112 protein-coding genes and 1 tRNA gene (2 of these 113 running past the window's edge) are annotated in these 112,239 nt (G+C 62.1%); 64 read left to right on the plus strand and 49 right to left on the minus strand.

Annotated elements, in window-relative coordinates; translation table 11 throughout:
• From AC1RO0_RS24870 to AC1RO0_RS24905, 8 genes are all read left to right on the plus strand, one after another.
• Positions 1–686, plus strand: the 3' portion of a protein-coding gene (locus AC1RO0_RS24870; protein WP_498595256.1) for an aminotransferase. The gene continues 2,242 nt to the left of window position 1, outside the view; 686 of the gene's 2,928 nt are visible here — the last part of the coding sequence; its start codon lies beyond the left edge, outside the window; its stop codon occupies positions 684–686.
• A 512-nt stretch (positions 687–1,198) separates the two neighbouring features.
• Positions 1,199–1,393: a hypothetical protein gene (locus tag AC1RO0_RS24875; protein WP_007701777.1), complete on the plus strand. Its 195-nt coding sequence runs from the start codon at positions 1,199–1,201 to the stop codon at positions 1,391–1,393.
• A gap of 308 nt (positions 1,394–1,701) precedes the next feature.
• Positions 1,702–2,700, plus strand: a complete 999-nt coding sequence (locus tag AC1RO0_RS24880; RefSeq protein ID WP_498595257.1) for a P1 family peptidase — start codon at positions 1,702–1,704, stop codon at positions 2,698–2,700.
• 14 nt (positions 2,701–2,714) lie between these two features.
• Entirely contained in the window at positions 2,715–3,632 is a 918-nt protein-coding gene (locus AC1RO0_RS24885; RefSeq protein ID WP_498595258.1) for a LysR family transcriptional regulator, read from the plus strand.
• A gap of 167 nt (positions 3,633–3,799) precedes the next feature.
• Positions 3,800–5,329: an ABC transporter substrate-binding protein gene (locus AC1RO0_RS24890; protein ID WP_498595259.1), complete on the plus strand. Its 1,530-nt coding sequence runs from the start codon at positions 3,800–3,802 to the stop codon at positions 5,327–5,329.
• A 48-nt stretch (positions 5,330–5,377) separates the two neighbouring features.
• The gene (locus AC1RO0_RS24895; RefSeq protein WP_498595260.1) at positions 5,378–6,331 is read left to right on the plus strand and encodes an ABC transporter permease; all 954 of its coding nucleotides are present in this window, start codon (positions 5,378–5,380) and stop codon (positions 6,329–6,331) included.
• Positions 6,328–7,185, plus strand: coding sequence for an ABC transporter permease (locus AC1RO0_RS24900; RefSeq protein ID WP_498595261.1), 858 nt, complete (start codon positions 6,328–6,330; stop codon positions 7,183–7,185). The genes AC1RO0_RS24895 and AC1RO0_RS24900 overlap by 4 nt, the downstream gene beginning before the upstream one ends.
• A 25-nt stretch (positions 7,186–7,210) precedes the next feature.
• Positions 7,211–8,602 carry an amidase gene (locus tag AC1RO0_RS24905; RefSeq protein ID WP_498595262.1) on the plus strand — a complete coding sequence of 464 codons (1,392 nt, stop codon included), beginning with the start codon at positions 7,211–7,213 and terminating at the stop codon, positions 8,600–8,602.
• A gap of 8 nt (positions 8,603–8,610) precedes the next feature.
• On the opposite strand, the gene AC1RO0_RS24910 is transcribed toward AC1RO0_RS24905, so the two are convergent.
• The 4 genes from AC1RO0_RS24910 to AC1RO0_RS24925 form a co-directional block, all read right to left on the minus strand.
• Positions 8,611–8,850: a hypothetical protein gene (locus AC1RO0_RS24910; RefSeq protein ID WP_498595263.1), complete on the minus strand. Its 240-nt coding sequence runs from the start codon at positions 8,848–8,850 to the stop codon at positions 8,611–8,613.
• Between the two features lie 77 nt (positions 8,851–8,927).
• Positions 8,928–9,782, minus strand: a complete 855-nt coding sequence (locus AC1RO0_RS24915; RefSeq protein ID WP_498595264.1) for a C40 family peptidase — start codon at positions 9,780–9,782, stop codon at positions 8,928–8,930.
• Positions 9,783–9,793: 11 nt separating this feature from the next.
• The gene (locus AC1RO0_RS24920) at positions 9,794–10,144 is read right to left on the minus strand and encodes a MarR family transcriptional regulator (protein ID WP_007701799.1); all 351 of its coding nucleotides are present in this window, start codon (positions 10,142–10,144) and stop codon (positions 9,794–9,796) included.
• 306 nt (positions 10,145–10,450) lie between these two features.
• Entirely contained in the window at positions 10,451–11,842 is a 1,392-nt protein-coding gene (locus AC1RO0_RS24925) for a leucyl aminopeptidase family protein (RefSeq protein ID WP_498595265.1), read from the minus strand.
• A gap of 147 nt (positions 11,843–11,989) precedes the next feature.
• Here AC1RO0_RS24925 and AC1RO0_RS24930 point away from each other — a divergent pair, with 147 nt between their 5' ends.
• On the plus strand, positions 11,990–12,817 hold the full coding sequence (locus AC1RO0_RS24930; RefSeq protein WP_498595266.1) for a tetratricopeptide repeat protein: 828 nt from the start codon (positions 11,990–11,992) through the stop codon (positions 12,815–12,817).
• 4 nt (positions 12,818–12,821) lie between these two features.
• Here the strand turns inward: AC1RO0_RS24930 and AC1RO0_RS24935 are convergent, their stop codons facing one another.
• The 10 genes from AC1RO0_RS24935 to AC1RO0_RS24980 form a co-directional block, all read right to left on the minus strand.
• Positions 12,822–13,466 (minus strand): LysE family translocator, encoded by a 645-nt coding sequence (locus AC1RO0_RS24935; RefSeq protein ID WP_498595267.1) that lies wholly within the window; start codon positions 13,464–13,466, stop codon positions 12,822–12,824.
• Positions 13,467–13,610: 144 nt separating this feature from the next.
• Positions 13,611–14,591: a type II secretion system F family protein gene (locus AC1RO0_RS24940; protein WP_498595268.1), complete on the minus strand. Its 981-nt coding sequence runs from the start codon at positions 14,589–14,591 to the stop codon at positions 13,611–13,613.
• Positions 14,592–14,612: 21 nt separating this feature from the next.
• Entirely contained in the window at positions 14,613–15,620 is a 1,008-nt protein-coding gene (locus AC1RO0_RS24945; RefSeq protein ID WP_498595269.1) for a type II secretion system F family protein, read from the minus strand.
• Between the two features lie 10 nt (positions 15,621–15,630).
• Positions 15,631–17,112, minus strand: a complete 1,482-nt coding sequence (locus AC1RO0_RS24950) for a TadA family conjugal transfer-associated ATPase (protein ID WP_498595270.1) — start codon at positions 17,110–17,112, stop codon at positions 15,631–15,633.
• A gap of 81 nt (positions 17,113–17,193) precedes the next feature.
• On the minus strand, positions 17,194–18,465 hold the full coding sequence (locus AC1RO0_RS24955) for a CpaE/TadZ family protein (RefSeq protein WP_012650779.1): 1,272 nt from the start codon (positions 18,463–18,465) through the stop codon (positions 17,194–17,196).
• A gap of 37 nt (positions 18,466–18,502) precedes the next feature.
• Positions 18,503–19,210 carry a CpaD family pilus assembly protein gene (locus AC1RO0_RS24960; protein WP_498595271.1) on the minus strand — a complete coding sequence of 236 codons (708 nt, stop codon included), beginning with the start codon at positions 19,208–19,210 and terminating at the stop codon, positions 18,503–18,505.
• Between the two features lie 53 nt (positions 19,211–19,263).
• Entirely contained in the window at positions 19,264–20,763 is a 1,500-nt protein-coding gene (locus AC1RO0_RS24965) for a type II and III secretion system protein family protein (RefSeq protein WP_498595272.1), read from the minus strand.
• 14 nt (positions 20,764–20,777) lie between these two features.
• Positions 20,778–21,590 carry a Flp pilus assembly protein CpaB gene (gene cpaB, locus AC1RO0_RS24970; protein WP_498595273.1) on the minus strand — a complete coding sequence of 271 codons (813 nt, stop codon included), beginning with the start codon at positions 21,588–21,590 and terminating at the stop codon, positions 20,778–20,780.
• 165 nt (positions 21,591–21,755) lie between these two features.
• A complete protein-coding gene (locus AC1RO0_RS24975; RefSeq protein WP_498595274.1) occupies positions 21,756–22,268 on the minus strand; it encodes an A24 family peptidase in 513 nt (170 codons plus the stop codon).
• 126 nt (positions 22,269–22,394) lie between these two features.
• A complete protein-coding gene (locus AC1RO0_RS24980) occupies positions 22,395–22,586 on the minus strand; it encodes a Flp family type IVb pilin (protein ID WP_498595275.1) in 192 nt (63 codons plus the stop codon).
• 404 nt (positions 22,587–22,990) lie between these two features.
• Between AC1RO0_RS24980 and AC1RO0_RS24985 the strand changes: the two genes are divergently transcribed.
• The 7 genes from AC1RO0_RS24985 to AC1RO0_RS25015 all read left to right on the plus strand — a co-directional run bounded on the left by AC1RO0_RS24985 (position 22,991) and on the right by AC1RO0_RS25015 (position 28,578).
• Complete coding sequence (locus AC1RO0_RS24985; RefSeq protein ID WP_498595276.1) at positions 22,991–23,410, plus strand: pilus assembly protein N-terminal domain-containing protein; 420 nt, start codon at positions 22,991–22,993, stop codon at positions 23,408–23,410.
• Between the two features lie 158 nt (positions 23,411–23,568).
• Positions 23,569–24,186, plus strand: a complete 618-nt coding sequence (locus AC1RO0_RS24990) for a TadE/TadG family type IV pilus assembly protein (RefSeq protein ID WP_498595277.1) — start codon at positions 23,569–23,571, stop codon at positions 24,184–24,186.
• Positions 24,187–24,200: 14 nt separating this feature from the next.
• A complete protein-coding gene (locus AC1RO0_RS24995) occupies positions 24,201–24,779 on the plus strand; it encodes a TadE/TadG family type IV pilus assembly protein (protein ID WP_498595278.1) in 579 nt (192 codons plus the stop codon).
• 136 nt (positions 24,780–24,915) lie between these two features.
• Positions 24,916–26,136: a phosphopentomutase gene (locus tag AC1RO0_RS25000; RefSeq protein WP_498595279.1), complete on the plus strand. Its 1,221-nt coding sequence runs from the start codon at positions 24,916–24,918 to the stop codon at positions 26,134–26,136.
• Positions 26,133–27,104: an adenosine deaminase gene (locus tag AC1RO0_RS25005; protein ID WP_498595280.1), complete on the plus strand. Its 972-nt coding sequence runs from the start codon at positions 26,133–26,135 to the stop codon at positions 27,102–27,104. The genes AC1RO0_RS25000 and AC1RO0_RS25005 overlap by 4 nt, the downstream gene beginning before the upstream one ends.
• Before the next feature lie 169 nt (positions 27,105–27,273).
• On the plus strand, positions 27,274–27,903 hold the full coding sequence (gene upp, locus AC1RO0_RS25010; RefSeq protein ID WP_498595281.1) for a uracil phosphoribosyltransferase: 630 nt from the start codon (positions 27,274–27,276) through the stop codon (positions 27,901–27,903).
• A 147-nt stretch (positions 27,904–28,050) separates the two neighbouring features.
• Positions 28,051–28,578, plus strand: a complete 528-nt coding sequence (locus AC1RO0_RS25015) for a TIGR02281 family clan AA aspartic protease (protein WP_498595368.1) — start codon at positions 28,051–28,053, stop codon at positions 28,576–28,578.
• 7 nt (positions 28,579–28,585) lie between these two features.
• Here AC1RO0_RS25015 and deoA read toward each other — a convergent pair whose 3' ends face one another.
• The 8 genes from deoA to AC1RO0_RS25055 form a co-directional block, all read right to left on the minus strand.
• Positions 28,586–29,893 carry a thymidine phosphorylase gene (deoA, locus tag AC1RO0_RS25020; protein ID WP_498595282.1) on the minus strand — a complete coding sequence of 436 codons (1,308 nt, stop codon included), beginning with the start codon at positions 29,891–29,893 and terminating at the stop codon, positions 28,586–28,588.
• A gap of 4 nt (positions 29,894–29,897) precedes the next feature.
• Positions 29,898–30,671, minus strand: a complete 774-nt coding sequence (gene deoC, locus AC1RO0_RS25025) for a deoxyribose-phosphate aldolase (RefSeq protein WP_498595283.1) — start codon at positions 30,669–30,671, stop codon at positions 29,898–29,900.
• A 2-nt stretch (positions 30,672–30,673) separates the two neighbouring features.
• On the minus strand, positions 30,674–31,474 hold the full coding sequence (locus tag AC1RO0_RS25030) for a purine-nucleoside phosphorylase (protein WP_498595284.1): 801 nt from the start codon (positions 31,472–31,474) through the stop codon (positions 30,674–30,676).
• Positions 31,471–31,863, minus strand: a complete 393-nt coding sequence (locus tag AC1RO0_RS25035) for a cytidine deaminase (RefSeq protein ID WP_498595285.1) — start codon at positions 31,861–31,863, stop codon at positions 31,471–31,473. Before AC1RO0_RS25035 ends, AC1RO0_RS25030 begins: the two co-directional genes overlap by 4 nt.
• 3 nt (positions 31,864–31,866) lie before the next feature.
• Positions 31,867–32,838, minus strand: a complete 972-nt coding sequence (locus AC1RO0_RS25040; protein ID WP_498595286.1) for an ABC transporter permease — start codon at positions 32,836–32,838, stop codon at positions 31,867–31,869.
• 9 nt (positions 32,839–32,847) lie between these two features.
• The gene (locus AC1RO0_RS25045; protein ID WP_498595287.1) at positions 32,848–33,951 is read right to left on the minus strand and encodes an ABC transporter permease; all 1,104 of its coding nucleotides are present in this window, start codon (positions 33,949–33,951) and stop codon (positions 32,848–32,850) included.
• 7 nt (positions 33,952–33,958) lie between these two features.
• Positions 33,959–35,470 (minus strand): ABC transporter ATP-binding protein, encoded by a 1,512-nt coding sequence (locus tag AC1RO0_RS25050; RefSeq protein WP_498595288.1) that lies wholly within the window; start codon positions 35,468–35,470, stop codon positions 33,959–33,961.
• An 80-nt stretch (positions 35,471–35,550) separates the two neighbouring features.
• Positions 35,551–36,546, minus strand: coding sequence for a BMP family lipoprotein (locus AC1RO0_RS25055; protein WP_498595289.1), 996 nt, complete (start codon positions 36,544–36,546; stop codon positions 35,551–35,553).
• A 59-nt stretch (positions 36,547–36,605) separates the two neighbouring features.
• Between AC1RO0_RS25055 and AC1RO0_RS25060 the strand changes: the two genes are divergently transcribed.
• Positions 36,606–36,935: a hypothetical protein gene (locus tag AC1RO0_RS25060; RefSeq protein ID WP_498595290.1), complete on the plus strand. Its 330-nt coding sequence runs from the start codon at positions 36,606–36,608 to the stop codon at positions 36,933–36,935.
• Here AC1RO0_RS25060 and AC1RO0_RS25065 read toward each other — a convergent pair.
• Positions 36,896–37,213 (minus strand): hypothetical protein, encoded by a 318-nt coding sequence (locus AC1RO0_RS25065; protein ID WP_007702897.1) that lies wholly within the window; start codon positions 37,211–37,213, stop codon positions 36,896–36,898. The genes AC1RO0_RS25060 and AC1RO0_RS25065 overlap by 40 nt on opposite strands.
• A 234-nt stretch (positions 37,214–37,447) precedes the next feature.
• Between AC1RO0_RS25065 and AC1RO0_RS25070 the strand changes: the two genes are divergently transcribed.
• A tRNA-Ser gene (locus AC1RO0_RS25070) sits at positions 37,448–37,537 on the plus strand.
• Positions 37,538–37,648: 111 nt separating this feature from the next.
• Here AC1RO0_RS25070 and AC1RO0_RS25075 read toward each other — a convergent pair.
• Positions 37,649–38,275 carry a TetR/AcrR family transcriptional regulator gene (locus tag AC1RO0_RS25075; protein ID WP_498595291.1) on the minus strand — a complete coding sequence of 209 codons (627 nt, stop codon included), beginning with the start codon at positions 38,273–38,275 and terminating at the stop codon, positions 37,649–37,651.
• Positions 38,276–38,371: 96 nt separating this feature from the next.
• Between AC1RO0_RS25075 and AC1RO0_RS25080 the strand changes: the two genes are divergently transcribed.
• Positions 38,372–39,100: an NIPSNAP family protein gene (locus AC1RO0_RS25080; protein WP_498595292.1), complete on the plus strand. Its 729-nt coding sequence runs from the start codon at positions 38,372–38,374 to the stop codon at positions 39,098–39,100.
• Positions 39,101–39,204: 104 nt separating this feature from the next.
• On the opposite strand, the gene AC1RO0_RS25085 is transcribed toward AC1RO0_RS25080, so the two are convergent.
• Entirely contained in the window at positions 39,205–39,792 is a 588-nt protein-coding gene (locus tag AC1RO0_RS25085; protein ID WP_498595293.1) for an isochorismatase family protein, read from the minus strand.
• A gap of 54 nt (positions 39,793–39,846) precedes the next feature.
• Positions 39,847–40,764: a LysR family transcriptional regulator gene (locus tag AC1RO0_RS25090; RefSeq protein WP_498595294.1), complete on the minus strand. Its 918-nt coding sequence runs from the start codon at positions 40,762–40,764 to the stop codon at positions 39,847–39,849.
• Positions 40,765–40,900: 136 nt separating this feature from the next.
• Here AC1RO0_RS25090 and AC1RO0_RS25095 point away from each other — a divergent pair, with 136 nt between their 5' ends.
• Positions 40,901–42,007 carry an aldo/keto reductase gene (locus tag AC1RO0_RS25095; protein ID WP_498595295.1) on the plus strand — a complete coding sequence of 369 codons (1,107 nt, stop codon included), beginning with the start codon at positions 40,901–40,903 and terminating at the stop codon, positions 42,005–42,007.
• An 86-nt stretch (positions 42,008–42,093) separates the two neighbouring features.
• On the opposite strand, the gene AC1RO0_RS25100 is transcribed toward AC1RO0_RS25095, so the two are convergent.
• Entirely contained in the window at positions 42,094–42,552 is a 459-nt protein-coding gene (locus tag AC1RO0_RS25100) for a winged helix-turn-helix transcriptional regulator (RefSeq protein WP_498595296.1), read from the minus strand.
• 95 nt (positions 42,553–42,647) lie between these two features.
• Between AC1RO0_RS25100 and AC1RO0_RS25105 the strand changes: the two genes are divergently transcribed.
• Positions 42,648–43,943, plus strand: a complete 1,296-nt coding sequence (locus AC1RO0_RS25105; protein ID WP_498595297.1) for an MFS transporter — start codon at positions 42,648–42,650, stop codon at positions 43,941–43,943.
• Positions 43,944–43,962: 19 nt separating this feature from the next.
• Here AC1RO0_RS25105 and AC1RO0_RS25110 read toward each other — a convergent pair whose 3' ends face one another.
• Positions 43,963–44,712, minus strand: coding sequence for a sulfite exporter TauE/SafE family protein (locus AC1RO0_RS25110; RefSeq protein ID WP_498595298.1), 750 nt, complete (start codon positions 44,710–44,712; stop codon positions 43,963–43,965).
• 98 nt (positions 44,713–44,810) lie between these two features.
• Between AC1RO0_RS25110 and AC1RO0_RS25115 the strand changes: the two genes are divergently transcribed.
• From AC1RO0_RS25115 to AC1RO0_RS25140, 6 genes are all read left to right on the plus strand, one after another.
• Positions 44,811–45,701, plus strand: coding sequence for a LysR family transcriptional regulator (locus AC1RO0_RS25115; protein ID WP_498595369.1), 891 nt, complete (start codon positions 44,811–44,813; stop codon positions 45,699–45,701).
• Between the two features lie 171 nt (positions 45,702–45,872).
• Positions 45,873–46,751, plus strand: coding sequence for a helix-turn-helix domain-containing protein (locus tag AC1RO0_RS25120; protein WP_498595299.1), 879 nt, complete (start codon positions 45,873–45,875; stop codon positions 46,749–46,751).
• 101 nt (positions 46,752–46,852) lie between these two features.
• Positions 46,853–47,725, plus strand: a complete 873-nt coding sequence (locus AC1RO0_RS25125; RefSeq protein ID WP_498595300.1) for an NmrA family NAD(P)-binding protein — start codon at positions 46,853–46,855, stop codon at positions 47,723–47,725.
• Between the two features lie 95 nt (positions 47,726–47,820).
• On the plus strand, positions 47,821–48,627 hold the full coding sequence (locus AC1RO0_RS25130; RefSeq protein WP_498595370.1) for an alpha/beta fold hydrolase: 807 nt from the start codon (positions 47,821–47,823) through the stop codon (positions 48,625–48,627).
• Between the two features lie 204 nt (positions 48,628–48,831).
• Positions 48,832–49,953, plus strand: coding sequence for an alkene reductase (locus AC1RO0_RS25135; RefSeq protein WP_498595301.1), 1,122 nt, complete (start codon positions 48,832–48,834; stop codon positions 49,951–49,953).
• Entirely contained in the window at positions 49,950–50,678 is a 729-nt protein-coding gene (locus tag AC1RO0_RS25140; protein ID WP_498595302.1) for an SDR family NAD(P)-dependent oxidoreductase, read from the plus strand. Before AC1RO0_RS25135 ends, AC1RO0_RS25140 begins: the two co-directional genes overlap by 4 nt.
• Positions 50,679–50,699: 21 nt before the next feature.
• Here AC1RO0_RS25140 and AC1RO0_RS25145 read toward each other — a convergent pair whose 3' ends face one another.
• A complete protein-coding gene (locus tag AC1RO0_RS25145; protein WP_498595303.1) occupies positions 50,700–50,999 on the minus strand; it encodes a hypothetical protein in 300 nt (99 codons plus the stop codon).
• Between the two features lie 139 nt (positions 51,000–51,138).
• On the opposite strand from AC1RO0_RS25145, the gene AC1RO0_RS25150 reads away from it, so the two are divergent.
• Positions 51,139–52,209, plus strand: coding sequence for a LacI family DNA-binding transcriptional regulator (locus AC1RO0_RS25150; RefSeq protein WP_498595304.1), 1,071 nt, complete (start codon positions 51,139–51,141; stop codon positions 52,207–52,209).
• 84 nt (positions 52,210–52,293) lie between these two features.
• Here the strand turns inward: AC1RO0_RS25150 and AC1RO0_RS25155 are convergent, their stop codons facing one another.
• Positions 52,294–54,471 carry a mechanosensitive ion channel family protein gene (locus tag AC1RO0_RS25155; RefSeq protein WP_498595305.1) on the minus strand — a complete coding sequence of 726 codons (2,178 nt, stop codon included), beginning with the start codon at positions 54,469–54,471 and terminating at the stop codon, positions 52,294–52,296.
• 178 nt (positions 54,472–54,649) lie between these two features.
• On the opposite strand from AC1RO0_RS25155, the gene AC1RO0_RS25160 reads away from it, so the two are divergent.
• On the plus strand, positions 54,650–55,585 hold the full coding sequence (locus AC1RO0_RS25160; RefSeq protein WP_498595306.1) for a DUF1444 domain-containing protein: 936 nt from the start codon (positions 54,650–54,652) through the stop codon (positions 55,583–55,585).
• Between the two features lie 15 nt (positions 55,586–55,600).
• Here AC1RO0_RS25160 and AC1RO0_RS25165 read toward each other — a convergent pair whose 3' ends face one another.
• From AC1RO0_RS25165 to AC1RO0_RS25205, 9 genes are all read right to left on the minus strand, one after another.
• A complete protein-coding gene (locus tag AC1RO0_RS25165; protein WP_498595307.1) occupies positions 55,601–55,891 on the minus strand; it encodes a type II toxin-antitoxin system RelE/ParE family toxin in 291 nt (96 codons plus the stop codon).
• Positions 55,879–56,163 carry a CopG family ribbon-helix-helix protein gene (locus tag AC1RO0_RS25170; protein WP_498595308.1) on the minus strand — a complete coding sequence of 95 codons (285 nt, stop codon included), beginning with the start codon at positions 56,161–56,163 and terminating at the stop codon, positions 55,879–55,881. The genes AC1RO0_RS25165 and AC1RO0_RS25170 overlap by 13 nt, the downstream gene beginning before the upstream one ends.
• 87 nt (positions 56,164–56,250) lie before the next feature.
• On the minus strand, positions 56,251–57,555 hold the full coding sequence (pncB, locus tag AC1RO0_RS25175) for a nicotinate phosphoribosyltransferase (RefSeq protein WP_498595309.1): 1,305 nt from the start codon (positions 57,553–57,555) through the stop codon (positions 56,251–56,253).
• 195 nt (positions 57,556–57,750) lie between these two features.
• The gene (locus AC1RO0_RS25180) at positions 57,751–58,710 is read right to left on the minus strand and encodes a 2-hydroxyacid dehydrogenase (RefSeq protein ID WP_498595310.1); all 960 of its coding nucleotides are present in this window, start codon (positions 58,708–58,710) and stop codon (positions 57,751–57,753) included.
• Between the two features lie 11 nt (positions 58,711–58,721).
• Entirely contained in the window at positions 58,722–60,359 is a 1,638-nt protein-coding gene (locus AC1RO0_RS25185) for an ABC transporter ATP-binding protein (protein ID WP_498595311.1), read from the minus strand.
• Complete coding sequence (locus AC1RO0_RS25190) at positions 60,356–61,507, minus strand: ABC transporter permease (protein WP_498595312.1); 1,152 nt, start codon at positions 61,505–61,507, stop codon at positions 60,356–60,358. Before AC1RO0_RS25190 ends, AC1RO0_RS25185 begins: the two co-directional genes overlap by 4 nt.
• Positions 61,507–62,598 carry a microcin C ABC transporter permease YejB gene (locus AC1RO0_RS25195; RefSeq protein ID WP_153367331.1) on the minus strand — a complete coding sequence of 364 codons (1,092 nt, stop codon included), beginning with the start codon at positions 62,596–62,598 and terminating at the stop codon, positions 61,507–61,509. The genes AC1RO0_RS25190 and AC1RO0_RS25195 overlap by 1 nt, the downstream gene beginning before the upstream one ends.
• A gap of 172 nt (positions 62,599–62,770) precedes the next feature.
• On the minus strand, positions 62,771–64,609 hold the full coding sequence (locus tag AC1RO0_RS25200; RefSeq protein WP_498595313.1) for an extracellular solute-binding protein: 1,839 nt from the start codon (positions 64,607–64,609) through the stop codon (positions 62,771–62,773).
• 109 nt (positions 64,610–64,718) lie between these two features.
• Entirely contained in the window at positions 64,719–65,357 is a 639-nt protein-coding gene (locus AC1RO0_RS25205) for a TetR/AcrR family transcriptional regulator (RefSeq protein WP_498595314.1), read from the minus strand.
• A gap of 345 nt (positions 65,358–65,702) precedes the next feature.
• On the opposite strand from AC1RO0_RS25205, the gene mepA reads away from it, so the two are divergent.
• The 6 genes from mepA (at position 65,703) to AC1RO0_RS25235 (ending at position 71,853) form a co-directional block, all read left to right on the plus strand.
• The gene (gene mepA / locus AC1RO0_RS25210) at positions 65,703–66,749 is read left to right on the plus strand and encodes a penicillin-insensitive murein endopeptidase (RefSeq protein ID WP_498595315.1); all 1,047 of its coding nucleotides are present in this window, start codon (positions 65,703–65,705) and stop codon (positions 66,747–66,749) included.
• Positions 66,750–66,838: 89 nt separating this feature from the next.
• A complete protein-coding gene (locus AC1RO0_RS25215) occupies positions 66,839–67,219 on the plus strand; it encodes a methylglyoxal synthase (RefSeq protein ID WP_498595316.1) in 381 nt (126 codons plus the stop codon).
• A gap of 32 nt (positions 67,220–67,251) precedes the next feature.
• A complete protein-coding gene (locus AC1RO0_RS25220; RefSeq protein WP_498595317.1) occupies positions 67,252–68,274 on the plus strand; it encodes a glucokinase in 1,023 nt (340 codons plus the stop codon).
• A 185-nt stretch (positions 68,275–68,459) separates the two neighbouring features.
• Positions 68,460–70,253, plus strand: coding sequence for an ABC transporter ATP-binding protein (locus tag AC1RO0_RS25225; protein WP_498595318.1), 1,794 nt, complete (start codon positions 68,460–68,462; stop codon positions 70,251–70,253).
• 15 nt (positions 70,254–70,268) lie between these two features.
• The gene (gene dapB, locus AC1RO0_RS25230) at positions 70,269–71,093 is read left to right on the plus strand and encodes a 4-hydroxy-tetrahydrodipicolinate reductase (RefSeq protein WP_498595319.1); all 825 of its coding nucleotides are present in this window, start codon (positions 70,269–70,271) and stop codon (positions 71,091–71,093) included.
• 124 nt (positions 71,094–71,217) lie between these two features.
• Entirely contained in the window at positions 71,218–71,853 is a 636-nt protein-coding gene (locus tag AC1RO0_RS25235) for a 2,3-bisphosphoglycerate-dependent phosphoglycerate mutase (RefSeq protein WP_498595320.1), read from the plus strand.
• 61 nt (positions 71,854–71,914) lie between these two features.
• On the opposite strand, the gene phnF is transcribed toward AC1RO0_RS25235, so the two are convergent.
• Complete coding sequence (gene phnF / locus AC1RO0_RS25240; protein ID WP_498595321.1) at positions 71,915–72,649, minus strand: phosphonate metabolism transcriptional regulator PhnF; 735 nt, start codon at positions 72,647–72,649, stop codon at positions 71,915–71,917.
• A 102-nt stretch (positions 72,650–72,751) separates the two neighbouring features.
• Between phnF and phnG the strand changes: the two genes are divergently transcribed.
• The 15 genes from phnG (at position 72,752) to phnN (ending at position 85,759) form a co-directional block, all read left to right on the plus strand.
• Positions 72,752–73,228, plus strand: a complete 477-nt coding sequence (phnG, locus tag AC1RO0_RS25245) for a phosphonate C-P lyase system protein PhnG (RefSeq protein WP_498595322.1) — start codon at positions 72,752–72,754, stop codon at positions 73,226–73,228.
• On the plus strand, positions 73,228–73,857 hold the full coding sequence (gene phnH / locus AC1RO0_RS25250) for a phosphonate C-P lyase system protein PhnH (RefSeq protein ID WP_498595323.1): 630 nt from the start codon (positions 73,228–73,230) through the stop codon (positions 73,855–73,857). Before phnG ends, phnH begins: the two co-directional genes overlap by 1 nt.
• A 3-nt stretch (positions 73,858–73,860) precedes the next feature.
• Complete coding sequence (locus AC1RO0_RS25255) at positions 73,861–74,970, plus strand: carbon-phosphorus lyase complex subunit (RefSeq protein ID WP_498595324.1); 1,110 nt, start codon at positions 73,861–73,863, stop codon at positions 74,968–74,970.
• Positions 74,967–75,878, plus strand: coding sequence for an alpha-D-ribose 1-methylphosphonate 5-phosphate C-P-lyase PhnJ (locus AC1RO0_RS25260; protein ID WP_498595325.1), 912 nt, complete (start codon positions 74,967–74,969; stop codon positions 75,876–75,878). The genes AC1RO0_RS25255 and AC1RO0_RS25260 overlap by 4 nt, the downstream gene beginning before the upstream one ends.
• Positions 75,875–76,651, plus strand: a complete 777-nt coding sequence (phnK, locus tag AC1RO0_RS25265) for a phosphonate C-P lyase system protein PhnK (RefSeq protein ID WP_436030531.1) — start codon at positions 75,875–75,877, stop codon at positions 76,649–76,651. The genes AC1RO0_RS25260 and phnK overlap by 4 nt, the downstream gene beginning before the upstream one ends.
• A gap of 9 nt (positions 76,652–76,660) precedes the next feature.
• The gene (gene phnL / locus AC1RO0_RS25270) at positions 76,661–77,368 is read left to right on the plus strand and encodes a phosphonate C-P lyase system protein PhnL (RefSeq protein ID WP_034519834.1); all 708 of its coding nucleotides are present in this window, start codon (positions 76,661–76,663) and stop codon (positions 77,366–77,368) included.
• Complete coding sequence (locus AC1RO0_RS25275; RefSeq protein ID WP_498595326.1) at positions 77,365–77,982, plus strand: DapH/DapD/GlmU-related protein; 618 nt, start codon at positions 77,365–77,367, stop codon at positions 77,980–77,982. The genes phnL and AC1RO0_RS25275 overlap by 4 nt, the downstream gene beginning before the upstream one ends.
• Positions 77,983–78,076: 94 nt before the next feature.
• Positions 78,077–78,640: a pyridoxamine 5'-phosphate oxidase family protein gene (locus AC1RO0_RS25280; protein ID WP_498595327.1), complete on the plus strand. Its 564-nt coding sequence runs from the start codon at positions 78,077–78,079 to the stop codon at positions 78,638–78,640.
• Between the two features lie 226 nt (positions 78,641–78,866).
• Positions 78,867–79,721 carry a phosphonate ABC transporter ATP-binding protein gene (gene phnC / locus AC1RO0_RS25285; protein WP_498595328.1) on the plus strand — a complete coding sequence of 285 codons (855 nt, stop codon included), beginning with the start codon at positions 78,867–78,869 and terminating at the stop codon, positions 79,719–79,721.
• 96 nt (positions 79,722–79,817) lie between these two features.
• Positions 79,818–80,723: a phosphonate ABC transporter substrate-binding protein gene (gene phnD / locus AC1RO0_RS25290; protein ID WP_498595329.1), complete on the plus strand. Its 906-nt coding sequence runs from the start codon at positions 79,818–79,820 to the stop codon at positions 80,721–80,723.
• Positions 80,724–80,791: 68 nt separating this feature from the next.
• The gene (phnE, locus tag AC1RO0_RS25295) at positions 80,792–81,772 is read left to right on the plus strand and encodes a phosphonate ABC transporter, permease protein PhnE (RefSeq protein ID WP_498595330.1); all 981 of its coding nucleotides are present in this window, start codon (positions 80,792–80,794) and stop codon (positions 81,770–81,772) included.
• A gap of 8 nt (positions 81,773–81,780) precedes the next feature.
• Positions 81,781–83,127, plus strand: coding sequence for a phosphonate ABC transporter, permease protein PhnE (gene phnE, locus AC1RO0_RS25300; protein WP_498595331.1), 1,347 nt, complete (start codon positions 81,781–81,783; stop codon positions 83,125–83,127).
• Positions 83,128–83,317: 190 nt separating this feature from the next.
• The gene (locus AC1RO0_RS25305; RefSeq protein WP_498595332.1) at positions 83,318–84,010 is read left to right on the plus strand and encodes a DUF1045 domain-containing protein; all 693 of its coding nucleotides are present in this window, start codon (positions 83,318–83,320) and stop codon (positions 84,008–84,010) included.
• Between the two features lie 10 nt (positions 84,011–84,020).
• Positions 84,021–85,160: an alpha-D-ribose 1-methylphosphonate 5-triphosphate diphosphatase gene (locus tag AC1RO0_RS25310; protein WP_498595333.1), complete on the plus strand. Its 1,140-nt coding sequence runs from the start codon at positions 84,021–84,023 to the stop codon at positions 85,158–85,160.
• Entirely contained in the window at positions 85,157–85,759 is a 603-nt protein-coding gene (phnN, locus tag AC1RO0_RS25315; protein WP_498595334.1) for a phosphonate metabolism protein/1,5-bisphosphokinase (PRPP-forming) PhnN, read from the plus strand. Before AC1RO0_RS25310 ends, phnN begins: the two co-directional genes overlap by 4 nt.
• A 214-nt stretch (positions 85,760–85,973) precedes the next feature.
• Here phnN and polA read toward each other — a convergent pair whose 3' ends face one another.
• A complete protein-coding gene (gene polA, locus AC1RO0_RS25320) occupies positions 85,974–88,976 on the minus strand; it encodes a DNA polymerase I (RefSeq protein ID WP_498595335.1) in 3,003 nt (1,000 codons plus the stop codon).
• Here polA and AC1RO0_RS25325 point away from each other — a divergent pair.
• Positions 88,975–89,286: a hypothetical protein gene (locus tag AC1RO0_RS25325; RefSeq protein WP_498595336.1), complete on the plus strand. Its 312-nt coding sequence runs from the start codon at positions 88,975–88,977 to the stop codon at positions 89,284–89,286. The genes polA and AC1RO0_RS25325 overlap by 2 nt on opposite strands.
• A gap of 120 nt (positions 89,287–89,406) precedes the next feature.
• Positions 89,407–89,838, plus strand: coding sequence for a MarR family winged helix-turn-helix transcriptional regulator (locus AC1RO0_RS25330; protein ID WP_007703039.1), 432 nt, complete (start codon positions 89,407–89,409; stop codon positions 89,836–89,838).
• Here the strand turns inward: AC1RO0_RS25330 and AC1RO0_RS25335 are convergent, their stop codons facing one another.
• A complete protein-coding gene (locus tag AC1RO0_RS25335) occupies positions 89,839–92,175 on the minus strand; it encodes a bifunctional diguanylate cyclase/phosphodiesterase (RefSeq protein ID WP_498595337.1) in 2,337 nt (778 codons plus the stop codon).
• A 197-nt stretch (positions 92,176–92,372) separates the two neighbouring features.
• Between AC1RO0_RS25335 and AC1RO0_RS25340 the strand changes: the two genes are divergently transcribed.
• The 3 genes from AC1RO0_RS25340 to AC1RO0_RS25350 all read left to right on the plus strand — a co-directional run bounded on the left by AC1RO0_RS25340 (position 92,373) and on the right by AC1RO0_RS25350 (position 96,567).
• On the plus strand, positions 92,373–93,758 hold the full coding sequence (locus AC1RO0_RS25340; RefSeq protein ID WP_498595338.1) for a M20/M25/M40 family metallo-hydrolase: 1,386 nt from the start codon (positions 92,373–92,375) through the stop codon (positions 93,756–93,758).
• An 89-nt stretch (positions 93,759–93,847) separates the two neighbouring features.
• A complete protein-coding gene (locus tag AC1RO0_RS25345) occupies positions 93,848–94,771 on the plus strand; it encodes a nucleoside hydrolase (protein ID WP_498595339.1) in 924 nt (307 codons plus the stop codon).
• On the plus strand, positions 94,768–96,567 hold the full coding sequence (locus tag AC1RO0_RS25350) for an adenine deaminase (RefSeq protein ID WP_498595340.1): 1,800 nt from the start codon (positions 94,768–94,770) through the stop codon (positions 96,565–96,567). The genes AC1RO0_RS25345 and AC1RO0_RS25350 overlap by 4 nt, the downstream gene beginning before the upstream one ends.
• A 187-nt stretch (positions 96,568–96,754) precedes the next feature.
• Here AC1RO0_RS25350 and AC1RO0_RS25355 read toward each other — a convergent pair whose 3' ends face one another.
• The 5 genes from AC1RO0_RS25355 to AC1RO0_RS25375 form a co-directional block, all read right to left on the minus strand.
• On the minus strand, positions 96,755–97,927 hold the full coding sequence (locus tag AC1RO0_RS25355; protein WP_498595341.1) for a M20 aminoacylase family protein: 1,173 nt from the start codon (positions 97,925–97,927) through the stop codon (positions 96,755–96,757).
• An 81-nt stretch (positions 97,928–98,008) separates the two neighbouring features.
• Positions 98,009–99,070: an ABC transporter ATP-binding protein gene (locus AC1RO0_RS25360; RefSeq protein WP_498595342.1), complete on the minus strand. Its 1,062-nt coding sequence runs from the start codon at positions 99,068–99,070 to the stop codon at positions 98,009–98,011.
• Positions 99,067–100,620 (minus strand): ABC transporter permease, encoded by a 1,554-nt coding sequence (locus AC1RO0_RS25365; protein ID WP_498595343.1) that lies wholly within the window; start codon positions 100,618–100,620, stop codon positions 99,067–99,069. Before AC1RO0_RS25365 ends, AC1RO0_RS25360 begins: the two co-directional genes overlap by 4 nt.
• A 172-nt stretch (positions 100,621–100,792) precedes the next feature.
• Entirely contained in the window at positions 100,793–101,809 is a 1,017-nt protein-coding gene (locus AC1RO0_RS25370) for an iron ABC transporter substrate-binding protein (RefSeq protein ID WP_498595344.1), read from the minus strand.
• 223 nt (positions 101,810–102,032) lie between these two features.
• A complete protein-coding gene (locus tag AC1RO0_RS25375) occupies positions 102,033–103,370 on the minus strand; it encodes an MFS transporter (protein ID WP_498595345.1) in 1,338 nt (445 codons plus the stop codon).
• A gap of 390 nt (positions 103,371–103,760) precedes the next feature.
• Between AC1RO0_RS25375 and cyoA the strand changes: the two genes are divergently transcribed.
• From cyoA to AC1RO0_RS25400, 5 genes are all read left to right on the plus strand, one after another.
• On the plus strand, positions 103,761–104,888 hold the full coding sequence (gene cyoA, locus AC1RO0_RS25380) for a ubiquinol oxidase subunit II (RefSeq protein WP_498595346.1): 1,128 nt from the start codon (positions 103,761–103,763) through the stop codon (positions 104,886–104,888).
• Positions 104,889–104,935: 47 nt separating this feature from the next.
• A complete protein-coding gene (cyoB, locus tag AC1RO0_RS25385) occupies positions 104,936–106,939 on the plus strand; it encodes a cytochrome o ubiquinol oxidase subunit I (RefSeq protein ID WP_498595347.1) in 2,004 nt (667 codons plus the stop codon).
• Between the two features lie 5 nt (positions 106,940–106,944).
• Positions 106,945–107,574: a cytochrome o ubiquinol oxidase subunit III gene (cyoC, locus tag AC1RO0_RS25390; RefSeq protein WP_498595348.1), complete on the plus strand. Its 630-nt coding sequence runs from the start codon at positions 106,945–106,947 to the stop codon at positions 107,572–107,574.
• Complete coding sequence (gene cyoD, locus AC1RO0_RS25395) at positions 107,571–107,975, plus strand: cytochrome o ubiquinol oxidase subunit IV (RefSeq protein WP_498595349.1); 405 nt, start codon at positions 107,571–107,573, stop codon at positions 107,973–107,975. Before cyoC ends, cyoD begins: the two co-directional genes overlap by 4 nt.
• Before the next feature lie 94 nt (positions 107,976–108,069).
• On the plus strand, positions 108,070–108,834 hold the full coding sequence (locus tag AC1RO0_RS25400; RefSeq protein ID WP_498595350.1) for an SURF1 family protein: 765 nt from the start codon (positions 108,070–108,072) through the stop codon (positions 108,832–108,834).
• Positions 108,835–108,837: 3 nt separating this feature from the next.
• Here the strand turns inward: AC1RO0_RS25400 and AC1RO0_RS25405 are convergent, their stop codons facing one another.
• Positions 108,838–109,404, minus strand: coding sequence for a histidine phosphatase family protein (locus AC1RO0_RS25405; RefSeq protein ID WP_498595351.1), 567 nt, complete (start codon positions 109,402–109,404; stop codon positions 108,838–108,840).
• Positions 109,405–109,643: 239 nt separating this feature from the next.
• Here AC1RO0_RS25405 and AC1RO0_RS25410 point away from each other — a divergent pair, with 239 nt between their 5' ends.
• The 3 genes from AC1RO0_RS25410 to AC1RO0_RS25420 are packed head-to-tail and all read left to right on the plus strand — an operon-like array spanning position 109,644 to position 111,273.
• A complete protein-coding gene (locus AC1RO0_RS25410) occupies positions 109,644–109,853 on the plus strand; it encodes a CbtB domain-containing protein (RefSeq protein WP_007703100.1) in 210 nt (69 codons plus the stop codon).
• Between the two features lie 12 nt (positions 109,854–109,865).
• Positions 109,866–110,606, plus strand: coding sequence for a CbtA family protein (locus tag AC1RO0_RS25415; protein ID WP_498595352.1), 741 nt, complete (start codon positions 109,866–109,868; stop codon positions 110,604–110,606).
• Between the two features lies 1 nt (position 110,607).
• Positions 110,608–111,273: a hypothetical protein gene (locus AC1RO0_RS25420; protein WP_498595353.1), complete on the plus strand. Its 666-nt coding sequence runs from the start codon at positions 110,608–110,610 to the stop codon at positions 111,271–111,273.
• Positions 111,274–111,314: 41 nt separating this feature from the next.
• On the opposite strand, the gene AC1RO0_RS25425 is transcribed toward AC1RO0_RS25420, so the two are convergent.
• Positions 111,315–111,641, minus strand: a complete 327-nt coding sequence (locus AC1RO0_RS25425; protein ID WP_498595354.1) for a GCG_CRPN prefix-to-repeats domain-containing protein — start codon at positions 111,639–111,641, stop codon at positions 111,315–111,317.
• A gap of 281 nt (positions 111,642–111,922) precedes the next feature.
• On the opposite strand from AC1RO0_RS25425, the gene AC1RO0_RS25430 reads away from it, so the two are divergent.
• Positions 111,923–112,239 carry the start of an inorganic phosphate transporter gene (locus AC1RO0_RS25430; RefSeq protein ID WP_034519786.1) on the plus strand. 1,291 nt of this gene lie beyond the right edge of the window, so only the first 317 of its 1,608 coding nucleotides appear in the window; it begins with the start codon at positions 111,923–111,925; its stop codon lies beyond the right edge, outside the window.

The following is a 112,239-nucleotide window of genomic DNA, read 5'->3' on the forward strand; positions in this document are numbered from 1 at the left end:
TTGCCGGCTTCATCGCCGAACCGGTCTATGGCAATGCCGGCGGCATCGCCCTGCCGCACGGCTACCTCACCGATGTCTATGCCGCGGTGCGCGGGCGCGGCGGCCTCTGCATCGCCGACGAGGTGCAGGTGGGCTACGGCCGGCTCGGCCATCATTTCTGGGGCTTCGAGCAGCAGAATGTGGTGCCGGATATCATCACCATCGCCAAGGGCATGGGCAACGGCCATCCGCTCGGTGCGGTCATCACCCGTCGCGAGATTGCCGAATCGCTGGAAAAGGAAGGCTATTTCTTTTCCTCGGCGGGCGGCAGCCCGGTGAGCTCCGTCGTCGGCATCACCGTGCTCGACATCATCAGGGACGAGAGTCTGCAGGAGAATGCCCGCGTCGTCGGCGATCATCTGAAGGCGGGGCTGGCCGCGCTTATGGAACACTTTCCGCTGATCGGCGCGGTGCACGGCACCGGTCTTTATCTCGGCGTCGAGTTCGTGCGCAACCGCGAGACGCTGACGCCCGCCACGGAAGAAACGGCTGATATCTGCGACCGGCTGCTCGATCTTGGCGTCATCATGCAGCCGACCGGCGATCACCTGAATGTGTTGAAGATCAAACCGCCGCTTTGCCTTTCGGCCGAGAGCGCCGATTTCTTCGTTAAAGCCTTGGAAAAGGCTCTGGAAGACACCGTCTAATCCCTCCCGGTGACGGCGTTAACCATTAGGGTAATTTAGCGACAAGCGAATTTTAGTGCCTTTTGGGGATTGTCGAATCTCGCGGTAATTCCTATTTGTTCATCGGTGATCGGCGATGCCGTTCCGCTACGGGAGGTTGCGAGGAGGTTGACACAACCATCCCCGTAATTAGCCAGGTACGGAATTATATTTTACCGATCGTCGATATTTTGACATCTTTCGGAATATGTTTCTGGAGATAGAATCGCTATTCTCTGCCAAGGTTGTAGATAATAGCACACCGGATCACCGGCTCCCTTGAGCGGAGCCAGAACAAGTACAACACCAACTAAGGAAAGTGACATGCTGAATATCAAGCTCATCGCCTCGATCCTTGGGTGGGCCGTGCTTGGCCATGACCGTTCGGGCGTGCTCTCCCGCCCGTGCTGTCGAATGTGACGTTCGTCCCCTAATCGGATTCAAACAGTCAATTCGCCATGTCTGCGCCGCTTGGGTGCGGAGGGAGTATTTTTATGAAGAAGCAAGTCATCGAATATGCTGGCGTTCCCGTCGGCATCGTTATTCCGGATGAAGACCGGCTGAAGTTCATCGCCGTGAAATACCATGTCCACGATCTGGACGAACAGCGTTTCAGAAACACGGACGAGGTCAAGCTCGCGATCCGCGATCTCCTCTCACGCCAACAGGCTAAGCCGATCCACGTTTGATGGATCGGCTTAGCCGCCACTTTTCCCATCGCGATATCACCCGCCCTCGCCCTTCGACAGGCTCAGGGTGAGGACTGATCTTCCACACTTATCACCACGCAATTTCGCGTTCGCTTCGGAAGTAAGCTATCGCCCAACCGAGTCAACGGTCGCCCCGCCCTCATGGTGAGGAGGCCCACAGGGCCGTCTCGAACCACGAGGGTCGGCCCCAACAGCACCGCCTCCCACAAACCCATCTTGTCTTTTCTCCCTCTTTGCGATCCTATCGCCATGACAACCTCGCGCTTCGAAAGGCGAAGGATTTTTCATTGGCTGATCTGCTCAATCTCCTGACCGACATCGACGGCCTCGCCGTCGGTCATTCCACCGACCTTGCGCTCGGCTCCGGCGTCACCGCCATCATCTTCGATGAACCGGCGATCGCCTCCGGCTCCGTGCTCGGAGGTGCGCCGGGCGGACGGGACACGGCATTGCTGGATCCGGCGATGACCATCAGCACGGTCGATGGTCTTGTGCTGTCGGGTGGCTCAGCCTTCGGGCTCGATGCCGCCGGCGGAGTTCAGGCGGGCCTGCGCGAGGTCGGACGCGGTCTGCAGATCGGGACGGCGCTCATTCCCCTCGTACCGCAGGCGATCCTCTTCGATCTCATCAACGGCGGCAACAAGGATTGGGGCCTCTATTCGCCCTATCGCGACATGGGTTACGCTGCCTTCAAGGCGGCGCAAAAGGGCACCTTCACGCTCGGCACAGTTGGCGCCGGCACGGGCGGGACGACGGCGACGGTCAAGGGCGGCCTCGGCTCGGCCAGCGCCGTCAGCAGCCGGGGGCACAGGATTGCCGCCATCGTTGCCGTCAATGCTCTTGGCACGGCCACTATCGGCGACGGCCCGCATTTCTGGGCGGCGCCCTTCGAAGAGAAGGGCGAATTCGGCGGGCTCGGCATGCCCGGGACCATCGACACGCGCCTGCGGCTGAAGGGCGGAAATGTCACGGCAACGACCATCGGCGCCATCGTCACCGATGCGCAACTGACCAAGGCGGAAGCCCACCGCCTGTCAATCTGCGGCCATGATGGCCTAGCCCGCGCGCTTCTACCGGCGCATCTGCCGCTCGACGGCGACACGGTTTTCGCCGCCTCCACCGGTAAGCACAAGCGCGACGACATGCCGAGCTTCATGGAACTCTGCCATCTCGCCTCCATCGTCATGGCGCGTGCGATTGCCCGCGGCGTATACGAGGCGACGGCGCTGCCGGTCGAGGGCGCGCAGCCGGCCTGGCGGGATCGCTTTCCCAACCGAACGGCCTAGCCGGAGATCCATCCATGCAGATCCGGGCGCTGATCTATTTCGACGAGCTGGTGCGTACCAACTCCATGCGCCAGGCGGCGGAAAACCTGAACGTCGCGCCGACGGCGATCAGCCGGCAGATCGAAAATCTCGAATATCATTTCGGCACGCCGCTGGTGGAGCGCAGCGCCCGCGGTGTCAAGCTGACCGCCGCCGGTGAGCTGCTGGCCGTGCGCGCCGGGCGGACGCTGCGCGAACTCGACCATGTGCATCAGCTGATCGAAGACCTGAAGGGCCTGCAGCGCGGCCGCGTCAGCGTCTATGCCAGCGGCGCCACCGTCGCCAACCTGCTGGCACCGGCGCTGGCCGAATTCAGCCTGCGCTATCCGAAGCTGCGCTTCGAGGTGACCATCACCAGCGCCCGCAGCGCCATCGAAGCCGTCAACGGCGCCGAGGCCGATATCGCCGTGACGCTGTTCGCGCCGCCGCTTTCGGGAACCAAGGTGCGGCTTCGCTCGGAAATCACCTATGACGTCATCGCCGCGACAAACCATCCGCTGGCGGCGCGCAAGGAGGTCTCGCTTGCCGAACTCGCAGCCCATTCGCTCGCTGTACCTGACCGCACCTTCGGCGCTCGGCAGGCCTTCGATGCGCTGTTCGAGCGCGAAGGACTGGTACTCGACCCGGTGTTCGAGAGCAGTTCGCTCGAGATGCAGAAGGAGCTGGTGCTGCGGGGGGCCGCCATCACCATGCTGCCGGCGCTGACCGTGCAGCGGGAAATCCAGGCCGGCCAGCTCGTGGCGCTGCCGGTCGCCGGCGGCAAGGGGATCAGGACGCCGATCGATCTCTGCGTTGCGCCGGACCGCCAACTCTCCTTCGCCGCCGGCAAGCTTCTCGATTTCATCGAGCGCTTCATGCGCGAACAGGTCATCGACAAGGGGAAGCGCGATTGATCGCAGGCGAAGGATTTAAACCAGGCAAAATCAGTGTAGCCATATCAGCTACACTGAGCACACATTTTTATAATTGTGTGTGCGCCTGCGAGATGACACTATTTTGAAAAATGGCCGTATGCCGGAGGGAAAAGCCGGCATTGCGAGCTAGAGCCAAGGGAACTGATATGACCACGTTTTTACGTCCGAGCCTGGGCGATTTTGCTCGCCGTCTTGCCTGTGGCGCCGCAATCTCGGCGGGGCTGCTACTGATGGGCATGACATCGGCCGAAGCCGCCAAGACGACGCTGAACATCGGCATGACGGTCGAACCCACCGGCCTCGATCCAACGATCGCCGCCCCCGTTGCCATTGGTCAGGTGACCTGGCAGAACATTTTCGAAGGACTGGTCGCCATCGACGAGAGCGGCAAGGTCGTGCCGCAGCTCGCCAAGAGCTGGGAGATTTCTCCCGACGGGCTGACCTATACGTTCAAGCTGCAGAGCGGCGTCAAGTTCCACGACGGCCAGACCTTCGATTCGGCGGCGGCGAAATTCACGCTCGACCGCGCCCGCGACGCCAAATCCGTCAATCCGCAGAAGCGCTTCTTCACCACCATCGCCTCGATCGACACGCCGGATCCGGAAACGCTGGTGCTGCACCTTTCCTCGCCGACCGGCAGCCTGCTCTATTGGCTCGGCTGGCCTTCCTCCGTCATGGTCGGCCCGAAATCGACCGCCAACGACAAGACGACGCCTGTCGGCACCGGCCCGTTCAAGTTCGCGTCCTGGGCCAAGGGCGACCATGTCGAACTTGCCAAGAACCCGGACTACTGGAACAAATCCGTCGACGTGAAGCTGGAGAAGGTGACCTTCCGCTTCATTCCCGACCCGCAGGCGGAAGCCGCAGCCCTCAAGGCCGGCGACCTCGACGCCTTTCCTGAGTTTGGCGCGCCCGAGCTGATGAGCTCTTTCGACGGCGATCCCAGGCTGATGACCAAGGTCGGCAATACCGAGCTGAAGGTCGTCGCCGGCATGAACAACACGCGCAAGCCCTTCGACGACAAGCGGGTGCGTCAGGCGCTGATGATGGCGCTCGATCGCAAGACGGTTATTGACGGCGCCTGGTCGGGCTTCGGCACGGCAATCGGCAGTCATTACACGCCGAACGATCCGGGCTATCAGGATCTGACCGGCACACTGCCTTTCGATGCCGCCAAGGCCAAGGCGCTGCTTGCCGAAGCCGGCTATCCGAACGGCTTTACCTTCACCATCAAGACGCCGCAAATGGCCTATGCGCCCAGAAGCGCCCAGGTGATGCAGGCGATGTTTGCCGATATCGGCGTCACCATGAATATCGAGCCGACGGAATTTCCGGCAAAATGGGTGCAGGACGTCTTCACCGGCCGCGACTACGACATGACCATCGTCGCCCATGCCGAGCCGCGCGACATCGACATCTATGCGCGCGATCCCTATTATTTCAACTATAAGAACCCAGCCTTCAACGACCTGATGAAGAAGGTCCAGCTCACCGCCGATCCGGCCGAGCAGGACAAGCTCTATGGCCAGGCACAGACGATCCTCGCCGAGGATGTGCCGGCGCTCTTCCTCTTCGTCATGCCGAAACTCGGGGTCTGGGACAAGAAGCTGAAGGGCCTCTGGGAGAACGAACCGATCCCCTCGAACGTCCTGACCAACGTTTCCTGGGAAGACTAACCTCTTTCAGCGCCGCGCAGCCGGGCGTGACCCGGCCATGGACATGCAATGATCGTACTTCTCACCCGCCGGATCATGGGCCTTTTCCTGACCCTGATCGCCGTTTCGCTGCTGCTTTTCGCGGTGATGGCCCTGCTGCCGGGCGATCCCGCCGCCATCACGCTCGGCACATCGGCAACGCCGGAGACGCTGGCGGCGCTCAGGCATGAAATGGGCCTCGACCAGTCGCTGATCCTCCGCTACGGCCAGTGGCTCGGCGGCGCGCTGACCGGCGATCTCGGCATGTCCTATACCTATGGCGTGCCTGTCGCAGGCCTGATCGCCGAACGGCTGGCCGTGACGCTGCCGCTTGCGATCCTCGCCATCCTCCTTTCCATCCTGATCGCTGTGCCGCTCGGCGTTGCCGCCGCCGCCAAGCGCGGCGGCGTCTTCGACATCATCGCCACGCTGTTTTCGCAGATGAGCATCGCCGTGCCCGGTTTCTGGGTCGGGCTGCTGCTGATCCTGCTATTCGCGACTTCGCTTGGCTGGATGCCGGCCGTCGGCTTTCCCGGCTGGGGCAACGGCCTGTGGCCGGCGCTTAAAGCGCTGATCATGCCGGCCGTGGCACTGGCCCTACCGCAGGCCGGTGTGCTGACCCGCGTCACCCGCTCGGCGGTGCTCGACACGCTGCATGAGGATTTTGCCCGCACCGCCATCGCCAAGGGCTTGTCCCGTAGTGCGGTGCTCTGGGGGCATGTCGTGCCCAACGCGCTGATGCCGGTGATGACCATTCTCGGCCTGCAATTCACCTTCCTCGTCGCCGGCGCGGTACTGATCGAAAACGTCTTCAACCTGCCCGGCCTCGGACGGCTGGCCTATCAGGCACTCAGCCAGCGCGACGTCATCGTTCTTCAAGACGTGGTGCTGTTCTTCGCCGGCCTCGTCATCGTCGTCAATTTCCTGGTCGATCTTTCCTATCTGGTTATCGATCCCAGGCTTCGCAGCGGAGCGACGCGATGACCATGGCCGAGACCGCATCCCCTCGCCGTTCCCGTTTTCGCGCGCTGCGCCGCGCCAACCTCGTCGTCGGCGCGATCATCATCCTCGCGCTTGTCGGCGTCGCCATCCTGTCGCTGTTCTGGACGCCGTTGCCGCCGGCGAAGATGCAGATCATTCACAAGCTGCAACCGCCTCTCGGCTTCGGCCTTCTCGGCACCGATCAGCTCGGCCGCGACGTGCTGTCGATGCTGATGGCCGGCTGCTGGAATTCGCTATCGATCTCAGTGTCGGCGGTGGCGATCGGCGGCACGATCGGCACGATGATCGGCGTCGCCGCCGCGGCTCAACGCGGACTGTTCGAGGCGCTGGTCATGCGCGCCTGCGACGTCATCTTCGCGCTGCCGCCGATCCTGTCGGCGATGATCCTCGGCGCCTTTCTCGGCACCGGACGCCTAACCGCCATCATCGCCATCGCCACATTCATGGTTCCGGTGTTTGCCCGCGTGGCGCTGAGTTCGGCGTTGCAGGCCTGGAGCCGTGACTATGTGATGGCGGCGCGCGCCATCGGCAACACACCCTTTTCGATCACCATGCGGCATGTGCTGCCGAATATCCTGAGCGGCATCATCGTGCAGGCGACGATCCAGCTTGGCCTGGCGATCCTGACCGAAGCGGGCCTGAGCTTCCTCGGCCTCGGCGTACCGCCGCCGGCCCCGACCTGGGGGCGGATGCTGGCGGATGCACAGACCTATCTCGGATTGGCGCCCTGGCTCGCCATCCTGCCGGGCCTGGCGATCGCGCTTTCCGTCCTCGGCTTCAACATGCTCGGCGACGGCCTGCGCGATCTTCTCGATCCGCGCGAAGCCCGTCGCTGAATTCAGACCACGAAGAGTATCGACCATGACCGAAACGACCGATCTTTCCATCCGCCAGCTCCTGGAGAAGTTTTCCGCAAAGAGCCTCTCGCCGAGCGAATATTGGCTAGCGCTGGAAACGCATATCGCGGCCTGGGAGCCGACCATCGCAGCGCTCTATGCCTATGACCCGGAAGACGCGCGCAGGCAGGCCGCAGCCTCCACCGAGCGTTGGGCAAAAGGCGCCCCGCTCGGGCCGCTCGACGGTATTCCTGTCACGCTCAAGGAACTGATCGCCACCAAGGGCCAGCCGGTGCCGCTCGGCACGGCAGCCGTCGAACTCGTCCCCGCCGCCGAGGACGCGCCGATTGCCGCGCGGATGCGCGAGGACGGCGCGGTGATCTTCGCCAAGACCACCTGCCCCGACTACGGCATGCTCTCCTCCGGCCTTTCCAGCTTCCACAAGCTCAGCCGTAATCCCTGGGATCCCTCGCAGAACCCCGGCGGCTCCAGCGCCGGTGCTTCGGCTGCGACCGCGGCCGGCTACGGCCCGCTGCATATCGGCACGGATATTGGCGGCTCGGTGCGGCTGCCCGCCGGCTGGACCGGCATTTTCGGCTTCAAGCCGAGCCATGGCCGCATTCCGGTCGACCCCTATTATGTCGGCCGCTGCGCCGGGCCGATGACCCGCACGGTCGAGGACGCCGCCTTTTCCATGGCAACGCTCTCGCGTCCCGACTGGCGCGACGGCACCAGCCTGCCACCAAACGACTTCAACTGGATGGATCTCGATATCGACGTACGCGGAGTGAAGATCGGCCTGATGCTCGATGCCGGCTGCGGCCTGCCTGTCGATGAAGAAGTGCGCGATGCCGTCGTTGCCGCCGCCAGGCGTTTCGAAGAGGCCGGCGCCATCATTGTCGACGTTGCGCCGGTGCTAACGCGGCAGATGCTGGATGGGTTGGATGTCTTCTGGCGGGCGCGTTTCTGGGGCGATATCGTCAATCTGAGCGAAGAACGCCGCGAGATGATCCTGCCCTATATCCATTCCTGGGCAAAGGGCGGCGCCGATATCAGCGGCGTCGAGGCCGTGCGCGGCTTCAACCAAACGATCGAGATGCGCAAGAGCTGCGGCAGGCTCTTCACGGAGGTCGATGCGGTGCTGTCGCCAACCAATCCGATCGTCTCCTATCCGGCCGAATGGGCCTCGCCCACCAACGATCCGGCCCTACCCTTCGAACATATCGGCTTCACCGTTCCCTGGAACATGTCGGAGCAGCCGGCCTCCTCGATCAATTGCGGCTTCTCCCGCTCCGGCATGCCGATCGGCCTGCAAATCGTCGGCCCACGTTTCGGTGACATGCTGGTCCTGAAACTCTCGAAAGCCTTCGAGACCTGGACTGGCGGCGTGACGAACTGGCCGAAAGCGCCGGGCTAGGATCCCCGCTACAGGGTCGCCGCACCCTTTTCCGCGACATCGGCGCCGAGATCCAGAAGCGCCTTTTCGATCACGCGCAGATCATCCTGAAGGCCGTCGTCAGCACTCATCGTACTTTCGCTGCCGGCGCGCTGGATGCCACGCGCTTCGCTCTGCAGTTCGAGCAGCCGGTCGATCTTGCGGTTGCGCCGGAGGTGGCTGTCGCCGAGAATATCCCTGATCGCCTGTTCCATCGCGGTAATCGGCATGATGCGTCTCCTCTCGAACAAAACGATGTTCATTCGAGAGAATAACGATCCAGATCCGCGACGGTTCCGATCAGCGCTCAATCACCGAGGCGGCGGTAGCCGGTCGGATACTCATAGAGCCAGCCGATGCGCTCGACGGCGGCGGCAAAATTCTCGCGGGCGACGGTCATAGTGTGGCCGTTGGCATGGATGATGGTTTCCGGATCTTCCATCACCGCCGCATGGCCCTTCCAGAAGACGAAATCGCCGCGCTTCAGCTCCTCGCGAGCGATCGGCTTGCCAAGCCCGGCCGCCTGCATGTCGGAATCGCGCGGCGCGGCGCGGCCCGTCATCAGGAGCGCAAGCTGGATCAGGCTGGAGCAGTCGACACCAAGGCCAGAGCGACCGCCCCACAGATAGGGCGTTTCCATGAATTTCGCGGCGATATCCACATAGTCGCCGCCGTCATTATAGCCGATCGGCTGCACATGCTTGGCGAAAATGGCAGTGCCGTCTTCCAGCACGACATAATGATTGCCGCGCGCCTCCGCTGTGCCGGTGACACGAACGCGGCTGCCCATGGAGAGCACGCCGGTATAGGGCTTGCGTAGTTCCGGCTCCGGATAGAGGAAAGTCCGCTGCGGGACGACGATATGGGTCGGCGCGGCCGGCCCCTCCTTGATCGCATCTTCAGGCAGATAGCCGACATAACCGTCCGAAACAGCCTTCACCCAGGCCCAACCATCCTTGCGCTCGAAAACCGTGACATCCTCGCCGAGCAAAAGCTCCGTATCGATGCCGCGTGCCAGATCCGGCTGCGGACGCAGCGCGATGACCGGAACGGCAACCTGCGCCGTGGTGCCCACGACGAAACGCTCGGCCTCGACCTGGCCCCGAAGAGAGGCTTCGGCGAGATCGGGCCGGTAGGCATTAAGGCGGCGGTCGAGCGTCATGACGATGGTCCCTAGACTGATAGTTTGCGGCCTTGCGCGATGACGAGATCACCGAGCTTTTCGAGATAGAGCGCGCCGGTTACCGTGCGCTTGATGATGACATTGCGACGATCGCGGTCGTCGCGCACGCGGTCGACCAGCCCCATCTCGCCCATGGTGTCGAGCGCGCGGGTGATGACCGGCTTGGTGACGCCAAGCGTCGCGGCAAGCCCGCGCACCGTATGCGGCGGCGGCACGAGATAGATCTGCAAGAGGATTGTCGTCTGCCGTAGGGTCAAATCATGATCCTCGCGGCGCACCTGTTCGAGCGCCACGCCATGCCAGAGGCCGAGAGCCTGCGAGGCAGAGAGTTCAAGCGGCAAGGGCAACCCCGAAGATCGTTACGCTACCGTTTCAGTTTCTGCCAAGATCGTGGCGGATTCAAGGGGAATTCATCAACCCTTCGCCCCGCAAATGCGGGGAGAAGGTGGGACGGAGGCATTGAGCGAAGCGAAATGTCGAGGGCTCGGATGAGGGGCTTTCTCGGAAGCAGCCGCAAGTCCGGAATTACTGTCTTCTCGGACCGCATCACGGTGATGGTCAGGCGAGTCCGGTGTTGCCGCACCGTTGCGCCTGGCCCCTCACCCTAGCCCTCTCCCCGCATTGCGGGGAGAGGGGATTGTGGCGTCCTACCGCACACTCTCCCGGATATGGTGATACAGCGCCCGGATCGCCTGCGCCTCGCCGCCGCCCGGCGAATGCGGGCGTTCGTTCTGAGCCCAGCCATAGATATCGAAATGCACCCAGCTCGGGGTCTTCGTCACGAAGCGACGCAGGAACAGCGCTGCCGTGATCGAGCCGGCCATGCCGCCGGAGGGGGCATTGGTGATATCGGCGAATTTGGCGCGGATATCCTTGTCGTAGCCATTATAAAGCGGCAGGCGCCAGAGCGGATCATCGGTCTCGAGACTCGCCTCTGTGAGGTCGCGGGCGAGATCATTGTCATCGGTGAAGAAGGGCGGCAGGTCGGGGCCGAGCGCGACGCGAGCAGCACCCGTCAGCGTCGCCATATCGATCATAAGGTCCGGCGCGTCTTCATCGGCATAGGCGAGAGCATCGGCGAGGATCAGCCGGCCCTCCGCATCGGTATTGTCGATCTGCACCGTCAGGCCCTTGCGGCTTCTATAGATGTCACCGGGACGGAAGGCATTGGCGGAAATCGAGTTTTCGACGACCGGCACGATGACGCGCAGATCGACCTTGAGCTTGGCGTCCATGATCATCAGCGCCAGGCCCATGACATTGGCGGCACCGCCCATGTCCTTCTTCATCAGCAGCATCGAGGAGGCCGGCTTGATGTCGAGACCGCCGGTATCGAAGCAGACGCCCTTGCCGACCAGCGTGATGCGGCGATGACCCTTCTTGCCCCAGCGTAGTTCCAAGAGGCGGGGCGCATCGGCGCTGGCGCGGCCGACGGTGTGCACCAGCGGGAAATTCTCCTTCAGCAGGTCGTCGCCGATGATGACGGACATCTCCGCCTTGTAATGCTCGGCAAGCGCCCGGAAGGCGGCTTCGAGCTGTTCCGGCCCCATGTCGTTGGTCGGCGTATTGATGAGGTCGCGGGCGAGGAAGACGCCGGCGAGCTGCCGCTTGATATCGGCGGCATCGGCGTCGCGCGGGATCATCAGTGTGGGTCCGGCCGCCTTTTCCGACTTGTAGCGGTCGAAGCGGTAGCTGCCGAGGCCGAAGCCGAGCGAGAGCCGGTTAGCCGTCAGCGGCGCGGTCTCGATATGCCACTCGCCAGCCGGCAGCGATCGCGCCAGTTTGCCGGTGAGGAAAGGCTGTTCCGAGGGGTTGGAGCCGAGGCCGAACAACGCACCGCCGAGATGGCCTTCAGCCGTCGGGATCAGCAACAGCGAGCCGCTTTCCGCCTTGTAACCAGCCTTGTGCGCCCAATCGAGCGCGATGGGGTCGATAGTGCCGGTCTCGATATGCGCCGGGGTAACGGCGAAGATCGGCAGCGTCGCGCCACCCTTCGAATTGAACGGCGTCGCGCGCTCGATGTACTGATAGGGGGCCATGACTATCCTTTGGCGGTCATTTCGGGGAATCATTGGTTAACTGTCTGTTAGGGTTAACAGATTATTGCTGGAGCGAACATTGCGTCAAACCTTTCCCTGTTCCGATTTGAGGCCAGACGCAGGACTCTGACATTCAGGGATAGGGACATGTCTGCCGCCTCAACCACGTCTTCGCTCAAGACTTTCCTTTTCCGTGGCGCATCGGCAGCCCTTCTGGCGCTGGCGCTGGCGGGCTGCTCGACGACGGGCAAGGACAAGATGACGACCGGTTCGATCTCGACAGTGTCGAAGCCGGTCGACCAGATGGACAGCGCCGACCTCGCCCGGGCGACCCTTACCCTCGGTAAGGCCTACGATACCAATCCGAAGGACCGCGACACCGGCGTCAACTACGCCAATGTGCTGCGCATGAGCGGCCGCAGCGAACAGGCGCTCGCCGTCATGCAGCAGGTGGCGATCACCCATCCGAGCGACCGCGGCGTGCTGGCCGCCTACGGCAAGGCCCAGGCGGCGGCCGGCCAACTGCAAGAGGCGCTTGCGACCATCGACCGCGCGCAGCTTCCGGATCGGCCGGACTGGCGGCTGGTTTCGGCCGAAGGCGCGATCCTCGACCAGCTTGGCCGCTCGAACGAGGCCCGCGGCAAATATCGCGACGCCCTGGTGCTTGCCCCGAACGAACCGTCCATCCTTTCCAATCTCGGCATGTCCTATGTGCTGACCGGCGACCTCAAGACCGCCGAAACCTATCTGCGCTCCGCCGCCGGCCAGCCGACGGCCGACAGCCGCGTGCGCCAGAACCTCGCCCTCGTCGTCGGCCTGCAGGGCCGCTTCCCCGAGGCCGAGCAGATCGCCCGCCAGGAGCTGACGCAGCAGCAGGCCGATGCCAATGTCGCCTATCTGCGCGGCATGCTGGCGCAACAGAATTCCTGGCAGAAACTCGCCGCCAGCGACGGTGCCAAGAAGGCTGTCAATTAGGCCTTCAGCGCCAGATATGCCGCGGCAGGCCCTCGCTCACGAGCCGGGCGCCGAGGGCACCCATGACGGCGCCCGCTACCCTGTCGATCCAGAGCTTTGATCCCAAATAAAGCGCGCGCGGGCGGTTCGACGAGAAAGCAAGCGTCACCACCGTGTACCAGCCTACCTCGATCGCAAAGACCGCCGGCGGCAGCGCAACCAGCAGCCAGAGAGCGGGTTGCGCTGGGAGAAGTGCGGCAAAGATACTGCCATAGAAGATCGCGGTTTTCGGATTGCTGAGCTGCGTGCCGAGCGCGAACCAGTAATTGCGCGCGACGCTCGCTCCGGCGGGCGATGCCGGCGCGTCGAGGGCGAGATCCTGCGCTGCGCCGCGCCAGATGCGGATGCCGATATAGATCAGATAGAGGCCGCCCGCGACCTTCAGGGCGAGATAGAGCCATTCGACCTGCATCAGCAGCGCGCTCAAGCCGAACAGGGCCAGGGTCGCGAAAATGACGCTGCCGGTTCCCATGCCGAAGGCGGCGGCGAGCCCCGCCTGGCGCGAGCGGGAAACGGCGATGCGGGACACCAGGACAAAACTCGGTCCAGGGCTGACCGCGCCGATGAGGACGGCGGCAATGACGGTGAAAAATATGGCTATGGATGACATGCGGCACCTCCCGATACGGCTGAAAATCTGTCCGGGCGGCGGGCGCGGATCGTGCCGCGCCTTCTCGATGATCATCCATCTCGTGCCGCCTGCGACACTGATCGGAAAGTAACCACCTTCCGTGCCGGCGGCAAGTTCAACCCGTCAGAACTTGTCCATCACCTGGATGATCGCCGGGCCGAGGATGACGGCCATGAGGACGGGCAGGAAGAAGATGATCATCGGCACGGTCAGTTTCGGCGGCAGCGCGGCGGCCTTCTTTTCCGCCTCGTTCATGCGCTCGTCGCGGCCTTCCTGCGCCAACACGCGCAGCGCCTGCGAGACCGGTGTTCCGTAGCGCTCCGCCTGGATCAGGGCCTGCGTCACCGACTTGACGATTTCGATCTGGGTGCGGGCGGCGAGATTGTCAAAGGCGGTGCGGCGGTCCTGCAGGAAGGAAAGCTCCGCCGTGGTCAACACCATTTCCTCGGCAAGTGCCGGCGATTGCTCCGCCATTTCCTCGGAGACGCGGCGCATGCCGGCCTCGATGGAGATGCCCGATTCCACGCAGATCAGCATCAGGTCGAGCGCATCCGGCCAGGCGCGCTTGATGGATTTTTGCCGCTTGGCCACCCGGTTGGAAATATAGATATTCGGTGAGTAAAAACCGAGATAGCTGTGTCCGATGACACCGAAAAGACGGAGAGGAAACGGCTTGGCGGCGAAATAACCAAGGCCGAAAACCAGGAAGATGGCGACGGCCAGGAACAGAAAGGGCAGCAGGAAACGCGCCACCAGGAACATGTTCAGCGCGTTTTCCGAGCGCAGGCCGGCGGCGCGCAGGCGATTGACGGTGTTGGTATCGACCAGAGCGTTGCGGAGATTGAAGCGCTCGACGATCTGACGGACGTTTTTGTTGTTCTGGCTGCGCAGGGACGCCTTGCCGCCGTCCGTGTTCAGCCGGGCGCGCTCCCGGGCGCGGATCTGCTCGCGCTCGGTGGAGACCGCCTTCATGCGCTTGTTGAGATCGCCGCGCTCGAGGAAGGGCACGGCAATCGTGTAGAAGGTGGCGAACACGGCAATCGCCACGAAAACGGCGAGGATCGTGCCGGGGTCTGTCAATCTGGCGGCGATATCGGAACTCATGAGCTGTGTCTTTCCTTCCGATCAGATCTCGAAATTGACCATGTTGCGCATGATGTAGACGCCGACCGACATCCAGATACCGGCGGCTCCCATGATCAGGTGGCCGCGCGGATCGGTGAACAGGATCATCATGTATTGCGGCGAGGTCAGGTAGACGAGCAGCATGACGATGAAGGGTAGCGCGCCGATGATGACAGCCGAGGCCTTGGCTTCCATCGACAGCGCCACCACCTTCGCCTTCATCTTCTTGCGCTCGCGCAACACCTTGGCGAGGTTGCCCAGCGCCTCGGAGAGATTACCGCCCGCCTGTGCCTGGATGGCGATGACGATCGAGAAGAAGTTCACCTCCTGCAGCGGCATGTGATTGTTCATGCGCGCGCAGGCATCGGTCATGCTGAGGCCGACCTGCTGCGTTTCGACCACCCTGCGGAACTCGGATTTGACCGGCTCGCGCGCTTCGCTCGCCACAAGGCGCACCGCGTCGTTGAGCGGCAGGCCGGAGCGGATCGAGCGGGTGATGAGATCGAGCGCGTTCGGAAACTCCTCCAGAAACTTGTTCTGCCGGCGCTTGATAAGGAAGCCGACGACCCAGCGCGGCAGACCGAAGGCTGCAGCGAATGGCAGGCCGGCGATAACGGCGAGCGGCGCGCCGAAAAGAAAGGCGACGACCATGACGAAAAGGCCGAACAGGACACTGAATAGATAGAAACGCGCCGGCGTCAGCGACAGGCCAGCCTGTACGAGGCGCGCTTTCAGCGACTGCTTCTTCTTCGTGTTCTCGACTTGGCGCTTCTCCAGATCCTTGAGCGTGTCCTGCACCGATTTGCGGCGCTTCGACATTTCCTGCACGCGGTCGCGCGCCGCCTTGACCTTGGAGCGATCACCCTCGGCCGCCTTGACCCGGCTAACGCGGCTGTCCTTCTTCTTCTGCGCCTCGATCTGGGAATAAAGAACGCCGTAGCAGACCGCCGCCGCCGAGACGGCTGCGAGCACGACAATCAAAAGCACCACCGGATCGACACCGAACATCGGGAAAGTCCTATTTCGAGTTGTTTTCCATCTCGTCGAGGGCCGCCGCCAGGCGCTTTTCCTCGTTGTAGTAGCGAGCGCGGTCCCAGAAATGCGGCTTGCCGACGCCGGTCGACATGTGCCGGCCGATGATGCGGCCGTTGGCGTCCTCGCCTTCCATTTCGTAGCGCATCAGGTCCTGGGTGATGATCACGTCGCCTTCCATGCCGATCACCTCGGTGATCTGGGTGATGCGGCGCGAACCGTCACGCAGGCGGGCGGCCTGGACGATCACGTCGACGGAGGTGGAGATGATTTCGCGCACCGTCTTTGCCGGCAGGCTGTAGCCACCCATGGCGATCATCGATTCGATACGGCTGAGGCACTCTCGCGGCGTGTTGGCGTGGAGCGTGCCCATGGAGCCGTCGTGACCGGTGTTCATCGCCTGCAACAGGTCGAAGACCTCCGGCCCACGCACTTCACCGACGATGATGCGCTCAGGACGCATGCGCAGGCAGTTCTTGACGAGGTCGCGCATGGTGATCTCGCCCTCACCTTCGATATTCGGCGGCCGGGTTTCGAGCCGGACGACATGCGGCTGCTGCAGCTGCAGTTCGGCCGTATCCTCGCAGGTGATGACGCGCTCGTGGCGGTCGATATAGTTGGTGAGGCAATTCAGCAGCGTCGTCTTGCCCGAGCCGGTACCGCCGGAAATGACGATATTGCAGCGAACGCGGCCGATGATCTGCAGAAGCGTCGCGCCCTCCGGCGTAATGGCGCCAAAGCGGACGAGCTGGTCGAGCGTCAGCTTGTCCTTCTTGAATTTACGGATGGTGAGCACCGGGCCATCGATCGACAGCGGCGGCGCGATGACGTTGACGCGCGATCCGTCCGGCAGGCGGGCGTCGCAGATGGGGCTCGATTCATCGACGCGGCGGCCGACCTGGCTGACGATGCGCTGGCAGATGGACAGAAGTTGGGCATTGTCGCGGAAACGGATTTCCGATTCGATGGTCTTGCCGCCGACTTCGATAAAGGTCTGGCCGGCGCCGTTGACCATGATGTCGGCAATATCGTCACGCGCCAGCAACGGCTCCAGCGGGCCGTAGCCAAGCACGTCGTTGCAGATATCCTCGAGCAGTTCCTCCTGCTCGGAAATCGACATCGCGAAGTTCTTGATGGTGATGATGTCATTGACGATATCGCGGATTTCCTCGCGCGCCGCCTCGGCATCGAGCTTGGAGAGCTGCGAGAGGTCGATCGTATCGATCAGCGCGGCAAAGACCTGCGACTTGGTGTCGTAATATTCCTCGGTACGGGCTGGCCGGCGGCGTGTCGGCGTCTGCATCGACGGCGGCGGCACCTGCTGACGCTGCGGCGAGGCCTCGCGCGCCGGCTCGACCAATATGGTCGATGTCGCGGGCGGCGCGTCGGATGGAGCGCGCGCCGGCGCCGGCGGAGGGGCTATGCCGCCGCTCTTTGCAGGACCTTCATTTCCGCGTCTGCCAAACATGCCGTCGATCCAATTCTACGCTTGAGCATGACCCCGAAAATGCGAACCGCCTTTCCAATCCGATCATGCGAAATCAAACAGTTACTTCCGTTTCAGGAGGCCGAGCAGGCCGCCTTTCTTTGCCTTCTTCAGCGCCACGCGCCCAGTAACGATATGCGATATCTGCGAGAAGGTTTCGGCGATCGGCGACTTCGGATCGGTCTCCGAAATCATCCGGCCGCTATTGGCCGCGTTGCCGAACAGGTTGATGTCGAAGGGAATGATCGCGATCGGGTCGGTTTCCAGCGGCTCGCAGAATTCCGAGGGGCCGATTTCCGGGCGCTTCGGCATGCCGACCTGATTGAGGATGAGATGCGGCGCCTTGTCGTTGGGACGCAGCTTGCGCAGCGCATCCAGCATGTTCTTGGCGTTGCGCAGATTGGCAAGATCGGGCACCGCGCAGATCACGACCTCATCGACGGACGAGAGTACGGAGCGCGTCCACTCGGTCCACAGATGCGGCATGTCGAGGACGGTCACCGGCGCGCTGCGCTGCAGGACGTCGAGCACCGGCTGAAACGCCTGGCCCTCGAAATCATAGGCACGATCGAGCATGGAGGGAGCGGCGAGCAGCGACAGATGCTGCGAGCATTTGGTCAGCAGGCGGTCGAGAAAAACCTCGTCGAGACGCTCCGGCGCAAAGACGGCCTCGGCGATGCCCTGGGCCGGATCCTGGTCGAAATCGATATTGGCGGTGCCATAGGGCAGGTCGAGATCGGCCAGAATGGTCTCGACCGAGAACAGGTTGGAGATGCCGAAGGCGCAATTATGCGCGATGGTGGACGCCCCTACCCCACCCTTGGCGCCGATGAAGGCGACGCTGCGGCCAATCGGCTCGGCATCTGGATCGACGAAAATCGCCGCCATCGCCGCCATGATGTCTGTCATGGTCACGGGCTGGACGATATATTCGGAAATGCCGTTGCGGATGAGCTCGCGATAGAGGCTGATATCATTGTGATGGCCGACGATCACCACCTTGGTGGTCGGATCGCAGACGGCAGCGAGCGGTGCGAGTTCGGCCAGGAGATTCTGCGGATTGGCGCGGGTTTCCAGGATGATCAGATTGGGCGTCGGCGCTGAGGCGAACATGTTTGCCGCCGCCGCCGTGCTGCCGCCGGTGATCCTGAGATTGACCTTGGACATGCGCCGGTCGTTGGCGCATCTGTCCATGACCTGGTGCAACTGCTCGCTCTCGCAGAAGGCATGCACGGAAATGCGCGGCAACGGCCGCATATTCTCGATATCGCCCGTGCGCGGCGCATCCTCGGCGTCCGCCGCAGTGGGCCTGATATCGTAATCGATGGCGCTCATGACTTTATCCTGTTCCGGCGACGGCTGGCTCTCATGTTCAGAAACTGCTGACTGACGCGGTGCTGGTTGCGGTCGTGCCAGTGCGATAGTTGCCAATCACCTTGCTGCGCTGGTCGGCATCGATCGGCGTCATGGCGCGCGGCGCGATGAGATCGGTCGGATTGGCGACTTGTGCGGCGAGGTTGTTCTGGGTGGCACAGCCGAAATTGTAGTAATTCTGGTTGTCGAAGGCATTGTCGGCGAGATCCGCCGGCCATTGGCCGCAAGCATTGGTAACCGCCGTCGTCGCCATGAAGCGGAGGCGGATCGGGGCGGCGTCGCCGGGACCGCCGGCCGGATAATAGCTGTCGACGATACGCGCCGACGGGATGCCGCTCGCCACCAGTTCCTGGTGGATCTGCCGGCGCAGGTTGGAAGCGGCCGGCGAATTCGCCGATTCCCGCGGGGTCATGATTTCCACCGTGCCGGTGGCATGGGCGCGATAATCCTGAACAAAGCCGCGGACGGTGTCGCGCATGCCGGAGGTCAAGCGGCGATCGCTGACCGAAACGGGAATGTCGACGCGGTGCTCCTTGTCCGTGAGCACGATCGGATGGCGCTGACGATAGTCGTCGGTAATAGCGCTGGTGGTCATGCCGTCCCTGGAGCCGGCGCAACCGCTGACGGCGGTGGCCATTACAATCATGGCAAGCGCTGCAAACCGCGGCCCACCGGTGCGGGGCGCATTACGATCGAGGCTGGCCATCTTTTGGTCTCTCGTTGATCCGGTTGAAAAGGGGCGCGTCACCATCGTTCCCCTCACTTGTAGATGAAGCCGACCGTGCCGTGGAAATCGGCATCGGCGACCGGCGGCGCATCCTTGCGGCCGTAGATCTTGTTGACACGGTTCATGAAAAAGACGCCGGCATCGTTGCTCGGCGAGAAATTGTCGTCCGGGCGAGCGATCTGGTTGCGCGCCACCGGCCGCACGAGATAGGGCGTCGCGATGATCACCAGTTCGCTCTCGTCACGCTGAAAGGTCTTCTGGCGGAACAGCGCGCCGAGGATCGGGATCTTCGAAGCGCCGGGCGTTCCGGTGGTGGACTGCTGCACATTGTCGCTCAAAAGGCCGGCAAGGGCGATGGAGCCGCCCGACGGCAATTCGACCGAGGTATCGGCCGCGCGCCGATTGTAGGTCGCAGCACCGGTGGTGCCGGTCGGTTCGGAGACCTGGGTCTGGACATGCAGGCTGATACGGCCGGCCGACAGGACAACCGGCGTGAAGGCGAGGCTGATGCCGTAGGTATATGGCGTGATCGTCACTTTGCCGTCGCTGTCGATGACGGAATAGAGCGTCTGGCCGCCGGAATTGAAGGTCGCCGCCTGGCCTGAGATCGCCGTCAACGTCGGCTCCGCAAGGGTGCGGACGGCACCCGCCTGTTCCATGGCGTTGAGATAGCTACTGACATTGTATTTGCCGAGTGCGGTCTTGAACAAGGCGCTGAGGCCGCCATTACCCGTGGCGGCGGTCGAATCGCTGCTGATATTGCCGAGTTGCGCGACAGTGAGGCCGGAGGAATTGCTGACGAGATTGTCGAAGCCGATCTGCTTCAGCACGCTGCGCTTGACCTCGGCGACGGTGACCTTGAGCGTCACCTGATCCTCGCCCTCGATCTGGAGAAGATTGACGATCTGCGAGGTCTGTCGTCCCTCGGCGAAGAGTGCGACCGAACTGTCGCCACCCGTGCCGCTGGCGGTTTCGGTGCGGGTCGTGGCCTCGCCACCCTTCAGGAAGGCTCCGGCCAGCTGCTGGGCGCGGGACGAATCCTGTGGTGTACGCACCGAGCCGGTCAGAACGATATTGTCGGAGACGATCTCGACACTGATGTCGGAGTCCGGAATGAAGCGCTTGAGATTAGTCTGCAGCCCGGAAATATCGCGCTCGATCTGCAGGTCGAGGCTGACGATCTCCTGACCGTTGGCGCCGAAGACGAAGATATTCGTCTGGCCGACCGTCTTGCCGAAGAGATAGATGCGGCGCGAGGTGCGCGTGACCGCGTCCGCCATCTTGGGATCGGACACGAGGATATCATGGGCATCCGCCGGCAGGTCGACCACCAGTGCCTTGTTGAGCCCGAGCTTCAACGTGCGTTTGGTGTTCAGGCCGGCAATCGTGACGATGCTGTCGGCACCATCGGCCTTGGCGACGGCGGTCCGCAGAAAGACAGGAGCTTTGGCAAATGGAAGGCCGGCAAACGCGACCGAGAAGGAGAGCGCCGCCAGCAGGGGAAGGCCGGTTATCTGATTGATTTTCAACATGGTCCCGCCCCTTCTCATTGTGTCTTGGCCGCGGCTGTGCCGTTGGCGATGATGGCACCCGACTTGATGACCTGAACGACAGCGCCGCCATTGTCGCCGGAAAGCAGATAATCGGCGGCCGTCGTATCCGACTGCTGCGCGTCAGCAACCGAGCGCAGCGCCAGTGTCAGCCGGTCAGCCATCTGCTGGGCGACCGCGAGCACCTTCGTCTGGTCCGGCGTCAGCTCCAGCGTTGCGGTGGTGCCGACCACGGCCTTGGTGCCATCCTGCTTTTCCTCGATCTGCTGATCGACGGCCAGGATGCGGACGTTGCTGAGCACGGTCTCGGTCACGAATTTCTGGGTATCGCCCTTGCGCACCATGATCACGTCGACGCGGTCATTGGGGAGAATGAAACCGCCCGCACCCGTGGCGACCGAGATTTCGGTGGCAACGGCGCGCTTGCCGGAGGGCAATAGCGAGGACAGAATGCGGCTGCTGGCGTCGGCAACCTTTTCTTCGCGGATCGGCTCGCCCTCGAAGATCGGCAGGCGAACGACTGCGCCGTTCAGGTCCTTCAGCGCATCGGGCCGCTCGGCTTGGGTAATGAGCCCCTTGACGACACCGCTCTGCGGCCAGGCCATCCAGTGGATCGATTTCTCATTCAGGCGTGATCCCACGGGAAGATTGGCGTCGGCAACGAGCACATTGACCGTCGCCTCCTTCTCCACCACCGTCTCGACCTGCTGCACGATATTGCGCGAGCCGGCCAGATGCATCGCCAGCAGTCCGGCAAGCCCTGCCGTGACGACTGCTACTGCGAGTATCATTATACGAGCGGGTTTCATTGATCATTCCTTGGGGAATACGATTCTTCGCCCCGCAGAATGCTCAGTAATTGGTGTAATTATGGTTAATGGTATCTTACATCTACTATTGTTTCACTATAATTATTTAAGCAATACAATATATAAAGAGACACCACACCAATCGAATACTTAGAATATGCTAATTTAGATAATTCGCGACGTGACCACAACAACCAGCGGCGACGACGGGAAGGCGAGAACGCCGCCAATGGCGATGGCGATGCCATAGGGGATCTTCTTGGCGATCAGCAGCGAATTCGGCAGCGGCAGGCCCATGGCCATGATGGCATTCGACTGCGAGCGTATCATCAGGATGGCGATCGTCACCACGCCGCCGAGGAAGGCGACATAGACGAGAAAAGTGAGAAGCGACGGATCGAAGCCGAACCAGAGCGCCGATGCCGCCAGCAGCTTGGCATCGCCGCCGCCCATGACATTCAGGGCGAAGAGCGCGAAGCAGGCGCAGAAAACGATGGCCGCACCGGCGGCATGCATGCCGATCTCGGGCAGCGTCAAGCCGATGAGCGGCGCAAGCACGATAAAGGCGCCGAGCAGAACGAGCGACACCCGGTTCGGGATCGTCATCGTCAAAAGGTCGGAGATAGCTGCGACCGACAGGCAGAGCGGAAAAATCAGCAATGTTGCCGTTTCAAGCATTAAAGATAAACTGCCTTTGCGGTATAGGTAAAAAAAATCGAAAACCGCTCGCCAGATAGAGCGGTTTTCGTTAGTAACGACCAACGCTGCAGAAACAGGGTTGGTTTCAGGTGTTATTATTGCGCCTTAGTACCCGCTGGACTGAGTGGAGGCCGAAGTCATCTTCGACGCAATACCTCGGAAGGTGGTATTCAACGTACCACCCAGCGTCGTAGCGCCAGTGATGATGGCAACCGAGATCAGGGCAGCGATCAGGCCGTATTCAATGGCGGTCGCGCCGGATTCGTCTTTCAGGAAACGCGAAAAAAGCTTGGTCATAATTTAACTCCACTCGATTTGTTGACAGCACGTCCGCCAACTGTGCCGTTGATCGGATGGGTTGAACCGTAACGGGTGGCCGTTTCCATCGCTTTAAGGAAATGGGTTAACAGATCGCCAATTCCGAAGCAAAAATAGACTAGTTAATATAAATTCAGGTCTTTCCGGGCATTTTTAAAGAAAATCTTCAGACACAACGCAAAGTTTAGAGCTTAATATATTAGCATTATATATTTCATGTGCCGAAATATTGCATGCTTGACGCGAGAATCCCGAAATGAGCATCAAAACGGCCATACCTGCCCCGTAATAGCGGCAATGACTGCACTCTTAATTGTTCATTCACCCTTCTTTCTCATTCTAATCAGGAATTGTTTCCGCCATCAATTTCATGAGGCCAGACCATGCCAATCCGCGGCAGAACCGCATTTCTTGCCGGCGTCGCCGCCATGGCAAGCCTGATGCCGCAGCTTTCGCGCGCCGCCGATGACGGCATGCTGCGTGTCTATATGGATCACGCGCGCGTGCTGAAGCTCGATCGTCCCGTCAGCAAGGTCATCGTTGGCAATGCGCAGGTCGCCGACGCGACCGTGGCGGATCCGAAGACGATCGTGCTCACCGGCCGCAGTTTCGGTACCACGAACATCGTCCTGCTCGATGCCGACGGCAACGCCATCGTCGACGAGCGGATCCTGGTCTCGATCGACGAGGGCAATACGGTGCGTGTCTTCCGCCAGACGGACCGTTCGGTGCTATCCTGCACACCCAATTGCGAGCAGCATGCCCAGCAAAACAACAATGCCGCGGCCGCCGCCAGCCAGTAAGGCCGGCATCTCGTCCTCATTTCCATTCAATTATACTGTATAAGCCAAGACTTTTCTGAATAATGTGCGCTTCCTCTAAATATGGAGGGAGAAGAGAAACGGATTGTCAAGGAAGCCGCCCTAGTCTCGCCACGATTCAAATCGCTGCGGATTCCGTTATGACGCCAGACGACGTTCTTCTTGGAGACAAGGCCTTTGCACCGCGGCGTACGAAGAGGGGCCTGCGTGCGTTCGGGCGCGCCCGCGACGGCGCCGCCGCCATCGAATTCGCGCTGCTGGCCATCCCCTATTTCATGATCATCTTCGCGATCCTGGAAACCTTCGTCGCCTTCATTGCCGAACAGGTGGTTTCCAACGCCGTCGATACGCTGTCGCGCCAGGTCAGGACCGGGCAGATCACCGCGGCCAATACGACCGGTCAGCAATTCCGCCAGGCCTTTTGCAACGAGATCTCGGTGCTCATCGCCTGCTCGGCGGCTGAACTGGCAACCCCGACGAACCTCTATCTCGACGTCAAAAGCTATTCGACCTTCGCCGACATGCCGACGACGATCCCGCGTGTCTCGTCCGATCCCTATTCAGACCTCAATACCACGGGCTTTTCATTCGCTCCCGGCGGCACCGGGACCATCAACATGGTGCGCGCCTATTATCGCTGGCAAATCATTGTCGATCTGCTGCGACCCTATCTGACCAACATCCACCCATCCGACGGCTCGATGCCGAGCACCTATCTCATCGTCGCAACGGGTGCCTTCCAGAACGAGAACTATTGATGAGGCGGCGAGAGATGGTAGGACAGACGCTGGCGGCAAGGCTTTGCACACGCCTGCGGCATTTCACCCGCGACGAGCGCGGCGTCGGTGCGATCGAATTCGCCATTCTCTTTCCGGTGCTGCTGATGCTCTATCTCGGCGCCTTCGAAATCACCGTCGGCCTCAGCGTCGAAAAACGCACAAGCCGGGCGGCCGGATCCATTGCCGATATCCTGACCCAGAAAACGAGCACCACCAAGGCGGAACTGGCCACGATGCCCTCCGTCGCCGGTGCCATTTTCACACCCTATGCCACCACCGGCCTGACGCTGAAGGTCACGGGAATCCAGATCGACGCCGGAAGCAGCGCCACCGTGGCCTGGTCCTGGGCGCAGGACGGCAGCAAGCCCTATACGGCCGGCAGCGCCGTCACCGTACCCAGCGACCTCAAACTGCCCAGTTCGTTTCTGGTCCGCACAGAACTTGCCGTTCCCTATCAGATGCTCAGTTTCGGCTCGGATTTCCTGCCCGCCGGCAGCAATCAGATCACCATCAGCCGCTCCTATTTTTATCGCCCGCGTGGAGTAGACCCGATCACCTGCAGCGATTGTTAAGCGGGACGGCTTTTCACCGGTTGCGGCAGTCCCCATTTAGCGAGAAAATTGCCAAGTTCACGCCTGCGTTATATGGGTGACGTCCCATGCGCCTGACATGAAATGTCGCGCGCTGAGCAATCTTATCGGGTGACCCATGGCGCGCGCATTTCTCTTCGTTCTGGACTCCTTTGGCGTCGGCGGCAGCCCAGATGCTGCGGCCTATGGCGACGAGGGTGCCGATACGCTCGGTCACATCGCCGAATTCTGCGCGGCGGGCGCTGCCGACCGCGAAGGCCTGCGCTCCGGCCCGCTGTCGCTGCCGATCATGTCGGGCCTCGGGCTGCTGGAAATCGCCAAGGCGGCGACGGGCAGCTATCCTCTAGGCATGCCGTTGCCGCAGAAGCTTTATGGGCTCTATGGCTGCGCCAACGAGATCTCGCGCGGCAAGGATACGCCGTCGGGCCATTGGGAAATCGCCGGCACGCCGGTCACGTTCGACTGGGGCTATTTCCCCACCGAAGGCGACGCCTTTCCGCCGGAACTGGTGGAGGCGATCTGCAAGGCGGCCGATCTCCCCGGCATTCTCGGCAATTGCCATGCGTCCGGAACAGAGATCATCGCCAAATACGGCGAAGAGCATATCCGCAGCGGCAAGCCGATCTGCTATACGTCGTCGGATTCAGTCTTCCAGATCGCCGCGCATGAGCAGCATTTCGGCCTCGAACGGCTGATCTCCTTCTGTCAGATCGTCCGCACCCTGCTCGACCCCTATAATATCGGCCGCGTCATCGCTCGCCCCTTCATCGGCGAGACGCCGGCGAGTTTCGAGCGCACCGGCAACCGCCGCGATTTCTCCGTGCTGCCGCCGGAGCCGACCCTGCTCGACCGGCTGGTCGCGGCCGAACGCAAGGTGCATGCGGTCGGCAAGATCGGCGATATCTTCGCCCATCAGGGCATCTCCAGGATCGTCAAGGCCAACGGCAACATGAAGCTGATGGACGCGACGCTGAAGACGATGGACGAAGCGGCCGACGGCGATCTCGTCTTCACCAATTTCGTCGATTTCGACATGGTCTACGGCCATCGCCGCGACGTGGCCGGCTATGCGGCGGCACTCGAGGCCTTCGATGCGCGGCTGCCGGAGGTGCACAGGAAGCTGAAGCCCGGTGATCTCCTCATCCTGACGGCCGATCACGGCTGCGACCCGACCTGGCGCGGCACCGATCATACGCGCGAGCGGGTGCCCATCATCGCCTACGAACTCGGCATCCGCTCGCGTCCGATCGGCGTCCGCCAGACCTATGCCGATATCGGCGAAACCGTTGCGCGCCATTTGGGAATTGCGGCAGGGCCGCATGGAAGGAGTTTTCTGTGACATCGCATTTGAAGAAGGTCGAGCTGCACTGCCATCTGGAAGGTGCGGCTCCCCCGGCGCTGACGCTCGCGCAAGCGCGGAAATACAATGTCGATACCAGCGCCTTCCTGCGCGACGGCGTCTATCTCTGGAAGGATTTTGCCGAATTCATCCTGTGCTATGACAAGGTTGCGGGGGTCTACCGGACCCAGGAAGACTACGCGCTGCTGACCGAGACCTATCTCGAAGAACTTTCCGACATCGGTACGATCTATAGCGAGTTGATCGTCTCGCCCGACCACGGCGACCGCATCGGCCTTGGCGCCGACGCCTATATGGACGGCGTCTCGGCCGGTATCCGTGCCGCCAAGGAAAAGAGTGGCATCGAGGCCCGGCTGATCGTCACCGGCGAGCGCCATTTCGGGCCGGAGCGTGTCATCAAGGCCGCCGAATACGCCGCCAGAAGCAACAATCCGCTGATCACCGGTTTCAATATGGCCGGCGAAGAACGCATGGGCCGTGTCGCCGATTATGCCCGCGCTTTCGACATCGCTCGCGAGGCCGGCCTCGGATTGACCATCCATGCCGGCGAAGTCTGCGGCGCCTTCAGCGTCGCCGATGCGGTCGAACTGGTCCGCCCGGCACGGATCGGCCATGGCGTCCGCGCCATCGAGGATGCCGATCTGGTCAAACGCCTTGCAGATCTTGGCACGGTGCTGGAGGTCTGCCCCGGCTCCAACATCGCCCTCAACGTCTTCCCGGATTTCCCCTCGCACCCGCTGCGCAAGCTGCGCGACGCCGGCGTGCGCGTCACCATCAGTTCCGACGACCCACCCTTCTTTCACACCTCGCTGGAACGAGAATATGAACTGGCGTCGACAGCTTTCGGTTTCAGTGACGACGAGATCAACGTAATGACCCGGACGGCGATCGAAGCGGCGTTTGTGGACGAGGCGACACGGGCGGCGTTGCTGGCAAAATTGGGTTAGCCAGGGAATCGGGATTGAAATCTATCTCATGCGGATCGAACGCGCACGCCCGCTGTCCGCGGCATGAGTTTGGGGATGAAATCAGGCCTTTCGCCCTATTTCCTTGCACCAGAGACAATTTCCGTGAAAGAAACATCTCACATCACGGAATTACTGGAAGGCTGAAACCATGGACGGCGTCACTGTCATCGATCACCCGCTTGTGCAACACAAGCTCACAATCATGCGCAAGAAGGAGACGTCGACGGGGAGCTTTCGCCGGCTGCTGCGCGAGATTTCGACGCTGCTCTGTTACGAGGTGACGCGCGATCTGGAAATGACGATGGAGACCATCGAGACGCCGATCCAGTCGATGGAATCGCCGATCCTCGAAGGCAAGAAGCTGGTCTTCGCCTCTATCCTGCGCGCCGGCAACGGCCTGCTCGAAGGCATGCTGGATCTGGTTCCCTCCGCCCGCGTCTCGCATATCGGCGTCTACCGCGACCATGAGACGCTGCAGCCGGTCGAATATTACTTCAAGGCGCCGGAGGATATTGCCGAGCGCCTGATCATCGTCGTCGACCCGATGCTCGCCACCGGCAATTCCTCGATTGCCGCTATCGACAAGCTGAAAGAGCGCGGCGCCCATAATATCCGGTTCCTCTGCCTGCTCGCTGCCCCAGAAGGCCTTGCCAATTTCCGCGCGGCGCACCCGGACGTACCGGTCTTCACCGCGGCGATCGATAGCCATCTGAATGAACTGGGCTATATCGTCCCCGGCCTCGGCGATGCCGGCGACCGCATGTACGGCACGAAATAACTTCAGCCGTTCTCCTTGCTTTTTGCCCGGCAGCGTCCAACTGCCGGGCTTTTTATTGATCTGTTTAGTGGCCTGTCAGCAAAGCTGATTTAAATGATGGGGATCGATGGGCTCGACATTGTGCGCCCATGGGAAGGGTCTCCGCCGATGCTCGTTCGCGTGCTTGTCTTTGCCGGTATCATCGCCGTGGCGGCCACGCAGGTGCCGTCACTGCTGAACATTCAGATCGTCGTCGACAAAAGTTCGGCGCCCATGGTCATTTCCCCTCCCGCAGGACAGCAGGTCTCGGTGGTGAGCCTGTCGCATGGCAGCGTCCTGCTGCCCGCCGGTGCAGGCGGTCACTACCAGGGCGACTTCAAGATCAACGGCCGGCCGGTGCAGGGCATGATCGATACGGGCGCGACCTATGTGGCGATCAATGAGAGCACGGCGCGCCGTCTTGGTATCAGCGGCAGCGACCTCGATTATCGCTACACCACCCAGACCGCCAACGGCACGTCCAAGGTGGCGCTGGTCAAGCTCGATCGTCTTGAGATCGGCACGATCAGGGTCCGTGATGTCGAGGCTGTGGTCTCGAAGGATGGCGCATTGAACACCACGCTGATCGGCATGAGCTTCCTGAAAAAACTGAATTCCTACGGCGTCGAAAACGGCTCGCTGCGCCTGACGCAGTAACCTGCCGTCAGATCCGCGAGACGATCACCGGCGGCAAAACGGGAGCGGCAGCCGCGATACGGTAGTTTGCGGCGAGATCAGCTGCAGCTTTTTCGGCGCTTGCCTGATCAGCCGCGTGAACGGTGGCGATGCGATCGCCTTTGCTCACCTTCGTTCCGAGCGGCAGGATATCGCTGAAGCCGACGCGATGGTCGATCTTGTCCTGCGGACGACGGCGGCCACCGCCGAGATCGATAACACCCATGCCGATAGCGCGGGCATCGCAGGCTGTAAGCCAGCCGTGCGATGCGGCAAGAACCGACTTTTGCACCGGCGCCACAGCGAGATATTTAGCCGGATTCTCCAAAAGATCCGCAGGACCGCCAAGGCCGTGGACCATACGGCCGAACAGTTCGGCGGCCTTGCCGGAAGCAAGCGCATTGCGCGCGCTGGCTTCGGCCTCGGCAAGCGTCTTCGCGACCCCCGCCTGCGTCAGCATCTCGGCCGCGAAGGCCAATACGACCGTCTCGAGCCGCGTGCCTGCCTTGCCGCCCTTCAGGAAATCCAGACAATTGCGAAGCTCGACGACATTGCCGGCGGCGTCCGCCAGCGGCTGGTTCATGTCGGTGATCAGCGCTGAGGTCTTCACCCCCGCCCCGTTCGCCACCTCGACCAGGGATCGGGCCAGCGTCTCGGCGTCTTCCGGTGAGGTCATGAAGGCACCGCTGCCGATCTTGACGTCAAGCACCAACGTTTCCAGCCCGGCCGCCAGCTTCTTCGACAGGATCGAGGCGGTGATCAGCGGTACGGAATCGACGGTGGCGGTGACATCGCGCACCGCATAGAGCTTGCCGTCGGCGGGCGCCAGGGCGCCGGTCTGACCGATGATAGCGCAGCCCACTTCGTCCACCACCTTGCGGAAACGCGCCGCGTCCGGAGTGATGCCGTAGCCGGGTATGGATTCCAGTTTGTCGAGCGTACCACCGGTATGGCCGAGGCCACGGCCAGAGATCATAGGAACAGCAAGGCCACAAGCAGCGGCGATCGGAGCCAGCATCAACGAGACATTGTCACCGACGCCGCCTGTCGAATGCTTGTCGGCGATCGGCCTGCCGATGCCTACCCAAGAGAGCGTGTCGCCGGAACGAGCCATGGCGAGCGTCAGCGCCACGGTCTCTTCGCGCGTCATGCCGCGAAACCAGACGGCCATGGCAAAAGCGCCGATCTGGCTCTCGGCCAATTCGCCGCGCGCCAGCGCTCCGATGAAGCTGTCGATATCGGTGGCTGAAAGAACGCCGCCGTTTCGCTTCTGCCGGATGATCTCCTGCGGGATCATGGCTTCAATAGCCTGACGACGCTGTCTTGGATTGTCCGCCGGCCAGCACGCCGAGGATATCGTCGAGCAGGCTCGAGGCGCCGAAACGGAAGGTCGAGGGCATGGCCCAGTCTGGCGCCATGATGGTCTCGGCAAGGCTCAGATAGAGCGCCGCGTCGGCAACGGAGCCGATACCGCCGGCCGGCTTGAAACCGACTTTCCTGCCGCTGTCGCGGATCGCCCGCAGCATGATGTCGGCCGCTTCGAGCGTCGCGTTGACGGCGACCTTGCCGGTGGAGGTCTTGATGAAATCGGAGCCGGCCTCGATCGCCAGTTCGGAGGCGCGCTTGATCAGCGCCACGTCCTTGAGTTCCCCGGTTTCGAGGATGGTCTTCAAGATCACCGGTCCGGTGCATTCGGCCTTGATGGCCGTGACCATGTCGGTGACGGCCTGCTCGTTGCCGGCAAGCAGCGCGTGATAGGGAATGACAAGATCGATCTCGTCGGCACCGTCAGCGATCGCCTCGCGCGCCTCGGCGGCAACGTCGGCCACTTCCATGTCGCCGGCCGGGAAATTCACCACGGTCGCGATCTTCACCGCATGGTCGGTGCCGAGGATGCCGCGCGCCTGGGCGACGAAACGCGGCCAGATGCAGATGGCGGCGGTGTTGCCATAGGGCGATTGCGCCCGTTCGCAGAGCGTCTCGATCTGGGCCGGCGTGCAATCATCCTTGAGGTTGGTGAGATCGAGAAGGGAAAGCGCAACGGCCGCCGTTTCTCTCAGGGAATGGCTCGTCATTGTCAGTTTCCTCCGTCCGCAATCATTTCTGTCAGGATAGCCGCGAGACGGGCGCCGCCGACCGGAGCCATGTCCTTGGTCTCCTCATGCGTCAGCTCGGCGCCGGTCATGCCAGCACCATAGTTAGTGATGACGGAGGCGGCGGCAACCCTTAGGCCGAAAAGACGCGCCAGAATGACCTCCGGCACCGTCGACATGCCAACGGCATCGGCGCCGAGAATGCGCGCCATGCGGATTTCCGCCGGCGTCTCGAAGCTTGGGCCGGAGAACCACATGTAGACACCATGCGAGAGCTTGATCTCGGCCTTTTCCGCCGCCTTGCGCATCTGCATGATGAGATCGCTGTCATAGGCGCTGGTCATGCCGACGAAACGCTTGTCGCTTTCCTCGCCGATCAGCGGGTTCATGCCCGAATAATTGATGTGGTCGGTGATCTGCATCACCGATCCCGGCGGCATTTCCTCGCGCAGCGACCCGGCCGAGTTGGTCAGGATCAGCGTGTCAACGCCGAGAGCCTTCAGGGTCTCGATCGGCACGCGCATGGCGTTGGCGTCGCCCTTTTCATAGTAATGCACGCGGCCGGACAGCATGATAACCGGGACGTTGCCGAGACGGCCCGCGACCAGCGTGCCGGCATGACCGGAAACGGCGCTGACGGGAAAGCCCGGAATCTCCGCATAGGGAACGCGCACGGCATCCTGCACTTGATCGACGAGCGACCCCAGGCCGGAACCGAGGACGATACCATGACGCGGCTGGAGATCGCCGAGCTTTGCGGCCAGGATATCGACGGCGGCGGTCATCCCAGTAACTCGGTTTCGAAGCTGAAGGGCAGCAATTCGTCCATGGTCATCGTCTTCCTCACGCCGGTTTCGTCGCAAAGATAGATGCGTGTTTCCCTGCTGGCAAATTCGGCGATCTTCTGCCGGCAACCGCCGCAGGGCGGGCAGAGCGGCAGCTTCTCGGCGATGACGGCCATTTCGACGATCTTCTTGGCGCCGCTCATGATCATGTGGCTGATCGCGGTCGGCTCGGCGCACCAGCCCTGCGGGAAAGACAGGTTCTCGATATTGGCACCGGCATAGATCTTGCCGTCCTCGGCGCGGATCGCCGCGCCGACGGGGAATTTCGAATAGGGGGCATGAGCAAAGGCCATCGCCCCGCGGGCGGCCTCGAACAGATCGTGCGACATGAACTAGCGCTCCTTGGTATAGGGCACGCCACCGGCCTTAGGCGGTTTGGCGACGCCGATGAAGCCTGCGAGCAGGATGCAGGTGAGGATATAGGGCAGCGCCTGGAAAATCTGCACCGGCACCTCGCCGATGCCGGGCACCGACTTGCCCTGCATGAAATTGGAGAAGGCATCGAGGAAGCCGAAGAGCAGGCAGGACAGCATCACCGGCACCGGCTTCCATTTGGCGAAGATCAGCGCGGCCAGCGCGATATAGCCCTTGCCGGCCGACATGTTGGCGATAAAGCCGGCCGACTGGGCAATGGCGAGATAGGTGCCGGAGAAGCCGCAGAGAATGCCGGCGCAGATCAGCGAGCGATAGCGCAGCCACGAGACCGAAATGCCGGCCGTGTCGACGGCACCGGGATTTTCACCGACGGCGCGCAGGCGCAGGCCAAATCGCGTCCGGTACAAAATCCACCAGGAAATCGGCACGGCGAGGAAGGCTATATAGGTGAGGATATTGTTGCCGGAAATGACATTGGCGTAGAGTGGTCCGATGATCGGCACGCCGCGCATCGCATCGGCACCGGGCAGGATGATCGGCACAAAGCGCGCATCCGCGCCAAGCTGCGGCGTCCGTCCGCCCTGGCCAAACCAGGCCTGGCCAAGCACGACGGTCAATCCGGCGATCAGAAAGTTGATCGCAACACCGGAGACAATCTGATTGCCACGGTTGGTGATCGAGGTGAAGCCATGAAGCAGGCCGAATATGACGGAGACGACGATACCCGCGCCCAGCCCCGCCCAGGCCGATCCGGTGAACGTAGCCATGCACGCGGCAGCGAATGCGGCCGCCAGCATCTTGCCTTCAAGACCGATATCGAAGACGCCGGCACGCTCGGAAAACAGGCCGGCAAGCGCCGTAAAGATCAGGGGAATCGACAGACGGATGGTCGAACCGAGCACGCTGATCAGGATGTCATAATAATCCATGGTCGATCCTCACGCCCTGCCGAACAATTGATAGATACGCACGAATGTCGGACGCAGCATGTATTCGAGCGCACCAACGAACAAGATAACCAGTCCCTGTATCAGCGCGATCATGTCGCGGTTGATCGCCGGCATATCGAAGGAAACGCTGTCGCCTCCCTGGTAGAGAATGCCGAACAGAATGGCCGCCAGGATAATGCCGAACGGGTGATTACGCCCCATCAGCGATACGGCGATGCCGACAAAGCCGGCGCCGGCAACGAATTCAACCCCAAGACGGGCCTGCGCCCCCATGACGGGGTTCAGTGCCATCATCCCGGCAAGACCGCCCGATATCAGCATGGCGATGATGACGGTACGTGCATAGGGAATGCCGGCATAGACGGCAGCAGTCGGGCTAAGGCCGAGCGTACGCATCTCATAGCCGAGTTTGGTGCGCCAGATGAGCAACCAGACGAGGAAGCACATCACCAATGCAATCAGGAACGAGACGTTGAGCGGTGCGGCACCAATCGACGAGCCGAACATGCTGATCAGCCAATCGAGCTTCGGCAGCTGGCCGCCCTCAAGAAAGGTGCGGCTTTCCGCAGCCTGTTTTCCCGGCACGATCAGGACGTGCGACAGCAGAAAAACCATCAGCGGCGCGCCGATGAAATTGAACATGATGGTCGTGATGACGATATGGCTGCCGCGCTTGGCTTGCATCCAAGCCGGAATAAAGGCCCAGGCAGCACCGAAAAGCGCAGCGCCGATCATCGCAAACGGCATGGTCACATACCACGGCACATATCTGTCCAGTGACAGCGCCACCAAGGCCGCGCCAAGACCGCCAATATAGGCCTGGCCTTCAGAGCCGATGTTGAAGAGACCGGCATGAATGGCGACCGCCACCGACAGGCCGGTGAAGATAAAGCTGGTCGCATAAAACAGCGTGAAGCTGATGGACGCACCGTCGCCGAGCGCGCCCTGCACCAGCGAAACAAAAGCATCGAATGGATTTTGACCAATGAACCAGATGACAAGGCCGGACACGAAAAGCGCCAACAGCAGATTGATCAGCGGGATCAGGCCGTAATTGATCCAATTGGGGAGTGGAACGGAAGCGGTACTCATCAAGGCCTCACGCGGCAATTCCGGCCATCATCAGGCCGAGTGTCTGTTCACCGGCGTCAGCCGTTTTTTCGCCGACGACATGGCCGGCGAACATGACGAGGATTCGGTCCGACAACGCGCGGATTTCATCCAGCTCCACCGAAACCAGCAGGATAGCCTTGCCGGCGTCACGCATCTCGATGATGCGGCGATGGATGAATTCGATGGCGCCGATATCGACGCCGCGCGTCGGCTGGCCGATCAGCAGGGCCTTCGGATCGCGCTCGATCTCGCGGGCGACGACGATCTTTTGCTGGTTGCCGCCGGAGAAATTGGCGGTCTTCAGGCGGGCATTCGGCGGGCGGATGTCGTATTTCTCGATCTTCTCGATCGCATCCTTGCGCATGGCGTCGAGATCGAGCATGCCGGCCCTGCCGTATTTGGGGTCACGGTGATAGCCGAGCATCGAATTCTCATATTCCTCGAACTTAAGGACGAGGCCCATGTGATGGCGGTCTTCCGGGATATGGGCAAGGCCGAGGTCGCGCAGGGCCGCCGGGTCGGCGGTGCCGATCGGCTTGCCATGCAGACAGATCTCGCCCGAGGCCGGCTTGCGGATGCCGGCGATCGCCTCCAACAGCTCGGACTGGCCGTTGCCGGCCACGCCGGCAATGCCGACGATCTCGCCGGCGCGCACATCGAAGGAGACATTGTCGACCATGGTGACGCCGCGGCCGTCCTTGACAGTCAGGTTACGCACGGAGAGGACGACATCGCCCGGATGGGCGGAGCCCTTCTCGACGCGCAGCAGCACGCGGCGGCCAACCATCAGCTCGGCCAGCTCTTCGACGGTGGTTTCAGCGGTCTTGCGGGTGGCGACCATTTCGCCGCGGCGCATGACCGACACCGTATCGGTGATCGCCATGATCTCGCGCAGCTTATGGGTAATGAGGAGGATCGTCTTGCCCTGGTCGCGCAGCACGCGCAGGATCCGGAACAGGTTATCGGCTTCGGCGGGCGTCAACACGCCGGTCGGCTCATCGAGGATGAGGATCTCGGCGCCGCGATACATGGCCTTCAGGATCTCGACGCGCTGTTGCTGGCCGACGGGAAGCTCTTCGATCAAGGCGTCGGGATCGACGTCCAGGCCGTAATCCGTCTCCAGCCTGTCAAGCTCGGCGCGGGCCGCGGCAACGCCCTTGGCCAGAAGGGCTCCGCCTTCGGCACCGAGCATGATGTTTTCCAGCACGGAGAAATTATCGACCAGCATGAAATGCTGGTGCACCATGCCGATGCCGGCGGCGATGGCCGTCTGGCTGTCACGGATGGCGATGGGATTGCCGTTGATGCGGATCTCGCCGCTATCGGCCTGATAGAAGCCGTAGATAATCGACATCAGAGTCGACTTCCCGGCACCGTTTTCACCGATGATCCCGTGGATCGAACCCTTGGAAACGGTCAGGTTGATGTCTTTATTGGCATGGACGGCACCGAACTTCTTGTCGATGCCCACAAGTTCGATGGCAGGCAATTGGCTCACTACACGGCTCCAGAAATCAGAATTCCGGATAAGAAAAGGGCGTATGACGTTTTGATGCCGTCATACGCCCTAATTTCATATCAGCTCTTCGGGCAGGCGTTATCGGTCGTGTAGTCGTGCACCTTGACCGTGCCGGCAATGATGTCGGCGGTCGCCTTGTCGACGGCAGACTTGATTTCCGGCGTGACGAGCGGCTTGTTGTTGTCGTCCAGGGCGACGCCGACGCCTTCTTCCTTGAGGCCGAGTTCCTGCGTGCCGGGGGTGAACTTGCCGGCCTTGGAGTCGCTGAAGGCATTGTAGACGGCGAGATCGACGCGCTTGACGACGGAGGTCAGAACCGAACCCGGATGCAGGTAGTTCTGGTTCGAGTCGACGCCGACGGAGAGCTTCTTGTTGTCAGCAGCCGTCTGTAGCACGCCGAGGCCGGTGGCGCCGGCAGCCGCGTAGATCACGTCTGCGCCCTGGTCGATCTGGTTCTTGGTGAGCTCGCCGCCGCGAACCGGGTCGTTCCAGGCAGCGCCGGTCGTGCCGGCCATGTTCTGGAAGACTTCGATCTTCGGATTGGCGGCGCGGGCGCCCAGTTCGTAGCCGCATTCGAACTTGCGGATCAGCGGAATGTCCATGCCGCCGACGAAACCGATCTTGCCGGACTTCGAAGACAGAGCGGCCATAACGCCGGCGAGGTACGAACCCTCATTTTCCTTGAACTTGACGGAGCGGACGTTCGGCAGATCGAGGCTGTCGTCGATCAGAACGAATTCGGTCTTCGGATATTCGGCTGCAACCTTCTGGAGAGCGGAAGTCCAGGCGAAGGAAACGGCAATAACCGGGTTGAAACCCTTGCTGGCGAAGTTGCGCAGCGCCTGTTCGCCCTGGGTGTCGCCGGTCGGCTCGAAGTCGCGATAGGCGATGCCGGTTTCCTTCTTGAACTTTTCGGCGCCGTTATAGGCCGCTTCGTTGAAGGACTTGTCGAACTTGCCGCCGGTGCCGTAGACGATCGCCGGCTTGATGTCGGCCGCAAGCGCCGTTGCCGACATGGCAGCCAAGGCGAAAAGCGTCAAAAGGGATTTTTTCATGAGTTGCAGCCCTGTTGTTTCTATCTTGTTGGGTCCTCCCGCAAGCCCGTTGACCGGACATGTCTGCGGAACCGCCGGCCTCCCCCGAGGCCAAGCTGGCGCGCATCCTTGCATGGCTGCACGAAAAATTCACCAGAAATTTTTCAGTTGGTAAAGATTTGTGGGAATTGCCAAAAGCCCGCTCAAAGGGGCTGTTTTTTGGACAATTCCGCTCTCGAACTGCGATTTTATTAGCCAACCAGGCGGCAATGGAAGGCGATAACAGCCGCGCCGATGTGCCTCCGGACATCGCCAAATTGCATAGCCGGACCGGTTTTCAAAGCATGATATCGCGGAAGAACAGCCGGTCTCAGACGCTGAAACGGCCCGCAACCGGCGGCTTCTTGTAGGCAACCATCCACAATAGCAGCGAGAGCACCAGGAAGACCGCGAAAGCCGGCTGGAACAGCAGCCATTGCATGGCCATGTCGTAGAGGCGCGGATGAATATAATAGGAGATCAGCGACTGGACGCTCGCGAGCGAGGACGGGCTGACGTCCTTCCAGGCATCCCCCATCGGCGTCATGACCACGGCGGAGGCCGCAACCGACTGGATGGAATCGATGGTCCCGGCAACCACCGCAACCACGAGCGCGACGAGGCTGGCAAAACGCAACAGGAAACGCATGAACTCCTCCCGATACTCAATTATCCTCGGCCATATACGCTTGGCCGGTTGCATTCTTTTTCCGTCCTTTTCCTTAGATAAGTTGGGAATGAGACAAGTGCAATGGAGGAGAAGCGCATAGTTTTCTGCCAAGAAGTCAAAAAACTGTCAGATTTGGGTTGATCCTGGAAAATTCATCGGTATATATCGCGCCGTTCCCACAATAGCTCCTTCATCGGATGCGAAAGTGCAGATGGACAGGTGGCCGAGTGGTTTAAGGCGCACGCCTGGAACGCGTGTGTGCGTGAAAGCGTACCGTGGGTTCGAATCCCACCTTGTCCGCCATCTCTATCGATTGCGCGATAATTTCCCCATTGCCATTGTTGGCTCGCCGAAGCATGTGAAAAGCTGAGAGATCAATCAGCGCCGGGATCGCCTTGACCTGAAAAACGCGCCTTAACTGGCAAACGTTACTGGGCAATATTTCAGCGCCAGAAGAGCTGCCAACTCCGCCCTGGATTCGACGAGCGCACCAACATCCTGGCGTGCTTTTGCCATCGCCATGGCGCCGGAATAGATGGCGATTACCAGCGTCGCGAGACTGCTTGGCTCGATGTTGCTGGCGCGTCCCGATGCCAGATCCGCCTGAAACTTTGCGGACAATGCCTCCTGCCAGGCAGCGAAAATATCGCCGAGGGCAAGGCGCATTTCCGGATCATGAGGGGAGACGTCCATCGCCATGTTGTTGAGCGGACAGCCGGAAACCGAGCCCTTGTGCGCCAGTTCGCCGATGATATCCCCGAAAATCAGATCGATGGCGGCCGGCGCGTCGACACATCTATCCAGCGGCTCGATCCACGTCTGCCGAACAGCGTGGCTCACCCGATCGCGGATAACCGCCAGCCCTAGTTCGCGCTTTACCGGAAAATGATGCGCCATCGCCCCGCCGGACACCGAAGCCTTTTCACGGATCTCCAGCATACCGGTTGCGATGTAACCCTGCCTGACGAAGGCATCATAGGCCGTGTCGACGATCCGGCGACGTACACCCTCAGGGTCATTGGTTCTTCTGTTTCCGATCATGCAACTCCTGCCAATTTTTCAAGAGAATAGCATCTTGACAAAACAGGTCAATCATCCTCTTTTTAAAACAGGATGATTGACCTGTTAGGAGGAAGCATGGAATCCCACGCCGTATTTGAACTTCGCCGCTACCGGTTACTCCCCGGGGGCCGGGAACCATTGATTGACCTGTTCGACAGGGAATTCGTTGAACCGCAGGAAGAGCTGGGCATGCGTGTCGAGGCCGAGTTTCGCGACCTTGGGGATCCCAATGCTTTCGTCTGGGTGCGCTCCTTCCGGGACATGGAAGCGCGAACGGAGGCGCTCCAATCCTTTTATTCGGGACCGATCTGGAAAAAGCACGGGCCAGACGCAAACGCCACGATGCTCAACTCGGACAACGTGCTGCTGCTGAAATCGGCGGGCGCCATGCAACCCTTCGCGCGTAATCGACTGAGAAAACAGGAGACGGAACGGCCCGAAACGGGAGGCATCGTCATTGCGAATACGTGCTCGCTGGCGCCAGCGACAGAGGATGATTTCGCGCGGTTCTTTTTCGATCGCGCACTCCCAATCATCCAGGATGCTGGCGCTCGGGTTGATGCCGCGTTTGTCACGGAGCAAAGCCCGAACGGTTTTCGGAGGCTCCCGGTTCGCGAGGGCGAGACCGTCTTCGTTTGGTTCGAGTGCCACGAGGACGAGGCAGGCGTGTCGCGCTACCGGGAGCGTCTGCGCCGGAATGCCGATTGGACGAACGAAATTTATCCGCGCATGGACAGTCTGTGCTGGCGTGAGATCGAGGTGGTGCGCTTGGCACCGACGTCGCGGTCGCTTTGTGCCTGGTGATTGGACTTAGCCATTTGTCCGCTTGCTTACCAACTTCCGCTCACCAGCTCTAGGGCATTCCATTCCTTGATCGTCAAAGGTAATGGCAAGATCGGCCGCCTGCATCATGATCCGGTCTCTTTGCGCGCAACGAAGCGAACCTCGCCCGCTGACGCGCAAATCCTGATCTCGTCCCCAAGCGACCATTCCGCCGCCCTCGCCGCCATCGCCGCGGGCACACTCTCCGATCCGGGACCGGCAGGGACATCATAGGTGGCATGCGCGTCATGCGGCAGGAGCACACGATAGCCAAGCCGCATGGCTTCGCGCGCCGTTGCCGCCACGCACATTTCGGACAACACACCGCAGATCGCCACACTGCGGACGTCAAGTGCCGAGAGAATCTCGTCAAGATCCGTGCCGTCGAATCCGTCGTCCTGCTCCTTCCTCACCACCGTCTCGTGCGATCGGGGCGGAAAGTACAGCGACCAACCCGGTTGGGACGGCTCGTCCACCGCACCCGGCGGACCATCGTTCTGAAGGAAGATTACCGGTGCGCCGGCGGATCGGGCCGCTACGAGTAAAACCTCCACCATCACGACAAGCCTGGCATGTTCGGGCACCGCATCCGGTCCCGTTACGAAGGCATTCTGCACATCGATCACGATCAGGGCGTCAACCGCCTCGACTTGGCTTGCTTGCATCTTGTCCATCGATCGGTCGGCTCATCGGCGCTTTTTGATAGTATTGGGTAGTTGTGGTGCCGGTCATATCTCCGCAAGAGGGACAGCACGGCCGATACTCCGGGCGGTGTCGATGAACGCTCTGAGTTTCGGCGCGAGCTCGGCGCGGCGTGGGAAATAGAGAAAGAGGCCGTCCTCCGTGACCGCATAAGGTTCCAGCACCTGAATGAGCCGGCCGGCGGCAATATCGGCCGTTACCAGGGGCTCGAACACATAGGCGAGGCCAACGCCGGCCAGCGCCAGCTCGACGGCCGAGTGCGATTCCGTGACGATCGCCGAACCCCTGACCGCCACGGCCACATCACGGCCATCCTGTACCAGGTCCCACTGATAGAGTCCGCCGGAACGGATGAGCCGGTAGCCGATGCAATTATGCTGCGAAAGATCCGTGAGATTCATCGGGCGACCGCGGCTGCCGATATAGTCCGGTGAGGCGACGACGATGGACCGGAACGGTGGCGTCAGCCGCACCGCCACCATGTCCTGCGCGATCATCTCACCAACGCGGATGCCGGCATCGAAGCCCTCGGAGACGATATCGGTGAGGCGCTCATCGGAGAATATCTCGACCTCGACATCGGGATAGCGCTCAGCCATCGCGGCGACGATCGGGGTTACGGCAAGCGGCAGGCTAATTCGCGCGGCGTTGATCCGGAGCAGGCCGCTGGGCCGTCCCTTGACCGAACGGATGCGCTCCATTCGCTCGTAAATATCCTGCAAGGCCGGCGCCAGCGTGCCGACGAGGTTCTTGCCCGCATCCGTGAGCGCAACACTACGCGTGGTGCGGGCAAATAGCGGCTGGCCCAACCGCTCCTCCACCAGCCGCACCGCATGGCTGACCGCCGACGGGCTCATTCCGAGCTCGGAGGCAGCGGCGGCAAAGCCACCGCGTCGCGCCACGGCGACGATAACCGGGAGATGGACAAGCAGATCGCGATCCATTCATGCATGATATCGCACACTGCATGCAAAATAAACAATCTTATCGAATAGAGGCATTTTGCGCATCTTACGCTGGCGAACCGCGACGCAGGAAAACCTACCGAGCGCACAAGATCGACAAGCGAGGATCAAACCCATGGGCATGACCTATTACACACTCGGCAATAGTGGCCTAAAGGTGCCGCAGCTTGCGCTGGGGACCATGACCTTCGGCACGGAATGGGGCTGGGGTGCCGACAAGGGCACCGCACGCGCCATGTTCAATGCCTATGTCGAGGCCGGGGGCAATTTCTTCGACACCGCCGATGCCTATACCGGCGGGACATCGGAAGCGTGGCTGGGCGAATTCATCGCCGAGCGCGGCCTGCGTGACGAGGCCGTGATCGCCACCAAGTTCAGCATGAATATCGCCGGCAACAATCCGAACACCGCCGGCAATGGCCGCAAGAACATCTTGCGCGCGGTCGAAGGTTCGCTGAAGCGGCTGAACACCGACCATATCGATCTCTATTTGCTGCATTGCTGGGACCGGCTGACGCCGCCCGAAGAGGTCATGCGTACGCTCGACGATCTCGTCCGCGCCGGTAAAGTGCGGCATGTCGGTCTTTCCGACGTGCCAGTATGGCATGCCAGCCGCGCACAGGCAGTGGCCGAACACCGGGGCTATGAACCAGTCTCGGCGCTGCAAATGGAATATTCGCTGGCGGAGCGCAATATCGAGCAGGAGTTCATCCCCTTCGGCACCCGCTATGGTGCCGGCATCATGGTGTGGAGCCCGCTGGCAAGCGGTTTCTTAAGCGGGAAATACCAGACCGGTTCCAAGGAGCAAATGAGCGGGCGGCTCGAGACCATGCGCGGCACAAGCAATCCCGGCTTCCAGAAATTCACCGAGCGAAACTGGGTGATCGTCGCCGAGCTTGAAAAAGTGTCAGTCGAGCTTGGCCGCAGCATGGCGCAGGTGGCCGTGAACTGGGTGATGACGCAACCGGGTGTGGCTTCAGTCATCCTCGGCGCCACCAGACTGGACCAGCTCAAGGACAATCTCGCAGCCATGGAGTTCGATATCCCGCCCGAACTGCGCCGCCGTCTCGACGAGGTGAGCGCCCTGCCGCCGACATTCCCCTATTCCTTCTTCGGTTCGGAAATCCAGGGAGGTCTGACGGGCGGAAAAACGGTCGGCTACAAGCCTGGGGGCTATTTTCCCGACCTGACACTGTCGGGAAGTTTTGCGGGGGTGAGCTGACGGGCTTTTGTGGACTTCATAGACGCGCACGGAAGACGACCAACAAGAATATGCGAGAGTCAAAGGTCGGCTGACGGTCTGACCTATCAATCCTCGTCCGTGACGGGCACCTTCAGAATGAGCGCCTTGTCGGCGGTGATTGCGTTGCCGTCATCCGTGCGGACATCGAGGCGGATGGGCCGGCCGGTGTCGCGTTCGACGAGCTTTGAATGCGGCTCGCCCGGCTCGAACAGATAGCGCTCTCCCCATTGCCGCAGCGCCACCATGACCGGGAAGAGATCGCGGCCCATATCGGTCAGATGATATTCCTGATGCGCGCCGCCATTGGGCGCCGGAACCGAGGTGAGAATACCGCGCTCGACGAGCGTGCGCAGCCGCTGGGCCAGGATGTTCTTGGCGATGCCGAGACTCCTCTGGAATTCGCCGAAGCGCGTCAGCCCGTCGAAGGCGTCGCGGACGATGAGCAGTGACCACCAGTCGCCGATCGCATCCAGCGATCGCGCGCTCGGGCAGTAATTTCCGCTAAGGCTCTTCCGGGCAACCATGCGTCTTCCTTCGATAGATATCGGTTGCATTATAAAACCGATCCGCTATTGATCAAATGGTTTCATTATAAAACCAAATCAATGGAGGAGCCGCGATGCGATCCGATGATGATGTGGCGCTGGACGCCGATTTCGCCAAGACGAAGATAGTCTCCGACAAGACGGAGCAAAGGGCACCCAGTCACGGCGAGCAGCGCAAAACACCGCCGCTGTCGCGCGCGGTCATGCTGCTCTTCGCGGTGGCGAGCGGGCTGGCGGTGGCCAATGCCTATTTCGCGCATCCGATGCTCGATGTGATGGCCGATGATCTCGGCCTGTCGCGCGCCCATGCCGGGCTGATCGTCGGGGCGACACAGGTCGGCTATGGAGTAGGGCTGATCCTGCTGGTTCCGATCGGCGATCTCATCGACCGGCGTCGGCTGGTGATCGCGCAGTCGCTGCTGTCCGTCGCGGCGCTGGTCGCCATCGGCTTTGCCTCTAGCGGTAACATGCTGCTCTTGGCGATGGCGCTCATGGGGCTGCTGGCCGTGGTGACGCAAGCCTTTGTCGCCTATGCCGCGAGCCTCGCCCCACCGGCCGAGCGCGGCCATATCGTCGGGGTCGTCACCAGCGGGATCGTGCTCGGCATTCTGCTGGCCCGCACGATTGCCGGCACCCTCACCGATCTCTCTGGCTGGCGGACGGTCTATCTCGCTTCGGCGGCTGCGACACTTATCATCGTCGCGCTACTCTGGAAGGCCTTGCCCCGGCAAGAAGCACGCCCGGCGTCGATGTCCTACCCGCGCCTGATCGGCTCGCTGTTCGGGCTTCTCGTCACCGAGCCCGCCCTTCTGATCCGCGGCATCATCTGCATGCTGATCTTCGCCAATATCACGACGCTGCTGACACCGCTCGTCCTGCCGCTGAGCGCGCCGCCCTTCTCGCTGTCGCACACGGCAATCGGCCTGTTCGGCCTTGCCGGTGTAGCCGGAGCCTTGGGCGCCACCAGGGCCGGTCGGTGGACGGACCGGGGATTGGGGCAGCGCACCACGGGTATTTCGCTAGCGCTGATGCTGCTCGCCTGGGGACCGATCTCCCTGATGCCGCATTCAATCCTCTGGCTGGTCATTGGCGTCGTCGTCATCGACTTCGGCCTGCAAGCCGTGCATGTGACCAACCAGGCGATGATCTATCGCGTGCGGCCCGACGCGCAGAGCCGGCTGACGGCTGGCTACATGGTCTTCTATTCCATCGGCAGTGCGTTCGGTTCGTCGATGTCGACGCTTGCCTTTGCTCACGCCGGCTGGCTCGGCGTCTGCTTGCTCGGCGCCGGTATTAGCGCTGTCGCCCTCGCCTTCTGGGGACTGACGCTTCGCGTCATGCCGGCCGAGGCAACCCGGGCTCTCTCGTGATGTCAGCCGTTTGCCGCGTTTAGAGAAATGGTCTTGCCAGCATCTCCGCGCCGAGGAGCAGCAGGCAGATCAAGAACCATAGCCTAAATGTCGCCGGGCTGACGCGGTTGCGGACGATCTGCCCGGCCCACATGCCGGCGAGTGCCGGCACGATCGCCAGCCCGGACATCGCAAGATTGTCGAGCTGGAAAGCGCCGCGCCAGGCAAGCCCGGCCGCAAGCGCAATGGTGGAGATGGTGAAGGACAGGCCGAGCGCCTGCACCAGATCATCCTTTTCCAGACCAAGTGCCTGAAGATAGGGCACCGCCGGAATGACGAAGACGCCGGTTCCACCGGTGACGGCACCAGTGACAAGGCCGATGACCGGCGACAGCCACGGTTCCAGCCGCGCCGGCACGCGGAGCTGGCGGGCGAAGAGCGTATAGGCGGCATAAATCACCAGCGCCGCACCAAGCGCTGCCGTCGTCAGCACGGTGTTGCCACTCGTCAGCAACGACGAGCCCGCGACTGTGCCGGCGACAATCGCCAGCATCATCGGCCAGAGCCTGCGCAGGAGCGGCCCGAATTTCGGGCCGGCGAAGAGCTGCCAGACATTGGTGACGAAGGATGGGGCGATCAGCAGGCTGGCGGCGGCAAGCGGCGAGATCAGCGCGCCGAGCACGCCCATGGCGACCGTCGGCAGCCCCATGCCGGTGACGCCCTTGACGATGCCGGCGGCAAAGAAGGTCGCGGCTATCGCGGCGAAGAGCAATAGTGAATGATCCATCATGCCGCTGACATAGGGGATCCGGCGACGGACACAATGCGGATGATCCGTAGCCAGGCTTCGGCTGGCCCGAAGGCTGGATATCGGCTATGCTGGCCCGCATGCGCTTCGACCTGACCGATCTTCGCCTTTTCCTCGCCGTGGTGGATGCCGGCAGCATCACCCATGGCGCGGCCGATGTCGGGCTTTCCCTGGCCGCCGCCAGCGAGCGCCTGCGCGACATGGAAACGACCGGCGAGGTCCGGCTGCTCGAGCGCGGCCGTCGCGGCATCTGGCCGACGCCGGCCGGCGAGGCACTGGCGCATCACGCCCGCCTGATCCAGCGGCAGATGGCGCAGATGCATGGCGAGCTTGGCGAACATGCCAGCGGCCTGCGCGCGACCCTCCGGCTGGCGGCAAACACCGCCACGATCACCGAATTCCTGCCGGAACGGCTCGCGCCCTGGATGAAGGCTCATCCGCAGATCGACATCGAACTCAAGGAACGCCAGAGCATCGAGATCGCCAAGGCCGTCGCGGCCGGGCTGGCGGAGATCGGCATTCTCTCGGATGCGGTCGACACCGGCGGCCTGGAGCTACGCCCCTTCGCCATCGACCGGCTGGTGGTGGTCATGCCCCGCGATCATGCGCTGGCGGAGAAGAAGCGGGTTACCTTCGGGGATATCCTGCACCAACATTTTGTCGGGCTTTCTGGCGGCGCGTTGCAGGACCACATCGACGCCCAGGCGGCGAGGATGGGCGTGAAGCTGAAGATACGAGTGCGCCTGCGCACCTTCGAGGGCATCTGCCAGATGGCGGCAGACGGTGTCGGCCTCGGCATCGTGCCCGAGACGGCGGCACGGCGCTGCAGCCGATCCACGAAGATCACCGCCATCCGCCTTGCCGATGACTGGGCGATGCGCCGGCTGTCGGTCTGCATCCGCTCCGGGGAGAAATTGACGGCGCCCGCGCGAGACCTTTTCGAGCATCTGGCGGCGGCCAATACCCGTTGAGACAGACCTTCCTGCTCGAAGCCCCGCCGCACGGCGTCGACGACGGTAAATTGCCCGGCACAGCATCAGACCGATCCTATTCGACCACTTCCGTCGCTCGATCTCCAACCCGATCAATAAAGGTGTATGATCGGAGCACATCAGCGGCGTCCTATAGGAAAGGGCGAATTCATGGATCAATTCAGCAACGCCAATCCTGCGAAGAACGGTACGGCAAACCTCCTCCTTTCGAGCCGACATCTTGGCTGGGCAGGCTTGGACGCAGAATTGCTGCACATCCGCGCCGGTCGTACCTATGTTCCCGGTTTGCCATCGCACCGGCTCGGCGTTCATTTCGGACGCGCCGTGAACGCGCATTGCCAGTGCGACGGCCAGCACTCTCGCCGCATCCAGAAACATGGCGACATCGATGTCGTGCCGGCCGGGTTGGATGGCTGGTGGGAGGACGATGCCGATTGCACCATTTTGCGATTGAGCGTCGGACCCGAACTTCTCAACACTGCGGCCACGGCAATGGGGCGCGACCCGGAGCGCATTTCCCTCGCTCCCAAGTTTCAACTTCGCGACGCCCGGATCGAGTCGATCGCCTGGGCGATCAAGGCGGAACTCGAGGCAACCGTACCGTCCGACAGGCTCTATGCCGAGACGCTCGCCTTGGCGCTCGCAATCCGTCTGGTGGAAAGCGGGAACCAATCGGGAGGGGAGAAATCCACAACGGCAAGGACGCTCAGCGCCCTGCAAAGGCGGCGCCTTGTGGACTTCATAGAAGACCATATCGACCGATCCCTGTCGCTTGCTGACCTGGCTGCGGTCGCCGGGCTCAGTCTATCCCATCTGAAGCCCTTGTTTCGCGCCACATTCGGCATGCCCATGCATCAATATGTGCTGGTGCGCCGGGTTGAGCGCGCCAGACTGATGCTGCTGTCGGAAGACATGCCGCTGAGCCAGGTTGCGCTGGAGGCAGGGTTTGCCCATCAGAGCCATATGGCACACTGGATGCGGCGCATCCTTGGCATCACGCCCGGCATGATCGCCCGCACGCGCCAGTAATTTCGATTTTCATCCGATCTCGCAATGCGTCATCCGAACATGCGCGAAGGGAGCTGCGCGGACGGATAATCCTGCTGGAAAGATAGACAGGAGGAATCATCATGTTCGCGATTCTAGGCGCTACCGGGAAAATTGGCCGTACGACAATTGCCGCCTTGCGAGAGAGAGGGGCGCCGGTCCGCGCAATCCTGCGCGACCGCTCAAGGGCGCAGGAGTTTGTCGACCTGGGCTGCGAGGTCGCTATCGCCGACATCGGCGACGTCAGTGCTTTGGCCGAGGCGGTCGCCGGCGCACGCGCTGTCCAGGTCATCTGCCCAATCGATATCAGGGCAGTCGATGCGCGTGCGGAAATGCTGCGGCTGATCGAGACGATGGGCGAGGCGCTAGACAGGGTAAATCCGGAACTGGTGCTTGCCATCTCCGATTACGGCGCGGAAGTGACGTCGGGCACCGGTATCACGCTGCTCTTCAATGCATTGGAAGCGCGCCTGCGAAAACTGCGCTCCCGTACTATCCTCCTGCGGTCGGCGGAGCACATGGAGAACTGGGCGCGGGTAACGCGAGTGGCGGTTGAGACCGGCCAACTGCATAGCTTTCATCATCCGCTGACGAAACTCTTCCCAACCGTCTCCGCCTTCGACATCGGCACGATTGCCGCCGATCTGCTTCTTGAGGACGATGGAGCGCGCCTGCGGATTGTCCATGCCGAGGGGCCGCGGCGATACACGCCAAACGATGTCGCGGCAGTGATCGGCGCATTGGTTGGCCGTCCCGTCGCTGCCCGGGAGCTGCCACGATTACAATGGGAAGCGATCCTGACCCGTGGCGGTCTTTCCGAGAGTTATGCCCGGCTCGTCACCGAACTCTACGAGGCGCACAATGCCGGCCGAATAGATGCCGAACGCGATGTCGGCGAGATCCGGCGCGGAAGAAGCGAATTGGCGGATGCGCTGCGGCGGTTTGTGACGTCATGACGAACTGTCCCGCCCGCTTGGCTCGATAGATGACCCGATCTGGATTTCAGCTATGCTACTGCCGAGAAGATCTCATCGCGGGAGGAGAGATGAGCATGGAGTTCCAGGACGATAATCTTGAGATATTCGCGGCCGATGGCGCCGCACCCCTGCCCACCACGGATATCCAGAGCCATGTCGAGCATGACGGCGCCCGCATCTGGTATGCGGTCTATGGGGAAGGACAGCCGGTGATCCTGCTACATGGCGGCCTCGGAAACGGCGGCAATTGGGGCCATCAGGTACCGGCGCTGATCGAGGCCGGATATCGGGCGGTGGTCATCGACAGCCGAGGCCATGGCCGCAGCACGCGCGATGAACGGCCCTACACATACGAACTGATGGCGTCCGATGTGCTGGCGGTGATGGACAGGCTCGACATCGGGAAGGCCGCTGTCGTTGGATGGAGCGACGGCGCGTGTACCGGTCTGATCCTCGCCAAGGCCCATCCGGCGCGCTTCGCCGGCGTCTTGTTTTTCGCCTGCAACATGGACCCCAGCGGCGCCAAGGAGTTCGTGCCCACACCGGTCGTCGACCGCTGCTTTTCCCGGCACGTCAAGGATTACGCCGCCCTGTCGGCAACGCCGGATCAGTTCGACGCCTTCGTCGAGGCGGTCGGCCTGATGCAGCGAACGGAGCCGAATTACTCGGTCACTGACCTTGCCGAAATCAGCGTGCCCGTCGCGATCGCGCACAGCGAGCACGACGAGTTCATCAAGCGCGAGCATGCCGACTATCTTGCCCGCAACATTCCCGGCGCGGAGCTGATCCTGCTGCCCGGTGTCAGCCATTTTGCGCCGTTGCAGCGTCCGGCGCAGTTCAATGGCGCAATGCTGGCCTTTCTGGCCAGGATTACGGCGTAGCACCCGTCAGGCCGGAAGCCTTCGCGCCTGACGGTTTCGGAAAATATGACTTTCGGCACCAAGCTTGAACGAGATTGGTTGCGCACGTCCGATTGTTGGAATAAATGATGACCATCATCTTATTCACGCACTCCCGAGACCGATTCGCCGGTGACCGGCCCTTCCGCCCCGGCGAGCAAAATTCGCTCCAGGCAGGTGATTTGCATGACAGCTACTTTATTTTCGCCGTTGTCCATCGGTCCTTACGAACTGGCGCATCGCGTCGTCATGGCGCCGTTGACGCGCATGCGGGCGAGCCAGCCGGGCAATGTCCCCTCTCTAATGAATGTCGAATATTACGCACAGCGCGCGTCCGAAGGTGGGCTGATCATTTCCGAGGGCTCGCAGATTTCTCCGAGCGGACAGGGCATGCCGGCAACACCGGGCATCCATACGCTGGAGCAGATCACCGGCTGGAAGGCCGTGACCGATGCCGTTCACGCCAAGGGCGGACGGATATTCCTGCAGCTCTGGCATGTCGGCCGCATCTCCCATTCCTCCCATCAGCCCGGCGGCGCGGCACCGATCGCGCCCTCAGCGATCGCCGCATCCGGTCAAGCCTTCACGGCCTCGTTCGAGCGCGTGCCTTTCGAAACGCCGCAGGCGATCGATATCGACCTGATGCCGCTCTTGATCGACGTCTACGCCCAGGCGGCGGCCAATGCGAAGCAGGCCGGCTTCGATGGCGTCGAAATCCACGGCGCCAACGGCTATCTGATTGAACAATTCCTGCAGGCCCGCTCGAACCAGCGTACCGACCAATATGGCGGCTCGATCGAGAACCGCGCGCGACTGCTTCTCAACGTCGTCGAGGCGGTTTCCAAGGTCTGGGGCTCCAATCGCGTCGGCGTTCGCCTCTCCCCCTTCGGCATTGCCAATGATAGCGGCGAGGATGATCCGCTCAGGCTCTATGGCCATGTTATCCGCGAGCTCGACCGGCTGCATCTTGCCTATCTGCACCTGATCGAGCCGCGTGCCAGCGGCGCCGGCCAGGCCGAGGTCGACCACAAGAACGTACCGTCGGCCGCTGAACTCTTCCGCCCCGCCTGGTCGGGAACGCTGATCGCCGCCGGCAATTTCAGGCCCGAGACCGCCGAGGCCGCGCTTGCCGCCGGTCATGCCGACGCCATCGCCTTCGGCCGCCTGTTCATCGCCAATCCGGATCTGCCGGAGCGCATTCGCCAAGGCTCGCCCCTCAACCCCTATCATCGCCCAACCTTCTACGGCGGCGGCACCGAAGGCTATACCGACTACCCGACACTCGACGCCAGGGAGGCAGCGGAATGAGCACGCCAAGCGCTGTCATCGTGGGTGTAGGAGCCGAACAAGGGCTTGGCGCGGCGCTCTGCCGGCTGCTGGCCGACAAGGGCTATCACGTCGTCATCGCCGGCCGAACCCTGGACAAGATCGCCAAGGTCGCCGACGGCATCAATGCCTCCGGCGGCAGCGCCGAAGCGATCGAGACAGACGCGACCGACGAAGCCGCCGTGACGCGGCTGTTCGACCATGCGTTTGCGCCGCGAAATGAGATCGACCCGCCCGACTTCATCGTCTTCAACGCCGGTATCAACCGCCCCATCGGCTTTCGTGACGTGACCGCGGCCGAGTTCGAGGAATTCTGGCGCATCTGCTGCTTCGGCGGCTTCCTCGTCGGGCGCGAGGCTGCCCGGCATCTCGCCCCTCTCGGACGCGGCACCGTGATCTTTACCGGCGCTTCGGCGAGCCTGCGCGGCAAGGCCGGTTACGCGCAATTTGCAGCCGCCAAGGCGGGCTTGCGGATGATCAGCCAGAGCATGGCGCGGGAGTTCGGACCGCTCGGCCTGCATGTCGCCCACACCATCATCGATGGCGGCATCGACGGCGACAGATTGCGGTTGAGGCGTCCGGAGGTGCAGACCGACAGCCTCCTCAACATCGACGCGATCGCGGAGACCTACTGGCATATCCACCGTCAGCACCCCTCCGCCTGGACCCAGGAAATCGACCTGCGCCCGTATAAGGAAAACTTCTGAGGTCGGCATTCGACACAGATCTTAGCAATTCCGCGAAAGGGCTTTCGCGACGTTGAGAAACTTTGTCTGCATGACATCGCATTGGTCACGACGACCACTGCCTGCGGCGCGCGCCACGTCAGGCGTTTCGTTCGAAATCGTAAAAGACCACGCGGACGGGCGCTTTCGGCGATGTTGGAAGAAGCCAGCAAGGCGGCCGAGAACGCCCTGCGAGCCGCCACGAGCCTTATCTTCAGGGGAAGATGGCTCCACCGCATTCGGGTTGGCGGGATCACCCCAGCGATCATTGTAGAGATCATTGAAGAAGTTGTTGGTCAGCATCGGATAAACTCACATTTTGAATCGATTCAATATCGATTCGGATTATTAATTTGAATCGGTTCAATCGTACGCTTGGAAATTCTCCCGTCAAGCAGAATTGAACCGATACAATTTCGTGCTAAGGTGCTCTGGAGTGAAAATGGAGGCGTTATTGGTCAAGGGCACCATCAAGCTCGCGGATGTCGCCAAGGCGGCGGGTGTATCGCAGGGAACAGCCTCCAATGTTTTCAGCCGACCGGATGTGGTCCGCGAAGAGGTGCGCGAGCACGTCCTCGAAACGGCCAGACAGCTCGGATATCCCGGCCCGAGCCTCACGGGACGATTGCTGCGCGCCGGAAAGGTCAATGCCATCGGTGTCGCAGCCGTGGAGCCGCTCGCCTATTTTTTCGACGATCCCTGGGCAAGAGCCCTCTTGGCGGCCGTTGCCCAGGTTTGCGATGCCAGCGGCACCGGGCTTGCGCTCGTTTCGGCCAAGGATCGGCATAAGCTGGATTGGAACATCAAGAACGCCCTGGTGGACGGCTTCATCCTCTTGTGCGTGGAAGGCGGTGAACAACTCGTGCAGCTGACGCGCGAGCGGCAATTGCCCTTCATCGCCTTGGCATTGAACGACAATGATGCCTCGGTCCCGTCGCTCGGCGTAAACAATGTCGGGGGAGCCGCGGCAGCGGCCAGACACCTTGCGGAACTGGGCCACCGGCGGTTTGCCATCCTTGCCACAGAATTTTTTGAGGATCATGTCGGACCGGTCGGCATCAGCGAGATCGAGCGGGCGATCTATTCGACGTCGCGCGATCGTGCCGTCGGCTATTGGCGGGCGCTCGAGGCTTTTGACATCCAGCGCCAGGATGTTCCCATCTACGAGACGAACAACGACAAAGCGAGTGTCGAAACATGTCTCGAGCATCTGCTTTCAGCGTCGGAGCCGCCGACCGCCATTCTGGCAATGTCGGACAACATCGCATTACTGGCCATGAGCTGGCTGGCGGCACGAGGGCTTGCCGTTCCCGGAGACGTCTCGATCATTGGCTTCGATGGTGTCCCGGAGGGCGGCATGGTGGAACCAGGCCTGACGACGGTAGCGCAGCCTTTTGCCGAGATCGCGCAACGAGCGGTGCAGGCGGTTCTGGAAGACGCCATGCCAACCGAGCGCGAGATGATCGATGTGACCCTGGTGGTGCGCGGCAGCACTGCGGCGCCGAAAACATGAAGTAGACAGGCGAAACCGCCTACATCCCATTTCGATAACACATCTGCTCGTTGGCGACCGAGACTACCATCGGACCTACGGACCCTAACCAGCCTGCGGTTCGATGTTCGCCGCCCGCATCTCCATCAACTGCCGGGCTGCGGCCGCAGAGGCATCCCTGTCACCGGCCACCTGCACGGTCGGGAAGGCGAACTGGATGCCGTTTTCGTCGAAGGCCTGCTTGATCATCGCCAAGGCACTGCGGCGGATGGCGGAGAGTTCGTTGGGCTTGGCGGTGAACGCAAGCCGGATCTCGATCGCGAAATCGCCGAACTGCTCGACACCCTTCATTTTCAGTGTCTGGATAATATTGGGGGCAAGCTCCTCATCATCCAGCAGGCGCTGGCCGATATCCTTGATGATCCGCTTCATCTTCACCAGGTCGGTATCATAGGTGACCTTGACGATGATCTTGTCGATCGCCCAGTCGCGATTCATGTTGTTGACCGCGCCGAGCGAGCCGAAGGGCACGGTGGCCAGCGGGCCGCGCTGGTGGCGCAGCTTGACCGAGCGCAGGCTGAAGGATTCCACAACGCCCTTGTGGTTGCCGCTTTCGATATATTCACCGACGCGAAAGGCATCGTCCCAGAGATAGAACATGCCGCTGATGACATCCTTGACGATGGTCTGGGCGCCGAAGCCGACGGCGACGCCGACAACGCCGGCGCCGGCAATCAACGGCCCGATCTGAATGCCCAACCCCGACAGCACCATCATGATGGCGATAATGACGATGACGACCGCGAGGATGTTGCGGAAAATCGGTAACAACGTCTGCAGCCGCGCGCGGCTGGCCCTCAGCTCTTCGGAATCGCTGACGAGCGGCAGTGCTTGCATCAGCTTGCCGTCGATATAGGTCTTGGCCAGGTGCCAGATGAGATCGGCGGCGAGCAGGACGACGATGCCGCCGAGAATGCCGCGGGCGACGCGGTCGATGCCGGATTCAGGCGTCCGCATCACCATATCCGCCTCGACGCCCAGCATCCGGCCGAGCCAGAAGGCGGCAAAGGCGATGACCAGGGCACGGACGCCGCGGTCGAGAAACACGGCCGCAAGACTACCGGTACCGAAAACGCCGCCGGCCGCATCATGCAATGCCTCCACCGCCCGCGACGACACCGAGAGCGCCCGCGGCAGCAGAATGGTATAGATGCCGACCCAGAGCAGACCGTCGAAACCCGTCACCCACAGGCACCATAGTGCCGCGAAATAGACCGTCAGCAGCCAGGAGATTGCCGTTCTGCCAGGCTTGCCAGGCTGCGACGGCCGCGACCAGACGGCCTCCACGGCGATCAGGAACAGGCCGATGCCGAGCGTGTAGCCGACGAGATAGCGGGCGCCATTGGAAAAGCCGAGTGGCACGATCGCCTGCATCACCGCCCAACCGCAGGAGAAATAGATGACGAACAGGGCGCTGCGCCGATACCAATAGGTCGCCACCCGCCGCCGCTCCGCAATGCGCGCAACGCCACCGTCCTCATCCAGAACATCGCTTGCCCGACGCATCGCGATCAGCTCCATCAGCAATTTGCCGATCGAGATGGCCAGCCGCATGGAAACGAACGCGATGACGCAGGCGATCGCGAAACTCTCGATGATCGGCGGCCAGTCGAAGACGAGAAGCGGGATCAGTGTCGCCAGGCCGTGAACGATCGCCGGCACCACGCCGCCCATGAACTGAAAGCGAGCCGCCTGCAGCTCTGTTTCGACACCGGCCGCCTCTTTTGTCCGCTGCGTGTGCTTGGCGTTGATCAAGCGCCCGACCACCCATTCGGCGACAAGGCCAAGGAAAAACAGCACCAGCGCCTGGATGCCGATGCGCAACCGGCCGGCCGCCTCGCCCTCGGCCTCCAGCTTCTGCGATGCCGCCATCACCTCGGAGGGAAGCGTCATCACCGCGCCGGATACCGTTTCCAGATGCCGGCGAGTATGGCCGAGCGTGTCCGACAGTTCTGACATCTGGCCACCGCCCATGCCGGGATCGCCTGCGGGAGCGGCAGTCGTCGAGGAGCTGGTGTTCACCTGCGCCGCAAGCCATTGCTTGACGTCCGGCTCGTTCATCAGCTGGATGAGCTCGCGGACCTTCTCCGGCGGCGGCGCGGCGGCGGTGGGCGCCGATGTTGTGGCCGCGCTTTGCGCGAAGGCCGTCCCGGGCATTGCAAACCCGAACAGACATAGAAAAAATACACCGGCCAACTGACCGCGCGCGCCAACAATACCCATATGCACTGCCTTTCCCCACGCAGGCCCGACCGGACCATATTTGCAGACTATACGCCTTTTTTGCGCGCACAAGCAGGCACTTACACTTGTGCTTCAAGCAAGCGGCATCGGCATTGCACGCAAAGCGGCGGCACGTTAGGCTTTGCGAGGATACTGTCCGGCGCCTGGGGATATCAGCGTGTTCAATTTCCTGAAAAAGCTCTTCGGTGGAGCCGGACGGCCGGCTCCGCACCCGCCGCAGCCCGATAGCAAACCGGCGATCAAAAGCCTCGACCTCAATATTCCCGACGAAGCGCTGCAGGACGAGGCGCGCTTCGCGGCCTATCTGCAGGAGCGCCTGCCATTCTTCGGCGATGTGCTCAAAGTGGACTATGATCCGGGCGCCGGCAGCCTGACGCTGCATAGCCGCAACGGCGACACGATGACGAAATTCCTGAACAATGCGCTGCTGGCGCTACGGGAGAAACATGGGCAGGCGCGCGCCCAGGCTTTGCTCCACTATCTCAACATGACGGAGGCGGTTGATGGCGCGGGCGATCTCGGCAAGGTTCTGCCGGTGCTGAAGTCGCGCAGCTTCGTCGACGTAGCGCGGCGTCAGATGATGCAGGCGGTCCAGGGCGAACCCGAGCCGCCGCAATTCGTCTATCTCGACGAGGCCGAGGATCTGGTCAAGCTGTTCGTGGTCAACGGCGAAACGACGGTCCGCTACGTGATGACCAGCACGCTCGACCATTGGGGCGTGGACGCCGGCGAACTGGCGGAAACGGCGCAGGACAATCTCTACCGATTCCTGTCGAAGACCGGCGTGCAGATCGCCAAGCGCAGCCAGTTCCAATATGTCGAGATCGACGGCCAGTTCGAATCCAGCGTCGCTTTCCTGCCGAAATTCTGGGCGCAGGTGCAGGACCAGTCCGGCGGCGCGGCCCCCATCGCCGCCTTCCTCTCCCGCGACAAGGTCTTCTTCACCCACGAAAACGATGCCCAGGGGCTACAGCTCCTCGAGCTGATCAGCGCCGATCTCAGCGGCGTACCCTATGTTATTTCGCCGGATCAATATCGCTGGGAGAACGGCAGATGGTCGCTGTTCAAGCGGGTGGGGCGGACGATGCAGTAGATAAGCCTATTGCCGTCAGTATCCCAATTCGCGACCGTGACGGATCGCCAATATCACAACGGCATCTCCGGTGTATCGATACCGAGCGACATAGGCATCGCGGCCGAAATCGATAACCCATTCTCGAAATTCAGGTCCCAAATCCTCGACCGGACGCCCGAGCTGAGGCTGATGAACCAGAATGCGGACACCGAAACGAATTGTACCGATAGCGCGTCTGGCCGCATCTGGATTAGCAGGCGCGAGGAATCTGTAAAGCCGTTGCACGTCTTGGGAGGCGCGCGGAGACCAAATCAGACGTGGCATGCAGGCGGCTCTATGTCATTGCCGTCCTCGAGCTGTTGAAGCCAATCCTCGACTTCCTCGCCAGTCAAATGCATACCCGTCGACCGATATTCTTCCCAGGCGCGGAGCGTGTCCTGACGGAAGGCTTCGCGCTTCTCTTCACGATCCACATATTGCTCGACGGCTTCTTTAAGAAGCCGATCCGGCTGGCGGTGGCGGCTGGCCGCCAATTTCTCGAGCCGCTCGTTCACCTCAGGATCAATCTCTACACTGGCTTTCAAAGCGGATGACATCGAATTCTCCTGCGCAGGCTATGCCGTTAATATAGTAGCAGGACCTCGCGCAAAGAACCACCAGTTGGTTCTGTCGGGTCAGTGCCGCTAAACCACCACCTCATGATCGACACGGTCCTCGGCGCCGAAGAATTTCAGGTAGCGTTCGACCTCGGCCGGCTCGCCGGTCGCCTTCTGCGGATTGTCGGAGAGCTTGACGGCCGGGCGGCCGTTGGCTTCGATGACCTTGCAGACGATCGAGATCGGGTTGAGGCCGTGGATTTCGGTGGGCGCGCAGCCGGCAAAATCATTGGTCAGGTTGGTGCCCCAGCCGAAGCCCATGCGTACGCGGCCCTCGAAATGCTTGTAGGTGGCGATGATCGCGTCGACATCGAGACCGTCGGAGAAGATCAGAAGCTTCTGACGCGGATCACGGCCCATCTTCTTCCACCAGTCGATGATCTTCTCGCCGCCTTCGATCGGCGGAGCGCTGTCCGGGCGGAAGCCGGTCCAGTCGGCCACCCATTCCGGCGCATTGCGCAGGAAAGAGGCCGTGCCGAAGGCATCGGGCAGCACCACCAGGAGGTTGCCGCCATAAAGCCGGTTCCAGTCGCGCAGCACCTTGTAAGGCGCCTTGCCAAGTTCCTCGTCGGTCTTGGCAACGGCCGCGGCCACCATGGGCAGCTCGTGCGCATTGGTGCCGACGGCTTCGAGATCTGAATCCATGGCGAGAAGGACGTTGCTCGTGCCGGTGAACGCGTGGGGCACCCCTTCCTTTAGCGCCTCAACGCACCAGCGCTGCCAAAGGAAGCTATGACGGCGGCGTGTGCCGAAATCGGAAATATGCAGATCGGGCAATTCCCTGAGACGCTCGACCTTCTCCCACATCTTCGCCTTGGCGCGCGCATAGAGAACATCGAGCGTGAAAGGACCGAGCGCCTTCAGCGCGGTGCGCGAACGAAGCTCGTTGATGATGGCGAGCGCGGGAATTTCCCACATGGTCGTTTCCTTCCACGAGCCGTGGAAGTCGAGAACATACTGGCCGTCGCGCTTCGACAGCTCGTATTCCGGAAGCTGGAAATTCGACAGCCAGGTGAGGAATTCTGGCTCGAAGATCTGGGCGCGGCCGTAAAAACTGTTACCCGCCAGCCAGATCATTTCCTTCTTCGAAAGCCGGAGCGTGCGGGCATGATCGAGCTGCTCGCGCAGCTCCTTCTCATCGATCACCTCGGCGAGACGAACGCTCTTGGTGCGGTTGATCAGCGAGAAAGTGGCGTCGACATCCGGATAGAGCTTCCAGATCATCTGCAGCATCAAAAGCTTATAGAAATCCGTATCGATCAAGCTGCGGACGATCGGGTCGAGCTTCCAGGTGTGGTTATAGACACGGGCGGCAATATCGGTCTTCGTCATGTCGTTCCTGCCCGTCTCCCTGCGCCCACCTCACGCCGCGACCAAACAGGCCGGCAGGCGGATACAGTTCTAGTCTTATCAAAAAAAGTTGAGGGAAAGTCCAGTCGCTGAAACAAAATTGATAATCATTTGGACACGCGGCTGCCTATTGCCGGCAATGCATGCCCAAATTTTCGGCTGCCGAGGCAGGCTCGATCAATAGCCGAGGCTGCGGTCCACCAGATATTGCAGCGGCTCGCCACCTTCGAAACGGGCGATCTGCTCCTCGACATGCCGCATCAGCGAGTATTCTTCCGAGACCGCCGCGTCATGCGGCGTGATGACGACATTCTCCAGGCCCCAGAGCGGGTCGTCCGCCGGCAGCGGCTCGACCTCGAAGACATCGAGCGAAGCGCCGCCGAGAATGCCGGTCTCGATTGCCGAGACAATATCGGCCTGGACCTGGCTCTTGCCGCGCCCGGCATTGATGAACACCGGCTTGCCCAGCGCGCCATCGCAACGAAGCTTCGAAAACAGCGAAGCATTGTAGAGCCCCGTTGTTTCCGGCGTCAGCGGCAGCAGGCCGACGAGTATGTCGGTCCGTGCCAGAAAGGCATCGAGCTCGCCGGCGTCGAAGGTTTCCATGCCTTCGATCTGCTTCTTCTGCCGCGACCAGCCGATGACGTCGAAGCCCATGACCTTGAGCTTGGCGGCGGCATCGAGGCCGAGAACGCCGAGACCCATGACACCGATGGTGACATCGCGCGCCTCAAGTCCCGCCGGCCGGCCCCAGACATGTTTACGCTGGTGCCTGAAATGACCGCAGACATTGCGCAGATGCATCAGGCATTGCAGCACGACCCATTCCGACATGCGCACCGTCAGGCTGCGGTCGACGAAGCGGACGATGGGAATATCGAGCGGGGTGGCGGTGGTGATCAGGGAATCGACCCCGGCGCCGCCGGAAAAAATCACCTTGAGATTGGGTGCGCGCTGATAGAGATCGGCATCCGGCTTCCACAGAAGCGCATAGTCGATATGGCTCAGATCCAGGCCCTTGGTGGCAGGATCGGCAAGATTGATGCTGCCGCGATCGCTGAACGAGGTCTTGAGGACCTTTGCGACGCTCTCCGGATTGAACTTGAGATCGACGAGAACGGGACTTTTGGCCGGCATGGCAATGCTCTCTATTGCTGAATGGCGGCGGTCGGCACCGCCTCGATGTTGAACGCGGCGGCGAGAAGCGCCTTGGTGTAATCCTCTTGCGGCGCGCGGAAAACATCCGCCGACGGCCCCTGCTCCACCACCTTGCCGAAGCGCATGACGATCAGGTCGTTGGCAAGCGCCTTCACCACTTTCAGGTCGTGGCTGATGAAGAGATAGGCAAGGTCATGACGCTGCTGCAGGTCGCGCAGCAGGTCGACCACCTGGGCCTGCACGCTCATGTCGAGCGCCGACGTCGGCTCGTCCAGCATGACGAAACGCGGCTTCAGCACCATGGCGCGGGCAATGGCGACGCGCTGGCGCTGGCCGCCGGAGAATTCATGTGGGAAACGCCAGCGGGTCAAAGGATCAAGGCCGACCTCCTCCAGCGCCCAGCAGACGCGCTGGTCACGCTCTTCCGCCGACAGGGATGCTTCATGCACCTTCAGCCCCTCGGCGATGATGTCACCGACCGACATGCGCGGGCTGAGCGAGCCGTAAGGGTCCTGGAAAACGACCTGCAGCTGGCTGCGCAGCGGCCGCATCTCCTTGAAGGAATAATCGGCGATATCCTTGCCGACGAAGGCGATGCGACCCTTGGACGAGATCAGCCGGGCGAGCGCCAGGCCGAGCGTCGTCTTGCCGGAGCCGCTCTCGCCGACGACGCCGAGCGTCTGGCCGGCCCGAAGCTTCAGATCGATGCCGTCGACGGCCTTCACATGATCGACCACCTTGCGCATCAACCCGGCCTTGATCGGGAACCAGACCTTGATGTCGGAGCCTTCCATGACGACGGGCTTGCTGGTGTCGCTGACCGGCGGCTCGCCGCGCGGTTCGGCAGCCAGAAGATGGCGGGTGTATTCATGCTGCGGGTTGGTGAAGACCTCTTCGACCGTGCCGGTCTCGACGATATGGCCCTTGGTCATGACGCAGACGCGGTCGGCGAATTTGCGGACGATGCCGAGATCATGGGTGATGAACAGCATCGACATGCCGTGCACGCCCTTGAGGTCGCGCAGCAGCTCGAGGATCTGCGCCTGCACCGTCACGTCGAGCGCCGTGGTCGGCTCGTCTGCGATCAGAAGCTCTGGCCGATTGGCGAGCGCCATGGCGATCATCACGCGCTGGCGCTGGCCGCCCGACAGCTCATGCGGATAGGCCTTCAGGCGCTTTTCCGGCTCGCGAATGCCGACCTGGTTCAGAAGCTCGAGCGTGCGGCGGCGGGCAGCCTGGCCGACCACGCCCTGATGCAACGCCAGGATTTCCGTGATCTGCTTTTCAATCGAATGGAGCGGATTGAGCGAGGTCATCGGCTCCTGGAAGATCATCGTGATGTCGTTGCCGCGCACGGCGCGCAGCTCATTGTCCGATGCCTTCAACAGGTCCTTGCCCTTAAACAGGATTTCGCCCGAGGGATGGCTGGCGGACGGATAGGGCAAAAGCTTCAGGATCGAATTGGCCGAGACCGATTTGCCGGAGCCGGATTCGCCGACCAGCGCCAGAACTTCGCCCTTATGGATATCAAACGAGATGCCGTCGACGGCGGTCGAGGTTCTCCCGCCCTGGTGAAAGGCGACGGAGAGATTGCGGACGGACAGCAATGGGGTCGAATTGTCGCTCATCGGAACGTCTTCCTCGGATCGAACGCGTCACGCACGGCCTCACCGACGAAGATCAACAGCGACAGCATGATCGACATGGTGAAGAAGGCTGAGAGGCCGAGCCACGGGGCCTGCAGGTTGGATTTGCCCTGGGCTATCATCTCGCCCAGCGACGGCGAGCCGGGGGGCATGCCGAAGCCTAGGAAATCCAGCGAGGTCAGGGTGGTGATCGAGCCGGAGAGGATGAAGGGCACGAAGGTCAGGGTCGCGACCATGGCGTTGGGCAGCAGGTGGCGATACATGATGGTGATGTTGTTGACGCCGAGCGCGCGGGCGGCGCGGACATATTCGAAATTGCGGGCGCGCAGGAATTCGGCGCGCACGACGCCGACGAGACCGACCCAGGAAAACAGCAGCAATATGCCGAGCAGGATGAAGAAGCCGGGCGGCAGCACCGAGGCGATGATCAGCAGGATGTAGAGCACCGGCATCGACGACCAGATCTCGATGAAACGCTGGAGAAGAAGGTCCGTCCACCCACCGAAATAACCCTGGACGGCGCCGGCGGCGACGCCGACGACGGCCGAGCAGATGGTCAGCGCCAGACCGAACAGCACCGAGATGCGGAAGCCGTAGATCATGCGCGCAAAGACATCGCGCGCCTGGTCGTCGGTGCCGAGCCAGTTGAGATTGCTCCAGGTGCAGTTCGGATCTGCAACGCCCTGGGCATAACCGGAGCAGCGCTGCTCCTTGCTCATCAGCCAGAAGGGTGGCGTCGGGGCCGATTTTCCCTGCGGCAGGTTGGAATTGGCGGTCTGGTAGGAATAGTGGATCGGCGGCCAGATCATCCAGCCATGGGCATTGATCTCGTCCTCGATATCCCCGGAACGATAATCCGTCTGGGCCAGGAAGCCGCCGAACTTCTCCTCGGGGTAATCGACCAGGACCGGCACCAGCATCTCGCCCTTGTAGGAGACGAGGATCGGCCGGTCGTTGGCGATGAATTCCGCCCCGAGGCTGAAGAAGAACAGGATCAGGAACAGCCAGAGGGACCAGTAGCCACGGCGGTTTGCCTTGAAATTCTGCCAGCGGCGAATGTTGGTCGGGGAGAAGAGACCCTTGCGTGGCGGTTTGACCGTTGCCGCCGGTGCACTGCTCGCTGCGTCCATCAGACATCCCTCCGCTCGAAATCGATGCGCGGGTCGATCCAGGTGTAGATCAGGTCCGAGATCAGGCTGACGAACAGGCCGAGCAACGAGAAGATGAAGAGCGTCGCGAAGACGATCGGATAGTCGCGCTGGACGACGGAGAGATAGCTCAAGCGGCCGAGGCCATCGAGCGAGAAGATATTCTCGATCAGCAGCGAGCCAGTGAAGAAGGCGGAGATGAAGGCGCCGGGAAAGCCGGCGATGACGATGAGCATGGCGTTGCGGAAGACGTGACCATAGAGCACGCGGCGCTCGCTCAGCCCCTTGGCGCGCGCTGTGATGACATATTGTTTCTTGATCTCCTCGATGAAGGAATTCTTGGTGAGCAGCGTCGTGGTGGCGAAGGCGGCGAGCGACAGCGATATCAGCGGCAGGACAAGGTGCCAGAGATAATCGAGGATCTTCTGCCACCAGTTGAGATCGGCGAAATTGTCCGAGACGAGGCCGCGCAGCGGAAACCAGTCGAAGAAGGAGCCGCCGGCGAAGAGCACGATCAGCATGATGCCGAAGAGGAAGCTTGGGACCGCATAGCCGACGATGATGACGCCGGAGGTCCAGACATCGAAAGTTGATCCGTCCTGGATCGCCTTGCGGATGCCGAGGGGGATCGAGATGGCGTAGGAGAAGATCAATATCCAGATACCGAGCGAAATCGACACCGGCAACTTCTGCCCGATCAGATCGAGCACAGAGGTATTGCGGAAGAAGCTCTCGCCGAAATCGAAGCGGATATAGTTCCACATCATCTGCCCGAAGCGCTCGAGCGGCGGCTTGTCGAAACCGAATTGCTTGTTGAGCTTGGCGATCAGCTCGGGATCGAGCCCCTGCGCGCCGCGATATTTCGAGCCGCTATCGTCGGTCGCCTGCTGGGCCAGCATGTCCCCGCTGCCGGAGAGGCGGCCGCTGGCATTGTCGGCCTGGCCGGTCAATTGCGCGATCATCTGCTCGACGGGTCCGCCGGGCGCGAACTGCACGATGGTGAAGGAGATCGCCATGATGCCGACGATGGTCGGGATCATCAGCAGCAGACGCCTGAGGATATAGGCACCCATCAGCCCGTCACTCCCTCAACGAGGAACATGCCTGCCCCGGCCTCAATCCATCCGTCGTTCAAATCGCTTATTCCCTTCCGCCGCGTAAAGCCCGGCGCTGTCATGTCACGCAGAAATTGCCGAATCGGCATGGGGCATTTGGAGCCAGCCCACCCGCCATTGCAAGAGCCGCTCATTTTGCGGCGGCTTTTGACCACCACGTCTCCGGGAAACCGAGCGAATATTCCGGCAGTTGCGGTGGTCGCTCGAACTTGTCCCAATAGGCGATGTTGACGCTCATGCGATAGAACAGCGGCACGACATAGTGATGGGCAAGCAGGACGCGGTCGAGCGCCTTCACCGACGCATCCTTCTCGGTGACATCTTTCGCCAGGATGACCTTGGCGATCAGCGCGTCGATGCCGGGATCGGCAATACCGGCGTAATTTCGAGAGCCCTGGCGATTGACCGAAGCCGAGCCCCAGAAATCGAGCTGCTCGTTGCCGGGATTGAGGGTCTGCCCCAGTGCGACCCAGATCATGTCATAGTCGAAGCTGCGCAACCTGTTGATATACTGCGACGGATCGACGATCCGCACGCTCGCATTGATGCCGATCTTCTTCAGATTCTGGGTATAGGGCACCACCCATTTTTGCACAAAGGGACTGTTCAGCAGAATTTCGAAGGTGAAGGGCTGTCCCGTCTGAGCATTGACCATCTGGTTGCCCTTGAGCACATAGCCAGCGTCCTTGAACAGCGCCACGGCCTGGCGAAGATTGTCACGGAACTTCTGCGGATCGCCGCCGACCGGGTTCGTATAGGGCGTGGTGAAGACCTCCGGCGGGATCTTGTCCTTCACCTCGTTGAGAAGGTCCAGTTCCTTGCCCTGCGGCAAGCCGGACGAAGCAAGCTGAGTGCCGAAGAAATAGCTGTTCACGCGGGTATACTGGTTAAAGGCGATGGAGCGGTTCAGTTCTTCGAAATCGAAGGCATAGTTCAATGCTTCGCGGACGCGCTGATCCTTGAACTGGTCGCGGCGCATATTCGGCATCAATGCCTGCATCACTCCGCTGGCACGCAGCGGGTTCGCCACTTCCTCACGCTTGACGCGGCCGTCCTTGGCGGCTGGAAAATCATAGCCGGTAGCCCAACGGCTCGCGGAGGTCTCCTGCCAGAAGTCGAAATTTCCAGCCCGGAAACCTTCGAACTGCACGTCATTATCAGCGTAGTAGGTGTAGGAGATCGAGCCGAAATTGTTTTCACCGATGTTGACGGGGAGATTCTTACCCCAATAGTCGTCGCGCCTCTCATAGCGGATCGTCGAGCCTGGAGAGACGGCGGCAACCTTGTACGGGCCAGAGCCCATCGCCGGCTCCAGCGTCGTCCGCGTGATATCGCGCGGCTTGCCGTCAGGCCCCGTAGCCTCCCACCAATGTTTCGAAACGATCGGAAAATCGCCGAGAATGAAAGGCAGCTCGCGATTGTTCTTTACATCGAAAGTGAAAGTGACGTCGCGATCGCCGGTCTTTTCGGCGCGCGCCACATGCGAATAATAACTCGCCAGGAACGGATTGAGCTCCTTGGATTTCTCGAAGCTGAAAATGACGTCGTCGGGGGTGACCGGCGTGCCATCCGCCCATTTGGCTTCCGCCCGCAGGCGGAACGTCGCGCTGGAAACATCGTCCGGATAGGAAACACCCTCAGCCAACAGGCCGTAAGAAGAGGAAATCTCGTCATCCGCGTGTTTCAGCAAAGTGTCGAAGGCCAGACCGACGCCCGAGACCGGATTGCCTTTCAGCAAAACCGGGTTGAGCGTATCGAAGGTGCCATCGTCGGAAAGCTTCAACTCCCCGCCCTTCGGCGCATCCGGATTGACGTAGTCGAAATGCTTGAAGCCGGGCTGGTATTTCAGGTCGCCGAGAATGGCGGTGCCGATGCGGAATTGCGGCTCATCGGCGCTGGATGATGCCGGCAAGGCCAGCAGGCAAAAAAGAGAAACAACCAAGCCTGCTTTCAACCGCGACAACGCCATTCATAACCCCCTGATGATTTGATCAGAATCAGCATAAGGCAAATGAGGGCAAAAAACAGGACGGAATTGCTCACCTGTTCGCGAGTGCGCCCATAAGTGCCCGATGAAATCAGGCTTTTGCCGTAGCTTCCTCCAGGCGCTTGCGCAGCATCAGGCGCAATTCTCGGATAAGGCGCCGGTCCTCGACCGCCTCCGGCTCGTTGGCGGCGATGACGGCAATACGGATCAATTCGAGAATGATCGCCGACATCAGGGCGACGTCGTCGGTGACCGGCGGCTCGGCGCGTCGCAGGATGGAGGAAATCAGCTCCTTCACCTCCGCCCGCGAGCGCAGCTTGCGATCCCTCGGAATATCCCGGCGCGCGGCAAGCACCGGATATTCTGGAAACGTCTCGATGAAGGCCGCGAGCCGGTCGAAGATCGCCTCGCCGCTATCGGCCGCCGAAAGGCCGCCGCTCTTCTCCGCGATCTCCTGAAACACCGCCTTTAGCCGCTCCAGCCGATCGATATGCAGCGCTTCGGCGAGCAGCGGCTTGGTCGGAAAGAATTGATAGAGCGAACCGATCGACGAATGCGCCTTTGCGGCGATCTCGGTCATCGTCGCGGCATCATAACCCTTCTCGACGAAGACCGCCGCGGCCGCTTCCAAAAGTACGGCCACGCGATCATGACCGCGCCGGCGTTTGGGTGCCCGCGTTTGCGGCTCGCCGGTCGATTTCTCCGCGGGTTGTCCGCTATTTGTCCCCACCCGTTACTCCCCTTTACAATCCCCAAGCTGCCACCACGCTTATCTCAACCGACCCGAGACCCAGGCTCCGTTCCCAACCCTCCGCGCGCTCCCCAACTCGCACGACAGATGGTCGAGACTATGGTCATTGTGACTGTCGGACTTTCCGCAGACTATGCCGGCACTGTCAACCGGCCCGCCAAGGAAACCCCATGATTTCCAGGGGGAGATTGCCGTCGGCCGTCGGCGACGGAATGACGGCGGGAGACACAGGCAGCCGGAAAATCGATTCCGATTTTCTGGGTTATGCGATAGATTTCGTTGCAAATCACTTCGGCCAACGCCGGCAGCATCTCAAGGAACCACATGATTTCACTCCTGGTTCGAACCATCAGCACCGTCAGCAAACTAGCCCTCGCCACCACGATCGGCGCGAGCCTTGTTACCGGCGATGCGCTGGCCCAGCAGGCTGGCCCGACGCCCGGCAGCGCCAAGGCGATCTTCGGCGGGGTGGCGCTGCCGACGGCAGGACCGCCGCAATCGATCGGCTTTTATGCCAAGGGCTGCCTCTCCGGCGCCGTGGCGCTGCCAACCGATGGGCCGACCTGGCAGGCCATGCGCCCGTCGCGCAATCGCCGCTGGGGCCGGCCGGAAATGGTAGGGCTCCTTGAACGCCTGTCGCGCGACGCCGCCAAATATGACGGCTGGCCGGGCTTGCTCGTCGGCGATATGGCGCAGCCGCGCGGCGGACCGATGTTCAACGGCCATGCCTCGCATCAGATCGGCCTTGATGCCGACGTCTGGCTGACGCCGATGCCACCGCGGACGCTGACGGCGGCCGAGCGCGAAAGCCTGCCCTTCACCTCGATGCTGGCGAAGGACAAGTTCCTGACGATCAACGACAGGGTCTGGACGCCGGCGCATGCCCGCCTGCTGATGCGCGCCGCCAGCTATCCCGAAGTCCAGCGCATCTTCGTCAATCCGGCGATCAAGAAGAAGATGTGCGACAGCTGGACCGGCGACCGCACCAATCTCGGCAAGCTGCGCCCGGAATATGGCCACGACTCGCATTTCCATATCCGCTTGAGCTGCCCGGCGGGCTCGGTCGGCTGCACGCCGCAGGCCCCGGTTGCCGCAGGCGACGGCTGCGACAAGACGCTTGCCTGGTGGCTCGGTCCCGAACCCTGGGCCAAGCCGAAACCGAGCACCAAGCCGCCGGTGAAACCCCGCGAGGTCATGGTGTCTGACCTGCCCAAAGCCTGCCAGGCCGTGCTGGACGCGCCTTCGGTTCCCTCGGCCCGCGCCGCCACCTATGGCATCAAGGCAGCCGCGCCGACGACCGCAACCGGCACGCTGCCGGTTTCCGGCAGCGGCACGGGCAACACGCCGCCCGGCAGCATTCCACAGCAGTGACGGCGGCCGAGGCGGTCTTTCAAAGGCCGGCCTCTTGGTATAGAAGGCGGATAAATCGATTAAAAAATCCGAGACGGAGTGGGAGTTTCATGGCCGGCGGCAAATGCATCGCGCTGATCGCGCATGATCAGAAGAAGGATGCAATGGCGGAGTTTGCACGCCGCAACCAGGATGTGCTTGCCGATTGGCATATCGTCGCCACCGGCACGACCGGCGGCCGGGTCCTCGACGCCTCTCCCGACCTCAAGGTCACCCGCCTTAAAAGCGGCCCGCTCGGCGGTGACCAGCAGATCGGCGCGATGATCGCCACCGGCGATATCGACATGGTCATCTTTTTCATCGACCCACTCACACCGATGCCACACGATGTCGATGTCAAGGCGTTGACTCGGCTTGCCGTTCTCTACGACATTCCGATGGCCCTTAACGAAGCTACCGCAGACCGCCTGATCAAGACACTGACCCATTAATCCGCCTTCAGGCGGCAGACACGGACCTGTCCATGCCCGAGCTCAATCACAGCGAAGCCCCTCTGCCCTTTCCGATCCTGATCGGCGATATCGGCGGAACCAATGCGCGTTTCTCCATTGTCGTCGATGCCCATTCCGAGCCGGCGCATTTTCCGATCGTGCAAACCGCCAATTTCAAGACGATCGACGACGCGATCGAGGAAGCCCTGGCCAAGTCGGCGGTGCGGCCGCGTTCGGCGATCCTTGCCATGGCCGGTCCGGTGCGGGGCGACGAAATTCCGCTGACCAATTGCGACTGGGTGATCCGCCCGAAGACGATGATCGCCAATCTCGGCATGGAAGACGTGCTGATCATCAATGATTTTGAAGCGCAGGCGCTGGCGATCGCCGGTATTTCCGAAGAGCATCGCGCCACCATCGGCGAGATATCGGAAGGCATGGTCGCCTCGCGCGCCGTGCTCGGCCCGGGCACCGGCCTCGGCGTCGCCGGTCTCGTTCATGCCCAGCATGCCTGGATCCCCGTGCCGGGCGAAGGCGGCCATATCGACCTCGGACCGCGCAGCGAGCGCGATCTGCAGATCTGGCCGCATCTGGAAACGATCGAGGGCCGCATTTCCGCCGAGCAGGTCCTCTGCGGCCGCGGCCTGCAGAACCTCTATCATGCGATCTGCAAGACCGACGGCATCGAGCCCAGCCTCAAGGAACCGGCCGATATCACGGCGCATGCGCTCGCCGAAACCAACATTCAGGCCGAAGAGACCCTGACGCTGTTCGTCACCTATCTCGGTCGCGTCGCCGGCGATATCGCGCTGGTCTTCATGGCGCGCGGCGGCGTCTATATCACCGGCGGCATCTCGCAAAAAATCCTGCCGGCGCTACAGAAACCAGAATTCCGCGCCGCCTTCGAAGACAAGGCGCCGCATACCGCGCTCTTGAAATCGATCCCGACGCATGTGGTCACTCATCCGCTGGCGGCACTCTCTGGCCTCACGGCCTATGCCCGCGCACCGGCCAGTTTCGGCCTGGCAACGGATGGCCGCCGCTGGCGGCGTTGATCCGGTCAGGGCCGCAGGCAGCCTTTTTGAAGGGGCTTCCTTCCCTTATAATGATCTTGGCTCCATGGCTTGCCCCTTAACCAGAGCGGCAAGCCATCTCTAGCCAAAGCCGTCCTAACTCTTTATAGAGCCGCGAAAGCATGTGCCATGTGCGGCTCGCTTGGTTTGAGACAGGAAGCCGATTTTTGAAATCGCCCGATACCAAAAACAATAGCGTCGACAGTGAGACCATCAGTGGTATCCTGAAGCGCATCATTGCCGAAAATGGCCGTGAGCACATCTGGGGTTATTCCGTCGCTATCGCCTGCCTGATCCTGGTGGCGCTTTCGACGGCGTTCATCGCCTACATCATGAAGACGATCATCAACCAGGCGTTCGTCGAGCGCCGGGCCGAGATCGTCTGGATCATCTGCTCCGCGATCTTCGCAGCTTTCGTAGTGCGCGGTTTCGCCGGCTATTTCCAATCCGTCCTCCTCAGCAAGATCGGCAATAACATCATCGCGCGCTACCAGCGCCGGCTTTATGCGCATCTGATGACCTTGTCGGTCGGCTTCTTCAACGAAGCGCGCTCGGCGCAGATTGCCGCGCGGGTTAGCCAGAACGTCTCGGGCATTCGCGACGTCATGAACCTGACGATCACCTCGACAGCACGCGACCTTCTGACCTTCGTCGCCCTGCTCGGCGTCATGGTGGTGCAGGATCCGATGCTGAGCCTTGCCGTCTTTATCGCCGCACCGCCGCTACTCTATGCACTGCGCTACGTCTCCAAGCGGCTTCGCTCGGCGACACGCGAAGCGGTGAACCTGAACAGCCATGTTCTCGGCGCGATGCAGGAAACGATCCAGGGTATCTCCATCGTCAAGGCCTTCACGATGGAAGAGCAGCTGGATCGCAAGATCAACAAGCTGATCACCGCAGCCGAGCATCGGCAAAACCGCATTGCCCGCCTGTCGGAGCGCAACGGGCCGCTGACGGAAAGTTTTGCCGGCTTCGCGGTCGCCAGTGTGCTAGGTTATGCCGCCTATCGCTCGATCTATCATGACGTTCCGCCCGGCGCCTTCTTCTCCTTCGTCACATCGCTGCTTCTAGCCTACGATCCGGCCCGACGCCTCGCCAAGCTCCAGGTGCAGCTGGAGCGCGCCGTCGTCAACGCGCGGATGATCTACGAATTGCTCGACATGGAGCCGCGCCAGCGCGACCTGCCGGACGCCCAGCCGCTGGTCGTTACCGAAGCCCGTATCGAATTCCGCGATGTTGATTTCGCCTATGGCGACGATAGCGTCCTCAGCGGCGTCAGCTTCACCGCCGAAGGCGGACAGACGACGGCGCTCGTCGGCCCCTCCGGCGCCGGCAAGTCCACGGTCATCAATCTCATTCCGCGCTTCTACGACCCGAAGGCCGGTAGCATCTTCATCGACGGGCAGGACATCAGCCACGTCACCAAGCAGTCGCTGCGCCAACATCTCGCCTATGTCTCGCAGCAGCCCTATCTCTTCGAAGGCACGATCCGCGACAATATTCGCTATGGCCGTCCGGAAGCGACGAGTGCCGAAATCGAGGAAGCGGCGCGGCATGCCTACGCCCATGATTTCATCATGGCACAGCCGCAGGGCTACGACACGCCGGTCGGCGAAAACGGCGTGACGCTCTCCGGCGGCCAGCGGCAGCGGCTGTCGATCGCCCGCGCGCTGGTGCGCAACGCGCCGATCCTCCTGCTCGACGAAGCGACGTCGGCGCTCGATACCGAGTCGGAAGCCGCCGTGCAGAAGGCGCTGGACGAAGCCATGAGCGGCCGCACGGTCGTCGTCATTGCGCACCGCCTGTCGACGGTCGTTCGGGCCGAGAAGATCATTGTCATGCAGAATGGGCGCGTCGTCGAAGAGGGCAACCACGAGACGCTTGCAGAGGCCGACAATGGCCTTTACGCTCGCCTCAACAACCTTCAGCGACCGGCCGTTACCGGCAATTCCCGCAAATAAGACGATAGAGACGACATGAGCGACGATGCGATGAAGCTGGTGGTGGTTGGCGCGGCAGGCCGCATGGGACAGGCGCTGATCCGCCTCATCCACGCTACCGAGGGCCTGACCCTGCATGCCGCCGTCGCGCGTCCGGGCTCCGCCTTCATCGGCAAGGATGCCGGCGAGATCGCCGGGCTGGGGCCGATCGGCATTCCCGTCACCGACGACCCGCTATCAGCCTTCCTGCATGCCGACGGCGTCATCGACTTCACCACGCCGGCAACCAGCGTCACCTTCGCCGACCTCGCCGCTCAGGCGCGCATCGTCCACGTCATCGGCACCACAGGTTGCTCGGCGGAAAACGAGACCAGGTTCAAGGCCGCCGCCCGACACGCCCGCATCGTCAAGTCGGGCAATATGGGCCTCGGCATCAACCTCCTGAGCGTCCTTGTCGAGCAGGCCGCGCGGGCGCTTCCCCCGGCCGATTGGGACATCGAAGTCCTCGAAATGCACCACAAGCACAAGGTCGATGCGCCCTCGGGTACTGCGCTGCTGCTCGGCGAAGCGGCAGCCAAAGGACGCGGCATCGATCTTGGCGATCATTCCGTCCGGGTGCGCGACGGCTTTACCGGACCGCGCCCGGCAGGATCGATCGGCTTTGCCACACTGCGCGGCGGCGCCGTCATAGGCGATCACTCCGTCATCTTTGCCGGCGAAGGCGAGCGCCTGACGCTGTCCCATAGCGCCGGCGACCGGTCGTTGTTTGCCCGCGGCGCGCTTCAAGCGGCTCTCTGGGCGCGCGACAAGAAGCCCGGCCTTTATTCCATGCTCGATGTCCTCGGGCTTTCCACACGTTGATACGATACCGGAGCGGTTCAGCACGAAACTGCTGAACCGCTCCAACCTTTTGTTCTTACGCAATTCCGGACGGAAAACCGCTACGCACTTTTCCTGGAATTGCTTTACCAAGGAGGAATATTTCATGAGCGGTACTCTCGTCCTCGTTCGCCATGGGCAGAGCGACTGGAATTTGAAGAATCTCTTTACCGGCTGGAAGGACCCCGACCTGACTGAGCTCGGTGTTGAAGAAGCCAAGACCGGCGGCAAGGCGCTTGCCGATTACGGCATCAAATACGATATCGCCTTCACCTCGGATCTCACCCGCGCTCAGCACACGCTGAAGATCATCCTCGATGAAGTCGGTCAGCCTGGCCTCGAAACCATCAAGGATCAGGCGCTGAACGAGCGCGACTATGGCGATCTCTCCGGCCTCAACAAGGACGACGCCCGCGCCAAGTGGGGCGAGGAACAGGTGCATATCTGGCGCCGTTCCTACGACGTGCCCCCGCCCGGCGGCGAAAGCCTGCGCGATACCGGCGCCCGCGTCTGGCCCTATTACCTCACCGAAATCCTCCCGCGCGTACTCGCCGGCCAGACGGTGCTCGTTGCCGCCCACGGCAATTCGCTGCGCTCGCTCGTCATGGTCCTCGACCGCCTGACCAAGGAACAGATCCTGGCGCTTAACCTCGCGACCGGCGTGCCGATGGTCTACAAGCTCAACGCCGACTCCACCGTCGCTTCCAAGGAAGTGCTCGGTGATATGTCCGGCGCGCATTGAGCGGCTTTTAGTCTTTCTATCAATGAGCCGGGGAGATTTGTTCTCCCCGGCTTTTTTATGATCAATTCTCGATCGTGAACCGCACTCGATCCGCGGCAAAGCGTGAAATCGAATATTGCACCGGCACGCCATCGAGATCGGCATTGAGGGCGCGGGTGGTCATGATGATGGCGCCGGGGGAGAGCTCGAGGTCGGCGAGATCGCCTTCTTCCGCATGGGCCGCAGTGATTTCCGTGACGACACGCACATAGTCGGCCACGCCGAGTTCGCGGAAGGCCTTGGTGATCGAACCGGTGGCCTTGTAGATCTCGGCGATGTCGGCAAAACGATCGGCAGGGAACCAGCTCGTGGCGCGCGATACCGGGCGATGATCGGCCCGGCCAAGCGTTTCCAGCCGAACGACAGCCGCGCCGGGTTCCAGCTTCAGCCAGCGGGCCACCTCGGCATTGGCGATTTCATCGCTGGTCGCCACCAGCATACTGCTGGACTCCCGGACCTGGTCACCGATCCCTTGCGAAAACCGCGTCCGTTTCGAGATCGGGAAATTCAGCCGTTCCTTGCGCTCGATCAGGGTGCCCCGCCCCTGCACGGCACGGACGATGCCTTCCTGCCCCAGGGCCGCCAACGCGCTGCGGACGGTGTGCCGGTTCACCCCGAATTGCAGCGCCAGCGCCGTTTCCGGCGGCACCATGCCCGTTTCGTCGAAATCGCCCTGATTGATCGACGCGCGGATGCGGTCGGCAATCTGCCGCCAGAGCGCCACGCCCGTCTGCCTCTGTACCTTCTGCCCCGCCATATTTCTCGCTTACCCTGTCATACGCTTGTCACGTCGCCCCAATAGATATAAAACATACCTTGTATGGTTGTCTATATCAATAGACATTTTGAGGATGGCGGGATGAATTCAGCACAGAGACAAGAGGCAGCCGCGCAGGAGCGCCAGGAACGTAAGCGCACGGCGGACCTTCTGGCGCGGGCCGAGCGCGACGAGCTCGACGCAGCCTGGGAAGCATTGTCCGACAAGCCGGCTATCCAACCCGTGCGCGGGCCGGAAACCGGGCTCGTCATGGTGCGTGGACGTATCGGCGGCGGCGGTTCGCCCTTCAATCTCGGCGAGGTCACGGTGACGCGCGCCACCATCAGGCTCGCCTCCGGCACGGTCGGCCACGCGCATGCGCTCGGTACCGACCGCGAGAAGGTCCGGCTGGCGGCGATCTTCGACGCGCTCTGGCATCAGCCGGCCACCAAGGATTTCGTCGAAAAGGCGATCCTGCTGCCGATCACCGAGCGGATCGCCGGACGGGATCGCCAACGAGCAGAAGAGACCGCCGCCACCCGCGTCGATTTCTTCACCATGGTCCGCGGAGAAGACTGATGACCCTTTCCGATATCTCCACCATACCTGACAACGACGCCCTGACCGGCGGCTTCGCCAACCCGGTCTTCGACGCGCAGAGCGTCTTCAAGATGATGATGGACGCGATGGCGCGGCCGGGAACCCTGCAGACGGTCACCTCCGACATCGCGCCTCCAGCGCCCCTCGGCATCGCCGCCGGCGCCATTGGGCTCACCCTTTGCGACCATGATACGCAGGTCTGGCTGTCGAGCGGCCTTGCACGCTCCGCAATGCCGGAATGGCTCGGCTTCCACACCGGCGCGCCGGTGACAACGGAAAAGCTCGAAGCCCGCTTTGCCTTCGTCGAAGCCGGGGTGGTACTCGCCTCGCTCAACCAGTTCGACGTCGGCACGCAGGAATATCCAGACCGCTCGACGACGATCCTACTGGAAATCACGAGCCTCGAGGGCGGCAAGGAGCTGGCGCTTTCCGGCCCTGGCATTGCCGACATCAACATGATCGCGCCAATCGGCCTGCCGGACACGTTCCTGCGCTTCTGGAACGATAATCGCGCGCTCTTCCCGCGCGGCGTCGACCTCGTTCTGACGGCGGGACGGCAATTCCTTTGCCTGCCGCGCACCACCAAGATCATCGCGACGGAGATCTGACGCATGTATGTTGCCGTAAAAGGCGGCGAAGCCGCCATCGCCAATGCTCACCGGCTACTGGCCGATCGTCGCCGTGGCGACCGTTCGCTGCCGGCCCTCGGCATCGACCAGATCGTCGCGCAACTGGCGCTCGCCGTCGACCGCGTCATGGCCGAAGCCTCGCTTTATGACCGTACGCTGGCGGCACTGGCCGTGCGCCAATCGCGCGGCGACATGATCGAGGCGATCTTCCTGCTGCGCGCCTACCGCACGACGCTGCCGCGCTTCGGCTATTCCCAGCCGCTGGATACGGCGGCGATGAAGATCGAGCGCCGCATCTCCGCCACCTACAAGGACCTGCCGGGCGGCCAGCTTCTCGGCCCGACCTTTGATTATACCCATCGCCTGCTCGACCCGGGCCTGCTCACCGACGAGCCGGTGGACGAGCCGATGCAGCGGTCGGCGGAAGAGGGCCGCGTGATACGCGTCTCCGAGATCCTGGCCGAGGAAGGGCTGATCGAGGGCGACGGCGACATGCCGATCGACCACGAAACCGGCGACCTGACGCGCGAGCCGATGGAATTCCCGATGACCCGCGACCTGCGCCTGCAGGCGCTCGCCCGCGGCGACGAGGGTTTCCTTCTGGCACTCGGCTATTCGACGCAGCGCGGCTATGGCCGCAACCATCCCTTCACCGGCGAAATCCGCATCGGCGAAGTCGAGGTCGAACTCGATGTACCGGAACTCGGTTTCGCCGTGTCGCTCGGCAACATCCAGGTGACCGAATGCCAGATGGTCAACCAGTTCAAGGGTTCGGCCAAGGCGCCGCCGCAGTTTACCCGTGGCTACGGCCTGGTCTTCGGCCAGAGCGAGCGCAAGGCCATGGCGATGTCGCTGGTCGACCGGGCGCTGCGCGCCGAAGAGCTTGGCGAGGATATCGTTGCGCCGGCCCAGGACGAGGAATTCGTCATCTCCCATTCCGACAACGTGCAGGCGACCGGCTTCGTCGAACATCTGAAGCTGCCGCACTATGTCGACTTCCAGGCCGAACTCGACCTGGTGCGCCGCATGCGCCGCGACTTCGAGGCCGCCCGCGACGGCGGCAAGGATCCCCTGACGGAGGCAGCCGAATGACCGAACTCGCCACCTACAACTTCGCCTATCTCGACGAACAGACCAAGCGGATGATCCGCCGCGCCATCCTGAAGGCGATCGCCATTCCCGGCTATCAGGTGCCCTTCGCCTCGCGCGAAATGCCGATGCCCTATGGCTGGGGCACCGGCGGCGTGCAGTTGACGGCGGCAATCATCGGGCCGGACGATGTCCTGAAGGTCATCGACCAGGGCGCCGACGACACGACCAACGCTGTTTCCATCCGCGCATTCTTTCAGAAAGTCGCCAATGTCGCGGTCACCACCCGCACGGAAGAGGCGACCATCATCCAGACACGCCACCGCATCCCGGAAGCCAAGCTTGGGCCTAACCAGGTGCTGGTCTATCAGGTGCCGATCCCGGAACCGCTGCGCTTCCTCGAACCGCGCGAGACCGAAACCCGCAAGATGCATGCGCTCGAGGAATACGGCCTCATGCATGTAAAGCTCTACGAGGATATCGCCCGCAACGGCCGTATCGCCACCACCTATGCCTACCCGGTCAAGGTCGCCGGTCGCTATGTGATGGACCCGTCGCCGACGCCGAAATTCGACAATCCGAAAATGCACCTGTCGGATGCGTTGCAGCTTTTCGGCGCCGGCCGCGAGAAGCGCATCTATGCGGTGCCGCCCTATACCGACGTGGTCAGCCTCGATTTCGAGGATCACCCCTTCGAAGTGCAGCGCTTCGACAAGCCCTGCGCGCTCTGCGGCGCCGAGCAGGTCTATCTCGATGAAGTGATCCTCGACGATAAGGGCGGACGGATGTTCGTCTGCTCCGACACCGATTTCTGCGAAGACCGCCGCGCCCACGGCCATGTCGGCATCATGCTGGCACCAAATGGGCTGGCACCAAATGCGCAGGCACCCAATCAGGAGGCCGCCGAATGAGCGACACACCACTCCTCAAGGTCAAGAACATCTCGAAATTCTACGGTAGCCGCATCGGGTGCCGCGACGTCTCCTTCGATCTCTGGCCCGGCGAAGTGCTGGCCATCGTCGGCGAAAGCGGCTCGGGCAAGACCACCTTGCTCAACTGCATCTCGACACGGCTGCTGCCGACCACCGGCAGCGTCGAATACCACATGCGCGACGAAACCTATCGCGATCTCTTCCGCATGAACGAGGCGGAGCGCCGCTTCCTGATGCGGACCGACTGGGGCTTCGTTCATCAGAACCCCGCCGACGGCTTGCGCATGACGGTCTCGGCCGGCGCCAATGTCGGCGAGCGGCTGATGGCGATCGGCAACCGTCATTACGGCAATATCCGCGCCACGGCGGTCGACTGGCTGGAACGCGTCGAGATCGACGCCGACCGCATCGACGACCAGCCGCGCGCCTTCTCCGGCGGCATGCGCCAGCGCCTGCAGATCGCACGCAACCTGGTGACCGGCCCGCGCCTGGTATTCATGGACGAGCCGACCGGCGGCCTCGACGTTTCGGTGCAGGCACGCCTGCTCGACCTTGTGCGCGGCCTCGTCAACGATCTCGGCCTGTCGGCGATCATCGTCACCCACGACCTCGCCGTCGCCCGCCTGCTGTCGCATCGCATGATGGTGATGAAGGACGGCTACGTCATCGAGCATGGTCTGACCGACCGCGTGCTCGACGATCCGCGCGAACCCTATACGCAACTGCTCGTCTCTTCGATCCTGCAGGTCTGAGGAAAAACCATGGCAACCCCCCTCGTCGTTTCCGAAGTCTTCAAAAGTTTCACCATGCATCTGCGCGACGGCATTCGCCTGCCTGTCGTCGCCGATGTCTCCTTCTCGGTCGCAGCCGGCGAATGCGTCGTGCTCGGCGGCCCCTCCGGCATCGGCAAGAGCTCGCTCTTGAAGATGATCTATGGCAACTACGCCGTCGACGCCGGCCAGATCCTGGTGGCGCACAAGGACAGGATCACCGATCTCGCCACCGCCGATCCGCGCACCGTGCTCGAGGTTCGCCGCCATACCATGGGCTATGTCAGCCAGTTCTTGCGCACCGTGCCGCGCGTGGCCGCCATCGACGTCGTTGCCGAGCCGCTTCTGGCGCGCGGCGTGGCGCTGGCTGATGCTCGGCAAAGGGCCGGTGCCCTGCTCGCCCAGCTCAATCTGCCGCAAGAGCTCTGGCAGCTGCCGCCCGCCACCTTCTCGGGCGGCGAGCAGCAACGCGTCAATATTGCCCGCGGCTTCATCACCGACCACGCCATTCTCCTGCTCGACGAACCGACCGCCTCTCTCGACGCCCGGAACCGCGCCGTCGTGGTCTCGATGATCGAGGAGAAGAAAAAGGCCGGCGTTGCCCTGCTCGGCATCTTCCACGACGAGGAGGTGCGCGAAGCGGTCGGTAGCCGGATTCTCGACGTCTCCCGTTTCTCGCCCAGAAAGTCCGCCGCATGAGCCGCCAACTGGGCGAAACGCCCTTCATCAGCCCGACCGCAACCGTCAAGAACTCGACGTTCGGCCGCTATACCGAGGTCTCCGACCGTTGCCGCATCGACGAGGTCGAGATCGGCGACTACTCCTATATCATGCAGGACGGCGCCGTCTGGTGCGCGACGATCGGCAAGTTCGTCAACATCGCGGCCAGCGTCCGCATCAATGCCACCAACCATCCGACATGGCGGGCGACGCTGCATCACTTCACCTATCGCGCCGCCGATTATTGGCCGGATGCCGATATGGAAACCGACTTCTTTACCTGGCGGCGCGAGAACCGCGTCGTGATCGGGCATGACGTCTGGATCGGACACGGTGCTACCATCCTGCCGGGCGTCACGGTCGGCAATGGTGCTGTCATCGGCGCCGGCGCCGTCGTTTCCAAGGATGTCGCGCCCTATACGATCGTCGGCGGCGTGCCGGCAAAGCTCATCCGCGAGCGCTTCACCGCCGAGGTTGGTGCCCGCATGGACAAGCTGTCCTGGTGGGACTGGGATCACGCCACCTTGCGCACGGCGCTGACGGATTTCCGCGCCCTTTCCGCCGAGGATTTTTTGATCCGCTACGGCGCATGAGGACGTTTTTCGCCGATATGGGGCTTGCGCCGGCCGACTGAGGATCTAGCGTCTGGCGACCCTTTGAGACCAGATAGTCGAGGGAGACGCCGTCATGGCAAAGCAGTTCGAAAGCATCGATGACCGGCTGCGCGACTTCATTGCCCGGCAGCATATCTTCTTCACGGCGTCGGCGACCGCGGAATCCCGCGTTAACGTTTCGCCCCGCGAGACGCTGTGCCTGCGCATCATCTCACCCAATACCGCCATCTATCTCGACCGCACCGGCAGCGGCAACGAGACCTCGGCGCATATGAAGGCCGACGGGCGGCTGACCATCATGTTCTGCGCCGTCGCGGGGCCGCCGATGATTTTGCGCCTCTATGGGCGCGGCCGGATCATTCACAGGACATCGGCTGAATATCGGGAGCTGCTGCATACACACTATGCCGGCGAAGAACCGCTCGGCGCGCGCCAGATCGTCTGGCTGGATATCGACCTCGTCCAGACCTCCTGCGGCTTCGGCGTGCCGCTCTTTTCCTATGAAGGCGAAAGGCCGAGCCTCGATCAGTGGGCCAAGGCCAAGGGGCCTGATGGTATCGAGGAATACCGGCGGGAAAAGAACGTCCGCAGTATGGACGGTCTGCCGACGGGTTTATTTGACGCCGACAGCAACTAATGCGGCCCGACTGAATCATCCCACTGCACCAATAGCGGGGGATTGTAACAACACTTACACAAATCTGACATTGGAGCTTCATGAAGCGGGACTAATGCGTTGCCTATACTTGGCGCACAGCCGCTCGAAATTCGGTTTCGAGGCAAGGCACCTGCGCCTGTTCATAGTTAGTCGCGCGACGTCAATGCTTGCTGCGATCCAAAGCAGCGGCGAAAGGGAAAGCTTCATGTTCGAGCTCAAGAATGTCTCGCGCCGGTTCGGAAACAAGCTTGCTGTCGATTCCGTGACGCTGGACATTCCGCAAGGACAGATGGTCGGCGTCATCGGCCGCTCGGGCGCCGGCAAGTCCACGCTGCTGCGCATGATCAACCGCCTCGCCGATCCGACCTCCGGTTCGATCCATTTCGCCGGCACCGAAGTGTCCAAGCTGAGCGGCCGGGCGCTGCGCAGCTGGCAGCGCGATTGCGCCATGATCTTTCAGCAGTTCAACCTGGTCCCGCGCCTCGACGTGCTCACCAACGTCATGCTTGGCCGCCTCAACCAGCGCTCGACCGTGATGAGTCTCCTGTCCGTCTTCACCCGCGAGGAGCGTATCGAGGCGATCGCGGCGCTGGAACGCCTCGGCATCGAGCAGACCGCATTGCAGATGGCCGGCACGCTGTCGGGCGGCCAGCAGCAGCGCGTCGCCATCTGCCGCGCCCTGATGCAGCAGCCGAAGATGATGCTCGCCGACGAGCCGATCGCCTCGCTCGACCCCCTCAACGCCAAAATCGTCATGGATGCGCTGCGCGATATCAACGAGCGCGAAGGCATCACCGTCATCACCAACCTGCACACACTGGATACGGCCCGCAACTATTGCGAACGCATCGTCGGCATGGCCGCCGGCCGCGTCGTCTTCGACGGCAAGCCCTCTGACCTGACGGCCGCCGCCGTCAAGGAAATCTACGGCACCGACAGGGACGGCGCCGGTGTCGACGAGACGATGACGTCGACCGCCATCAACATTCCCGATCCGGCCGCGCAAGCCGCGGCACATGCATCCGCCGGCCCGCAACCGCTGGCACTGGCCGGTCCCTGAGGGGGAGCCGGCCGCGATCGAAAGCCCGCGTCAAGGGCGCATTTCTTTCAGACCGAAGACATCCGGGGACACACCGGTTAACCAGGAGACGAACCCATGTTGAAGAAGACCCTTCTTGCAGCCACGGCGCTTCTCGCGCTTGCTGGCGGCGCTGCCGCTCAGAACCTCAAGGAATTCCGCGTCGGTATTCTCGGTGGCGAAAACGAAGCCGACCGCCTGCGCAACTATGCCTGCCTCTCCGACCACCTGAAGAAGGAATTCGGCTTCGAGAAGGTATCGCTGTTCCCGGCCGCCGACTATGACGGCGTTATCCAGGGCCTGCTCGGCGGCACGCTCGACTTCGCCGAACTCGGTGCTTCCGGCTATGCAGCCGTCGCCATCAAGGACCCGAAGGCCGTCACCCCGATCCTGACCACGCAACAGGCAGACGGCTCGACCGGCTATTACTCGATCGGTCTCGCTCTGAAGTCCTCCGGCATCAAGACCATCAAGGATGCCAAGGGCAAGAAGCTCGGCTATGCCGATCCGGACTCCACCTCGGGCTATCTTGTTCCGCTGACGCAGATCCCGAAGGACACCGGCATGCCGAACGACAAGTTCTTCGCCTCGACCCAGTTCAATGGCGGTCACGAAAACAACCTGCTCGCCGCCTATGACGGCAAGGTCGACGTTGCCGTGGACGATTCCTCGGGCCTCGGCGACTTCAAAGACGGCTACACCTCCGGCACCTTCCGCAAGGAAGTCGACAAGGGCGCCGTCGACCCGAACAAGCTCGTCGAAGTCTGGCGTTCGCCGCTGATCCCGAACGGCCCGCTCGTCGTTCGCAACGCGCTCGGCGCCGAATGGCAGACCAAGCTGACCGACTTCTTCCTGAAGCTCCCGACCGCCGACGCCAAGTGCTTCAACGCCATCGAAGGCGGCGACTTCAAGGGCTACGTCAAGGTCAAGCCGGACTTCTACAACGCCGTTATCGAAGTTCGCAAAGCTGCCATCGGCGGCTGATCTTCGTCCTGACAGCGAGGCGGCCGGCAACGGCCGCCTCTTTGCTATTTTTCAAGGCGGTATTTTTCATGACGATTGCCGATGCCCAGCCACAGATGCAGAGCGCCCCTCATAGCGCCAAGGAGATCGGCGACGCCTGGAGCCGCATGGTGGCCCGACGCCGTCTCTATACCGGGCTCGGCCTCGCGATCCTGATCATCGCCTTCGTCAGCTCCGTCCGCTTCGCCGACGAGAGCAATGCCGGCCACTTCTTCGACCGCCTGCCGCATCTCTTTGACTTCCTGAGCTGGCTGATCCCCAAGGATTGGGCCGACGTCTATCGCGCGCTCTTCGATCTTGCGAGCCCGAACGGCGCAAACGGCGTCGGCGGCGAGGAGTTCAATTTCCCGCTCGGCCGCGTCTATGTCTGGGGCGATTTCTACATTCCCGAATATTTCGAGCTGATGATCATCACGATCAACGTGGCGCTGGTCTCCACCATCATCGGCTTCGTCGTCGCCCTGCCGCTCAGCTTCTTTGCCGCCCGCAACATGTCGCCGTCCAATCCGGTGCGCCTGGTGACGAAGCGCGTCATGGAATTCCTGCGCGCCTTCCCCGAGATCGTCATCGCCGGGCTGTTTTCGGCGATCCTGTCGATCGGCCCGATCGCCGCCATCATCGCGGTCGGCCTGCACACGATCGGCGCGCTCGGCAAGCTCTTCTACGAAGTCGTCGAAAACATCGACATGAAGCCGGACGAGGGCATGAAAGCGGTCGGCGCCAGCTGGACGGAGCGCGTCCGCTTCGGCGCCCTGCCGCAGGTAATGCCGAATTTCATGTCCTATGCGCTGCTGCGCCTGGAAATCAACGTCCGCGCCTCGACCATCATCGGCGCCGTCGGCGGCGGCGGCATCGGCGAGGAGCTGAAGCTGTCGATCTCGCGCGGCTTCGGCGCCAAGACGGTGGCACTGGTGCTGCTGCTCTTCATCACCATCATCGCCGTCGATCAGTTTTCCGCATGGCTCCGTCGCCGTCTCGTCGGCGAGCATGCCTTCCTTCTGCAGCATTGAGGTCGCCCATGTCCGTTATCGACGCCAGCCGCATGCAGGATATCGAAGCACGCTACCCGGAGATCCTGCATCGATCCTTCCGCCAGCGCTTCGGCGCCCTGATGGTCTTCATCGGTGTGATCCTCTATGGCTTCTACGCCGTCTGGTTCTTCGATCTGCCGAAAGTCATTACTGAGGCCCATTGGGAGCGCGTCGGCATCTATCTGAGCGAATGGGTCAGTTATGACGTGCAGCCGGAATTCCGCATTTCCGGCGACACGATCAGCATCAAATATCCGCGCTTTTCGCCGCTGGGCGATAATCCGCACCCGGACTGGGTGACAAACAACCCCGACGGCAGCCTGACAGTCTCGGTCAGCGGCACGAGCCGTACCGTCACGATCACCAAGACACAGGCGATCCTCACCGCCCATGGCGTCACCATCCCGATCGACATCACCGGCGACGTGCCGAAGTTGATCGGCTCGGAGCCGGTCCCCGCCTGGATGACGGTCTATGACGACAATATCCTCGTGGATATGGGTTTTGCCGGCAATGTCAGCATCTCCACCGACCGCGTGAAGATCCGCAAGCGCTTCATCGGCTGGGCGAATTTCGTCTTCGACACGCATTCGCCCTTCTTCGACAAGCCGGCGGGCGAAGTCATCAATTTGATCGTCTCCGGACCGCGGCTCGATCCCGCTGAATCCAACCTTTCATTGGCCTTCGACAATGTCTGGAACAATGCCGCCTGGCAGCATGGCGATGTCTGGTCCAAGCTGTTCCAGACCATCGTCATGGCCTTCCTCGGCACGCTGCTCGGTTCTGTCGCCGCCTTTCCGCTGGCCTTCCTGGCGGCGCGCAATATCACGCCGAACCGGCTGCTCAATCAGGTGCTGAAGCGCTTCTTCGACTTCCTGCGCTCGGTCGACATGCTGATCTGGGCGCTGTTCCTGACCCGCGCCTTCGGCCCCGGACCGCTCGCCGGCAGCGGCGCGATTTTCCTCACCGAGACCGGCACGCTCGGCAAGCTCTACTCCGAGGGTCTCGAGAATATCGACAACAAGCCGCGCGAGGGCGTGAAGTCCACCGGTTCGTCGACCATCCTCGTACATCGCTACGGCATCATGCCGCAGATCGTTCCCGTCATCGTCAGCCAGACACTCTATCAATGGGAATCCAACGTGCGCGGCGCCACCATCATCGGCGCGGTCGGCGCCGGCGGCATCGGCCTGAAGCTGTGGGAAGCCATGCGCACCAATGCCAACTGGGAAAACGTCGCCTATATGGTGCTGCTGATCCTGATCGTCGTCTTCCTGTTCGACGCTGCCTCCAGCGCGCTGCGGACACGCCTGATGGGCACGCAAAACAGATAAAAAAGACAACAAAAAACCGTATCGCATCATCATTTTGTCACGGGAATCCTTTAGCGGAAGCCCGGGCAGGATAAGATTGGGCGTGCCGGGTTTAGCCGGATTCGATTCGATACCGTCTTGCCTCTCTTGCGGTTTGGCGCAAATCACCCAACAGTGTCTCGCGCAGCCGATTTTTCCAAGGAATATAGCCTTGCGCTACGCTCTCTATTTTACGCCGCCGAAAGCCGATCCCTTGACGGCGCTTGCCGCCCGCTGGCTTGGCCGCGATGCCTTTTCGAACGAAATCTTTTCCGACAAAGCGATCGGCGCCGTACCCGAGAACCATGCCGAGGTTACCGCCGACCCGCGCCGCTACGGCTTTCACGCCACGCTGAAGGCGCCCTTCGAGCTGGCAAATTCGGTCACCGAACGCGACCTTCTCGACGTGGCCGCCGATTTTGCCGCGCGCACGCCAGCCTTCGCCATACCCGAGCTCGTGCTTGGCCAGCTCGGCCAGTTCTTCGCGCTCGTTCCAGCCGAGGTCTATCAGCCGCTTCAGGATTTCGCTGCTCAAGTCGTCAAGACCTTCGAGCCGTTCCGCGCCGCCCTTTCCGACGCCGATATCGCGCGGCGCAAGCCGGAGGGATTGAGCGAGGCGGAGCGTGCAAATCTGCTGCGCTGGGGCTATCCTTACGTGAACGACGAGTTCCGCTTCCATATGACACTGACCGGTAAGGTCTCGGCCGAGCAACAGGCCGGCATCCATGACCTGCTGCGCGATCGTTTCGCCGACCATACCGGCAAGCCGCTCGATATTTCCGGCCTCGCCGTCTTCGTCGAAGAAGAGCGCGGCGCACCCTTTACCGTCCGTTCCTGGCTGCCGCTTGCCGGCGCCCAAAAATGAAAGACCTGACATGACCAAGGAAACCGTCCTCTCCAACGCCCGCATCGTCCTCGAAGACATGATCCTCGAGGGCTCCGTGCTGATCCGCGACGGGCGGATCACCGATATTTCCGAAGGCAGGTCCGGTATCGGCGAGGATTTCGAGGGCGATTATCTGATCCCCGGTCTGGTCGAGCTGCATACGGACCATCTGGAAGCCCATTATTCGCCGCGCCCCGGCGTGCGCTGGAACAAGACGGCCGCCATCCAGGCGCATGACGCCCAGATCGTTACCTCCGGCATCACCACCGTCTTCGACTGCCTGCGCATGGGCTCCGATGAAGATGGCGGTTTCGAAAAGGGCGAGATGCGCGACATGGCTGACGCCATCCAGGCGGCGCAAAACGAGGACCGCCTGCGCGCCGACCACCTGATCCACCTGCGCTGCGAGGTCTCTTCCGACAACGTTCTCGATCACTTTCAGGATTTCGAGAAGGACCCCTATGTCCGCCTGGTCTCGCTGATGGACCACGCGCCGGGCCAGCGCCAGTTCCAGACCATGGACCAGTACATCTTCTACTATCAGAAGAAGCGCGGCCTGAGCGACGAGGCCTTTGCCGTTTTTGTCGCCAAGCGCCAGGGAGAATCGGCCAAGTACGCCAAACCGCACCGCGATGCCATTTCGAAGGTCTGCAATGAGCGCGGCATCACCATCGCCAGCCATGACGACGCGACGCTTGCCCATGTCGACGAGGCGATCAATTACGGCGTGCGGCTGGCGGAATTCCCGACCAGCGTCGATGCCGCCAAGGCATCGCATGGGGCCGGCATGAGCGTGCTGATGGGCGCGCCGAACATCGTGCGCGGCAAGTCGCACTCGGGCAACATCGCCGCCCGCGATCTCGCCGAACTCGGCGTGCTCGACGTGCTCTCTTCAGATTACGTGCCGCTCAGCCTGCTGCATGCGCCGTTCATCCTCGCCGACGAGGTCGAGGGCATATCGCTGTCGCAGGCCATCGCCATGGTCACCGCGACCCCGGCCAAGACCGTCAGCCTCAATGATCGCGGCCGCATCGCCGAGGGCCTGCGCGCCGATCTCGTGCGCGTCCGCCGCGATCATGGCGTGCCGGTGACGCGCTCGGTCTGGCGGGAAGGACGGCGTGTGGCATGACGCTCGAGGCCAAGACAGAGCCGACTAAGGACCTCTCGGCAAACACGGCCGGGATCATGGTCGTGGTCGTTGGCCCGAGTGGCGCCGGCAAGGATACGCTGATGAATCTCGCCGCCCGGCATTTCGCCGGCCGATCCGACATTCATTTCGTCCGTCGCGTCATCACCCGCGACGGCGATGCTGGTAGCGAAGACCACAGAAGCGTCTCCGATGCCGATTTCGACGCCATGGAACAGGACGGCGCCTTCGCGGTCTCCTGGGAGGCGCATGGCCTGAAATACGGCATTCCTAGCGATGTCGAGGATGAACTTGCCAACGGCCATCTCGTCGTCGCCAACGGCTCGCGCTCGGTGCTCCATCGTTTCCAGGCGGCATTTCCGAAGCTGAAGGTCATCAATGTCACGGCACGGCGGGAGGTGCTGGCCGAACGGCTGATAGCGCGCGGCCGCGAAAGCCGCGAGGACGTGCTGAAACGACTGGAGCGCGGTTCGCTCACCGTTCAAGGCAGTTACGATGTCGCCGACATCGACAATAGCGGCACGCTGGAAGAGGCAGGCCGTGTGATCGTCGCTGAGCTGGAAGCGCTGATCGCAAGATAAAGTCGGTTTGTGCCGCACCTGCAGAAGCAAACTCGCGGTGCATCGCCCCCTCAACCTGCGCTCCGCGCGTCCTTCTCTCCGATGGAGAGAAGGTAGGGATTTGCCGGACGCTCCGTTTCCCCTTCTCCCCTCGGGGAGAAGGTGGCCCGAAGGGTCGGATGAGGGGGTCACCTCACCATGAAGACTGATCTCCTCGTTACCTCGGTAGGTAACCTCAGTGCGCCTCATCCCAATTGTTCGCCGCGCGGGCATCGACCTTCAGCGGCACGGACATGTTCACCGCCGGCATGGCGGCATTTTCCATGACCGAGACGATGACCGGTGTCGAACGCTCGACATCGGCATCCTCGACTTCGAAGATCAGTTCGTCGTGCACCTGCAGCAGCATGCGGACGCGATCGCCGAGGCCTGCATCCGACAACGCCGGCTCCATCTTGATCATGGCGCGGCGGATGACGTCGGCGGCCGAGCCCTGGATCGGGGCATTGATCGAGGCGCGTTCGTTGAAGGCGCGCACGGAAGGATTGGACGACTTAATTTCCGGGAAATGCACGCGCCGGCCGAAGATGGTCTCGACATAGCCCTTGTCGCGCGCCGTCGCCTTGGTGCTTTCCATGTAGTCGCGGATGCCGGGGAAGCGCTCGAAATACTTCTTGATGTAATCGCCGGCTTCCGAGCGCTCGATCGAGAGCTGGTTGGCAAGGCCGAAGGCGGAAATGCCGTAGATGATGCCGAAGTTGATCGCCTTGGCGCGGCGGCGCACCTCGCTCGGCATGCCCTCGATCGGCACGCCGAACATTTCCGACGCCGTCATGGCATGAATGTCGACGCCATCGGCAAAAGCCTGCTCGAGCTGCGGAATATTGGCGACATGCGCCAGCACGCGCAGCTCGATCTGGCTGTAGTCGGCCGAGATCAGCTTGTGGCCGGGCGTCGAGATGAAGGCCGTGCGGATCTTGCGGCCTTCGGCGGTGCGGACCGGAATGTTCTGCAGGTTCGGCTCGGAGGAGGACAGGCGTCCGGTCGTGGTCGAGGCCAGCGAATAGGAGGTGTGGACGCGCTTGGTCTGAGGGTGGACATAGCCCGGCAGCGCGTCGGTATAGGTGGATTTCAGCTTGGTAAGCTGGCGCCAGTCGACGATCTTGCGCGGCAGTTCGAAGCCGGCGGCCGCCAGGTCTTCCAGCACCTGCGCCGAAGTGGACCATTGCCCGGTCTTGGTCTTGCTGCCGCCAGAAAGGCTCATCTTGCCGAAGAGGATATCGCCAAGCTGCTTCGGCGAGCCGATGTTGAAGCGCTCGCCGGCCAGCGTATAGATCTCGTCCTCCAGCCGCGCCGCGCCCTGCGCCAGCTCGCCGGAAAGGCGCGAGAGGATCTGCCGGTCGATGGTAGTGCCGCGCTCCTCCATATGGGCGAGAACCGGCACCAGCGGCCGCTCCAGGCGCTCATAGACGGTTGAGAGTTTTTCAGCCGCGAGGCGCGGCTTCAGCACCAGCCAGAGGCGCAGCGTCACGTCGGCGTCCTCGGCGGCATAGGCCGTGGCGCGGTCGATATCGACGAGATCGAAGGTGATATTGGACTTGCCGCTGCCGGCGACGTCCTTGTAGGCGATCGGCTTGTGGCCAAGCCAGCGCTCCGACAGGCTGTCCATGCCATGCGTGGCGTTGGCGCCGCCATCGAGCACGTAGGACAACAGCATGGTGTCGTCGAAGCCCTTGGTCTCGATGCCATAGCGCTTCATCAGCAGATAGTCGTATTTCAGGTTCTGCGCGATCTTGAGGACGGATGTGTCCTCGAGCAGCGCCTTCAGCCGCGGCAGCGCATCGCGCAGCGGGATCTGATTGTCGGCAAGGCCGCCGCCGAGCAGATCGCCGACGCCATTCTTGTGGTTGAGCGGAACATAGGCGGCGCGGATGGAAGCGCCCGTGGGATCGTTCTTGTTATCCGCGATCGCCAGCGAAAAGCCGACGATTTCAGCCTGCATGACATCAAGCGACGTCGTCTCGGTATCGAAGGCGACGATGCCGGTTTCGCGCGCATCCACGATCCACTGGTCAAGGGTGGCGACGTCGCGGATGGTGACATATTTCGAATGGTCGATCGGTGCGGTGGCGAAGCTTGCCGCACGGGCCTTGGTAAGGTCGGCCGGTTCGGTCAGCCCCTCGACACCCACGCGTGGCTTGACCGCCGGTGCCGGAACGGAAGCGCCCTCAGCCACGACAGCGCCGCCGGCCACGAGTTCGGTATTGTCTCCGACATCGAGATCCGGGCCATGGGCCGTGTCACCCCACTCGACCTTGACGTCGGATGGTTCGATCGCCGCCGGATCGCAATCACAAGCGTCCGCAACGCGGCGCGTCAGCGATGTGAATTCCATCGCCTTCAGGAAGCCGACCAGCTTCGGGCCGTTCTGCGGCTCGAGCACCAGCGCATCGAGTTCAAGCTCCAGCGGCACATCGGTCCTGAGCGTCACCAGCTGCCGGGAAATCCGGGCCAGATCAGCATTGGCGATGATGTTTTCGCGACGCTTTTCCTGCTTGATCTCGCCGGCGCGGGCGAGCAGCGTATCGAGATCGCCGAACGTCTCCAGAAGCTGCGCCGCCGTCTTCGGGCCGATGCCGGGGATGCCGGGCACGTTGTCGACCGAATCGCCCGTCAGGGCCTGCAAATCGATCATCTTTTCCGGCGGCACGCCCCATTTCTCGATGACGTCGGGAATGCCGATCTGCTTGTCCTTCATGCTGTCATACATGTGGACCATGGGGGTGACGAGCTGCATCAGGTCCTTGTCGGAGGAGATGATGGTGACGTCGGCACCGGTCGCCTCTGCCTGGCGGGCATAGGTGGCGATGATGTCGTCGGCCTCGAAGCCATCGGTCTCGATGCAGGGCAGGTTGAAGGCGCGGGTCGCCTGGCGAATGAGCCCGAATTGCGGGATCAGCTCTTCCGGCGGCGCCGAGCGGTTTGCCTTGTAGGCGTCATAGATATCCTTGCGGAAGGTCTTTGACGAATAGTCGAAGATGACGGCGAAATGCGTCGGCGTCACGCCGACCGACGTATCGCGCGCAGAGGTCAAAAGCTTCCACAGCATGTTGCAGAAACCGGAGACGGCGCCGACCGGCACTCCATCGGACTTGCGCGTCAGCGGCGGCAGGGCATGGAAGGCCCGGAAAATGAATCCGGAGCCGTCGACGAGGAAGAGATGATCACCTTTTTTCATGGAAGCATGGATAGCGTGGCGCACTTCCAACGTCCATATAAAGTTCCGTCAGGCGATGCGCGAACAGGTCAAATCTCTCACCGAAACGTTACCAAGTTTTAATCAATCCAAACTGCATATTCCCTTGAAAAACCATATTTGGAACCTCATTTCATACTCACCGGCGATTGATTACGCCGAGGGTCTGACAACCGGCCTGTCCCCCGCCATGTCAGACTTGGACAAAGGCCTATCCCCCTCTCCGGGCCTTTGTCCTCCTTTTCTGAGCCGCCATGGCGCCCCTCCAGGCCATGGCGGCTTTTCTGTTTGATCCGCTCGCGCAGCTCGCCGAAAGCGGCTCGAAATACAGTTGCGGCCCCGCCGATTCCCGAGAGGCCCCGCCCCAGAATTGCCGATTGTTTTGGCATGGAATACTGGCATAATTACAATCATGGGATTTAACCGGACGGACTCCGCGACCTACCTTGCCAATCAGATGGCAAAGGGATTTTCCCGCTCGTTACAACAACGTGCGGCACGGCTCGGCTTTTCCCCCGGTCAGTTCCCGATCCTGCTCGAATTATGGACCGAAGACGGGCTGACGCAGAAGCAATTGCTGGAGCGCGTCGACATCGAGCAGGCGACGATGGCCAATACGCTGTCGCGCATGGAGCGGGACGGGCTGGTGGAGCGTCGCCCTCATCCATCCGACAAGCGCGCCCAGCTGATCTTCCTGACCGGCAAGGCCACCGCCATGCAAACCGAAGCCGTCGAGGCGGCGATCGCGGCGGACAGGGACCTCTTCAGAGGCTTCCGCACCTTCGAGCGCGAGCTGCTGCTCGAATATGTCAAACGCATCCTCGAAAACGCCAAGCATATTTAGTTAGGCTACGGTCCTATCGGATGCGGACAACCTGCTGCTCGGCTCGATATCGGGCTTGCCCAGCAGGAAACCCTGAAGCTGGGTGCAGCCCTCTTCTACGACGATACGGCGCTGCGTCTCCGTTTCCACACCTTCCGTCACCACCGGCATGTTCAGGCTATGACCGAGCCCGATGATGGCGCGCACGATGGAACGGGCCGCTGGATCATGTTCCAGCGCGCCGGTGAAGCTGCGATCGACCTTGATCTTGTCGAAGGGAAAGGCGCGCAGGTTGCTCAGCGAGGAATAGCCGGTACCGAAATCGTCCATCACCACGCGGACCCCCAGCCGATGCAAGCGCTGCAGGGTTGAGAGCACGACAACGCGGTCGCGCATCAGAGCGGCTTCGGTGATCTCGAGCTCCAGCCGATGCGGATCGAGACCGGTGCTTGCCAAAATCTGTGCCACCTGATCGTACAAGGTCGGGACCATGAATTGCACCGGCGAAACATTGACGGCGATACTGGCCTTGTCGTGCCAGCGCGCCGCCTCGATGCAGGCCTGCTCCAGCACCCACTCGCCAAGCTGGATGATCGATCCGCTCTCCTCGGCGATCGGAATGAAGGTATCCGGCTCGATCACGCCGCGCGCCGGATGATCCCAGCGCAACAGGGCTTCGTAGCCACTGATCTGACCATTTTGAGCATCGAGGATGGGCTGGTAGTCGACATGGAGCTGCCGGCGCAGGATCGCCTGACGGAGATCGCTTTCGATCTGGCGGCGGGTGCGGACCGTTTCGTCCATATCGGCATCGAAGAAGCAGGCAAAGCCGCGGCTGGTATGCTTGACGCGGTAAAGGGCAATATCGGCATTGCAATAGAGCTGCTCGGCGCTGCGGCCATCCCGCGGATAGATGGCGATCCCCAGGCTGACGCCGACGGCGGTCGGATCGCGTGCCGTGTCCATCTCCGCGGCAAACTCCGTCAGGATGCGCTCGGCCAGCCGGCGCGCGCCCTCCGGCTGCGATTGCCCGGGCTGAATGATCGCGAATTCATCGCCACCGAGTCTCGCCACCGTGTCGCTCTCCTCGGCCGAGCGGCGAAGAATATCAGCGACCTTGCAAAGGATCCGATCCCCTTCGGCATGACCGAAAACGTCGTTGATGGCCTTGAATCGGTCGAGGTCGAGGCAGAACACGGCGACCTCCGTCCCCTTGTGCTCGGCCATCTGCAGGGCCTGGCGGATGCGCTCGTCAAAGAACGCGCGATTGGGGAGATCCGTCAGCGTATCGTGATGGGCGAGGTGCTCGATCATCTGCTGCGCCTGCCGGCGCTCCGTCAGATCCCGGACAACCAGCACGCGGCATTCATGCCCGCGATAGGTAATGGTGCGGATGACGACCTCGACGGGAATGGCCCTGCCACCCTTGCTGAAGAGCGCGGTTTCCAGCGACGTGGCTTCCTCGGGGCGCATGGTGTCGTCCAGCGTGAGAAAGTCCTCCGGCGACTTGCCAATCAACCGCTGCAACGACCAGCCGGAAATGGCGACGAACCGCTCATTGGCATCGATAACGCGGCCGTCGCGAACGATCAGCATGCCCTCAAGCGAGGCATTGGCGAAACCGCGCAAATCGGTCAGATGGCGGTCGACGAAGGCGGCGCCAAGCGCAATCAGGACCAGCCCCGTCGATGCCGCCATGATGATGCCGGCAAGCACGATACGGTCGATCGAAAGGGTCGCCGCCTCCACGGTCGGGTCCGGTGTCAGCGTAACGCCGCTCATGGCGGTAAAATGCAGGGCGCAGATCGCCAGCACCAGAAGCAGCGTGCCGAGCGCGATCCGCCGATGGCCGCCCATGCGGAAAAAGGCGACGAAGGAGAGTGCTCCCAAGACAGCGCCGGCTGTAATCGCCGCCAATGTCCGCGACGGATCGTGGGCAAGGATCGCCGGCGCTTGGATGGCCTGCATGCCGGTGAAGTGCATGGAGGCGATACCAAGCGCCATCAGCATGCCGCCGATGGCAAAGGAGATGGTGTTATCCCACTCGAAAGCCACCGCAATGGCGAACCAGGAACCAAGGATGGCAAAGACCACGGAGAGGATCGTGAGCGAGAGGCCGTAGCTGATCGGCAGGCCACCGTCATAGGCCAGCATGGCAATGAAGTGCGTCGCCCAGATGCTGACCCCGCTGGCAAAGGCGGCGGCCGCCACCCAATAGCTGCGCTGCTGCGATCGGCATTCCTGCGCCCGCGAAAACAGCAGCATCGTCGCCAGGCTGCCGATCAAGCAAATGGCGGCGGCGACGAAAATCAACCTGATGTCGTGCTCGTCGCGAATGCATGCCATGACAGAGAACATTCAGCATCTCCATTTGCTTTTATCGATCAAGCTTATTTTCGATGCTCTAAATAACTGTAAATTAAATAGGCGACTATTTATGCCGAGACGCATCCTCCACATGCGGTAATCACGCAACGAAATTTTCGGGTTTTCCGCCTCGAAACCGGCCGGGCTTTGGTCTATCGTCCCAGCAATTTCCATGTAAGGAGTCGGATATGACCGATGTATCGTCCGTTCTCGACCGCGCGGATCAGAACCTTCCATCCAGCCTCGACAATCTGTTCGAGTTGCTGCGCATCCAGTCCATCTCGACCGATCCCGCCTTCAAGCCGGAATGCCGCAAGGCAGCGGAATGGCTCACCGCCTATCTGACCAAGCTCGGCTTTACGGCGTCCGTGCGCGACACATCAGGCCATCCGATGGTCGTTGCCCATCATGATGCCGCCAGCGCCGATGCGCCGCACGTCCTTTTCTACGGCCATTACGACGTGCAGCCGGTCGATCCGATCGAGCTTTGGGAGAGCGACCCCTTCGCGCCCGCCATCAAGGACATGGGCAATGGCCGCAAGATCCTGGTCGGGCGCGGCACTTCGGACGACAAGGGCCAGTTGATGACCTTCGTCGAAGCCGTTCGCGCCTACAAGGAGATCAAGGGTGGGCTGCCGGTCCGCGTCACCATCCTGTTCGAAGGCGAGGAAGAGTCTGGCTCGCCGTCGCTGAAGCCCTTCCTCGAAGCCAATGCCGCCGAGCTGAAGGCGGACTATGCGCTGGTTTGCGATACCGGCATGTGGGACGGCGACACCCCGGCAATCGCGGCCGCCCTGCGCGGTCTGGTCGGTGAGGAAGTTACCATCAATGCCGCCGACCGCGACCTGCATTCCGGCCTCTACGGCGGCGCGGCCGCCAATCCGATCCATATCCTCTCCGATATTCTTGCCGGCCTGCACGACGAGACCGGGCGCATCACGCTTCCCGGCTTCTACGACGGCGTGGAGGAAACGCCCGCCAATATCAAAGCTTCCTGGGAAACGCTCGACCGCTCGGCGAAGAATTTCCTCGGCGAGGTCGGCCTGTCGATCCCCTCGGGAGAAAAGGGCCGTTCTATACTGGAGCTGACCTGGGCGCGGCCGACGGCCGAGGTCAACGGCATCTGGGGTGGCTATACTGGTGCCGGCTTCAAGACGGTGATCGCCGCCAAGGCCTCGGCGAAGGTTTCCTTCCGCCTCGTCGGGCAGCAGAACCCGGCAGCGATCCGCGAGAGTTTCCGTGCCTATGTCCGCTCGAAGGTGCCAGCCGACTGCTCGGTGGAATTCCACGAGCATGGCGCTTCGCCGGCCATCCACCTGTCCTACGATTCGCCGGTACTGACCAAGGCGAAGAATGCCCTTTCCAACGAGTGGCCAAAGCCGGCTATCGTCATCGGCATGGGCGGCTCGATCCCGATCGTCGGGGACTTCCAGAAGATGCTCGGCATGGAATCCCTGATGGTCGGCTTCGGCCTCGCGGACGACCGCATCCATTCGCCAAACGAGAAATACGAGCTGCGATCCTATCACAAGGGCATCCGCTCCTGGATCCGTATCCTCGACGCGCTCGCTTGAGCCAACGAACGGCGACGCGCGGTCCCGGTCGCGCGTCCCTTCGATGACGTCCCTCCCCCTCACTTTCAATTCAACAGACAGGCACGGCCATGGGGATCTGGATCGATACCGACATGGGGTTCGACGATATCGCCGCCATTCTGGTGGTGGCGCATTCGAGCCTTACGATCGACGGCGTTTCGCTGGTGAGCGGCAATGCGCCGCTTAAGCAGGTGTGCGCCAACGCTTCCAGTGCCGCAACCGCCTTCGGCTGGACATTCCCCATCCATACCGGCCGTGAACTGCCGGTGCTCTGCAAGCTGGAAACAGCACAGAGCATTCTCGGGGCGAGTGGCATACCGACCACGGGCAAGAGCCTGCCGCAGGCGGATGAGCTGCTGGCCAGCGATGCCTTCGCCGCACTTAGCAACTGGCTGGCGGACGGCGCGGGGCCAAAGCGCATTCTGGCGCTCGGGCCGCTCACCAATATCGCCGCGCTGGCGCTCGCCCGCCCCGACCTTGCCGCCCGCATCGACGAGCTCACCTGGATGGGCGGCGGCGTGACCTCGGGCAATCATACGGCCTCGGCCGAATTCAACGCCTATGCCGATCCGGAAGCGCTCGCCATCGTTCTCGCCCATGGCCTGCCGCTTCGGATGATCGATCTCGACATCTGCCGAAAGGTGCTGGCGCGGTCCGACGATGTCGAGCGGGTACGCCAGGCCGCCGGCAAGAACGCCGAACTGCTTGCCGATCTCCTCGGCGGCTACGTCAATATCGCCATCAGCCGCGGCCGGCCGGCCATGGCGGTCTATGATCCGACCGCCGCCGCCATCTTCGTCGATCCCGATATCGCCAGGCTCCAGCATGCCCGGATCGATGTCGAGCTGTGGGGGCAGCACGCGCGCGGGCGCACGGTCGTCGAGACGCGTGCGTCGCATGCGGAATTCAACGCCCATTTCGCCGCCGAGATCGATGCCGACAGGGCTCGCGCCATCATATTCGACGCCATGATCAACGAGGCACGCCGATGATCCAGCATTCCCACGAGCCCGGCGACCTCAACGCACCCGAGCTGCGCGCCCGCGCGGTTGCGGCAGCGCGCGGCGATGCGCCCTTCGACTTGCTGATCGCGAGCGGCCGTCTGGTCGATATGGTGACCGGCCAGATCCGCGCCGCCGATATCGGCATTGTCGGGCCGCTGATCGCAAGCGTGCATGCGCCGGGTAGCCGCACCGATGCAGCCGAGACAATCGATGCCTCGGGCTGCTTCCTCTCGCCCGGCCTGATCGACACGCATATGCATATCGAAAGCTCGATGGTGACGCCGGCCCTTTATGCCGAGGCGGTGTTGCCGCGCGGGGTTACGACCATTGTCTGGGATCCGCATGAATTCGGCAATGTGCATGGCCTTGACGGCGTGCGCTGGGCTGTCGAGGCGACCCGGCTGCTGCCGCTGCGGGTCATCCCGCTCGCCCCCTCCTGCGTTCCCTCCGCCCCCGGCCTGGAGCTGGCGGGCGCCGATTTTGATGCTTCCGCCATGGCCGAGATGCTCGCCTGGCCCGAGATCGGCGGCGTTGCCGAGGTCATGACCATGCGCGGCGTCATCGACGGCGATCCGCGCGCCAGCGCCATCGTCAATGCCGGGCTGCAATCCGGCAAGCTCGTTTGCGGCCACGCTCGCGGTCTCGAGGGTACCGACCTCAGCGCCTTCATGGCGGCCGGCGTCTCCTCCGACCATGAGCTTACCTCGGGCGCCGATTTCCTTGCCAAGCTCTCCGCCGGCCTGACCATCGAGCTGCGCGGCTCGCATGACCATCTGCTGAAGCAATTCGTCGACGTGGTCAATGATCTCGGCTTCCTACCGCAGACGGTGACGCTCTGCACCGACGACGTCTTCCCCGACGATCTGCATGTCAATGGCGGCCTCGACGATGTCGTTCGTCGCCTCGTGCGCGATGGGCTGAAGCCGGAATGGGCGCTGCGGGCGGCGACGCTGAATGCAGCCATGCGGCTCGGCCGCAACGATCTCGGCCTGATCGCCGCCGGTCGCCGCGCCGATATCGTGCTGTTCGAAGATCTCCGGGCTTTCAAGGCGAAACGGGTGATTGCCAATGGCGAGATTGTCGCCGAGGCTGGCAGGATCGCCGGCACGGTCGCACATCTCGATACAGCGCCATTACAGAATTCGATCAAACTCGCGCCGCTCAGCGAAGATGATTTCCGTGTACCGGCCGGCGGCGACCGCGTGCGGCTTGCAACGATCGACCGACCGCGCTTCACGCAATGGGGCGAAATCGAAGCCGAGGTGGCGGACGGATATGTCGTGCCGCCGGCCGGAACCACCATGCTCGCCGTCGCCCATCGCCATGGCAGAGCGGAAGGGGGCAAGGCGGATGGACGGCCGCGCGTCGGCTTCCTCACCGGTTGGGGCGAATGGCGCGGCGCCTTCTGCACCACCGTCTCGCATGACAGCCACAATCTGACGGTCTTCGGCGGCAATATCACGGACATGACGCTCGCCGCCAACGCCGTCATCGCGGCCGGCGGCGGCCTCGCGGTGGCTTGCGACGGCAAGGTCCAGATCGTGCTGCCGCTGCCGCTTTCCGGCCTGGTGAGCGACGCGCCACTTGAAGAGACAGCCCTGACCTTCCGCGCCCTTCGCGAGGCGATGGAAAAAATCGTCGACTGGCAACCGCCCTACCTCGTCTTCAAGGCCTGCTTCGGGGCGACACTCGCCTGTAATATCGGCCCACATCAGACGGATCGTGGTATTGCCGATGTGGTGACGGGACGGGTGTTGGAGACGGCGGTGCTTGGGGAGATTTAGCAGTCGATTGAGCGGTGGAGGCAGCCCCTCACCCTAGCCCTCTCCCCGCACGCGGGGAGAGGGGACGACCTCTGCACCCTCGCCTATTTCGCTGGTGAGGAGGATGGAGATGGTGTGTCTTTCCCCTTCTCCCTGTCAAAACGGGGAGAAGGTGCCCGACAGGGCGGATGAGGGGCAAGCCAAGAACTCAATCCACCCCCAACTCCTGCTCCACCAACGTCGTCCAGAACGCCACGCCCGAGGCAATCGCATCGTCGTTGAAATCATAAGCCGTGTTGTGATGCAGCGCCCCATCGACGGCCGGGCCGTTGCCGAGCCAGACGTAGCAGCCGGGAGCATTCTGGCCGAAGAAGGCAAAATCGTCACCGGCGGTGGAGGGCGGGAAGCGGGTCCGCACCTTCTCGCCGAAGACGGTAGTCGCGGCTTTCAGCGCCCGCACAGTTGCCTCTGGATCGTTGACGACGGGCGGGATGCGGCGCTCGAACTGGTAGTCGACAGCAATGCCGTACATTGCCGCCGTGCCCTGCGCGAGCCGGCCGATCTCCTGTTCGAGTTGATCGCGGACTTCGGGCGTATAGGCCCGTGCCGTGCCGCCGATCTCGACCGTGTCGGGGATGACGTTCAGCGCCTTGGGGTCGCCCGCCTGCAGTGAGCAGGCGCTGACGACGGCTGGCTGCAGCGGGTCGACGACGCGGCCGATAATGGTCTGCAAGGAGGAGAGGAAAGTCGCTGCCGCCGTGATTGGATCCTTGCCGAGATGCGGCTTGGCGCCATGGGTGCCGGTGCCGCGAAAGGTGATGCGCCAGCTATCCGACGAGGCAAGCTGCGGGCCTTCGACCACAGCCATCTCGTCGACATCGAGACCCGGCATATTGTGCAGGCCGTAGACGGCATCGCAGGGGAAGAGGTCAAAGAGGCCTTCCTCCACCATGCGTTTCGCCCCACCACGCCCTTCCTCGGCCGGCTGGAAGATGAAATGCACGGTGCCGGAAAAGCTGCGCGTTGCCGCCAGCTGCCGGGCAGCGCCCAAAAGCATCGTCGTGTGGCCATCATGACCGCAGGCGTGCATCTTGCCGGAGATGGTGGATTTATAGGGCCTATTGCCCTTTTCCGGCATGGCAAGCGCATCCATGTCGGCGCGAAGACCGATGCGGCGGGTGCCGTTGCCGACTTGCAGCGTGCCGACAACGCCGGTCTTGCCGAGGCCGCGATGCACGGTGATACCCGCTTCCTCCAGCAATGTCGCGACGATGCCGCTGGTGCGCTCCTCTTCGAAACCCAATTCCGGATGAGCGTGCAGGTTATGGCGAAGAGATGTCAGAAAGGGGAGATCCGGGAAGATCTCATCGGGAAGAGACATGGGAGTTCCTTTGGCATCGGCCATGACGACGGCCTTGCCCTATCTTCCCCAAAGCGCCGAAGGCTTCAACCGAAAAGCAGCTCAGGCGCCAGGCTTGTCGAAGACATGCGCTTTGCCAAGGATAGTCACGGAGACCATGCTGCCGATCTCCGGCAGGCCGACACCGGAGCTTTTGATGTTCAGCGTCTCGCCGCCATTGGCCTGCGAAAGGACGATCGTCACCGTGCAGACGGCACCGCCGAATTCGACATCGGTCACTTTGCCGACGCAGGCGGCGTTTGCGCCGGCATTATCGAGGACGCTCAATTGCAACTGTTCGGGCCGCAGCATGATATCGGCACGCCCCTGCCGGCCGTTGGTGTCGAGCGGAATGCGGCCCAGCGCGCAATTGGCAAAGCCATCGCCAAGCTCCGCCGGCAGCAGGATGGCGTCGCCAAGAAAGGTCGCGGTCTCGCGATCCCTGGGATGGAGGTAGAGCGATTGCGGGGTTCCGGCCTGCACCAGCTTGCCATCGCGCAGAACGGCGACCTGATCGGCAAAGGACAGTGCCTCCGCCTGATCATGCGTTACCAGGATCGTGGTGATGCCGGCGATTTGCAGAACGCGGGCGACGGCCTTGCGCATGTTTTCGCGCAGGCCCGTGTCGAGCGCGGAAAAGGGTTCGTCGAGCAGCATCAGCCTCGGTTTGCGGCCAAGCGCGCGGGCAAGCGCCACGCGCTGCTGCTGGCCGCCTGAGAGCTGATGCGGGCGGCGATCGAGCATGTTGCGATCGAGCTCCACCATGTCGATCAGCGCGTTGATCTGCTGGGCGCGATCCGGCCGTCCGCGCTCCATGCCGAAGCTGATATTGTCCGCCACGCTCAGATGCGGAAACAAGGCGCCATCCTGCGACACGATGCCGATGCCGCGACGATGGGCGGGCACGACGGACGGGCCATCCGCCAGCGTCTCGCCTTCCAGCGTCACCTGACCGGCATCCGGGGTCTCAAAGCCGGCGATGATGCGCAGCAGCGTCGTCTTGCCGGAACCGGACGGGCCGACGATGGCGGTGCGGCTGCCGGGGGCGACCGTGAGGTCGATATTGTCGAGCGCGCATACCGGGCCGTAGCGCTTGCTGATGGTCTTGATCGCCAGAAAGGTCATTGTCCCGCCGTCCGCTTGGATTGCGTATAGAGAAGAAGGGTGAGCGGCAGCGACAGAACCACCATCATGAAGGCATAGGGCGCGGCGGAGACATAATCGATCTCGCTGGTCAGCGACCAGAATTTCGTCGCCAGTGTCACCGTGCCGTTCGGCGACAGCATCAGCGTCGCCGTCAGTTCATTGGTGATCCCCAGGGCGACCAGCGCGACGCTCGCGGCAAAGCCGGGAGCGGCAAGACGCATGGTGATCTGCCGCACGGCCTGGGCCGGCGTGCGGCCAAGCGCCATGGCGGCGCGTTCGAGCTCGACCGGGGCCTGGGCGATGCTGGCGCGCAAGCCCACCATGGCGCGCGGCAGGAACAACAGGACATAGGCAAGCAGCAGCGTTGCGAAGGTCTGGTAGAGCGGCAGGATCAGCCGCACCGTGATCGACACCAGCGCCAGGGCAACGACGACGCCCGGCAGCGAGCCGACATAATAATGGCAGGCCTCGAGGATCCGCTGCAGCCGGCCGGGTGCGCGCACCGAGAGCCAGGCCATCGGAATGGCGGCGACGGTGGCAAGCAGTCCACCGGCAATCGCCAGTCCTATGGTCTGCAACAGCGCATTGCCAACCGTCTCCATCCGCCAGATGCCGGTGCCGCCAAGATAAAGCCAGCGCGCCAGCGTCACGAAGGGCACGCCGAGCGTGAGCGCGGCCACCACCACTGGAAGAGCGACGGCAGGGACGACGAGCCAGCCGAGACGGCGGCGATCCGCCGGGCGAGCGGCACCGGAGCCGACACGGGCATAACGCTCGTTGCCGCGCACCAGCACTTCGATGCCGAGCAGCAGAAGACAGCAGAAGACCAGAACGCCGCCGAGCATGTTGGCGGCCGGGCTGTTATAGGCAGACTGGAACTGATCGACGATCGCGGTCGAAAACGTATCGAAGCGGATCATCACGTAGAGACCGTATTCCGCGAGCAGATGCAGGCCGACCAGCAGCGAGCCGCCACAGATGGCGAGGCGAAGCTGCGGCAGGATCGCCCGGAAGAAGACGCGCCAGGGATTGAGGCCGAGCGAGGCGGCAGCATCCTCGATCGCCGGATCGAGGCGGCGGAGTGCCGCGGCCACCGGCAGATAGAGGAAGGGGTAATAGGCAAGCACCGACACGAGCACGCCGCTCGACAGCCCGCGCATACCAGGCACCAGGCTGACCCAGGCGTAGCTGTGCACGAAAGCCGGCACGGCCAGCGGCGCAACCGCCAGCCAGGACCACAGGCGCGCGCCGGGGATATCGGTGCGCTCGGTCAGCCAGGCGAGCGTGACGGCAAGCAGGATGCAAAGCGGAATGGTGCAAACTTCGAGAAGAACGGTATTGACCAGCAACTCGCCGACGCGGTTACGGAAGATCAGCGCGACGACTTGAGCCCAGCCGGTATCGACGGTGATCCAGATGATGAAGCCGAGCGGCACCAGGCTCAGAAAAGCGACGACAGATGCAAGGGCGATAACGGAAGCGTGCGGAACACGGCCGCGAGGCGCAGCCGTCGGCGGGGGCACTCGCATGGCAGCGGCCCGACCGGCCGGCGCGGCATATGTGTTCTTCTGCAGCAAGTCTCAGCTGCCTTTCACGCCCTGAAACAGGAAGGCAACCGCCGTTTAAGGCGATTGCCGGGATCGAATTGGCCAGCGGCCATCCGCATGCCCCTAGCAGGGCATGCGACAGTGATGCAAGAGCTTAGATCAATCCAGCTTCCGTCATCAGATCGGTGACCTTCTTGCTGTTCAGCTTGGAAGGCTCGACCTTCGGGGCCTGCAGATCCTTGAGCGGCACCAGCTTCGGGTTGGACTCGGCGCCGTTGCCGACGGCATATTCATAGGAATCGCCATCGCGCAGAACGGCCTGGCCGCCCTTGCCGGTGATCCACTTCAGGAATGCCTGGGCTTCCTTCTGGTGCTGGCTGGAGGCGAGAACGCCGCCGCCGGAAATGCTGACGAACGCGCCCGGATCCTGGTTCTTGAAGTAATGCAGGAGAACGTTCTTGCTGTTTTCACCGGTCTTGGCCTGATCGCCGAACCAGTAATAGTGATAGATGACCGCACCCTCGATTTCACCGGCATTGACGGCCTTCATGGCAACGCTATTGCCCTTGTAAGGGGTGGCGTTTTCCTTCATGGCCTTCAGCCAGGCCTTGGTGGCGTCCTCGCCCTTGAGCTCAAGAAGCGCGCTGACGATCGCCTGGAAATCGGCGCCGGCCGGCGATGCACCCCAGCGGCCCTTCCACTTGGGATCGGCGAGGTCGAGCAGCGACTTCGGCAGATCGGCGTCCTTCAGCTTGGTCTTGTCATAGGCGAAAACCGTCGAGCGGGCGGCGACGCCGACCCAGTTGCCATCGACCGCCTTGAAGTTTTCCGGCACCTGCGCCAGCGTGTCGGCATCGACAGGGGCGAAGAGCTTGTTGGCGTCGACCAGTGCCATGCCCGGAGAATTTTCCGTCAGATAGACGTCGGCGGGGGATGCTGCGCCTTCCTCGACGATCTGGTTGGCGAACTGCATGTCGCTGCCGTTGCGGATCGTCACCTTGATGCCGGTTTCCTTGGTGAAGCCATCCGCCCAGGCCTGGGTCAGCGTCTCATGCTGGGCATTGTAGACGACAATGCCTTCGGAATCGGCGGCATTTGCCATCAGCGGAGCAACCGTAAGGCCCGCGACAAGCGCCAGCGCGCTGGTGAGATGGGTGAAGGAAAAAGTCATAGGCGTCCTCTCGCTTGAAAACCCCGTCTTTGACGGTGGTGCGATAGCCTATATTTTTCCTGACTATTCTTTTCAAGTTTCCGCACGCCCGTTTGTATCACAAAAGCTTGAAAGGAGAGTCAAGATTTCGCCGGATTTTTCAGCAGCGCGGATGCTTGTGCCGGAACACGCAAAGGGCCGCGACGCTTGCGCATCGCGGCCCTTTGATATCTCGAAAATCCGGTCAGGTGTCGCGCGTTTCCAACGTCTTGCTGAAGAAGATCGCGACCAGCGTGCAGACGACGCCGGAGAGCAGATAGAGGCTGGTATAGACCAGGCCGAACTGGCTGGAGAGGCTGAGCGCCACGAAGGGAGCAAAGCCGGCGCCGATCAGCCAGGAAAGATCCGAGGTCAGGGCCGAGCCGCTGTAGCGATAGTTCCGGCTGAAGCGCGAGGCGCTGGCGCCGGCGGCCTGACCGAAGGACAGGCCGAGCAACGTGAAGCCGAGAACCACGTAGATGTGACGGCCGGTGCTGCCGCCATCGAGCAGCCAAGGCGCGACGAAGGCGAAACAGGCGATCAGCACCGCACCGACGGCCAGCTGGTTACGCCGGCCGATGCGATCGGCCAGCAGGCCGGAACAGATGATCGCAACGATGCCGCAGATCGCGCCGACGAATTCGACCAGTAGGAACGACCCGGGCGATTGGTCGCTATAGAGCGTCATCCAGCTCAGCGGGAAGACGGTGACCAGATGGAAGGTCGCGAAGCTTGCCAGCGGCACGAAGGCGCCGATCAGCACGTCACGGCCATGCACCCGCAGAAGCTCCGTCATCTTGACCGGCTCCAGCTCATGGCGCTCCAGCAGCGCGCCGAATTCCGGCGTGGCCACCAGGCGAAGCCGGGCGAAGAGCGCGACGACATTGACCATGAAGGCGCAGAAGAATGGATAGCGCCAGCCCCATTCCAGAAAGTCGGCGGTGGTCAGGCTCATGACGAAGTAGGCAAAGAGCGCGCTTGCCAGCATGAAGCCGATCGGCGCGCCGAGCTGCGGGATCATTGCAAACCAACCGCGGCGATTGGCCGGTGCATTCAGCGCCAACAGCGAGGCCAGACCATCCCAGGCGCCGCCGAGCGCCAGGCCCTGTCCGATACGAAAGACGGCAAGCAGAAGGATCGCGTAGCCGCCGATCTCGGCATAGCCGGGCAGGAAGCTCATCGACGCGGTCGAACCGCCGAGCAGGAACAGCGCGATCGTCAGCTTGACGCCGCGGCCATAGGCGCGGTCGATCGCCATGAAGATGAACGAACCGATCGGGCGGGCGATAAAGGCAAGCGAAAAGATCAGGAAGGAAAGCATGGTGCCATGCAGGGGATCCGCGAAGGGGAAGATCAGCTTCGGGAAAACCAGGACCGATGCGATGGCATAGACGAAGAAATCGAAAAACTCGGACGTGCGACCGATGATCACGCCGATAGCAATATTACCGGGTGCGACCTCACTCCCCGCATGCATGCTGCGAGCGTCGCGTTCAAAACCTTTGGATGTTGCATTTACTGCTTCATGCGTAACACTGACCATGTGTGAGAGCCTCCCTCTCCAGACGCGAACTCCTCCACGAATTCGCGTACAGTTAAAATGTTGATCAAACGTGCGAACTTATCAAGTGTCGGGCATGAAATAATTCGCAAATTAGCCGTTGAATCGGGCCAATTCGACTTTCGCTGCCGCAATGCCGGGTTGACGTGCCACAATCGGTAGCCATTTTCGCCGATCCGGGTATATTGGCGCCGATAAAAGCTACGGACCGTTGGAAAACCTTCTAGATTTCTCAGGGTTTTCCCGATAGGTGAGACCGCGCCCAATACCGCATTGCACCCGCATTTGCTGCGGTGCGACGAAACACCTCATATCGTTCATGACCTCCGTCCTTTAGCTGCGGTAGGGTCGAAACAAAAAGAGCTTTAAGACGTGCTAAGACTATCGAAGATTTTCAGCCGCTTATTTGTCCTCCCGCTATTCTTGCTGCTTTCGGGCTGCAATCTGGTGGTGATGGCTCCCTCCGGCGACATCGCCGTGCAGCAACGCGACCTCATCGTCGTCTCGACCGTCCTGATGCTGATCATCATCATACCGGTGATCTTCCTCACGCTGTTCTTCGCCTGGAAATATCGCCAGTCGAACACGGCGGCGACCTATGATCCCGAATGGCATCATTCGACCCGTCTGGAACTGGTGATCTGGTCGGCGCCGCTGGCCATCATTATCGCGCTTGGCGCGGTAACCTGGATCAGCACCCACCAGCTGGATCCCTACCGGCCGCTCGACCGCATCGCGGCCGGAAAGCCGGTCGCCGAGAACGTCAAGCCGCTGACCGTCGAAGTGGTCGCGCTCGACTGGAAATGGCTGTTCTTCTACCCCGACCTCGGCATCGCCACGGTCAACGAACTGGCCGCCCCGGTCGATACGCCGATCAACTTCAAGATCACGGCATCCGCGGTGATGAACTCCTTCTTCGTGCCGGCGCTTGCTGGCCAGATCTATGCCATGCCGGGCATGGAGACGAAGCTGCATGCGGTCATCAACCATCCGGGCGAATATCAGGGCCTGTCCGCCAATTACAGCGGCGCCGGCTTCTCGCATATGCGCTTCAAGTTCCATGGTTTCTCCCAGGCCGATTTCGACCAGTGGGTCGCAAAGGCCAAGAGCCAGGGCTCGGCGCTCGGCCGTCCGGAATATCTGGCGCTCGCCAAGCCGAGCGAACGGGAGCCCGTTCGCTACTATAACGCCGTCGACAAGGATCTCTACGAGGCCATCCTCAACATGTGCGCCGATCCGAGCAAGATGTGCATGAGCGAAATGATGCATATCGACGCCAAGGGCGGCGCCGGCAAGGACAGCCAGGAAAACCGTGAGCGTCTGATCCATGACAACCGCGATGCGGATCATGCGGATGTCACACCGGTGAGGGCTGACGCTCCTGCGGCCCACTCGATGCAGCATGGCGACAATTCCATGCCGGGCATGGACATGGGCGACGGTTCATCTTCGAATTCGTCGACCGGTTCCTCGCAGCCGGCGCAGCACCAGGATCATTGATCCGCGTGCGCTCAGTAACAAGTTATCTATAAGGACAGAGGCGATCCATGTTTTCCAACCCGGACCTCTATAAATTCATCTTCGGTCGGCTGACGCTTGACGCTATCCCCTATCACGAGCCGATCCTCGTCCTGACCTTCACCGGCGTCGCGATCGGCGGCATCGCTCTCCTGAGCGTGCTCACCTATTTCCGCCTGTGGGGTTATCTCTGGAAGGAATGGTTCACCAGTATCGATCACAAGAAGATCGGTATCATGTACATCATCCTGGCGCTGATCATGCTGCTGCGCGGCTTTTCAGATGCGCTCATGATGCGCGCCCAGCAGGCGCTCGCCTTCAACGGCTCGGAAGGTTACCTGCCGCCGCACCATTACGACCAGGTCTTCACCGCCCATGGCGTGATCATGATCTTCTTCGTGGCGATGCCGATGGTGACGGGTCTGATGAACTTCGTCGTGCCGCTGCAGATCGGCGCGCGCGACGTGTCCTTCCCGTTCCTCAACAACTTCTCCTTCTGGATGACGACGGCCGGCGCGATCATCATCATGATCTCGCTGTTCATCGGCGAATTCGCCCGCACCGGCTGGCTCGCCTATCCGCCGCTGTCGGGTAGCTCCTATAGTCCCGGCGTCGGCGTCGACTATTATATCTGGGGCCTGCAGGTCGCCGGTATCGGCACGCTTCTATCGGGCATCAACCTGGTGGCCACCATCGTCAAGATGCGCGCGCCGGGCATGACCATGATGAAAATGCCGATCTTCACCTGGACCGCGCTCTGCACCAACGTGCTGATCGTCGCCGCCTTCCCGGTCTTGACGGCCGTTCTTGCCCTGCTGTCGCTCGACCGCTACGCCGGCACGAACTTCTTCACGAACGACCTCGGCGGCAATCCGATGATGTATGTCAACCTCATCTGGATCTGGGGCCACCCGGAAGTCTACATCCTGATCCTGCCGGCCTTCGGCGTGTTCTCGGAAGTCGTTGCCACCTTCTCCAGCAAGCGCCTGTTCGGCTACGCCTCGATGGTCTACGCCACCGTGGTCATCACCATCCTGTCGTACCTGGTCTGGTTGCATCACTTCTTCACCATGGGTTCGGGCGCCAGCGTCAACTCCTTCTTCGGCATCACGACGATGATCATCTCGATCCCGACGGGCGCCAAGCTGTTCAACTGGCTCTTCACGATGTATCGCGGGCGTATCCGCTTTGAAGTGCCGATGCTGTGGACCGTGGCCTTCATGGTCACCTTCACCATCGGCGGCATGACCGGCGTCATGCTCGCGGTTCCGCCGGCCGACTTCGTGCTGCACAACTCGCTGTTCCTGATCGCCCACTTCCACAACGTCATCATCGGCGGCGTGCTGTTCGGGATGTTCGCGGGCATCGCCTACTGGTTCCCGAAGGCTTTCGGCTTCAAGCTCGATCCTTTCTGGGGCAAGATGTCCTTCTGGTTCTGGGTCGTCGGCTTCTACTTCGCCTTCATGCCGCTCTACGTGCTCGGCCTGATGGGCGTTACCCGCCGCGTCTCGCAGTTCGATGATCCCTCGCTGCAGATCTACTTCATCATTGCCGCACTCGGCGCCGTGATGATCGCCATCGGCATCGCCTCCTTCCTGATCCAGCTCGTCGTCAGCTTCATCAAGCGCGAAGAGCTTCGCGATCACACCGGCGACCCCTGGAATGGTCGTACGCTGGAATGGTCGACCTCGTCGCCGCCGCCGGAATATAATTTCGCGCTGACGCCGATCGTTTACGACCATGATGCGTGGTGGGACATGAAGAACCGCGGCCACAAGCGTCCGACCGAAGGCTTCATCCCGATCCATATGCCGAAGAGCACCGGCACCGGTATTATCCTCGGCGTTCTCTCCATCGCCTTCGCATTCGGCATGATCTGGTACATGTGGTGGCTCGCCGCCATCACCTTCGCCGCCATGATCGTCGTGACGATTGGCCATACCTTCAACTATAAGCGCGACTTCTACATTCCCGCCGACGAGGTCGTGAAGACCGAGAACGAGCGTACGAAGCTGCTCGCAGGACAGGTATAAGACCTATGACGACCCATACCTCACACGCTCTCAAGGACGGCGAGACCCCCGCATTCTATTTGGCGGAGGAGCATCATCCCGAAGGCAGCACCATGCTGGGCTTCTGGATCTACATCATGAGCGACTGCCTGATCTTCGCAGTCCTCTTCGCCACCTATGCCGTCCTCGGCCATAACTACGCGGCCGGCCCGTCGCCGGCCGACCTGTTCGAGCTGCCGCTCGTCGCCCTCAACACGGCGATGCTGCTGTTCTCCTCCATCACCTATGGCTTCGCCATGCTGGCGATGGAGAAAGGCAACAAGTCGGGAACGATGATGTGGCTGGCGATCACCGGCCTGTTCGGCGCAGCCTTCATCTATTTCGAACTCTACGAGTTCTATCACCTGATCCTCGAAGGCGCCGGCCCGCAGCGCAGTGCTTTCCTGTCGGCCTTCTTCGCGCTGGTCGGCACGCACGGCCTGCACGTCACCGTCGGTATCGTCTGGCTGATCACGCTGATGGTACAGGTAAGCCAGCACGGCCTGATCCCCGAGAACAAGCGTCGCCTGATGTGCCTGTCGATGTTCTGGCACTTCCTCGACGTCGTCTGGATCGGCGTCTTTTCCTTCGTCTACCTCATGGGAGTTCTCGGATGAGCTCGAACGCCAATCATTCGCATCATTCCGCAGACGCCCACGGCCATGACCACCATGGCGGCCACGAGGCCAGCCACGGCACGTTCAAGAGCTACATGACGGGCTTCGTGCTCTCCGTCATCCTGACCGCCATTCCCTTCTGGCTGGTCATGGGCAAGGTCTTTGCCGATCCGGTCGTCACAGCAGCCCTGATTATGGTCTTCGGTGCCATCCAGATCATCGTGCACATGATCTACTTCCTGCACATGAACACCAAGTCCGAAGGCGGCTGGAACATGATGGCGTTGATCTTCACCATCGTTCTGGTGATCATCGCTCTCTCCGGCTCGCTCTGGGTCATGCACCATCTCAATGCCAACATGATGGTCATGTCGCCCGAGATGATGCGCAACATGCCGTAATGACAAAGCGGCGGGCATCCCCGAGGGATGCCCGCCGCTCTCCGGCGTGATGTTTCCGCCGGCTTTTTTCGCGCCTCCGATGGAGTTTTGCGCCTTGACCGATATCCCGACTGATTCCCTTTCCGAAAAACCACGCTCGACGCTGACGCTCGCCATCTGGGTGATCCTGCTGCTGCTTTTGACCGCCCTGCTCATCGGGCTCGGCACCTGGCAGGTGCAGCGGCTGTCCTGGAAGCTCAACCTGATCGCCCGCGTCGATGCTCGCGTGCATGCGCCGCCCGTCGCCGCCCCCGGCCCGGCGGAATGGTCCGCCATCGATGCCGCCGGCTATGAATACAAGCGTGTCCAGGCGACCGGCACCTTCCTCAACGACAAGGAAACGCAGGTCTATGCCTCGACCGTGCTCGGCCCCGGCTACTGGGTGCTGACGCCGATGCGAGAGACGGACGGTACCGTCATCGTCATCAATCGCGGCTTCGTGCCGACCGCCAAGCGCAATCCGGACACCCGTCCCGCCGGAGAACTCGGCGGCGAAACCACCGTCACCGGCCTGCTGCGGATCAACGAGCCGAAGGGCACGCTGCTGCGCTCCAACGTGCCGGCCGAAGAGCGCTGGTATTCGCGCGACGTGACCGCGATCGCCGAGGTGCGCGACCTCAAGAATGTCGCGCCCTATTTCATCGATGCGGACGATACGAGAAATCCCGGCGACTTGCCGGTCGGCGGCCTGACGCAGATCGCCTTCCACAACAGCCACCTGGTCTATGCCATCACCTGGTACGGGCTTTCCCTGATGACGCTCGGTCTTGCCGGTTATCTCATCCGTTTCGAACGGCAGCGGGCCAAAGCCCGCCGCTGATCGTTATCGTGTGACGTTCGGGAAACGCAGCTGCCAGCGACGGCCGTCGCTGGTCATCTCCACAATACCGAGCGGCTCGACATCGATCGCCCAGAAGGCCGAAGGCGGCGCTTGCAGCGCATGCAGGATGGCGGCGCGGATGACGGTCGCATGCGTGACCGCGACGGTGTGGCCGCCATCACCGATATGGCCCTGCATCCAGCCGCCGACACGCGCAAGGACCGAGGACAGTGCCTCGCCGCCATGCGGCGCCGCATCCAGATCCAGCATCCAGAGCGCCAGGGCTTCCGGATCGCTGTTGTTGAGGTCGGCGATGCTCTTGCCCTGCCAGCGGCCGTAGTCGCATTCCCGGAAGGCAGGTTCGGTGACGCCATCAAGCCCCAGCGCCGCAGCCGTCTGGCGAGACCTGAGCGCGGGACTGGACCAGGCCCGGTCCACCGATCCGAGCTGCTCGGCAAGGATCCGGGCCTGCTGCGCGGCCTTGGCCTCCAGCGGCTCGTCGGCCGGAAAACGGCTATTGCGATTGGCCTCGGTCGGCCCGTGGCAAACCCAGCTCAGATGCGCTCTCATAATATTGGATTTCCCCGAGCCGGATGCGCCGCAACCACCCTGGCGGGCAGAGGGCGCGTTGATTGACAATCGTCTTTGCAGCCAGATATAAACCTAGACTTACGGGTGTGGAAGCCGGTGAAATCCCGGCGCGGTCGCGCCACTGTAATCGACGGGCGGATACCGCCCCCAGAGAGCCAGACCCTTCCCGTAAAAAACCCTTCCGCAAATGGAACGCGCTTTTCTGAAGAGGGAATGAAATGTCTGACACCGCATTCGCACCATCCGCGATCCCGACGCCGATACCGCTCGGCCAAATCCTGCCCTGGGCGATCTTCGCCGGTCTTCTGATGCTGTTGGCGATCTACTTCGTCGGCGCCGAAGAAGGCGCGACATCGCTGATCTCGGGCATGTATGTGCACGAATTCGTGCATGACGCCCGTCATCTGCTCGGTTTCCCCTGCCACTAAGGGATCAGGAACATGGTTGGACGTCTTTTGCTCCGCGGCATGCTGGTCGGAGCGCTCGCTGGTATTCTCATTTTTGTCTACGCCCGCATCTTTGGTGAGCCGCTCGTCGATTGGGCGATCGGCTTTGAGGAGAAGGCCGCGCAAGCGGCCGGGGAAGCATCCGAGCCGGAAATCGTCAGCCGCGCCACACAGGCCGGCGTCGGTCTCCTCATCGGCAGCCTGATCTATGCAACGGCAGTGGGCGGCCTCTTCGCCCTGGTCTTCGCCTTCGTCTATGGCCGCATCAGCCCGCTCGGCGCGCGCGGTACGGCCGCATTGCTCGCCATCGCGGCGTTCGTGGCGATTTCGCTGGTTCCCGACCTCAAATATCCGGCCAATCCGCCGGCCGTCGGCAACCCCGATACGATCGGCGCCCGGACCGAACTGTTCTTCATCATGATCGTGGCTTCCATCGTCGGCATGATCGTCGCGGTGGGGTTCGGCCGCCGGCTTGTCGCGCGTTACGGCGCATGGAACGGCGCGATCCTTGCCGGCATCGGCTATTTCGTCTTCATCGCGCTGATCCAGTATCTGCTGCCGCCGATCAACGAGGTGCCGGAGCAGTTCTCGGCCATCGTTCTCTGGCAGTTCCGGATCACGTCGCTCGGGATGCACGCCATCCTGTGGACGACACTCGGCCTTGCCTTCGGGGCATGGGCCGAGCGCGATCTGCCGCAGGTTCGCTACGGCAGCACGGCTCTGCGCCGGGCCTGAGATGACACGCTCAACGCATCCCGCGCATGGTTCTGTGCGCGGGAAATGCCTGATGGGCGGTGGCGCGTTGCTCTGGCTGATCTGTTTGATGGCACTGGGCTGGCCGATATCGGTGGCCGCTCATGGCGGCGGCTCGTCGGGGAGCCACGCCGGCATTCCGATACCGAGCCTGACGCATGGCGAAATGGCCGTGATCGATCCCTATTATGGGCGCATCGTCGCGCTTGCCGCCGCGGCAACGGATACCGACGAGACCTTCCGTCGTGTCCTGAATTTCGCGCAGATCCAGCGCAGCTATTGCCTCTGGGGCGTGATGCCGGGAGGCATCAGCGATGAGGAAAGCCCTTTCAACGAATGTTCGCACGCCTATCTCGCCGCCGCCAAGGCGGTGCTGCTGCGGATGCGGACGATGAAGGACGAAATGGTTGCCGCCGGCGATCTGGTCTCGGAGATCGACACTGTTCTCGTGCGCAACAATCTGTCGCTCATTCTTTGCCGGTTCAGTGGCGAAAGTTTCAACACGGCCGATCTCATCCGGCCAAGGCTCTCGGACATCGTCTTGCATGCCAAAAGCCTGATGACGATCCTGCTGGTGCTGCTGGCAGCCGTTGCCGGGATGTGGTGGACCGCGCGTATTCTGCGGACAAAACCGCTTACGGCAGAATAGGCGATACCCCGCCGTGACTTGACGGCGGGGTATCTGGTTTCTTACCAATCCCGGCGGCGTTCACGCCAGCCGTCGCGTTCCCAGCGATCGCGATGGGGACGGTGGCCATACCAGCCACGCGGCGGTGGCGGCCGATCATATCCCCAGCCGTAGCCGCGCGGCGGCCCCCAGCGGTTCGGTCGGCATTCGCCCCAACGCGTCAGGTGCCAGCCGCGGCCGCAGGCATAGTCGACCTTGACCACCGGCGCCTCGGCCACTGTCCGGGCAACGGCGGGGATGGCCCCGGCGGCGGGAACGGGCATTGCTTCTGCCGAGGATACGGCCAGTCCACCGAGCACGGCAGCAATGGCAATTACAGACAATCTCATCTTGATAGACCCCTAGTCCAAGTCCCTTACACGCCAATTTAAAGCCCTAAGAGCTGAACGTCGGCTGAACCGAACAAGGCGTTTTCGCGGCGAAATCAGGATGCTGAACGGGAAATTGCAGTACCTTCCGCATATATTATCGCTTAACGAGTATCGCGCTTTCGATGAGTTGCACTTGCGCGCGCGGCCAGCCAGTGCGGGAAGATCTCCGCATGCGTCACGAGAGGTTCATCAACCGCGCTTAAACGGGAAATGTTATTCGCCATAGGGGAGTGCGTGAGATGGTCGATGTCGCTTCAAGCAATGCGGAGGGTGGCAATGCCAATCATCCTATTCACGGCGCGGGCGGTTCCGCCAAGTGGTTTCTGCCGCTCTTCGGCGTGGTCGTGCTCGGCGGTCTTGGCTATGTCGGCTATGCCCTCGGCAATGATCTGGCCGAAGCCGCGACTGTCCCATGGATTCTGCTCGGCCTGGCGCTGCTGATCGCGCTCGGCTTCGAATTCGTCAATGGCTTCCACGATACGGCCAACGCGGTCGCCACGGTCATCTACACCCGCTCGATGCCGGCCGAATTTGCCGTCATCTGGTCGGGCTTCTT

The organism is Rhizobium sp. GW821-FHT14E12 (assembly GCF_058803745.1).

Excerpts from the sequence above, each read along its gene's own strand:
- AC1RO0_RS24875 (WP_007701777.1), top strand. The coding sequence starts at position 1,199 with ATGAAGAAGCAAGTCATCGAATATGCTGGCGTTCCCGTCGGCATCGTT.
- AC1RO0_RS24885 (WP_498595258.1), top strand. The coding sequence starts at position 2,715 with ATGCAGATCCGGGCGCTGATCTATTTCGACGAGCTGGTGCGTACCAAC.
- AC1RO0_RS24890 (WP_498595259.1), top strand. The coding sequence starts at position 3,800 with ATGACCACGTTTTTACGTCCGAGCCTGGGCGATTTTGCTCGCCGTCTT.
- AC1RO0_RS24895 (WP_498595260.1), top strand. The coding sequence starts at position 5,378 with ATGATCGTACTTCTCACCCGCCGGATCATGGGCCTTTTCCTGACCCTG.
- AC1RO0_RS24900 (WP_498595261.1), top strand. The coding sequence starts at position 6,328 with ATGACCATGGCCGAGACCGCATCCCCTCGCCGTTCCCGTTTTCGCGCG.
- AC1RO0_RS24905 (WP_498595262.1), top strand. The coding sequence starts at position 7,211 with ATGACCGAAACGACCGATCTTTCCATCCGCCAGCTCCTGGAGAAGTTT.
- AC1RO0_RS24910 (WP_498595263.1), bottom strand. The coding sequence starts at position 8,850 with ATGCCGATTACCGCGATGGAACAGGCGATCAGGGATATTCTCGGCGAC.
- AC1RO0_RS24915 (WP_498595264.1), bottom strand. The coding sequence starts at position 9,782 with ATGACGCTCGACCGCCGCCTTAATGCCTACCGGCCCGATCTCGCCGAA.
- AC1RO0_RS24925 (WP_498595265.1), bottom strand. The coding sequence starts at position 11,842 with ATGGCCCCCTATCAGTACATCGAGCGCGCGACGCCGTTCAATTCGAAG.
- AC1RO0_RS24930 (WP_498595266.1), top strand. The coding sequence starts at position 11,990 with ATGTCTGCCGCCTCAACCACGTCTTCGCTCAAGACTTTCCTTTTCCGT.
- AC1RO0_RS24935 (WP_498595267.1), bottom strand. The coding sequence starts at position 13,466 with ATGTCATCCATAGCCATATTTTTCACCGTCATTGCCGCCGTCCTCATC.
- AC1RO0_RS24940 (WP_498595268.1), bottom strand. The coding sequence starts at position 14,591 with ATGAGTTCCGATATCGCCGCCAGATTGACAGACCCCGGCACGATCCTC.
- AC1RO0_RS24945 (WP_498595269.1), bottom strand. The coding sequence starts at position 15,620 with ATGTTCGGTGTCGATCCGGTGGTGCTTTTGATTGTCGTGCTCGCAGCC.
- AC1RO0_RS24950 (WP_498595270.1), bottom strand. The coding sequence starts at position 17,112 with ATGTTTGGCAGACGCGGAAATGAAGGTCCTGCAAAGAGCGGCGGCATA.
- AC1RO0_RS24955 (WP_012650779.1), bottom strand. The coding sequence starts at position 18,465 with ATGAGCGCCATCGATTACGATATCAGGCCCACTGCGGCGGACGCCGAG.
- AC1RO0_RS24960 (WP_498595271.1), bottom strand. The coding sequence starts at position 19,210 with ATGGCCAGCCTCGATCGTAATGCGCCCCGCACCGGTGGGCCGCGGTTT.
- AC1RO0_RS24965 (WP_498595272.1), bottom strand. The coding sequence starts at position 20,763 with ATGTTGAAAATCAATCAGATAACCGGCCTTCCCCTGCTGGCGGCGCTC.
- cpaB (WP_498595273.1), bottom strand. The coding sequence starts at position 21,590 with ATGAAACCCGCTCGTATAATGATACTCGCAGTAGCAGTCGTCACGGCA.
- AC1RO0_RS24975 (WP_498595274.1), bottom strand. The coding sequence starts at position 22,268 with ATGCTTGAAACGGCAACATTGCTGATTTTTCCGCTCTGCCTGTCGGTC.
- AC1RO0_RS24980 (WP_498595275.1), bottom strand. The coding sequence starts at position 22,586 with ATGACCAAGCTTTTTTCGCGTTTCCTGAAAGACGAATCCGGCGCGACC.
- AC1RO0_RS24985 (WP_498595276.1), top strand. The coding sequence starts at position 22,991 with ATGCCAATCCGCGGCAGAACCGCATTTCTTGCCGGCGTCGCCGCCATG.
- AC1RO0_RS24990 (WP_498595277.1), top strand. The coding sequence starts at position 23,569 with ATGACGCCAGACGACGTTCTTCTTGGAGACAAGGCCTTTGCACCGCGG.
- AC1RO0_RS24995 (WP_498595278.1), top strand. The coding sequence starts at position 24,201 with ATGGTAGGACAGACGCTGGCGGCAAGGCTTTGCACACGCCTGCGGCAT.
- AC1RO0_RS25000 (WP_498595279.1), top strand. The coding sequence starts at position 24,916 with ATGGCGCGCGCATTTCTCTTCGTTCTGGACTCCTTTGGCGTCGGCGGC.
- upp (WP_498595281.1), top strand. The coding sequence starts at position 27,274 with ATGGACGGCGTCACTGTCATCGATCACCCGCTTGTGCAACACAAGCTC.
- AC1RO0_RS25015 (WP_498595368.1), top strand. The coding sequence starts at position 28,051 with ATGCTCGTTCGCGTGCTTGTCTTTGCCGGTATCATCGCCGTGGCGGCC.
- deoA (WP_498595282.1), bottom strand. The coding sequence starts at position 29,893 with ATGATCCCGCAGGAGATCATCCGGCAGAAGCGAAACGGCGGCGTTCTT.
- deoC (WP_498595283.1), bottom strand. The coding sequence starts at position 30,671 with ATGACGAGCCATTCCCTGAGAGAAACGGCGGCCGTTGCGCTTTCCCTT.
- AC1RO0_RS25030 (WP_498595284.1), bottom strand. The coding sequence starts at position 31,474 with ATGACCGCCGCCGTCGATATCCTGGCCGCAAAGCTCGGCGATCTCCAG.
- AC1RO0_RS25035 (WP_498595285.1), bottom strand. The coding sequence starts at position 31,863 with ATGTCGCACGATCTGTTCGAGGCCGCCCGCGGGGCGATGGCCTTTGCT.
- AC1RO0_RS25040 (WP_498595286.1), bottom strand. The coding sequence starts at position 32,838 with ATGGATTATTATGACATCCTGATCAGCGTGCTCGGTTCGACCATCCGT.
- AC1RO0_RS25045 (WP_498595287.1), bottom strand. The coding sequence starts at position 33,951 with ATGAGTACCGCTTCCGTTCCACTCCCCAATTGGATCAATTACGGCCTG.
- AC1RO0_RS25055 (WP_498595289.1), bottom strand. The coding sequence starts at position 36,546 with ATGAAAAAATCCCTTTTGACGCTTTTCGCCTTGGCTGCCATGTCGGCA.
- AC1RO0_RS25060 (WP_498595290.1), top strand. The coding sequence starts at position 36,606 with ATGTCTGCGGAACCGCCGGCCTCCCCCGAGGCCAAGCTGGCGCGCATC.
- AC1RO0_RS25065 (WP_007702897.1), bottom strand. The coding sequence starts at position 37,213 with ATGCGTTTCCTGTTGCGTTTTGCCAGCCTCGTCGCGCTCGTGGTTGCG.
- AC1RO0_RS25075 (WP_498595291.1), bottom strand. The coding sequence starts at position 38,275 with ATGATCGGAAACAGAAGAACCAATGACCCTGAGGGTGTACGTCGCCGG.
- AC1RO0_RS25080 (WP_498595292.1), top strand. The coding sequence starts at position 38,372 with ATGGAATCCCACGCCGTATTTGAACTTCGCCGCTACCGGTTACTCCCC.
- AC1RO0_RS25085 (WP_498595293.1), bottom strand. The coding sequence starts at position 39,792 with ATGGACAAGATGCAAGCAAGCCAAGTCGAGGCGGTTGACGCCCTGATC.
- AC1RO0_RS25090 (WP_498595294.1), bottom strand. The coding sequence starts at position 40,764 with ATGGATCGCGATCTGCTTGTCCATCTCCCGGTTATCGTCGCCGTGGCG.
- AC1RO0_RS25095 (WP_498595295.1), top strand. The coding sequence starts at position 40,901 with ATGGGCATGACCTATTACACACTCGGCAATAGTGGCCTAAAGGTGCCG.
- AC1RO0_RS25100 (WP_498595296.1), bottom strand. The coding sequence starts at position 42,552 with ATGGTTGCCCGGAAGAGCCTTAGCGGAAATTACTGCCCGAGCGCGCGA.
- AC1RO0_RS25105 (WP_498595297.1), top strand. The coding sequence starts at position 42,648 with ATGCGATCCGATGATGATGTGGCGCTGGACGCCGATTTCGCCAAGACG.
- AC1RO0_RS25110 (WP_498595298.1), bottom strand. The coding sequence starts at position 44,712 with ATGATGGATCATTCACTATTGCTCTTCGCCGCGATAGCCGCGACCTTC.
- AC1RO0_RS25115 (WP_498595369.1), top strand. The coding sequence starts at position 44,811 with ATGCGCTTCGACCTGACCGATCTTCGCCTTTTCCTCGCCGTGGTGGAT.
- AC1RO0_RS25120 (WP_498595299.1), top strand. The coding sequence starts at position 45,873 with ATGGATCAATTCAGCAACGCCAATCCTGCGAAGAACGGTACGGCAAAC.
- AC1RO0_RS25125 (WP_498595300.1), top strand. The coding sequence starts at position 46,853 with ATGTTCGCGATTCTAGGCGCTACCGGGAAAATTGGCCGTACGACAATT.
- AC1RO0_RS25130 (WP_498595370.1), top strand. The coding sequence starts at position 47,821 with ATGGAGTTCCAGGACGATAATCTTGAGATATTCGCGGCCGATGGCGCC.
- AC1RO0_RS25135 (WP_498595301.1), top strand. The coding sequence starts at position 48,832 with ATGACAGCTACTTTATTTTCGCCGTTGTCCATCGGTCCTTACGAACTG.
- AC1RO0_RS25140 (WP_498595302.1), top strand. The coding sequence starts at position 49,950 with ATGAGCACGCCAAGCGCTGTCATCGTGGGTGTAGGAGCCGAACAAGGG.
- AC1RO0_RS25145 (WP_498595303.1), bottom strand. The coding sequence starts at position 50,999 with ATGCTGACCAACAACTTCTTCAATGATCTCTACAATGATCGCTGGGGT.
- AC1RO0_RS25150 (WP_498595304.1), top strand. The coding sequence starts at position 51,139 with ATGGAGGCGTTATTGGTCAAGGGCACCATCAAGCTCGCGGATGTCGCC.
- AC1RO0_RS25155 (WP_498595305.1), bottom strand. The coding sequence starts at position 54,471 with ATGGGTATTGTTGGCGCGCGCGGTCAGTTGGCCGGTGTATTTTTTCTA.
- AC1RO0_RS25165 (WP_498595307.1), bottom strand. The coding sequence starts at position 55,891 with ATGCCACGTCTGATTTGGTCTCCGCGCGCCTCCCAAGACGTGCAACGG.
- AC1RO0_RS25170 (WP_498595308.1), bottom strand. The coding sequence starts at position 56,163 with ATGTCATCCGCTTTGAAAGCCAGTGTAGAGATTGATCCTGAGGTGAAC.
- pncB (WP_498595309.1), bottom strand. The coding sequence starts at position 57,555 with ATGACGAAGACCGATATTGCCGCCCGTGTCTATAACCACACCTGGAAG.
- AC1RO0_RS25180 (WP_498595310.1), bottom strand. The coding sequence starts at position 58,710 with ATGCCGGCCAAAAGTCCCGTTCTCGTCGATCTCAAGTTCAATCCGGAG.
- AC1RO0_RS25185 (WP_498595311.1), bottom strand. The coding sequence starts at position 60,359 with ATGAGCGACAATTCGACCCCATTGCTGTCCGTCCGCAATCTCTCCGTC.
- AC1RO0_RS25190 (WP_498595312.1), bottom strand. The coding sequence starts at position 61,507 with ATGGACGCAGCGAGCAGTGCACCGGCGGCAACGGTCAAACCGCCACGC.
- AC1RO0_RS25195 (WP_153367331.1), bottom strand. The coding sequence starts at position 62,598 with ATGGGTGCCTATATCCTCAGGCGTCTGCTGCTGATGATCCCGACCATC.
- AC1RO0_RS25200 (WP_498595313.1), bottom strand. The coding sequence starts at position 64,609 with ATGGCGTTGTCGCGGTTGAAAGCAGGCTTGGTTGTTTCTCTTTTTTGC.
- mepA (WP_498595315.1), top strand. The coding sequence starts at position 65,703 with ATGATTTCACTCCTGGTTCGAACCATCAGCACCGTCAGCAAACTAGCC.
- AC1RO0_RS25215 (WP_498595316.1), top strand. The coding sequence starts at position 66,839 with ATGGCCGGCGGCAAATGCATCGCGCTGATCGCGCATGATCAGAAGAAG.
- AC1RO0_RS25220 (WP_498595317.1), top strand. The coding sequence starts at position 67,252 with ATGCCCGAGCTCAATCACAGCGAAGCCCCTCTGCCCTTTCCGATCCTG.
- dapB (WP_498595319.1), top strand. The coding sequence starts at position 70,269 with ATGAGCGACGATGCGATGAAGCTGGTGGTGGTTGGCGCGGCAGGCCGC.
- AC1RO0_RS25235 (WP_498595320.1), top strand. The coding sequence starts at position 71,218 with ATGAGCGGTACTCTCGTCCTCGTTCGCCATGGGCAGAGCGACTGGAAT.
- phnF (WP_498595321.1), bottom strand. The coding sequence starts at position 72,649 with ATGGCGGGGCAGAAGGTACAGAGGCAGACGGGCGTGGCGCTCTGGCGG.
- phnG (WP_498595322.1), top strand. The coding sequence starts at position 72,752 with ATGAATTCAGCACAGAGACAAGAGGCAGCCGCGCAGGAGCGCCAGGAA.
- phnH (WP_498595323.1), top strand. The coding sequence starts at position 73,228 with ATGACCCTTTCCGATATCTCCACCATACCTGACAACGACGCCCTGACC.
- AC1RO0_RS25255 (WP_498595324.1), top strand. The coding sequence starts at position 73,861 with ATGTATGTTGCCGTAAAAGGCGGCGAAGCCGCCATCGCCAATGCTCAC.
- AC1RO0_RS25260 (WP_498595325.1), top strand. The coding sequence starts at position 74,967 with ATGACCGAACTCGCCACCTACAACTTCGCCTATCTCGACGAACAGACC.
- phnK (WP_436030531.1), top strand. The coding sequence starts at position 75,875 with ATGAGCGACACACCACTCCTCAAGGTCAAGAACATCTCGAAATTCTAC.
- phnL (WP_034519834.1), top strand. The coding sequence starts at position 76,661 with ATGGCAACCCCCCTCGTCGTTTCCGAAGTCTTCAAAAGTTTCACCATG.
- AC1RO0_RS25275 (WP_498595326.1), top strand. The coding sequence starts at position 77,365 with ATGAGCCGCCAACTGGGCGAAACGCCCTTCATCAGCCCGACCGCAACC.
- AC1RO0_RS25280 (WP_498595327.1), top strand. The coding sequence starts at position 78,077 with ATGGCAAAGCAGTTCGAAAGCATCGATGACCGGCTGCGCGACTTCATT.
- phnC (WP_498595328.1), top strand. The coding sequence starts at position 78,867 with ATGTTCGAGCTCAAGAATGTCTCGCGCCGGTTCGGAAACAAGCTTGCT.
- phnD (WP_498595329.1), top strand. The coding sequence starts at position 79,818 with ATGTTGAAGAAGACCCTTCTTGCAGCCACGGCGCTTCTCGCGCTTGCT.
- phnE (WP_498595330.1), top strand. The coding sequence starts at position 80,792 with ATGACGATTGCCGATGCCCAGCCACAGATGCAGAGCGCCCCTCATAGC.
- phnE (WP_498595331.1), top strand. The coding sequence starts at position 81,781 with ATGTCCGTTATCGACGCCAGCCGCATGCAGGATATCGAAGCACGCTAC.
- AC1RO0_RS25310 (WP_498595333.1), top strand. The coding sequence starts at position 84,021 with ATGACCAAGGAAACCGTCCTCTCCAACGCCCGCATCGTCCTCGAAGAC.
- phnN (WP_498595334.1), top strand. The coding sequence starts at position 85,157 with ATGACGCTCGAGGCCAAGACAGAGCCGACTAAGGACCTCTCGGCAAAC.
- AC1RO0_RS25325 (WP_498595336.1), top strand. The coding sequence starts at position 88,975 with ATGGAAGCATGGATAGCGTGGCGCACTTCCAACGTCCATATAAAGTTC.
- polA (WP_498595335.1), bottom strand. The coding sequence starts at position 88,976 with ATGAAAAAAGGTGATCATCTCTTCCTCGTCGACGGCTCCGGATTCATT.
- AC1RO0_RS25330 (WP_007703039.1), top strand. The coding sequence starts at position 89,407 with ATGGGATTTAACCGGACGGACTCCGCGACCTACCTTGCCAATCAGATG.
- AC1RO0_RS25335 (WP_498595337.1), bottom strand. The coding sequence starts at position 92,175 with ATGTTCTCTGTCATGGCATGCATTCGCGACGAGCACGACATCAGGTTG.
- AC1RO0_RS25340 (WP_498595338.1), top strand. The coding sequence starts at position 92,373 with ATGACCGATGTATCGTCCGTTCTCGACCGCGCGGATCAGAACCTTCCA.
- AC1RO0_RS25345 (WP_498595339.1), top strand. The coding sequence starts at position 93,848 with ATGGGGATCTGGATCGATACCGACATGGGGTTCGACGATATCGCCGCC.
- AC1RO0_RS25350 (WP_498595340.1), top strand. The coding sequence starts at position 94,768 with ATGATCCAGCATTCCCACGAGCCCGGCGACCTCAACGCACCCGAGCTG.
- AC1RO0_RS25355 (WP_498595341.1), bottom strand. The coding sequence starts at position 97,927 with ATGTCTCTTCCCGATGAGATCTTCCCGGATCTCCCCTTTCTGACATCT.
- AC1RO0_RS25360 (WP_498595342.1), bottom strand. The coding sequence starts at position 99,070 with ATGACCTTTCTGGCGATCAAGACCATCAGCAAGCGCTACGGCCCGGTA.
- AC1RO0_RS25365 (WP_498595343.1), bottom strand. The coding sequence starts at position 100,620 with ATGCGAGTGCCCCCGCCGACGGCTGCGCCTCGCGGCCGTGTTCCGCAC.
- AC1RO0_RS25370 (WP_498595344.1), bottom strand. The coding sequence starts at position 101,809 with ATGACTTTTTCCTTCACCCATCTCACCAGCGCGCTGGCGCTTGTCGCG.
- AC1RO0_RS25375 (WP_498595345.1), bottom strand. The coding sequence starts at position 103,370 with ATGGTCAGTGTTACGCATGAAGCAGTAAATGCAACATCCAAAGGTTTT.
- cyoB (WP_498595347.1), top strand. The coding sequence starts at position 104,936 with ATGTTTTCCAACCCGGACCTCTATAAATTCATCTTCGGTCGGCTGACG.
- cyoC (WP_498595348.1), top strand. The coding sequence starts at position 106,945 with ATGACGACCCATACCTCACACGCTCTCAAGGACGGCGAGACCCCCGCA.
- cyoD (WP_498595349.1), top strand. The coding sequence starts at position 107,571 with ATGAGCTCGAACGCCAATCATTCGCATCATTCCGCAGACGCCCACGGC.
- AC1RO0_RS25405 (WP_498595351.1), bottom strand. The coding sequence starts at position 109,404 with ATGAGAGCGCATCTGAGCTGGGTTTGCCACGGGCCGACCGAGGCCAAT.
- AC1RO0_RS25410 (WP_007703100.1), top strand. The coding sequence starts at position 109,644 with ATGTCTGACACCGCATTCGCACCATCCGCGATCCCGACGCCGATACCG.
- AC1RO0_RS25415 (WP_498595352.1), top strand. The coding sequence starts at position 109,866 with ATGGTTGGACGTCTTTTGCTCCGCGGCATGCTGGTCGGAGCGCTCGCT.
- AC1RO0_RS25420 (WP_498595353.1), top strand. The coding sequence starts at position 110,608 with ATGACACGCTCAACGCATCCCGCGCATGGTTCTGTGCGCGGGAAATGC.
- AC1RO0_RS25425 (WP_498595354.1), bottom strand. The coding sequence starts at position 111,641 with ATGAGATTGTCTGTAATTGCCATTGCTGCCGTGCTCGGTGGACTGGCC.